Annotated in this window: 97 protein-coding genes, 1 tRNA gene, 3 pseudogenes and 2 riboswitches (2 of these 103 running past the window's edge); of the genes and pseudogenes, 75 read left to right on the top strand and 26 right to left on the bottom strand. The window is 40.0% G+C overall.

The features are described 5' to 3' along the window. The 13 genes from BW986_RS10945 to BW986_RS10885 all read left to right on the top strand — a co-directional run. Positions 1 to 1,224, top strand: partial view of a CoA-acylating methylmalonate-semialdehyde dehydrogenase gene (locus BW986_RS10945; RefSeq protein ID WP_076367777.1) — the 3' portion only. 246 nt of this gene lie to the left of the window's left edge; 1,224 of the gene's 1,470 nt are visible here — the last part of the coding sequence; its start codon lies off the left edge, out of view; it ends in the stop codon at positions 1,222 to 1,224. A 74-nt stretch (positions 1,225 to 1,298) separates the two neighbouring features. Then, the gene (gene iolB / locus BW986_RS10940) at positions 1,299 to 2,114 is read left to right on the top strand and encodes a 5-deoxy-glucuronate isomerase (protein ID WP_076367775.1); all 816 of its coding nucleotides are present in this window, start codon (positions 1,299 to 1,301) and stop codon (positions 2,112 to 2,114) included. A 22-nt stretch (positions 2,115 to 2,136) separates the two neighbouring features. Next, positions 2,137 to 3,114 (top strand): 5-dehydro-2-deoxygluconokinase, encoded by a 978-nt coding sequence (iolC, locus tag BW986_RS10935; protein ID WP_076367773.1) that lies wholly within the window; start codon positions 2,137 to 2,139, stop codon positions 3,112 to 3,114. Positions 3,115 to 3,146: 32 nt separating this feature from the next. Then, positions 3,147 to 5,057 (top strand): 3D-(3,5/4)-trihydroxycyclohexane-1,2-dione acylhydrolase (decyclizing), encoded by a 1,911-nt coding sequence (gene iolD / locus BW986_RS10930; RefSeq protein ID WP_076367771.1) that lies wholly within the window; start codon positions 3,147 to 3,149, stop codon positions 5,055 to 5,057. A gap of 17 nt (positions 5,058 to 5,074) precedes the next feature. Further along, the gene (iolE, locus tag BW986_RS10925) at positions 5,075 to 5,962 is read left to right on the top strand and encodes a myo-inosose-2 dehydratase (protein WP_076367769.1); all 888 of its coding nucleotides are present in this window, start codon (positions 5,075 to 5,077) and stop codon (positions 5,960 to 5,962) included. A 22-nt stretch (positions 5,963 to 5,984) separates the two neighbouring features. Further along, a complete protein-coding gene (locus BW986_RS10920; RefSeq protein ID WP_076367767.1) occupies positions 5,985 to 7,397 on the top strand; it encodes a sugar porter family MFS transporter in 1,413 nt (470 codons plus the stop codon). Between the two features lie 48 nt (positions 7,398 to 7,445). Further along, positions 7,446 to 8,477, top strand: coding sequence for a bifunctional inositol 2-dehydrogenase/D-chiro-inositol 1-dehydrogenase (iolG, locus tag BW986_RS10915; protein ID WP_076367765.1), 1,032 nt, complete (start codon positions 7,446 to 7,448; stop codon positions 8,475 to 8,477). Positions 8,478 to 8,525: 48 nt separating this feature from the next. Further along, the gene (locus tag BW986_RS10910) at positions 8,526 to 9,404 is read left to right on the top strand and encodes a sugar phosphate isomerase/epimerase family protein (RefSeq protein WP_076367763.1); all 879 of its coding nucleotides are present in this window, start codon (positions 8,526 to 8,528) and stop codon (positions 9,402 to 9,404) included. A 4-nt stretch (positions 9,405 to 9,408) separates the two neighbouring features. Beyond that, complete coding sequence (gene iolI, locus BW986_RS10905) at positions 9,409 to 10,254, top strand: 2-keto-myo-inositol isomerase (RefSeq protein ID WP_076367761.1); 846 nt, start codon at positions 9,409 to 9,411, stop codon at positions 10,252 to 10,254. 41 nt (positions 10,255 to 10,295) lie between these two features. Next, on the top strand, positions 10,296 to 11,150 hold the full coding sequence (gene fba, locus BW986_RS10900) for a class II fructose-1,6-bisphosphate aldolase (RefSeq protein ID WP_076367759.1): 855 nt from the start codon (positions 10,296 to 10,298) through the stop codon (positions 11,148 to 11,150). 108 nt (positions 11,151 to 11,258) lie between these two features. After that, a complete protein-coding gene (locus BW986_RS10895; RefSeq protein ID WP_076367757.1) occupies positions 11,259 to 12,452 on the top strand; it encodes an MFS transporter in 1,194 nt (397 codons plus the stop codon). Between the two features lie 41 nt (positions 12,453 to 12,493). Further along, positions 12,494 to 13,447, top strand: coding sequence for a sugar phosphate isomerase/epimerase family protein (locus BW986_RS10890; protein ID WP_076367755.1), 954 nt, complete (start codon positions 12,494 to 12,496; stop codon positions 13,445 to 13,447). A 68-nt stretch (positions 13,448 to 13,515) separates the two neighbouring features. Then, complete coding sequence (locus BW986_RS10885; protein ID WP_076368027.1) at positions 13,516 to 14,529, top strand: LacI family DNA-binding transcriptional regulator; 1,014 nt, start codon at positions 13,516 to 13,518, stop codon at positions 14,527 to 14,529. A 170-nt stretch (positions 14,530 to 14,699) separates the two neighbouring features. Here the strand turns inward: BW986_RS10885 and BW986_RS10880 are convergent, their stop codons facing one another. Beyond that, on the bottom strand, positions 14,700 to 16,103 hold the full coding sequence (locus BW986_RS10880) for a sigma-54 interaction domain-containing protein (RefSeq protein WP_076367753.1): 1,404 nt from the start codon (positions 16,101 to 16,103) through the stop codon (positions 14,700 to 14,702). A gap of 545 nt (positions 16,104 to 16,648) precedes the next feature. On the opposite strand from BW986_RS10880, the gene speB reads away from it, so the two are divergent. The 9 genes from speB to BW986_RS10840 all read left to right on the top strand — a co-directional run bounded on the left by speB (position 16,649) and on the right by BW986_RS10840 (position 25,479). Next, the gene (gene speB / locus BW986_RS10875) at positions 16,649 to 17,647 is read left to right on the top strand and encodes an agmatinase (RefSeq protein ID WP_076367751.1); all 999 of its coding nucleotides are present in this window, start codon (positions 16,649 to 16,651) and stop codon (positions 17,645 to 17,647) included. Positions 17,648 to 17,747: 100 nt separating this feature from the next. Then, entirely contained in the window at positions 17,748 to 19,187 is a 1,440-nt protein-coding gene (locus BW986_RS10870; RefSeq protein WP_076367749.1) for a sodium:solute symporter family protein, read from the top strand. 41 nt (positions 19,188 to 19,228) lie between these two features. Continuing rightward, positions 19,229 to 19,990, top strand: coding sequence for a class II aldolase/adducin family protein (locus BW986_RS10865; protein ID WP_076367747.1), 762 nt, complete (start codon positions 19,229 to 19,231; stop codon positions 19,988 to 19,990). Between the two features lie 89 nt (positions 19,991 to 20,079). Further along, positions 20,080 to 21,069, top strand: coding sequence for a D-2-hydroxyacid dehydrogenase (locus BW986_RS10860; RefSeq protein WP_076367745.1), 990 nt, complete (start codon positions 20,080 to 20,082; stop codon positions 21,067 to 21,069). Between the two features lie 169 nt (positions 21,070 to 21,238). Further along, positions 21,239 to 21,331 carry a putative holin-like toxin gene (locus BW986_RS31225; RefSeq protein WP_220126990.1) on the top strand — a complete coding sequence of 31 codons (93 nt, stop codon included), beginning with the start codon at positions 21,239 to 21,241 and terminating at the stop codon, positions 21,329 to 21,331. 247 nt (positions 21,332 to 21,578) lie between these two features. Beyond that, complete coding sequence (locus BW986_RS10855) at positions 21,579 to 22,151, top strand: TetR/AcrR family transcriptional regulator (RefSeq protein ID WP_076367743.1); 573 nt, start codon at positions 21,579 to 21,581, stop codon at positions 22,149 to 22,151. Positions 22,152 to 22,212: 61 nt separating this feature from the next. Then, positions 22,213 to 23,640, top strand: a complete 1,428-nt coding sequence (locus BW986_RS10850) for an MDR family MFS transporter (protein WP_076367741.1) — start codon at positions 22,213 to 22,215, stop codon at positions 23,638 to 23,640. A 205-nt stretch (positions 23,641 to 23,845) separates the two neighbouring features. Continuing rightward, the gene (locus BW986_RS10845; RefSeq protein WP_081395572.1) at positions 23,846 to 24,904 is read left to right on the top strand and encodes an alkene reductase; all 1,059 of its coding nucleotides are present in this window, start codon (positions 23,846 to 23,848) and stop codon (positions 24,902 to 24,904) included. A 215-nt stretch (positions 24,905 to 25,119) separates the two neighbouring features. Continuing rightward, complete coding sequence (locus BW986_RS10840) at positions 25,120 to 25,479, top strand: P-loop NTPase family protein (RefSeq protein WP_311316544.1); 360 nt, start codon at positions 25,120 to 25,122, stop codon at positions 25,477 to 25,479. A gap of 604 nt (positions 25,480 to 26,083) precedes the next feature. On the opposite strand, the gene BW986_RS10835 is transcribed toward BW986_RS10840, so the two are convergent. The 3 genes from BW986_RS10835 to BW986_RS10825 form a co-directional block, all read right to left on the bottom strand. Continuing rightward, positions 26,084 to 27,490 (bottom strand): M20 family metallopeptidase, encoded by a 1,407-nt coding sequence (locus BW986_RS10835; RefSeq protein ID WP_076367739.1) that lies wholly within the window; start codon positions 27,488 to 27,490, stop codon positions 26,084 to 26,086. A gap of 36 nt (positions 27,491 to 27,526) precedes the next feature. Next, a complete protein-coding gene (locus BW986_RS10830; RefSeq protein ID WP_076367737.1) occupies positions 27,527 to 28,786 on the bottom strand; it encodes an amidohydrolase in 1,260 nt (419 codons plus the stop codon). 119 nt (positions 28,787 to 28,905) lie between these two features. Beyond that, on the bottom strand, positions 28,906 to 30,435 hold the full coding sequence (locus BW986_RS10825; protein WP_076368026.1) for an AbgT family transporter: 1,530 nt from the start codon (positions 30,433 to 30,435) through the stop codon (positions 28,906 to 28,908). A 484-nt stretch (positions 30,436 to 30,919) separates the two neighbouring features. Between BW986_RS10825 and BW986_RS10820 the strand changes: the two genes are divergently transcribed. The 6 genes from BW986_RS10820 (at position 30,920) to BW986_RS10795 (ending at position 38,277) form a co-directional block, all read left to right on the top strand. Next, positions 30,920 to 32,224, top strand: a complete 1,305-nt coding sequence (locus tag BW986_RS10820) for a helix-turn-helix domain-containing protein (RefSeq protein WP_076367735.1) — start codon at positions 30,920 to 30,922, stop codon at positions 32,222 to 32,224. 537 nt (positions 32,225 to 32,761) lie between these two features. Continuing rightward, positions 32,762 to 33,442, top strand: a complete 681-nt coding sequence (locus BW986_RS10815; protein WP_076367733.1) for an LbetaH domain-containing protein — start codon at positions 32,762 to 32,764, stop codon at positions 33,440 to 33,442. Positions 33,443 to 33,832: 390 nt separating this feature from the next. Continuing rightward, a complete protein-coding gene (locus BW986_RS10810; RefSeq protein WP_076367731.1) occupies positions 33,833 to 35,134 on the top strand; it encodes a helix-turn-helix domain-containing protein in 1,302 nt (433 codons plus the stop codon). A gap of 222 nt (positions 35,135 to 35,356) precedes the next feature. Continuing rightward, positions 35,357 to 36,544, top strand: a complete 1,188-nt coding sequence (locus BW986_RS10805; RefSeq protein WP_076367729.1) for a M20 family metallopeptidase — start codon at positions 35,357 to 35,359, stop codon at positions 36,542 to 36,544. A 12-nt stretch (positions 36,545 to 36,556) separates the two neighbouring features. Further along, entirely contained in the window at positions 36,557 to 36,757 is a 201-nt protein-coding gene (locus BW986_RS10800; protein WP_076367727.1) for a DUF3311 domain-containing protein, read from the top strand. Then, positions 36,754 to 38,277: a sodium:solute symporter family protein gene (locus BW986_RS10795; RefSeq protein WP_076367725.1), complete on the top strand. Its 1,524-nt coding sequence runs from the start codon at positions 36,754 to 36,756 to the stop codon at positions 38,275 to 38,277. Before BW986_RS10800 ends, BW986_RS10795 begins: the two co-directional genes overlap by 4 nt. Before the next feature lie 176 nt (positions 38,278 to 38,453). Here the strand turns inward: BW986_RS10795 and BW986_RS30655 are convergent, their stop codons facing one another. Beyond that, a complete protein-coding gene (locus BW986_RS30655; protein WP_255256698.1) occupies positions 38,454 to 38,582 on the bottom strand; it encodes a hypothetical protein in 129 nt (42 codons plus the stop codon). Between the two features lie 1,331 nt (positions 38,583 to 39,913). After that, a complete protein-coding gene (locus tag BW986_RS10785; RefSeq protein ID WP_076367722.1) occupies positions 39,914 to 41,257 on the bottom strand; it encodes an alpha/beta hydrolase family protein in 1,344 nt (447 codons plus the stop codon). Positions 41,258 to 41,596: 339 nt separating this feature from the next. Further along, positions 41,597 to 41,762, top strand: a riboswitch (M-box (ykoK) riboswitch). Positions 41,763 to 42,046: 284 nt separating this feature from the next. Between BW986_RS10785 and mgtE the strand changes: the two genes are divergently transcribed. Beyond that, complete coding sequence (gene mgtE, locus BW986_RS10780; RefSeq protein WP_179086052.1) at positions 42,047 to 43,405, top strand: magnesium transporter; 1,359 nt, start codon at positions 42,047 to 42,049, stop codon at positions 43,403 to 43,405. 494 nt (positions 43,406 to 43,899) lie between these two features. Then, positions 43,900 to 44,928 carry an NADP-dependent oxidoreductase gene (locus BW986_RS10775; RefSeq protein WP_076367720.1) on the top strand — a complete coding sequence of 343 codons (1,029 nt, stop codon included), beginning with the start codon at positions 43,900 to 43,902 and terminating at the stop codon, positions 44,926 to 44,928. Positions 44,929 to 45,113: 185 nt separating this feature from the next. On the opposite strand, the gene BW986_RS10770 is transcribed toward BW986_RS10775, so the two are convergent. Further along, on the bottom strand, positions 45,114 to 45,320 hold the full coding sequence (locus BW986_RS10770) for a hypothetical protein (RefSeq protein WP_076367718.1): 207 nt from the start codon (positions 45,318 to 45,320) through the stop codon (positions 45,114 to 45,116). A gap of 230 nt (positions 45,321 to 45,550) precedes the next feature. Here BW986_RS10770 and BW986_RS10765 point away from each other — a divergent pair, with 230 nt between their 5' ends. From BW986_RS10765 to BW986_RS10755, 3 genes are all read left to right on the top strand, one after another. Then, complete coding sequence (locus BW986_RS10765; protein ID WP_081395571.1) at positions 45,551 to 47,503, top strand: FUSC family protein; 1,953 nt, start codon at positions 45,551 to 45,553, stop codon at positions 47,501 to 47,503. A 180-nt stretch (positions 47,504 to 47,683) separates the two neighbouring features. After that, a complete protein-coding gene (locus BW986_RS10760; RefSeq protein ID WP_076367717.1) occupies positions 47,684 to 48,097 on the top strand; it encodes a YbjN domain-containing protein in 414 nt (137 codons plus the stop codon). 182 nt (positions 48,098 to 48,279) lie between these two features. Beyond that, a tRNA-Gly gene (locus tag BW986_RS10755) sits at positions 48,280 to 48,353 on the top strand. A 407-nt stretch (positions 48,354 to 48,760) separates the two neighbouring features. Here BW986_RS10755 and BW986_RS10750 read toward each other — a convergent pair. Then, positions 48,761 to 49,429 carry a B3/B4 domain-containing protein gene (locus tag BW986_RS10750; RefSeq protein ID WP_076367716.1) on the bottom strand — a complete coding sequence of 223 codons (669 nt, stop codon included), beginning with the start codon at positions 49,427 to 49,429 and terminating at the stop codon, positions 48,761 to 48,763. Between the two features lie 104 nt (positions 49,430 to 49,533). Between BW986_RS10750 and queG the strand changes: the two genes are divergently transcribed. The 8 genes from queG (at position 49,534) to BW986_RS10710 (ending at position 57,206) form a co-directional block, all read left to right on the top strand. Continuing rightward, on the top strand, positions 49,534 to 50,673 hold the full coding sequence (gene queG / locus BW986_RS10745; RefSeq protein WP_076367715.1) for a tRNA epoxyqueuosine(34) reductase QueG: 1,140 nt from the start codon (positions 49,534 to 49,536) through the stop codon (positions 50,671 to 50,673). A 198-nt stretch (positions 50,674 to 50,871) separates the two neighbouring features. Next, a complete protein-coding gene (locus BW986_RS10740; protein ID WP_076367714.1) occupies positions 50,872 to 51,729 on the top strand; it encodes an amidase domain-containing protein in 858 nt (285 codons plus the stop codon). A gap of 67 nt (positions 51,730 to 51,796) precedes the next feature. Then, positions 51,797 to 52,285: a tRNA (uridine(34)/cytosine(34)/5-carboxymethylaminomethyluridine(34)-2'-O)-methyltransferase TrmL gene (trmL, locus tag BW986_RS10735; protein WP_076367713.1), complete on the top strand. Its 489-nt coding sequence runs from the start codon at positions 51,797 to 51,799 to the stop codon at positions 52,283 to 52,285. Between the two features lie 85 nt (positions 52,286 to 52,370). After that, positions 52,371 to 53,120: an oxygen-insensitive NADPH nitroreductase gene (gene nfsA / locus BW986_RS10730; RefSeq protein ID WP_076367711.1), complete on the top strand. Its 750-nt coding sequence runs from the start codon at positions 52,371 to 52,373 to the stop codon at positions 53,118 to 53,120. Between the two features lie 285 nt (positions 53,121 to 53,405). Then, positions 53,406 to 54,254: an ABC transporter ATP-binding protein gene (locus BW986_RS10725; protein WP_076367709.1), complete on the top strand. Its 849-nt coding sequence runs from the start codon at positions 53,406 to 53,408 to the stop codon at positions 54,252 to 54,254. Then, positions 54,205 to 55,125, top strand: coding sequence for an iron-hydroxamate ABC transporter substrate-binding protein (locus BW986_RS10720; protein WP_076367707.1), 921 nt, complete (start codon positions 54,205 to 54,207; stop codon positions 55,123 to 55,125). The genes BW986_RS10725 and BW986_RS10720 overlap by 50 nt, the downstream gene beginning before the upstream one ends. A 66-nt stretch (positions 55,126 to 55,191) precedes the next feature. Then, entirely contained in the window at positions 55,192 to 56,202 is a 1,011-nt protein-coding gene (locus BW986_RS10715; RefSeq protein WP_076367705.1) for a FecCD family ABC transporter permease, read from the top strand. Beyond that, positions 56,199 to 57,206, top strand: coding sequence for a FecCD family ABC transporter permease (locus BW986_RS10710; protein WP_076367703.1), 1,008 nt, complete (start codon positions 56,199 to 56,201; stop codon positions 57,204 to 57,206). The genes BW986_RS10715 and BW986_RS10710 overlap by 4 nt, the downstream gene beginning before the upstream one ends. Before the next feature lie 70 nt (positions 57,207 to 57,276). On the opposite strand, the gene BW986_RS10705 is transcribed toward BW986_RS10710, so the two are convergent. After that, entirely contained in the window at positions 57,277 to 58,224 is a 948-nt protein-coding gene (locus BW986_RS10705; protein ID WP_076367701.1) for a response regulator, read from the bottom strand. A 4-nt stretch (positions 58,225 to 58,228) separates the two neighbouring features. Next, complete coding sequence (locus BW986_RS10700) at positions 58,229 to 59,491, bottom strand: ATP-binding protein (RefSeq protein ID WP_076368023.1); 1,263 nt, start codon at positions 59,489 to 59,491, stop codon at positions 58,229 to 58,231. A 432-nt stretch (positions 59,492 to 59,923) separates the two neighbouring features. Here BW986_RS10700 and BW986_RS10695 point away from each other — a divergent pair, with 432 nt between their 5' ends. The 3 genes from BW986_RS10695 to BW986_RS10685 all read left to right on the top strand — a co-directional run bounded on the left by BW986_RS10695 (position 59,924) and on the right by BW986_RS10685 (position 65,118). Continuing rightward, on the top strand, positions 59,924 to 60,913 hold the full coding sequence (locus BW986_RS10695) for a glutaminase (protein ID WP_397222064.1): 990 nt from the start codon (positions 59,924 to 59,926) through the stop codon (positions 60,911 to 60,913). Between the two features lie 163 nt (positions 60,914 to 61,076). Beyond that, the gene (locus BW986_RS10690) at positions 61,077 to 62,711 is read left to right on the top strand and encodes a glutamate/serine transporter AimA (protein WP_076367700.1); all 1,635 of its coding nucleotides are present in this window, start codon (positions 61,077 to 61,079) and stop codon (positions 62,709 to 62,711) included. A gap of 511 nt (positions 62,712 to 63,222) precedes the next feature. Beyond that, positions 63,223 to 65,118: a PrkA family serine protein kinase gene (locus BW986_RS10685; protein ID WP_076367699.1), complete on the top strand. Its 1,896-nt coding sequence runs from the start codon at positions 63,223 to 63,225 to the stop codon at positions 65,116 to 65,118. A 166-nt stretch (positions 65,119 to 65,284) separates the two neighbouring features. Here the strand turns inward: BW986_RS10685 and BW986_RS10680 are convergent, their stop codons facing one another. Beyond that, positions 65,285 to 65,494, bottom strand: a complete 210-nt coding sequence (locus BW986_RS10680; protein ID WP_063235974.1) for a hypothetical protein — start codon at positions 65,492 to 65,494, stop codon at positions 65,285 to 65,287. Between the two features lie 118 nt (positions 65,495 to 65,612). On the opposite strand from BW986_RS10680, the gene BW986_RS10675 reads away from it, so the two are divergent. Further along, entirely contained in the window at positions 65,613 to 65,792 is a 180-nt protein-coding gene (locus BW986_RS10675) for a hypothetical protein (RefSeq protein WP_063235975.1), read from the top strand. A gap of 513 nt (positions 65,793 to 66,305) precedes the next feature. Further along, complete coding sequence (gene yhbH / locus BW986_RS10670; protein WP_076367698.1) at positions 66,306 to 67,475, top strand: sporulation protein YhbH; 1,170 nt, start codon at positions 66,306 to 66,308, stop codon at positions 67,473 to 67,475. Positions 67,476 to 67,765: 290 nt separating this feature from the next. Here the strand turns inward: yhbH and BW986_RS10665 are convergent, their stop codons facing one another. From BW986_RS10665 to BW986_RS10655, 3 genes are all read right to left on the bottom strand, one after another. Then, positions 67,766 to 68,992: a CynX/NimT family MFS transporter gene (locus BW986_RS10665; protein WP_076367696.1), complete on the bottom strand. Its 1,227-nt coding sequence runs from the start codon at positions 68,990 to 68,992 to the stop codon at positions 67,766 to 67,768. A 14-nt stretch (positions 68,993 to 69,006) separates the two neighbouring features. Further along, on the bottom strand, positions 69,007 to 69,684 hold the full coding sequence (locus BW986_RS10660) for a FadR/GntR family transcriptional regulator (protein ID WP_076367694.1): 678 nt from the start codon (positions 69,682 to 69,684) through the stop codon (positions 69,007 to 69,009). A 448-nt stretch (positions 69,685 to 70,132) separates the two neighbouring features. Next, entirely contained in the window at positions 70,133 to 71,464 is a 1,332-nt protein-coding gene (locus BW986_RS10655; RefSeq protein WP_076368021.1) for an amino acid permease, read from the bottom strand. Positions 71,465 to 71,749: 285 nt separating this feature from the next. On the opposite strand from BW986_RS10655, the gene BW986_RS30175 reads away from it, so the two are divergent. Next, positions 71,750 to 71,890 carry a hypothetical protein gene (locus BW986_RS30175; protein WP_179086051.1) on the top strand — a complete coding sequence of 47 codons (141 nt, stop codon included), beginning with the start codon at positions 71,750 to 71,752 and terminating at the stop codon, positions 71,888 to 71,890. Between the two features lie 799 nt (positions 71,891 to 72,689). Continuing rightward, positions 72,690 to 73,217 carry a dihydrofolate reductase family protein gene (locus BW986_RS10650; RefSeq protein WP_076367692.1) on the top strand — a complete coding sequence of 176 codons (528 nt, stop codon included), beginning with the start codon at positions 72,690 to 72,692 and terminating at the stop codon, positions 73,215 to 73,217. 294 nt (positions 73,218 to 73,511) lie between these two features. Here BW986_RS10650 and BW986_RS30170 read toward each other — a convergent pair whose 3' ends face one another. From BW986_RS30170 to galU, 4 genes are all read right to left on the bottom strand, one after another. Beyond that, positions 73,512 to 73,685 (bottom strand): hypothetical protein, encoded by a 174-nt coding sequence (locus BW986_RS30170; RefSeq protein WP_179086050.1) that lies wholly within the window; start codon positions 73,683 to 73,685, stop codon positions 73,512 to 73,514. 97 nt (positions 73,686 to 73,782) lie between these two features. Further along, positions 73,783 to 75,177 carry a cytochrome P450 gene (locus BW986_RS10645; RefSeq protein ID WP_076367690.1) on the bottom strand — a complete coding sequence of 465 codons (1,395 nt, stop codon included), beginning with the start codon at positions 75,175 to 75,177 and terminating at the stop codon, positions 73,783 to 73,785. Between the two features lie 194 nt (positions 75,178 to 75,371). Next, a complete protein-coding gene (locus tag BW986_RS29560) occupies positions 75,372 to 75,512 on the bottom strand; it encodes a hypothetical protein (RefSeq protein WP_142244565.1) in 141 nt (46 codons plus the stop codon). 270 nt (positions 75,513 to 75,782) lie between these two features. Beyond that, on the bottom strand, positions 75,783 to 76,646 hold the full coding sequence (gene galU, locus BW986_RS10640; protein WP_076367688.1) for a UTP--glucose-1-phosphate uridylyltransferase GalU: 864 nt from the start codon (positions 76,644 to 76,646) through the stop codon (positions 75,783 to 75,785). Between the two features lie 171 nt (positions 76,647 to 76,817). On the opposite strand from galU, the gene BW986_RS10635 reads away from it, so the two are divergent. The 21 genes and pseudogenes from BW986_RS10635 (at position 76,818) to BW986_RS10540 (ending at position 99,798) form a co-directional block, all read left to right on the top strand. Next, positions 76,818 to 78,488 carry a DUF6044 family protein gene (locus tag BW986_RS10635; protein WP_397222005.1) on the top strand — a complete coding sequence of 557 codons (1,671 nt, stop codon included), beginning with the start codon at positions 76,818 to 76,820 and terminating at the stop codon, positions 78,486 to 78,488. A gap of 15 nt (positions 78,489 to 78,503) precedes the next feature. After that, positions 78,504 to 79,526: a glycosyltransferase family 2 protein gene (locus tag BW986_RS10630; protein WP_076367686.1), complete on the top strand. Its 1,023-nt coding sequence runs from the start codon at positions 78,504 to 78,506 to the stop codon at positions 79,524 to 79,526. Further along, positions 79,486 to 79,941, top strand: coding sequence for a GtrA family protein (locus BW986_RS10625; protein ID WP_076367684.1), 456 nt, complete (start codon positions 79,486 to 79,488; stop codon positions 79,939 to 79,941). Before BW986_RS10630 ends, BW986_RS10625 begins: the two co-directional genes overlap by 41 nt. 360 nt (positions 79,942 to 80,301) lie before the next feature. After that, a riboswitch (cyclic di-AMP (ydaO/yuaA leader) is annotated at positions 80,302 to 80,446 on the top strand. A gap of 138 nt (positions 80,447 to 80,584) precedes the next feature. Continuing rightward, positions 80,585 to 82,411 carry an APC family permease gene (locus BW986_RS10620; protein WP_076367682.1) on the top strand — a complete coding sequence of 609 codons (1,827 nt, stop codon included), beginning with the start codon at positions 80,585 to 80,587 and terminating at the stop codon, positions 82,409 to 82,411. A 418-nt stretch (positions 82,412 to 82,829) separates the two neighbouring features. Beyond that, positions 82,830 to 83,099, top strand: a pseudogene (locus BW986_RS10615) (Tn3 family transposase); the annotation flags it as partial. Between the two features lie 305 nt (positions 83,100 to 83,404). Beyond that, positions 83,405 to 84,274, top strand: a complete 870-nt coding sequence (locus tag BW986_RS10610; protein ID WP_179086049.1) for a MurR/RpiR family transcriptional regulator — start codon at positions 83,405 to 83,407, stop codon at positions 84,272 to 84,274. Between the two features lie 175 nt (positions 84,275 to 84,449). Next, complete coding sequence (locus BW986_RS10605) at positions 84,450 to 85,520, top strand: ornithine cyclodeaminase family protein (protein ID WP_076367680.1); 1,071 nt, start codon at positions 84,450 to 84,452, stop codon at positions 85,518 to 85,520. 37 nt (positions 85,521 to 85,557) lie between these two features. Beyond that, a complete protein-coding gene (locus BW986_RS10600) occupies positions 85,558 to 86,472 on the top strand; it encodes a proline dehydrogenase family protein (RefSeq protein ID WP_076368018.1) in 915 nt (304 codons plus the stop codon). A 32-nt stretch (positions 86,473 to 86,504) separates the two neighbouring features. Next, the gene (gene pruA / locus BW986_RS10595; protein ID WP_142244576.1) at positions 86,505 to 88,067 is read left to right on the top strand and encodes an L-glutamate gamma-semialdehyde dehydrogenase; all 1,563 of its coding nucleotides are present in this window, start codon (positions 86,505 to 86,507) and stop codon (positions 88,065 to 88,067) included. Between the two features lie 102 nt (positions 88,068 to 88,169). After that, complete coding sequence (locus BW986_RS10590; protein ID WP_076367676.1) at positions 88,170 to 89,546, top strand: MFS transporter; 1,377 nt, start codon at positions 88,170 to 88,172, stop codon at positions 89,544 to 89,546. Between the two features lie 355 nt (positions 89,547 to 89,901). After that, positions 89,902 to 90,063, top strand: a complete 162-nt coding sequence (locus BW986_RS30165; protein ID WP_179086048.1) for a hypothetical protein — start codon at positions 89,902 to 89,904, stop codon at positions 90,061 to 90,063. 1,395 nt (positions 90,064 to 91,458) lie between these two features. Further along, on the top strand, positions 91,459 to 92,835 hold the full coding sequence (locus BW986_RS10585; RefSeq protein ID WP_076367675.1) for an MFS transporter: 1,377 nt from the start codon (positions 91,459 to 91,461) through the stop codon (positions 92,833 to 92,835). Positions 92,836 to 92,956: 121 nt separating this feature from the next. Further along, positions 92,957 to 93,178: pseudogene (locus BW986_RS31220) on the top strand (hypothetical protein); the annotation flags it as partial. A gap of 127 nt (positions 93,179 to 93,305) precedes the next feature. Next, a pseudogene (locus BW986_RS31215) lies at positions 93,306 to 93,536 on the top strand (ornithine cyclodeaminase family protein); the annotation flags it as partial. Between the two features lie 325 nt (positions 93,537 to 93,861). Then, entirely contained in the window at positions 93,862 to 94,914 is a 1,053-nt protein-coding gene (locus BW986_RS10570; RefSeq protein ID WP_076367673.1) for a proline racemase family protein, read from the top strand. Between the two features lie 148 nt (positions 94,915 to 95,062). After that, entirely contained in the window at positions 95,063 to 96,040 is a 978-nt protein-coding gene (locus tag BW986_RS10565) for an ornithine cyclodeaminase family protein (RefSeq protein ID WP_076367672.1), read from the top strand. Between the two features lie 81 nt (positions 96,041 to 96,121). Beyond that, positions 96,122 to 96,358, top strand: coding sequence for a hypothetical protein (locus BW986_RS10560; RefSeq protein WP_076367671.1), 237 nt, complete (start codon positions 96,122 to 96,124; stop codon positions 96,356 to 96,358). 160 nt (positions 96,359 to 96,518) lie between these two features. Next, positions 96,519 to 97,568, top strand: a complete 1,050-nt coding sequence (locus tag BW986_RS10555; protein WP_076367670.1) for a proline racemase family protein — start codon at positions 96,519 to 96,521, stop codon at positions 97,566 to 97,568. Between the two features lie 217 nt (positions 97,569 to 97,785). After that, positions 97,786 to 97,971: a hypothetical protein gene (locus BW986_RS30515; RefSeq protein WP_076367669.1), complete on the top strand. Its 186-nt coding sequence runs from the start codon at positions 97,786 to 97,788 to the stop codon at positions 97,969 to 97,971. Between the two features lie 171 nt (positions 97,972 to 98,142). Then, positions 98,143 to 98,997 (top strand): RhaT/GlcU family sugar-proton symporter, encoded by an 855-nt coding sequence (locus BW986_RS10545; RefSeq protein ID WP_076367667.1) that lies wholly within the window; start codon positions 98,143 to 98,145, stop codon positions 98,995 to 98,997. Positions 98,998 to 99,012: 15 nt separating this feature from the next. Further along, a complete protein-coding gene (locus BW986_RS10540; protein WP_076367665.1) occupies positions 99,013 to 99,798 on the top strand; it encodes a glucose 1-dehydrogenase in 786 nt (261 codons plus the stop codon). 68 nt (positions 99,799 to 99,866) lie between these two features. Here the strand turns inward: BW986_RS10540 and BW986_RS10535 are convergent, their stop codons facing one another. Beyond that, on the bottom strand, positions 99,867 to 100,412 hold the full coding sequence (locus BW986_RS10535) for an NADPH-dependent FMN reductase (protein ID WP_076367663.1): 546 nt from the start codon (positions 100,410 to 100,412) through the stop codon (positions 99,867 to 99,869). 118 nt (positions 100,413 to 100,530) lie between these two features. Then, positions 100,531 to 101,484: a bile acid:sodium symporter family protein gene (locus BW986_RS10530; protein ID WP_076368017.1), complete on the bottom strand. Its 954-nt coding sequence runs from the start codon at positions 101,482 to 101,484 to the stop codon at positions 100,531 to 100,533. Between the two features lie 263 nt (positions 101,485 to 101,747). Between BW986_RS10530 and BW986_RS10525 the strand changes: the two genes are divergently transcribed. The 4 genes from BW986_RS10525 to cobT all read left to right on the top strand — a co-directional run bounded on the left by BW986_RS10525 (position 101,748) and on the right by cobT (position 104,967). Next, positions 101,748 to 102,164, top strand: a complete 417-nt coding sequence (locus BW986_RS10525; protein WP_076367661.1) for an RrF2 family transcriptional regulator — start codon at positions 101,748 to 101,750, stop codon at positions 102,162 to 102,164. Between the two features lie 114 nt (positions 102,165 to 102,278). Beyond that, complete coding sequence (locus BW986_RS10520; protein WP_076367659.1) at positions 102,279 to 102,986, top strand: nitroreductase family protein; 708 nt, start codon at positions 102,279 to 102,281, stop codon at positions 102,984 to 102,986. A 276-nt stretch (positions 102,987 to 103,262) separates the two neighbouring features. Beyond that, entirely contained in the window at positions 103,263 to 103,808 is a 546-nt protein-coding gene (gene lepB / locus BW986_RS10515; protein WP_076367657.1) for a signal peptidase I, read from the top strand. A gap of 112 nt (positions 103,809 to 103,920) precedes the next feature. Then, complete coding sequence (gene cobT / locus BW986_RS10510; RefSeq protein ID WP_081395568.1) at positions 103,921 to 104,967, top strand: nicotinate-nucleotide--dimethylbenzimidazole phosphoribosyltransferase; 1,047 nt, start codon at positions 103,921 to 103,923, stop codon at positions 104,965 to 104,967. A gap of 59 nt (positions 104,968 to 105,026) precedes the next feature. On the opposite strand, the gene BW986_RS10505 is transcribed toward cobT, so the two are convergent. Next, positions 105,027 to 106,430 carry a sigma-54 interaction domain-containing protein gene (locus BW986_RS10505; protein ID WP_076367655.1) on the bottom strand — a complete coding sequence of 468 codons (1,404 nt, stop codon included), beginning with the start codon at positions 106,428 to 106,430 and terminating at the stop codon, positions 105,027 to 105,029. Between the two features lie 255 nt (positions 106,431 to 106,685). Between BW986_RS10505 and BW986_RS10500 the strand changes: the two genes are divergently transcribed. Beyond that, entirely contained in the window at positions 106,686 to 108,353 is a 1,668-nt protein-coding gene (locus BW986_RS10500; protein ID WP_260320813.1) for an alpha-keto acid decarboxylase family protein, read from the top strand. Between the two features lie 605 nt (positions 108,354 to 108,958). On the opposite strand, the gene BW986_RS10495 is transcribed toward BW986_RS10500, so the two are convergent. The 5 genes from BW986_RS10495 to BW986_RS10475 form a co-directional block, all read right to left on the bottom strand. Beyond that, positions 108,959 to 110,140 (bottom strand): C40 family peptidase, encoded by a 1,182-nt coding sequence (locus BW986_RS10495; protein ID WP_081395567.1) that lies wholly within the window; start codon positions 110,138 to 110,140, stop codon positions 108,959 to 108,961. A 285-nt stretch (positions 110,141 to 110,425) separates the two neighbouring features. Then, on the bottom strand, positions 110,426 to 111,262 hold the full coding sequence (locus BW986_RS10490) for a TIGR03943 family putative permease subunit (RefSeq protein WP_076367651.1): 837 nt from the start codon (positions 111,260 to 111,262) through the stop codon (positions 110,426 to 110,428). Positions 111,263 to 111,277: 15 nt separating this feature from the next. After that, a complete protein-coding gene (locus BW986_RS10485) occupies positions 111,278 to 112,159 on the bottom strand; it encodes a permease (RefSeq protein WP_076367649.1) in 882 nt (293 codons plus the stop codon). 356 nt (positions 112,160 to 112,515) lie between these two features. Continuing rightward, positions 112,516 to 113,142, bottom strand: coding sequence for a DNA-3-methyladenine glycosylase (locus tag BW986_RS10480; RefSeq protein ID WP_076367647.1), 627 nt, complete (start codon positions 113,140 to 113,142; stop codon positions 112,516 to 112,518). A gap of 112 nt (positions 113,143 to 113,254) precedes the next feature. Further along, positions 113,255 to 114,820 carry an MDR family MFS transporter gene (locus tag BW986_RS10475; protein ID WP_076367645.1) on the bottom strand — a complete coding sequence of 522 codons (1,566 nt, stop codon included), beginning with the start codon at positions 114,818 to 114,820 and terminating at the stop codon, positions 113,255 to 113,257. A 274-nt stretch (positions 114,821 to 115,094) separates the two neighbouring features. On the opposite strand from BW986_RS10475, the gene proC reads away from it, so the two are divergent. Then, a protein-coding gene (proC, locus tag BW986_RS10470; protein ID WP_076367643.1) for a pyrroline-5-carboxylate reductase crosses the window boundary here: on the top strand, positions 115,095 to 115,343 show its 5' end (the start). 558 nt of this gene lie beyond the right edge of the window; the window shows 249 of its 807 coding nt (coding positions 1-249); the start codon lies at positions 115,095 to 115,097; the stop codon falls past the right edge of the window.

Genomic DNA, 115,343 nt, shown 5'->3' with positions numbered 1-115,343 from the left:
CTTGTGGAAAATTGGGAAGAACTTGCTAAACTGGTCACTATCGAAAATGGTAAAAGCCTATCGGAATCTATTGGTGAAGTACAGCGGGGCATCGAGTGTGTCGAGTTTGCGGCGGGTGCACCTACACTGATGATGGGCAAGCAGCTTCCGGATATCGCGACAAACATTGAATCGGGCATGTACCGTTACCCAATCGGTGTAATCGGCGGCATCACCCCATTTAACTTTCCAATGATGGTCCCTTGCTGGATGTTCCCGCTTGCGATCGCATGTGGCAATACATTCGTGTTAAAGCCATCTGAACGTACACCATTGCTTGCAGCACGCATTGTTGAACTATTTGAGGAAGCAGGTCTTCCTAAAGGAGTACTGAACATTGTTAATGGAGCACATGATGTGGTTAATGGGCTTCTGGACCATAAAGATGTGAAAGCTATCTCTTTCGTCGGTTCACAGCCAGTTGCAGAATATGTGTATAAAACAGGCACGGCTAACTTGAAGCGCGTCCAGGCTCTTGCGGGAGCGAAGAATCACTCGATTGTCTTGAAAGATGCAAATCTTGATATGACAGCCAAGGAAATAACAAGTGCGGCTTTTGGGTCTGCCGGTGAGCGTTGCATGGCCGCTGCGGTTGTTGTCGTAGAAGAAAGTGTAGCGGACGAGCTAATTGGAAAATTGAAACAGGCAGCAGATGCCATTACGATCGGTAATGGTCTGGATGACGGTGTTTTTCTTGGTCCGGTGATCCGGGAAGGAGCTAAAAAGAGGACCATCGATTACATCGAATCAGGTATAGCTCAAGGTGCGACACTTGTACGTGATGGCCGTATAGATGAGGCAGCAAGAGGCAATGGATATTACCTAGGGGCTACGATTTTTGATCATGTTACACAGGAAATGAAAATCTGGCAAGATGAAATTTTTGCACCAGTGCTCTCCGTTGTCCGTGCCAAAGATTTAACGGAAGCCGTTGAGATTGCCAATGCTTCACCACTGGCTAACGGGGCTTGCCTTTATACGGACAGTGCTGCTGATGTACGCCAGTTCCGTGAAACGATACATGCCGGGATGTTGGGCATTAACGTGGGGGTTCCTGCGCCTATGGCATTCTTCCCATTCTCTGGATATAAAGATTCATTCTATGGTGATCTTCATGCAAATGGAACCGATGGTGTGGAGTTCTATACACGTAAAAAAATGGTGACTGCACGCTACGTGAAATAAGTGAAACGAAAAAGACTTTGCAAGATGGCCCGTTTGGATACGGGCCGGATTTTTTGAAAACCAAGGAGGTACATATGAGTAAACTGCTTCAAAAACCGGTAAAAAAAGAGGTCGCTGAAGGTGTTACAGTCGTTCAAGCAGTAACGAAAGGAAATTCTCCTTTAGAATTTGTTGAATTCAAAATAGTGGAGTTGGTTCATGATGCTGAATATTCGGAATCATTAAATAAAACAGAATGCTGCATTGTTGCTCTTACGGGAAAAATCAATGTGGCTGTAGGCGAAAATGTATACCGTGATTTAGGCACACGCGATAGTGTCTTTGATAAAGTGCCGACTGATAGCATTTACGTGTCAAATGATAGAGGCTTTAAATTGGAAGCGATAACCAAGGCCAGAGTGGCGCTGTGTTATTCGCCTTCTGATAAGCAACTTCCGACTAAATGGATTAAAGCGGGGGATGTTGACGTGGAACATAGGGGCATTTTGAGCAATAAGCGGATGGTGCATAATATATTACCGGATTCAGCTCCGTATGCGAATAGCCTTCTGGTGGTTGAAGTATACACAGAAAGCGGAAACTGGTCGAGCTATCCTCCGCATAAACATGATCAGGATAACTTACCAAATGAGTCGTTATTGGAAGAGTCCTATTATCATGAAATGAACCCGCCTCAAGGATTCGTTTTTCAGCGAGTATATACAGATGACCGTTCGATTGATGAGACCATGTCGGTTGAAAACGGCGATGTCGTACTTGTACCCGCCGGTTATCATCCGGTAGGCGTACCTGACGGTTATGAATCCTATTATTTGAATGTTATGGCCGGTCCGACAAGGACATGGAAATTTTTCAATGATCCCGATCACGAGTGGATCCTGAATCGTTAAAGGAAAAGGAGCTGTTAACCGGATGAACTATACTTTTAATATCGATAGGGAAATTGACTTGATTGCCATAGGCCGTGCCTGCATCGACTTGAATGCCAATGAATATAACCGTCCGATGGAAGATACCATGACATTCACAAAATACGTGGGCGGTTCACCTGCCAATGTTGCCATAGGAAGTGCAAAATTAGGCTTGAAAGTCGGATTCATCGGTAAGCTTGCAGATGATCAGCACGGCCGTTTCATCGAGAGTTATATGCGTGAGGCAGGTGTTGATACATCGAATATGGTAATCGATCAAGAAGGGCATAAAACGGGACTGGCCTTCACGGAAATTAAAAGTCCTGAAGAATGCAGTATCCTGATGTATCGGGATGATGTAGCCGACCTTCATTTAGCACCTTCGGAAGTGCATGAAGAATATATCAAAAAATCAAAGATTTTATTGGTTTCAGGAACTGCTTTAGCAAAAAGCCCATCACGTGAGGCGGTTTTAAAAGCCGTCAGCCTTGCAAAAAGAAATGATGTAAAAGTCATATTTGAATTGGATTACCGTCCATATACATGGAATTCCATTGAAGAAACCTCCGTTTACTATTCGTTAGTCGCAGAGCAATCAGACATTTTGATTGGCACTCGTGATGAATATGATGTAATGGAAAATATCGAAAAAGGTACGAATGAAAGGACCGTCCGTTACTTGTTTGAACATTCCGCAGACCTGGTCGTCATCAAACATGGCGTAGAGGGTTCATATGCCTATGCCAAATCAGGAGAGGTATTTAAAGCGAAATCCTATAAAACGAAAGTATTGAAAACATTCGGCGCAGGGGATTCATATGCTTCCGCTTTCTTATATGCGTTAGTGCGCGGCAAAGGGATTGAAAGCGCTTTGAAGTTTGGCAGTGCTTCCGCTTCCATAGTTGTAAGCAAGCACAGTTCATCTGAGGCGATGCCTGTTGCAGAAGAAATCGAGGATTTAATTGCCGAACGCGTGTAAGGAATTTATCTACATAGAGGGGTGAACAGAAGATGGGAACAGTGAGGTTGACTACAGCCCAGGCTCTGATCAAGTTTTTAAATCAGCAGTACATTCATGTTGATGGTGAAGAGTCTCCGTTTGTAGAAGGGATATTTAATGTATTCGGCCATGGGAATGTCGTTGGAATTGGTCAGGCACTCGAACAGGACGCTGGCCACTTGAAAGTGATTCAAGGAAAGAATGAGCAAGGGATGGCACACGCAGCAATCGCCTACAGCCGGGAAATGCTACGAAGGAAAATTTATGCCGTCACTACATCTGCCGGGCCTGGCTCGGCAAACTTGATAGCTGCGGCGGGGACGGCACTTGCCAACAATATTCCTGTCCTCTTACTTCCTGCTGATACATTTGCGACACGCCAGCCGGATCCGGTTCTTCAGCAACTTGAGCATGAGCATAGTACGGCCATCACAACTAATGACGCTTTTCTGGCAGTATCAAGATATTGGGATCGCGTCACTCGCCCTGAGCAGCTCATGTCCAGTCTGATCCGGGCCTTCGAGGTGATGACCGATCCCGGGAAAGCCGGGCCAGCGACGATATGCATCTCACAGGACGTAGAAGGGGAAGCATTCGATTTCGATGAACATTTTTTTGAAAAACGAGTCCATTATTTAGATCGGAAAATTCCGGTAGAACGGGAACTGCAAGGAGCTGCCGAGAGAATTAGAGCAAGTAAGAAGCCGATCATCATCGTCGGTGGCGGAGCAAGATATTCCGGAGCTCGGGATATTTTGATGAAGCTGGCAGAAAAGCATAACATTCCACTTGTGGAAACACAGGCAGGTAAATCGACGGTGGAATCATCTTTTCCTAAGAATTTGGGCGGTGTCGGCATTCTCGGTACGATGGCTGCCAATAAGGCTGCACGCCAGGCAGATCTCGTAATTGGTGTCGGGACCCGCTATACGGACTTTACGACGTCTTCCAAAACTGCATTTGATTTTGAAAGGACAAAGTTTTTGAACATTAACGTCAGCCGCCTTCAAACCTATAAATTAGATGGATTTCAGGTCGTCGCTGATGCAAAAGTGGCGCTCGAGAACCTTGAAGCGTTACTAGTAGGCTATGAAACCGAATATGGGGAAATGGTTGGAAATTGGAAGGAGGAGTGGCTTTCCGAACGGACCCGTTTAGGTCAAGTCACTTTCAGCCGTGAAAATTTCAAGCCTGAAATCAAAAGCCAGTTTTCACAGCAAGTCTTGAATGAATACTCGGATGCATTAAAAACTGAATTGGCCCAATCCACTGCGATGATTGCAATAAACGATACGGTCGATCAGGAAAGTGTGGTGGTCGGTTCAGCCGGATCACTTCCGGGTGACTTGCAGCGCCTCTGGCATTCAAGCGTGCCAAACACGTACCATCTTGAATATGGATTCTCCTGCATGGGTTACGAAATTGCAGGAACTTTAGGAGCTAAGCTTGCCCATCCAGACCGGGAAGTCTATGCAATGGTAGGGGACGGGAGTTTTCTGATGCTGCATTCGGAATTGATCACAGCCATCCAATATAATCATAAAATCAATATTTTATTGTTTGATAATTCTGGCTTTGGCTGCATCAACAATCTGCAAATGGAGAATGGGAGCGGAACATATTGCTGTGAGTTCAGAACACATGATAATCAAATCATGAATATTGATTACGCAAAAGTGGCGGAAGGTTACGGAGCCAAAACTTATCGGGCCAATACAGTCGATGAGCTGAAAGCTGCATTGGAGGATGCAAAGAAACAGTCGGTATCTACATTAATAGAAATGAAGGTTCTGCCGAAAACGATGACGGATGGTTATGACTCCTGGTGGAACGTTGGCGTGGCAGAGGTATCTGAACGAGAAAGTATACAAAGGGCATATGAAGCGAGACAAGAGAAATTAAAAATGGCCAAACAATATTAAAAGGGGGAAGTCAGAAAATGCAGGAGATTTCGTGGGGGATTGCCCCAATTGGCTGGCGTAATGATGACATACCGGAAATCGGAGCTGAAAACACTTTATCCCACCTTTTAAGCGATATTGTCGTGGCAGGATTTCAGGGGACCGAAGTAGGAGGTTTCTTTCCGGAACCGGCGGTCCTGAATAAAGAGCTGCAGCTTCGGAACTTAAAAATAGCCGGTCAGTGGTTCAGCAGTTTCATCATCCGTGATGGCATCGAAATAGCAGAAAGGGATTTCCATGAACATTGCAAATATTTACAGGCTGTCGATGGAGATGTAGCGGTAGTATCCGAACAGACCTACAGTATCCAAGGCGGAAGGTACAATGTATTTAAGGAAAAGCCGCACTTTACTGAAGAAGAATGGGGAATGTTGTGTACGGGCCTGAATCGGCTCGGGGCTATTGCTGGACTTTACAACTTAACACTGGTGTATCACCACCACATGGGGACAGGGGTCCAGACACTGAGTGAAATTGACCGCCTTATGGAAAATACCGAAAAGACAGTGCATCTGTTATATGATACTGGACATATTTATGTATCGGATGGAGATTGCATGTCCCTTCTGCAAAAGCATATTGACCGCATTGGGCACGTTCATTTCAAGGATGTGAGGAATAACGTGCTGGAGCAGTGCCGGAAAGAGGGGAAATCATTTCAAGAATCTTTTTTAAATGGCATGTTCACGGTGCCTGGTGACGGCTGCATTGACTTTGTGGAAGCTTACCATATATTACTGGAAAATCATTATAAAGGCTGGATTGTAGTTGAGGCGGAACAAGATCCGTCCGTTGCTCATCCATTGGAATACGCATTAATCGCTCGCAAGTATATAAATGACAGGCTGCTCCTAGTTCAAGATTAAAAACTAGAAAGAAGTGATTAATTTGAGTAATGATGGAAATCAAATGGCATTCTTACGCAAGATTATTATTATCTCGACGTTAGGCGGTCTTTTGTTCGGATATGATACAGGTGTCATTAACGGTGCCTTGCCGTTCATGTCCGAAGCGGATCAACTTAATCTCAATTCACTTACGCAAGGACTTGTTGCCAGTTCACTTCTTTTAGGCGCGGCACTTGGAGCGTTTCTGGGAGGCAGGCTTTCGGATTATGCGGGCCGCCGAAAAAACATTCTTTTTCTTTCGGTACTTTTTTTCCTTTCCACCATTGGATGCACGTTTGCACCGAATGTTACGGTCATGATTGTCTGCCGTTTTCTACTCGGCCTTGCGGTAGGCGGGGCGTCAGTAACCGTTCCTACTTATTTGGCGGAAATGTCTCCTGCTGAACGACGAGGCCGGATCGTCACCCAAAATGAATTAATGATTGTTTGCGGACAGCTGCTTGCTTTCATCTTCAACGCCATTCTTGGGACAACGATGGGAGACAGTTCACATGTTTGGCGTTACATGCTGGCAATAGCATCACTTCCAGCCATACTTCTTTTCTTTGGCATGATCAGGTTGCCTGAAAGTCCAAGGTGGCTTGTGTCCAAGAACAAAAATGAAGAGGCCCTGAAAGTTTTGAAAAGAATACGTAAAATGGATGAGGCAGAATCGGAATTTCAGGGAATCAAAGCGACATTCGATGAGGAGAACCATGTTAAAAAAGCAACATATAAAGATTTGACAGTCCCATGGATACGGAGAATTGTCTTTCTTGGAATAGGGATTGCCATCGTTCAGCAAATAACGGGTGTAAATTCCATCATGTACTATGGTACCCAAATTTTAAAAGATGCAGGGTTTGAGACAAAAGCTGCTTTGATCGGGAATATTGCAAACGGTATCATTTCTGTTTTGGCAACGTTTTTAGGTATTTGGCTGCTTGGTAAAATCGGGCGCCGTCCAATGCTCTTAACCGGTTTGATCGGGACTACGACCACATTGCTATTGATTGGCGTCTTATCTTCCCTTCTTGAAGGGACGGCTGTCCTTCCCTATATCATTTTGTCCTTGACTGTCACTTTCCTTGCCTTTCAGCAGGGGGCCATTTCACCGGTTACCTGGTTGATGCTTTCAGAGATTTTCCCGCTTCAAGTACGTGGGCTCGGTATGGGTGTCACCGTATTTTTCCTTTGGGTCGTGAACTTTCTAATCGGCTTAACATTCCCGGTTTTACTAGATAAAGTCGGATTGTCTACCACATTCTATATCTTTTTCGCTTTAGGCATCATGGCTATCACCTTCGTGAAAAAATGTTTACCGGAAACGAGAGGACTCACACTTGAACAGCTTGAACAAAACTTCCGCAATCATGGAAAAGAACCTGCAAAGGAAATGACAAAAATAATTTAAGAGTTTTAGAGTAATGAACCAGATATGTATAAAAGGAGGAAAATGATCATGACATTAAATTTTGGTGTAATAGGAACGGGTGCCATCGGCCGGGAGCATATTAAAAGAATTACAGACAAATTATCCGGAGGGAAAATTGTGGCTGTAACCGATGTGAATGAAGAGGCGGCAAAGCAGGTCGTGAAACAATATGGACTTGAGGCACTTGTATATCCGGATGACAAATCACTGGTAAACTCGGAAAATGTTGATGCTGTGCTTGTTACGAGTTGGGGCCCTGCACATGAGCAAAACGTATTGAATGCGATTGAAGCAGGCAAATATGTATTCTGTGAAAAGCCACTGGCAACAACGGCGGAAGGCTGCAGGAGAATTGCCGAAGCGGAAATGAAACACGGTAAGCGTTTGGTGCAAGTTGGCTTTATGCGACGTTATGATAGCGGTTACGTACAACTGAAAGAAGCCATTGATAGAAATGAAATTGGCGAGCCGCTCATGGTTCGCTGTGTACACCGCAACCCAGAGGTGGATGAAAAATATACGACGGAAATGGCGGTCGTTGATACATTGATTCATGAGATTGATGTATTGCATTGGTTAATCAGCGATGATTACAAATCAGTTCAAGTCATTTACCCGAAAAAAGCAAGCCGCGCGCATGCTAACTTAAAAGATCCCCAACTCATCATAATGGAAACGAAGAGCGGGATTGTCATTCAAGCTGAAGTATTCGTGAATTGTAAATATGGCTATGATATCCAATGTGAAGTCATTGGTGAGGAAGGTGTTGCATATCTTCCTGAACCAGCGAGCATCGTGACAAGGAAAGGCGCAAAACGGAGCACGAATATCTTGGTAGATTGGAAAGATCGTTTTGTGGAAGCATATGACATAGAAATACAGGATTTCATAGATTCCATTATAAAGACAGGTCAGCCAAATGGTCCGACTTCATGGGACGGATACATTGCTGCCGTAACAGCTGATGCTTGTGTAAAAGCACAAGAATCCGGACAGAAAGAATCTGTTGACCTTGAAGAGAAGCCGGCCTTTTATACGGGAAAAATCACTGTACAGTGAACGTAACCATGCATTGAAACGAAAAATAATTTATAGGGGGAAAGACCAATGAAACTAGCTTTGGATCCTACGATGTATGCCAATTTATCATTAAAAGAAATGGTCGATAAAACAGCCGAACTAGGCTATGAATATATCGAACTGTCACCGAGGGAAGATTTTTGTCCATTCTATAAATATCCTAAAGTGGATAAGGAACAGATTAAGAACTTGAAACGCTGGTGTAGCGACGCAGGTGTGAAGATATCATCCTTGCTTCCACTTTACTACTGGGCCGGTCCTGATGAGGAACGACGCCAGGCTGCAGTCCGAAATTGGAAACGTGCCATTGAAGTTGCAGTGGAATTGGATGTTGACCTGATGAATAGTGAATTTAACGGATCTAAATTCAATGAAGTTATCTGTGAAGAGAAATTCATTAAATCAATGGATGAGCTCCTCCCGGTTTTTGAAAGGGAAGGCGTTAAATTGAATTTGCAGGCACACCCATTCGATTTCATCGAAACGCATGAGGGAGCGATGGATATGATCCGTGCCCTGGACCGTCAGTGGATCAACCTTGTGTATTCAACCGCACATACATTTTTCTATGATGATGGCAAAGGCGATATCGCCCCTATGTTCGATTCTGCCGGGGATCGCCTGCAACATGTCTTGTTTGCTGATACATTCAATCATAAAGCATCCAACGGACTCCGTTATATCGTCAATCCTCCAGGTGTCGAGGCAACCGTCCACCAGCATTTGAACATCGGCGAAGCGGAAGTTGACTTTGATACGATCTTCAAAAAACTGAAAGAAATGAATTTTGACGGCATCGCGACTAATGCAGTATTTGCTTGGATCGACAAAGCAGACTGGTCAAGTAAGCTTATGCTTGAAAAAATGAGAGACGGATTGGGTTTAGCAGAAAGAATTGGAGGATGAAAGAATGAAACTTTGTTTCAACCAAGCGACAACACTTGAAAATTCCAACTTGGTCAAAGATCTCAAACACTGTGAAAAACATGGTTACGATTATATCGAAATCCGTACCATGGATAAATTGCCTGAGTATTTGGAAGAGCACTCTATTGAAGACCTAGCTGAATTTTTTAACGCAAATCATATTAAACCGCTTGCCTTCAACGCGCTCGTATTCTTTAATAACCGAGATGAAGACGGCCATAAGGCGATAATAGACGAATTTAAAAACATGATGATCATGGCGGAAAAATTGGGTGTGAAATATGTGGTGGCGGTTCCGCTTGTAACGGAAGCGAAAATATTGAAAGAAGATATTAAAAACAGCTGTGTGGAAGTATTGACTGAGCTTTCTGATATCGCTGAACCGTTTGGCGTCAAAATTGCAGTGGAATTTGTCGGGCATCCGCAATGTACTGTGAATACATTCGGTCAGGCATACGATATCGTTGAAACGGTCAACCGTGATAATGTTGGGTTGGTGCTGGACTGTTTTCACTTCCATGCCATGGGTTCCAGTTTGGAAGACTTGAAGAAAGCGGATGGGGCGAAAATCTTCATTTTACACATTGATGATACAGAGGATTTTCCGATCGGCTTTTTGACGGATGAAGACCGGGTATGGCCTGGGCATGGTGCCATAGATTTAGACAGCATATTATCCATCTTGAAGGGAATTGGTTATTCTGGCGTTGCCTCTGTGGAATTGTTCCGTCCGGAATATTATGAACTCGATGCTGAAGAAGCCATTATGACAGCAAAAGAAACGGCAATTCAAGTTATTTCGAAACATTTTGCACTGCAGAACTCATAAAGTGGATCATACAATCTCGGGAATAAGGGGGTGAAGGAATAATGCCTTTAGTATCAATGAGAGAGATGCTTTTAAAAGCAAAAGCAGAAAGGTATGCTGTGGGTCAATATAATATTAATGGTTTGGCATTCGCCCAGTCGTTTTTACAAGCTGCCAATGAGGAACAAGCGCCGATCATACTTGCGGCATCGGACAGGCTTGTTGATTATCTTGGCGGATTTAAAACGATTGCGGCCATGGTAAAAAGCCTTATGGAAGAAATGGACATTACGGTTCCGGTTGCCCTTCATCTTGATCATGGAATGGACGTGGAACGATGCAAGAAAGCGATCGATGCGGGTTTTACATCGGTCATGATCGATGGCTCCCATCATCCAATAGATGTAAATATTGAAATCACCAAAATGGTTGTCGACTATGCCCAAAAGAACGGCGTTTCCGTTGAGGCGGAAGTGGGGACAGTCGGTGGGACGGAAGATGGCCTCGTTGGAGGTATTCAATATGCAGATCCCTATGAATGCAGGAGGATTGTAAAAGAAACGGAAATTGATGCTCTAGCGGCTGCTTTGGGTTCGGTTCATGGCCCGTATCAAGGAGAACCTAAACTCGGTTTTGAGGAGATGGAATCAATTTCGAACATGACGAATATACCTCTCGTCTTACATGGAGGCTCAGGTATTCCGCTGCACCAAATTAAAAAAGCAATTGAACTTGGACACGCTAAAATAAATGTCAATACCGAAAGCATACAAGTGTGGGCAAAAACGATTCGGGAAGTATTCGCCGTTGAAGGAAAAGTATATGAGCCGCGCGCCATCATCACACCAGCGAAAGAAGCTATTATCTCCGTCGTGAAGAGAAAAATGGCAGAGTTCAATACGAGTGGAAAGGCTTAAGAATGAAAAGGTGTTCCCGATTACGCTGCGGGCACCTTTTTGTACATTCAATTTTTGCATGAGATGCCATAGCTGAAAAATAGTTCGCTGGTCAGGGGAAGTGTTGCAATGACTTTGTTACATAACGCACGCAATAGATTTTTATTTTTAGTGCTCTCATTTATTTTTTGGTTTTCAAATTTCATTTATATTCCCATTTTGTCTCCTTACCTTGAGACGATTGGAGGGGATTATGCATTTATCGGCATGGTACTAGGCAGTTATGGGCTGATGCAATTTCTCTTCAGGCTTCCGTTCGGGATTTTTTCCGACCTCATAAAAGCAAGAAAACCTTTTATTATATTTGGAATGGTCGTGAGTACGTTGAGTTGCGTGACATTTGCATGGGCCGATAGTTTAGGCTGGATCCTTTTGGCCCGCTCGTTAGCTGGAATTGCCGCTGCAACTTGGGTAGCCTTCACCATTTTATTTTCCAGCTATTTTTCAGAACGTGATCTTCACCGAGCGATGGGCAGTATCTCGTTAGCTGTGGTTCTGGCACAGCTGCTTGGAATGGTGGTCAGCGGATACATTGTCGATCAATGGGGATGGCAAGCACCTTTTTGGATGGGAGGATTTATTGGTTTCGTTGGTATCGTCCTTTCACTTTTTATTTACGAATCGAACGAAGATTTTCCGCAAGAGCCTATTCAATTGAAAGAACTCGTATCAGTCATGCTTGAACCGGCACTTTTAAAAGTATCATTTCTATCCATTCTCGCACATGGCATCATCTTCACGACAATGTTCGGCTTCACCCCGACATTTGCTTTAAAGCTTGGTCTCCAGACTGAAGAGATCAGCATGGTCATCTTTTCATTCATGATTCCTCATGCCATTGCCACCATGTTTAGCGGAAAAATATTCGTACCATTATTCGGACAATGGAGGTTATTGAAACTAGCATTCGGACTAACGGCCATTTTTACACTATGTACGCCATTAATAGATACAAAAGGGATGCTTTTTATGATCCAAGGATTTAATGGATTCTCATTAGGCACTCTTTTTCCCTTGTTTTTAGGAATGGCAGTGGAGTCGATTCCCCTAGAAAAAAGGGCAACGGCAATGGGGGCATATCAAGCAATCTATGCGATTGGTATGTTTGCGGGACCTTTCATTGCAGGAGTATTGAATTCACATTTAGGTATTTCTGCAGGGTTTTATTTCGCTGGATCATTAGGTGCAACCGCTGTGTTCTTTATGATTGTATGGAGTCGCCTTGAAATGAAAGCAACAAAACATAATTTGAAATTGAACTAAGCGATGAAATGGATGCTAGTTTAAATAGAGGAGGAGAACTTATGAAGGTTGGTTTAGTTACGGACATTTTAGGTTACATGCCATTTGAAGAGATGCTGGATACGTGTGTGGATCAGGGGATAGAGACACTGGAGCTTGGATGCGGTAATTGGTCGGATGCTCCACATCTCGATCTCGATGGGCTTCTTGGCAGCACCGCAAAACGAAAGCAATTTTTAAATGAATTAAATGTAAGGGGGATAAGCATTGCAGCGTTGAATTGTTCTGGCAATCAGCTTGATCCATCAGATGAAGGAACCATGCATAAAGCTGTTGTTAATAAGACCTTTCAGCTAGCTGGGCTTTTAGGAGTCGAAACGGTTGTCATGATGTCGGGGTGTCCTGGCGGCGGACCAAGTGACAGGACGCCCAATTGGCTGACACATCCCATTTTGCCCTCACATTTTGAGATGCTTGATTGGCAGTGGAATGAGGTGGCGTTCCCTTATTGGGAAAAAGCTGTGACAACGGCTAAAGAAAATGGAGTTAGAAAGGTTGCCATCGAAAATCTAGGCTGCAATTTAGTTTACAATTCCGAGACACTCTTTAAATTGAGGGATGAAGTCGGTGATACGGTCGGCATGAATTTTGATCCGAGTCATTTATTTTGGATGGGCGGTGACCCCATCGCAGCTTTAAGGAATTTAGGAAGCGCAGTTTATCATATACATGCAAAAGATGTTCGCTTAGAAAGAGGGATATATGATGTCCAGGGATTGATTGATGTGAAACCGATGAACCAATATTCAGATAGATCATGGAATTATGTTGCACTCGGTTATGGACACGACAGTGGCTGGTGGAAGGAGTTTTTTACTATCGTTAAAATGATAGGTTATGAAGGGCCCATCGTTCTCGAAATGGAAGATTTGACAATGGAACCAATAACGGGCGTGAAAAAATCCATGAATGTTTTGAAAGAAACGTTGCCTAGAGAATTCGATGTTTTAACATGAAGTCTAAATTACTTTATAATGGACTTAATGAAAATGAAAAAAAGAAATTGGCAGGTGGAGATAATAGTATGAAAATGAGCGATGTGGCGAAATTGGCAAACGTATCTCCTGCAACCGTTTCAAGAGTGCTCAGACAGCCGGATTTAGTCAGCGAGGATACTAAACAAAAGGTGCTGCAGGTGATTGAAGAGATGAATTACAAGCCTCACATGATTGCCAGTCAGTTCAGGACGAAAGAGACAAAGATCATTCTGGTCGTCGTTCCGGATATAACAAGGCCCTTTTTTTCCGAAGTGCTTCGGGGCATTGAGCATACAGCTGTAGAAAATGGCTATCAGGTTATATTGGGAGATACAGAGAACGACATTGAACGGGAAAAGGAATATATCGATTTGCTATACAAAAAGCAGGCAGATGGAGCGTTACTCCTTACCGCTAGAATGAACAGGGAAAGCCTGGAAAAACTATCAAATCAATTTCCGATTGTACTGGCATGTGAATACGTGGACGGACTGGATATTCCAACTGTTTCGATCGACAATGTAAGCAGTGCCAGAAAAGTTACGGAACACTTAATCAAGCTTGGACATAGACGGATTGCCCATATAACAGGGCCTATGAATGTCATTCTCAGCCGGGATCGCCTTGGGGGGTTCCAGCAGGCGATGAATAGCCATCACTTGAAGGTCAACCCGGAATTCATCCAGGAAGGGGATTATGGCATTGACTCGGGTTATGACCAGATGGTGAAATTATTATCGCTGGAAAACAAGCCTGAAGCAGTCTTTGTTTTTAATGATGAAATGGCGCTGGGAGCTGTAAAGGCGATCCAGGATCAAGGCTTGAGCGTTCCCGAGGATATTGCTGTCGTAGGTTTTGATAATTTGAAAATAGCATCGATTTTTAATCCTCATATAACGACCATTGACCAGCCTAAGTACGAAATAGGGAAAAAGGCAACGAACTTATTGCTGACCTTAATGAAAGGCGGAACCATTGAACAGAAAAAATTCGTTCTGGAAGATGAGTTGATCATCCGCGAATCCTGCGGTTCTAAATTGGAAAAAAGCTTGAATGCATAAAAAATGTTTGGCAAAATTGCTATGTTAGTAATAGAAGGCTTCCATTAATGGGAGCCTTTTTGCTAAATGATATTTGTGAATCCCATTCATCTTGAATGTTTAGGGCTTTTTAATTTCCCTTATTTTCGATTCAAAGATTTCACTTTTAGTGAATTCCAGGCCAGATGAATTTACAAATACTTTTTGTATTTCTTTAATTTATAGATGACTGTTGGCTGGCTGATGCCCAAATGTTCTGCCATTTCGTACGTGGTTTTACATTTTTTCCATGCTTTTTCAATCAGTTGCCTTTCAACCTTTTCCAGTGTCTTCTTTAAATCGAAATTCTCTTCACAATCCTGTTCGATTGCAAGGAAGGTGGAGTCTTCAGGCTGTTCAATTTGCCCTGTGATGGATTGCGGAAGGTGTTCGGGAAATATAATTGGTTCTTCGATGGTCAGGATTAACCGTTCAATTAAGTTTTCTAATTCCCGAATATTTCCTGGCCAATGATAATGGGTCAAAACTTCATAAGTTGATGGATGGATTTTTTTGAATTTCTGGTATTTATCACTGGTTTTCTGTAAGTAATGCTGAATTAAGAGAGGGATATCTTCTTTACGTTCATGTAATGCCGGAATTTGGATGGGAATCACATTCAAACGATAAAATAAGTCCAATCTAAACTTACCTTCACTTACCATCTCCTTCAAATCTTGATTAGTTGCTGCAACCAGGCGGAAGTTAATATGGTTTTCCTTTTTTCCACCTATGCGCTTTATCTTTTTTTCCTGTAATACTTTCAGTAATTTAGCTTGCATGGCAAGTGGGAGTTCCCCGATTTCATCCAAGAAAAGGGTTCCGCTGTCAGCCTGCTCAATCAGGCCTTGCCTCCCTTGTTTATTTGCTCCTGTAAATGATCCCGGCTCATAGCCGAATATTTCCGATTCAAACAAGCTATCAGGTATCGTACTGCAATTCACTTCGATAAAAGGTTCTTTCTTTCGGTTACTTTGGTCATGAACAGCACGGGCAAAAGTGCTTTTCCCTACCCCGGAAGGACCTAATAAAAGAATCGTGGCATCGGTTTTTGCAACATTATGGATCGTTTTTAAAATATGCTTCGTTTCATTACTTCTAGCAATCAAATAATGGTAATCCAGTTCCTTTTCTCTTAAATCCTCGACTTCCGTTTGATAGCCTTTTACTTTTCGTTGTAATTGTTCAAATTGATCCTGCAATTGCAGGATCTCGGTTTGATCCTGCCCATAGCTGATTACCCTGACGAGAAGTCCTTCCTTATTAAAAATGGGATAGCCAGTGGACATGACAACATGACCCGTTTTCGTTTCCTGCATTATGCGCTTCGCTTTCTTTTCTTTTAAAACAATTGCATTGATGGAAGGTGTGAGAAGGCCCTCGCTTTCTAATTGATAGACGGAGGTACCGATATAAGAGTCACTTTCCATACCATAAATCTCCCAAAGCTTTGGGTTGGAATATAAAATGATTCCATCTTGATCGGTAATGAGAATGTTATTATTCGATGTTTCAATAATCTTATTTAGTTCTTCCTCCAGCATATCGTCGTACATACATTCCGCTCCTTTCGGTTCTGGGATGCTGTTTAATTAAAATATAAATCAAAAAGTCTAAATAATCAAAAATTAAATTAAAAAACAAGAAAATGATTAAGTTTTTAATCATTTGATGAAACAAAATAATGAAAAGCCTTATATACCGCAGCGAAATAGTTGGCCTGAATCTTGCTTATGTAAAAGGTAAGAAGTGAATTTCCAAACAAGGTGTTATATGTTGTCCATTCTATTTGAAAGGCTCTTTTCGTAAAGATTGTTCTTTTTAAAATGAAACTATTTAAGGTTGATTGGAGCGGAAGTGCGAGACTCCTGCGGGAGCAACGGGACAGGTGAGACCCCACAGGCGTTCACGCCGAGGAGGCTCACCGCCCGCCCCGCGGAAAGCGAGCATTGGAGGGGAAATCAACCACACCGCATTACTTGGTGAATAGCAACAAAGTATTCGAAAACAGCCATTTGAATAGATGGAAGTTTGTATGACATCTGCCATTGCAGTGGAGTGAAAACAATAATAGTAGAATTAGAATTTAGGAGGATGTTACATGATGAAGTATCAACCGAAAGACTCATTCAAATCACCCCGTTTTTGTGGAGTGCGTACGTTTATGAGACTCCCATTTGTTGAACAGGTAGATGAACATATGGATTTTGTCATTACGGGAATTCCTTTTGATTCCGGGCAATCATTTAGAACGGGTGCTAGATTCGGACCAGAAGCCATTCGCGATTTTTCAATCCTTTTACGTCCTTATAATCCAGAACAAGATATTAATATTTTTGACTATATATCAGGAATTGATTATGGGGATATTCCGATCATTCCGGGGTATATTTCTGAAACATATAACAAGATCGAAGAAGAGCTTACCCCTGTCATTGAAAAAGGGATCATTCCCATTTCATTGGGAGGCGATCATTCCATTACGCTAGGGGAGTTACGTGCAATCGTAAAAAAACATGGTCCAGTTGCCCTGCTTCAATTCGATGCTCACTCTGATACTTGGGATAGTTATTTTGATCAAAAGTATAATCACGGAACCGTTTTTCGCCGCGCGATAGAAGAGGGTCTCATTGATGTATCCCGATCCCTTCAAATTGGTATGAGGGGTGGTCTATATGGACCGGAAGATCTTCAGGATGCCCGGGATTTAGGTTTGGGCGTTTATACGACAAACGATTATAAACGTATCGGGGTCGAAAAGATGCTAAGGGTCATTCATGAGCGTGTTGGGGATGGTCCGGTGTTTTTATCTTTTGACATTGATTTTTTAGATCCGGTCTATGCTCCAGGAACAGGTACCCCTGAAGTTTCCGGAGCCAGCATTGATGATGCTTTAGCCTTTGTGAGAGGATTGACGAATATAGATTTTGTTGGATTCGACCTTGTTGAGGTTTTACCATCATATGATCACGGACAAATCACCGCAGCCGCAGCCGCTAATATCGTCTATGAATTCATCACACTCATCGCTCTCGCAAAAAAAGGGAAACTGGAGAAAAAAGAGAGAGCCGGAGATTTGGAAACACAGCTTAACAATTAATTCCTCATTTTTACTGGAAAGAAGGAAGGTATCGGTGAAATCCCTTCCTTTCTTCTTTACTAAGCGATAGAACATAACAAGCCCAAAAGGAGATGTATAAATGCATATTTTGGATGTATCGATCATGATTCTATATTTTTCTGTTTTAATCATTGTGGGAGTAATCGGATCCAAACGGGCAAAAACGGCAGATGATTTCATTGTGGCAGGACGTAATCTTGGTCATTTTATGTATTTATCCTGTTTAGCTGCTGTGATATTAGGGGGTGCTTCTACTCTAGGAACAGCAAAGTTAGGTTATCAGTTTGGGATATCCGGTATTTGGCTGGTGGTGATGATCGGACTCGGCATTATCGCTATCGGGTTGTTTTTAACAAATAAGATATTTAATTTAAAAGTATTGACGATCAGTGAAATGCTTGAGAAGCGCTACAACTCTCAGACAAGATTGATCAGTGCCCTTGTCTCTGTTATCTATACATTCATGCTGACTGTAACGCAAGTGATTGGGATGGGGACGATTTTACATGTTTTGGCTGGCTGGAATTTAACGGTTTCCATGATAGTCGGGGGCGGGATCGTTTTATTTTATACGATATTAGGAGGTATGTGGTCAGTCACCATGACTGATGTCGTGCAATTCGTCATCATGACGATCGGTATTTTCTTTATCATGCTTCCGATGAGCATCTCAAAGGCAGGAGGGTGGGGCTCGCTTAAAGAAAATCTCCCTGCATCACATTTCGAGCTAGGAAACATTGGCGGAGAGACAATTTTTCAATATTTCCTACTATTTACCCTCGGGGTAGTTGTTGGCCAAGATATTTGGCAGCGTCTTTTTACCGCACGAACCAAAGCTGTTTCTCGTGGCGGAACGGTTGGAGCGGGACTATATAGTGTTTTTTATGCGATTGCAATCAGTATCATTGGAATGTGCGCTTTTATTATCCTTCCCGATTTAGGAGATCCACAAAATGCATTTACCAGCATAGCGATGGTAACTTTACCTGCCGGTCTATTGGGGGTTGTCATTGCGAGTGTGGTATCTGCGCTAATGTCCACAGCGTCAGGAACTTTGCTTGCTTCGTCCACTTTAGTTGTTAATGACATCATTAAAAAATATATTGGTCCAGAAATGAGTGAACGACAATTTTTAAAAACATCCCGAATTACAACTTTAACGATCGGTGTATTGACCATAATCGTTTCGATATGGATTCAAGATATTTTAGTTGCATTGGATGTAGCTTACGCAATTTTATCCGGTGCTGTGTTCTTTCCGATCATCCTTGGTTTCTTTTGGAAAAGGGTCACGGCCACTGCAGCATTTTACTCCATTCTGGCCAGCATGATCGTTATTATTGTGGGATTGGTGATTAATGGACCTTCCTCCACTCAACCAATTCTGTACGGGCTCGCTACTAGTTTTGTCGTCATCACTACGATTACTTTCCTAAGTTCCAATAATGATCACAAGAACGAAAGTAAAGTAAAGCAAGATGTAAATGGTAAAGCTGACATGGACACTATGGTTAATTGAAGGCTCGGCAAAAAACGGAAAAATAGAGGAGGAAAGTAAAAATGACAAAGACAATTTCCCTGCAACCCGCAACATTCAATACAATGGAAGAGGAACGCAATCACCGGAAGGAACGTTTGGCAGCTTCATTCCGCCTTTTTTCAAAGTTCGGTTTCGATGAAGGGATAGCTGGCCATATTACGGTCCGTGATCCAAAATATACAGACCATTTCTGGGTCAATCCGTTTGGGATGCATTTTAGTCAGATTTCCGTTTCTGATCTTATATTGGTTAATCATAAAGGTGAAATTGTAGAGGGGGAACATTCCGTGAATGGTGCTGCCTTTGCCATTCATTCTGAAATTCATAAAGCGCGACCGGATGCGATTGCAGCGGCACATGCTCATTCGGTCTATGGAAAGACATGGTCTTCCTTAGGGAGACTGTTAGATCCGATTACGCAAGATGCCTGCCAATTTTACAATGACCATGCATTATTTGATGATTTTACTGGTGTGGTTTATGCATCTGAAGAGGGAAAACGCATTGCTAAGGCTTTAGGTCAAAACAAAGCTGTCATCCTCCGCAATCATGGATTGTTAACGGTCGGCCAATCTGTAGATTCAGCTGCTTGGTGGTTCATAACGATGGAACGTTCATGTCAAGCACAGATAATGGCTGAATCTGTAGGTAAGCCGATTTTTATAGAAGAAGAGTATGCAAAGTTAACGGCAGAACAAACGGGAACGGAATATGAGGGATGGCTGAGTTTTCAGCCTCTTTGGGACAGAATCAGAAAAGAGCAACCAGATTTCTTGAAGTAATCATAAAGTGCGGCATGGTATAATCGCAACGGATTGCCTTCCCATAAAAGCGGGAAAAGGGAATCGGAGGTTCTTGAGGAGGTTTTATAATGTCTGGTTCTAAGAAAATGGCACCTTCACTTTATATCAGGGTCGATATACCGGAAAAATATATCAATGAGTTTAAGGAGATTTGTTCAGAAGTTGTTGTCGAGCCATGGGAACTCGGCGAACCTGAACCACAGCCAACAGTTGATTTATCAAAGTTTGATGTCCTTTATACGCTGGGGCTTCATGATAATCTTAACATTATAAAAAAAGCTCCAAGGATTAAATGGGTCCATTCAGACAGTGCTGGAGTGGAGGCCATGCTGAATGAAGATATACAAAACAGCGATGTCATCATCACGAATGTCAAAGGCTGCACATCTGTCCCGATAGCCGAGCATACAATTGCGATGCTATCTTCGTTAGCAAGAGGCATACCGACAATGATCCGAAATCAAATGAACAAAACCTGGGTTGAAATTCCTGTGAAAGACCTTGAAAATGCGACAGTGGGGATAATAGGGTATGGGGATATTGGCTATGAGATAGCAAAGAGATGTAAAGCACTAGGTATGACCGTTATCGGGTGCCGCCGGAATCCCTCAAAAAGGAACAAAGAATATGAACCTGCTGATTTGATAATGGGTATGGATCAAGTGGATGATGTCCTTTCCAGGTCTGATTTTGTCGTCTTGGCACTTCCATATACAAAAGATACCTCATATTTTTTTAATAAGGAACGTTTAAATAAAATGAAAAAAGGCAGCTATGTAATTAATGTCGGCCGAGGTAATACGATTGTGGATGAAGATTTAATCGATTACTTAAGCAATGGGCACATAGCAGGAGCGGCTCTAGATGTGTTTGAAGTAGAACCTTTACCTAAGGATCACCCTTTCTGGCAGCTGGAAAATGTCATGATTTCCCCGCATAATGCTTATAACTCTTCCAGACACCTAGATCGTGTGATGGAATTATTCCTGAAAAATTTAAAGCTTTTTTCTGACGGTAAACCCCTAATGAACGTTGTGGAAAAAAAACTTGGTTATTAACAGGAATCGGTCTTTTGAAAGAAAGTTCAACGATCAATCATAAGAATGAAGTACGAGGGCAGACCCTGATTGGGTTTGCTTTTTTTGTTTTAAAGCCACCGCTTCATCTTTTTCTTGTATAGGACAATCTCTGATCAGGAAAAGCTGGATATAAGGAGGCGATGTATGAATGGGTACTTTCGAAGTTATTTCCCTAATGCTAAGCTTTGGCATGTTTGTAATTGCTATTCTTGATTTCAAAAATCATGACAAGAATCCTTGAAGATTATGATGGCCGGCCGATTATTTTGATCATTAATGGAAGCGTTTTAAAAAAATTGCGGATTAGAAGTATTGATTCCTTGATTTTTTAAACTTGCAGAGAACACCATTATGAGGTGTTCTTTTTGTTTACAATCAAATTCAATAAAATATTTTATACAAAGGCTTTGTCATTTTTGACAAAACAATGATATACAAGTATAGTCTCTAATAGACCGGTTAATATAATTTCAAGGAGTGATCCAGCTATGACAGAAAAACGAAACTCGAAAGACATTCTTATTGAAGCTGCTTCCCGACTTTTTCGGATACGTGGATATTACGGTGTAGGGCTCAAGGACATTATTGAGGAAAGTGGTATCCCAAAAGGTTCGCTGTATCATTATTTTCCGAAAGGCAAGGAAGAATTGGCGATCGAGGCGATTATCCATACAAAAGAATTCGTGATAGATGAAATTAAACGGGGATTTGATGAAATTGAAGACCCTATAAAAGCCATTCAGTCTCATATTTTTCATATATCCGAGGTATTTGGTGATAGTGATAATCTATTAGGACTGCCAATCGGGACGATTGCAGCGGAAACATATACGACGAGTGAGCAGATAAGAACGGCCTGTCAAGAAGCGATAGAAGATTGGCAATCCATATATGTGAAAAAATTACTCGAGGCGGAATTCAGTGAGAAACGGGCAAAAGAATTGAGTATCGTAATCAATGCTTTAATCGAAGGCGGTATCCTTTTATCCTTAACGGCGAAAAACGGGGAACCTCTCCAAGCCATTGCGGAACAGATACCATTATTGCTGATAAATAAATAAGTCATGCGGAAAAATTATCTTAAGCTTAGGTCGAACAGTTAGTAATTGGAGGAATTATTTTATGTCTGCAAATGCAACACAGCAACAAAACCCAGTCATTAGAACGACCCCTATATTAATTGCATTTTTAATTGCAGGGTTCATTGGGTTATTCAGCGAAACGGCATTAAACATGGCGCTGGGGGATTTAATACAAGAATTCAATGCCAGTCCTGCCACTGTGCAATGGCTGACAACGGGTTACCTATTAACATTGGGGATATTGGTTCCCGTTTCGGGACTCTTGATTCAGTGGTTCAATACTCGTCAATTATTCATTGCCTCAATGGTGTTCTCCATCATTGGGACACTCATTGCAGCAATTGCACCTGGGTTTGGCATCTTGATGCTAGCCCGTGTCATCCAGGCTATCGGAACGGGTCTCTTATTACCTCTCATGTTCAATACCATTTTATTGATTTTCCCTATTCATAAAAGGGGAGCGACGATGGGATTGATGGGGCTGGTGATCATGTTTGCCCCAGCTATCGGACCGACTGCTTCAGGTTTGATTATCGAAAACCTAAAGTGGAATTACATTTTCTGGGTGTCTTTGCCGTTCTTTGTGATCGCTTTACTATTCGGTCTTAAGTATATGCAAAACGTTTCAACGATCACCAAACCTAAAATCGATGTACCATCCATTCTTTTATCGACCATCGGTTTTGGGGGAATTGTTTATGGCTTTAGTATTGTCGGGGAGCAAGGATGGAGCAATGCGATAGTTCTATCTTCGATCATTGTTGGACTTATAGCGCTATTCCTGTTTGCTGTGAGGCAATTCAACATGGATAAACCGATGATTGATTTACGCGTTTTTAAATACCCGATGTTCACGTTAGGGTTAATAACCGTCTTCATCACATTCATGATCATCATGTCATCCATGATTCTCTTACCGTTATACCTGCAAACCGGTCTTGCATTAGCTGCGTTTTCTGCTGGGCTTGTACTATTACCGGGTGGAGTGCTTAATGGTATCATGTCTCCGGTTACTGGCCGCATTTTTGATAAGTTCGGGCCAAAAGGGTTAGTGATCCCAGGCTTCATTATCATGATTGCCATGTTATGGACTTTGACGAACGTAACGACTGAAACGACGATCATTATGGTAATCGTCATGCATACTCTCCTTATGATTGGTGTTTCGATGGTCATGATGCCGGCCCAGACAAATGGTCTGAATCAACTGCCGAAAAATCTTTATCCGGATGGAACGGCTTTAATGAATACATTGCAGCAAGTATCGGGGGCCATCGGTACAACCGTTGCCATTACAATCATGTCAGCATCCCAAAAAAATTATATGGCAAATGCAGAAGATCCGTTCGATCCATCGGCCATCAGCGGTTCATTGACTGCAGGTGTTCAAGATGCCTTTATATTCGGTCTTGTCCTTGCAATCATTGGTTTGATCGTGTCACTTTTTATCAAGACAGCACGAGACTAATAAGATATTAATGAAAAAAGTTAAATAGCCAGCAGGGGAAAGAGTTCTCTGTCTGGCTTTTTGTTTGGAACTTTATTCCTATATTTTATCGAAAGCTATAAAAACAGAGTGGATTATTTGAAAACCAACCACTTATCGGATAATCTTACACAGTAATAGTTACTAAAATTTAGCTCAGGTAAAGCGGTTAACAGGAGGAATTCAAATGAATGCAAAGAAAACCAAAATGTTTGAACCCGTAACAATAGGTGCATGGAATTTAAAAACAAGAACGGCAATGGCTCCTATGACACGGACGTTTGCCGATAACGAAACGGGTGTTGTGAATGACCTGACCGTAGAATATTACCGAAAACGGGCACAAGATGGAATCGGGCTTATCATTACTGAAGGTGTAGTGATTTCACCAAGAGCAAAGGGCAATCCTGGTGTTCCCGGAATATATACTCAAGAGCAAATCAATGGGTGGAAAAAAGTAACCGAAGCAGTGCACGCAGAAGGCGGAACGATTATTGCGCAAATCTGGCATGTGGGCCGTGCAAGCCACCATGAAATTGCAGGAGGACTTCCTCCGCAGGCCCCGTCACCTATCGCTGCAGAAGGTAAGGTTTCACGATTCGGTAAACCTTTTGACATTCCTGAAGAAATGACAGAGACGGATATTGCAGAAGTTGTGAACCAATATAAACAAGCTGCAAAGAATGCAATGGATGCTGGCTTTGACGGCGTTGAAATCCATGGTGCACACGGCTACTTAATAGACCAGTTCAATTCTGACACCTCCAATAAAAGGAGCGATCGGTACGGTGGTGATTTAAAACAGCGTCTGACTTTTATGAAGGAAGTGCTAAAAGCAGTTATTGAAGCTGTTGGAGTGGAGCGCACCCTCATTCGTTTCTCGGCTTTGAAAATTGACCAGCCTTCTTATATGTGGGAAGACCCTGAAAAAGCGATCCAAACATTTATTGAAGCGTTCAATGAAACAGGAGTCAAAATGATTCACCCATCCACGATGGAATTTACCAAACCGATTGCAAGAGGATTGACGATGCATGAATTGGTACGCAGCCACTGGGATGGAATCATAATTGGTGTAGGTGGGCTTGATCCTGAAACCGCAGAAGCAGCACTGGAAAAAGGCATTATTGACGTTGCGGCGATTGGACGTCCGCTTATTGCCAACCCGGATTATCTGGCACGAATTAAGCAGGATGAAAAACTTGTTGATTACGAGGCGAGGCAACATTTAGGGCAACTAATTTAATAGAGATAAAATAGAAGTCAGGCTTGTTCATTGACAGGACATTGAAGTGACCATACTACCTTTTCTATAACTGATGCGATTCTTCATTCAAGAAGGGTCGCCTTTTCTATGGAACTAAAGGGAAGTGCAAAGGAAGGAGGTAGTTAAAAAGGTTATATATATTTGGTAGACTTACTGGTTATTTCAATTAATAAAGTGAGGAAGCTGGTATATAAATGGAACGTATCATGGTTATCGGAGTGTCCGCGGGTGTCGGAAAATCTACTTTTGCAAGAAGACTTGGAGATAATTTGGATATCGAAGTACATCATTTGGATTTATTCTACTGGAGGCCAGGCTGGGTGGAAGCTCCTTTAGAGGATTTTATTTCTGCTCAGAAGGAAGTATTGAGTCATGACAGGTGGATAATGGAAGGCAATTATAGTAATTCTTTTAATTTACGTTCGGAGCTAGCCGATACGATCATTTATTTAGAACTTCCTCTCCGAGTTTGCCTTTACCGAGTTATAAAACGTTGGTTATCTTATCTAGGTAAAACAAGACCTGATATGGGTAAAGGCTGCAATGAAAATTAGACTGGCAGTTTGTTAAATTTATCATGACCACCTACTTTCCTCGCAAGAAAGAAATGAAAATGAGATTTGCAGATCTTCAAAAGAGCCACCCTGAAAAGCTAATAGTTATATTAAAAAGCAAGCACGATATTGAAGGATATCTGTTGAATATGAAGGGATAAGCTTTTTCCCATTAATTTTTATGACACTTAGAGATTTCCGAGAGTTAATATAAAGCCATAATGGAAAAGGGACCTTCCAATCGAAGATCCCTGAGATTGTAGACAAATTCGAAGAAGCCGAGTTTGCCACAGTTTTTTATGGCTTGTACAATTTGGAAGTTGATTTCCGCTCAAGAAACTCGCTTTCCGCGGGCGGTCGGGGAGCCTCCTCGGCATGTGCCTGCGGGGTCTCCCCTAGACGCGCTCGCACCTTTCTCTCCAATCAACTTTGTTCTAACATATAGATAGAAACCAATGCCTGAGGAGTTGAAGGTGCTGGTTTGGGAACGTCATTTGCTGAAAGATAAGTTTCCCGAGCCCTTTTTATACATCATAAGTTTCCATGAACTAAATTACCATATAGCTACGGACAATTGACGATTACAGCAACTCACCAATCTAGTCTATCTTTTAACTAAAGGCTTTACATCTTGCGGAATAGGGGAGATATAGCTTTTCCCTTTTAATCGTTCTTTTAGCTCCGTTTTTGCCTTTTCAATTAATTCAGGATTTTGAAGTACTTCAACTGCAGTTGCCGCAATAACCTTTCCAGCATGAAGCATTCCTTTATGGGCAATGGATGTTGATCCCAGTGTAACCCACTGCCAGCTATGCAAAGGTGACCCAAGAACAAAACAAGCTGTCGTGCATTGGGCAGTAGGAACGATCCAACTAACATCCCCCACATCCGAGGACCCTGTTAATGGCGCTTGGTAGCCCTCAATGGGTTCTAACCAATTTGCCAAAGCATCATCTTGATTATCTTTAAAAGGATTGACTGTACTGTTCCTTTCTTGTTCGGTTAAGGTGGCGCGGACTTCTTTGGCAAGCTGTTTTTCCTTATCATCGTGTTGTGGAATGCCTAATTCTTCAAAATTCTTGTACATGACGGATTCCAGTACATTGTTTTGGATAACATTGGAACAGGCCTTATCGAAAACGATTTCCACTTCAGTTCCTGTCATAAGGGCAGCTCCTTTAGCAATATTACAAACTCTCAAGTAAATATCTTGAACTTGCGAAACTTCCGGAGCTCGTAATAAATAAAGAACTTCTGCATCTTGCTGGACAACATTAGGCGATAATCCACCTGAATTCGTTATTGCATAATGGACTCTTGCTTCTTGAATAATATGCTCTCTTAAATAGTTCACGCCAACATTCATAAGTTCTACGGCATCTAAAGCGCTCCGTCCTAAATGTGGTGATGCTGCTGCATGAGAGCTTTTGCCTTTAAACTTATAATACACTTGGAAATTGGAAAGCGAATCCATCGACATAACGCCGTTAACATCCAATGGGTGCCAACAAAAAGCAAAATCAACGTCATCGAACAAACCTTCTCTGACCATGAAGGTTTTGCCTGATCCGCCTTCTTCTCCTGGACATCCATAATAACGAACTGTCCCATTTATATGATTCTCTTCCATATAATCCTTCACTGCAACAGCTGCAGCTAAGGATCCCGTACCAAGTAAATTATGACCACATCCATGGCCATTTTCACCTTGTACTATTGGCTCTTGTTTAGCCGTAGCTTTTTTTTGACTCATACCTGACAGCGCATCAAATTCTCCCATGATTGCCACAATTGGTTTACCGCTCCCAAAGCTACCGATAAATGCCGTTTCTATGTTTCCAACACCTTTTTCAACAGAAAATCCTTCGTTTTCTAACGTGCTGCATAGCAATTCAGCAGATTGATATTCTTCAAAGCGTGTTTCTGCAAAATTCCAGATACTGTCACTGACTTCAATGAATTTTTCTTTTTTTTGTTCAATGATTTCCGATAATCTATTTACATGTGTCATTTTACACTCTTTCCTTCCTATATATATTCTGAAGAATTATTTTAATAGGCGTCTTGCGATTAGATTCAAAAGTTCTGCACTCCTTGGTAAAACTTCTTCTTGAATATCAAATTTAGGGTGGTGATGTGGTGCAGGAATATCAGTCCCAATAATCATATATGTCCCTTTCCCGCCATTATCCTGTACCCTTCGAATCATAAAACTTGCATCTTCGCTACCAGCAGAACCGGATTCCCTGTATGCTTTGATTGTTGAAAAACCATCTACATTCCTGGCTTCTTTCATTGCCAGTTCGACAAGTTCTTGATCACAACGAATCGTAATGGCTTGACCTATGATTTCAATTTCATGTTCGAGCTCATGCATACCTGCACTATGAGCCACGATATTTCGAACACGTTGCTCCACTTCAGCATTTGTTTCTTCGGATACAGAACGGGTTTCAATGACCATCTTTGCATGCGCTGGAATAATATTAGCGGCTGTTCCTCCGTTAAGAATACCTACATTTATGCGGGTAGAACCTGAACTGAATCTTGGAATGGCATGTATATTTAATAATGCGGTGGCTGCTCCTAACAAAGCATTTTTCCCTTTTTCCGGAGAAGCACCTGCATGAGAAGATACCCCATGAAAATGGGCAGCCATTTTCGTACTTGCTAAAAAGCCGGAAGAACCACCATGAAATTCTCCTAGGGGGACATCTGTGCCAAGGTGCAGACAATATAAATAATCCACATCATCCAATATCCCTTTTTGAACAATTGAATAGGCACCGCGTACTCCCTCTTCAGCAGGTTGAAAAATAAGCTTTACCGTTCCTGAAAAATTCCCATCTGCTAATTTTTCAGCAAGTCCCAAGCCAATTGCTGTATGGCCATCGTGTGCACAGGCATGCATATTCCCTTCATATTTGGAACGAAAACCGTTCATTTGCGGGAAGTGGTCGGAATCAGTACTTTCCGTAACAGGCAATGCATCCATATCAAAGCGGAAAGCTACGGTTGGACCATCAGTTTTTCCTTTTAAAATACCAATGACAGCAGTATATCCACCTTCCATTTCTTGGAGGATCTTTGGGTTGGCGCCATCTTGTAATGCTCTATTAAATGTTTCCTCCAATACTTCTATAGGGGGGACTCCACGGCGAGAATCACCATCTAAAGCATCTTTTCCAAATATCACGTTATATTTCAGAGAAGTTAGTGCTTCTACTACCTTTGAAGCAGTACGAAATTCCGTAAAGCCAACTTCTGGATGTTGATGAAGATCACGTCTTAAAGAAATAATATCCAATTCGTTTCACTCCTAATTCATTTGATGATCATTCATATAATACGATTTGGTGTTCAGACCAAGCAGCCCAGCCCCTCAAGTCGGATAAGGGGCATGTGAGGCGCTTGAGAATTTTTAAATTATGGTAATTTCGGATATACTCCGGGACCAATTGGGAGGCCAAGGAAATACCAAACGACTACCAATAGCGTCCAAATGATGAAGATGATAATCGGATACGGCAAAATAAGAGAATAATAGGTTCCTAGTTTTGCATCTTTTCGATACTCTTGTAAGAAACTTAAGAATAGTGGGACAAATGGAGATACAGGTGCCAATGGCAGTACAGATGAATCTGCTACCCTGAACAACATTTGGGCGAAGGCAGGATGATAGCCTAATACCATGAACATCGGGACAAAAACGGGTGCCAATATAGACCATATTGCAGATCCGCTAGCAATGAACATGGAAAGAAGTCCAGATAAGAACATTAGCCCAATTAGGACAGGTGCACCTTCTATGTTTAGTTGTTCCAAGAGATCTGTGATGGATAAAGCCAAAAATTTACCCATATTACTCCAGTTAAAGCAAGCGACAAACTGGGAAAGCGGGAAAACCATAATGATGAATCCAGCCATTCCTTTAATTGGGTCCACCAATAATTCCGGAATGTCATTTTGTTTCTTGATTGCTCCCACCTTAACTCCATAAGTAATAGAAACTGTAAAAAAGAAGAGTAAGATGATTGCGACAATTCCAGACATGAATGGAGAGGGGAGAATGGCTCCAGTTTCTGGATTTCGCAATAGAGCTCCTTCTGGAACGACTAGAACGGCCATAACAGCTATAAAAATCAATGCTGAAATACCTGTAGCCAGGAGTGCTTTGTTTTGTTGCTTCGTTAATTGCTCCAGTTTTTTATGCTGACCGCCACCTTCATACTTACCTAGGCGCGGCTCGACAAATTTATCTGTAATCAAGGAGATGACTACCGTGAGTACGAGAACGGAGGTCGCCATGAAGAACCAGTTATCCGTAACATTAACCGTCAAATTTGCATTCATGCCTTTCGCCACTTCCGAACTAATTCCTGAAAGCAAGACATCTGTTGTGACGATTAATAAGTTGGCAGTGAAACCCGAACCAACCCCAGCGATGGCAGCGAGCAACCCAGCAACAGGGTGACGTCCCACAGCAAGGAAAATCAAAGCACCAAGGGGAGGCATAATAACAAGCGCAGCATCAGAAGAAACATGACTAAAGAAGGCAACAAATACAACTAAATAACTAGCGTATTTCCCTGAGACTTTTAACGACATTTTCCGAATCAAAACTTCCAACAATCCAACTTTTTCAGCTAATCCTACTCCTAGCATAAGAGCTAAAATCGATCCCAGTGGTAAAAAGCCGGAAAAGTTTTTAATCATATTCGGCAAAATCCATTGGATGCCTTCACGGCTTAAGAGGTTTTGAACTTCCACTTTCTCTCCACTTATGGGGTCCGATGCCGAAACATGGAAGACTGATAAGAGAGCGGTTACAACAAATAAAAAGGCAATCATATAAATAAATAAGATAAAGGGGTGGGGGATCTTGTTTCCTATTCGCTCTACTCGATTGAAAAAACCACCCGTTTTATGATTTTGAAGATTAGTTGTATCTTTCATAACTTTTTGTTCCATTACATTCTCCTCCTAAACCTTCTTCCATTTGTAGTTTGTGCGTTTTGCACCATTCCATTTATAAACTTTTTCTCTAAACATGCCTTAAACTCAAATTACCGTCTTTCATCCTTTATGAACTTCATTAGTTCCTTTCAATATACTTTTTATTTAACGAATATTTAACGCTATTTTCGTTAAATGTATTATATAATTAAGAATAATCTATTTCAATAAAATTTTCAGAAAAAAGGGAAAATATTTTCTGGTAATTCTTGTGAAATGAACAATGGGATTCGAAACCTTTGATTCAATAACTCCTGCCACTCTTGAACTCACGATAGATAAGAAACCATATTAAGTAGCACCATTTATTTATCAAAAGGTGCTTTACATGCTTTTATAGTTGGAGCTTATTTTTTTATTCCCTGTTAGGGTTGGTTATTTTGATATAATAAAACTATTAGTATGATGTAGGGGTGAAATAAACTTGTATAAAATTGGAGTTGTAGGTCCACTTTCATCTATAAAGAAAATTCGGGATGTTACTAATGAATTTGAACATGAAATAGATTTTATTGATTTTCCATATGAAGATGCACGTGAGGTAACGAACATTATAAAAAATCACGAAAGTACAGTGAATGGTTGGTTTTTCTCTGGACCAGTTCCTTATAGAATAGCAAAAGGAATGTTGGATTCAGAGGCCAATTTTACATATTGTCCTCCTGTAGGATCTAGTTTATATAGATGTTTATTACAAATGTCTGCAGATCAAAAACATTTTTTCGATAAGTTATCCATCGATATGATTCGACTGGAAGACTTTTTTTTGCATGAGTCGCTACAAGAGCTGGGGATTTCCACCGAACATATTTATGTAAAAACATTTGATGAACAATATGATTATCAAGAAATTGTTCAATTTCATCTTCAATTGTGGAGGGAAGGGGAGATACATGCTGTCCTAACCGTTTTACAATCTGTATATGAGGCCTTGAAGAAAGAAAATGTTGCTGTCTACAAAATAAATATGACAAAGATGGAAATTCGGCAAGCGGTCAAGATTTTGATTGAAAAAGCAAAAAGTACTTATTTCAAGGATAGCCAAATTGGTGTAGAAATCATTGAAATTGATCAGTTCGACCAATTTGTTGACGAGGTTAATATTCGTTACCATCTGCAGCATGTGGAGCTTAAGATTAAACAAACATTACTTGCATTTTGCGAAAAATTAGATGGATCCCTCATCGAAAATGGAAACGGCCGCTATCAAATATTTAGTTCACGAAAGGCAATTGAACGGGAAATTGGCAGCTTGCAAAGTACTGTTCAACAACTGGCCCTTGAAATGGATGTCCCAGTTGCAGTTGGTATCGGTTTTGGTGAGACGGCTGCATCTGCAGAAATCAATGCCCGCAAGGCGATCCGTCATTCGAAGAAGCAAGACAGTTCCGGAATTGTCGTTATCCAAGAAGATGGTGTAATGATTGAATCCGTAGGTCAAGAAGAACAATTGGCATATACCTTCCGTTCTAATGATAAAGAACTGCTAGATAAATTGAATCAGGCTAACATTAGTGTAAAAACGTATAAAAAGATAGAAGCATTGGTTGATCGTATGGGCTGGGACGGCTTCACTTCCTCAGACTTAGCTTCTCATTTATCCATGACCGTTCGAAATGCCCAGAGAATTATGAGTAGTTTGAGTGATAGCGGTTTAGTGGAGTACAAAGGGGAAGAACTTCAATCACCACGGGGAAGACCTCGTAAAATTTATATGTTAAAGAAGTAACACCCCGACGTTCTTGGTATACACATAAATGAAATTAAAGTTGCGATGAAAATTTTGAAGGTTATTCTTGCTCTATGTGGATGAGGCTTCTATAAATATGCTGTTAAACCGTTAATTTCAAGCGGTCACGGCACCCGTCCTAGGGAATGGATTTTTATGCTAATTATGGTATAAAAAGCGGGACTTGTTGTAACGGGCAGAGTAAAAAAAGTCGAGGCAGTTTTTAGGAGATGATCTCTGATTTGAACAGGGGTCATTCTTTTTAATTCCATTGATATCAGTATGCTTGCAGTATGTCATAAATTTCTTGATTTCACGTTTTAGATCCCCGGGTGGCTAAGAAATTTCGTGATCTTCCACGGCTGATTCATAAACTGCACAAATTCTATATTTGAGGGGGAAAACTGAAAAATTCCCTCCTCTGAGGTCAAGTTCTGCTTCATGGAAAGGGATAGATACCTGTATGATAGCCCATTCTTCACCAAATCTTCCTGCATAAAATACTTAAACCCGATAGATTGTGAAGGAGGTGATTACTTGGGTGAAAAAAAAGGAACAAACTCCTCTTCTAATAACCATTCTCACTGTTTTGAACCATTTATAAGTCCCAATCCCATTACTTCATTTAATCCTGTCCAACGTTTTCCTAAAATTGATAAAACGGCATTTGTAAGTCAGTTTTCCAGTGTCATAGGTGATGTAACCATTAGTAACAATGTCTATGTAGCTCCTAATGTAAGTATACGTGCGGATGAAGGAACTCCCTTTTATATAAGTTCCAATTCAAATATACAGGACGGAGTGATTTTACATGGTTTATTAAATAAAAGGATTTCAGTTGGGGGAAAAAGGTATTCGATATTCATTGGAAATGAAGTGACCATTGCTCATGGTGCCCTTGTCCATGGTCCTTGTTATATTGCAGACAAAGTATTTGTTGGTTTTAATTCCATTGTTTATACAGCAATTGTAGGAAGAGGAGCATTTATTTCTTATAATGCAGTAGTGACAAATGGAGTTCGGATACCACCTGATAGGTTTGTACCACCTGGAGCTAATATTGATTCGCAGGAAAAAGCGGATGCACTTTCACGAGTACCAAAGGATAGTAAGGAATTTGCGAATGAAGTTCAACGAGTCAATCAGGAATTTCCCGCATCTTATCACCTGTTATTTGGGAAAAATCGTTGCTCCTGCGGATTTGCCTATGACCAGTGAAATGTATGCTGGATCGGGTCCTGTTCGTAAGGATTCTTTATAGAAATGCGAAGCTGTCATTGAGGCAGCTTTTTTAATGGGCAGGATAGTATAATAATTCCTAAGAGCAGATGTTCACGAATAAAAGTGTTACATGATAAAATGATTCAAAAGAGAAAAGTTTGGCGTGGGTATGAATACAACTATATATACCATTGCTATGACTCTTTTCTTTTTGCAACTGATACGATAAGAGTAACTAAACAACTGATAATCATGACTCAATGCAAATTAAGCAATAGTTAGACAGCAGAAGAATTAAGATTACGATATCATGACTTAGATTAAACTAGATTATTCTACAAAGAACAATGAATCTATTACAGATTATAAAAGGAAGTCGATTACTGGATGTATAAAATCGGACTGGTCGGTCTAAAAACTTCTATAGAACAAATTTTACTCTTGGCAGAAGAATATAAACATGAGTTGGAATTCATCTCTTTGCCCTATGCGAAGACAGAAGAGGTAGAGAATATTGTAAAGGAACATGATTCTAACGTGCATGCATGGCTTTTTTCTGGTCCACTTCCCTATGAAATCGCCAAAAAGACACTAGGTACAGATAAAATAATGGTCCATGTTCCAGCCACGGAATCAGGTTTTTATAAGTCCTTATTAGAAATGATTTACGATCAAGGGAAAATCATCGAGCAACTAAGTATTGATACTATGTCCTCAAATAATATTAGCGAAGAAGCTTTGTCCCAGTTGAATATAAAAACCCAAAAGATTTATACGAAAGTGTTTGATGAATTGGATGTTGATACGGATGAATTGTTGCATTTTCACTTAAACTTATGGAATAAGGGAAAGACAGAAGGAGCTTTTTCTTGTTTTCCATCAGTGTGTGAAGCTTTAAGGGAAAAGGGAATTCCAGCCTACCGTATGTCGATTAGTAAGATGGAAGTGCGGCAAACGCTTCGAATTCTTTCTGAAAAAGTAAAGACATCCTACTTTAAGGATACACAAATCGGAGTTGAAATCATTGAAGTCGAATACTTTAACAAAGTGGCAGAGGAAATGAAAACTCCTTATCATTTACAGTACTTGGAGCTTCGGTTAAAAGAAATGTTGATTCAACTTGGAGAAAAAATAAATGGCTCCTTTTCAGAGAAAGGGAATGGAAGGTACATGATCTTTAGTTCTCGCGGCGCAATTGAACGAGAAATCATCACTCTCGAAGATACCATTCAAAAATTGGCCTTTGAAGCAGATACACCCGTTACCGTCGGAATTGGCTTCGGCGAGACTGCCTATTCAGCGGAAATCAATGCTTTTCGTGCTATTCAACATTCGAAGGAGATGAAAAAGCGTGAAATTGTGATTATTCAAGATGATGGAAAAATTATCGAATCACCAGGCAAAAAGAAAGAACTGCAATATGATACCCGTTCCCACGATAAACTCCTTATAGAAAAGTTGAAAAACGGAAATATCAGTGTTAAAACGTATAAGAAAATATCGGCTCTCGTTCAAAGAATGGGCTGGATTGATTTTACTACAAAGGATTTAGCGACACATCTTGAAATGACAGAGCGCAATGTACGGCGAATTGTTGCAGATATGTGCGAAGTTGATTTGGCACAATGCATTGGGGAAGAGGCTAACGCCACTCGTGGAAGGCCGAGTAAAATTTATCGATTATTATAAAAGGCACCCATAATTGGGGTGCCTTTTTATTTCTGCTTAATGCTGTGTTTCATTTTATTGTAAAACATGGGAAATAGTTAAAGTTTGAAAATAGTTTGGAATTTTCGAAAAATATTGAAATAAAAACCGAGGCAGATTATACTCTATTTAAGGAATTTTTTCCTTAAACTATCCTAAATTAAGGGCTGTTATGTAAATTGAATGAAAAAGGGGTTGTAGTGGATGTCTCAAACGATAATGATTCATGATTTAATCGAGGCTGTTAAAGATGAAGTGGTTGCTTGGAGAAGATATTTACATAAGTATCCGGAGCTTTCTTTTCAGGAGGAAAAAACAGCACAATTTGTTTATGAAAAGCTGCAAACTTTTGGTGAATTGGAAATTTCACGTCCGACAAAGACGAGTGTTATGGCTCGTTTGATCGGTCAGCAGCCTGGGAAGGTTATTGCATTGCGGGCAGATATGGATGCGCTTCCAATTGAAGAAGAGAATGATTTTGACTTTGTGTCACAGAATTCAGGAGTTATGCATGCTTGCGGACATGATGGGCATACGGCGATGCTGCTTGGCACAGCAAAAATTCTTGCACAGTTAAAGGATCAAGTTAAAGGGGAGGTGCGCTTTTTATTTCAACATGCTGAGGAACTGCCGCCCGGTGGAGCTCAAGAAATGGTGAAAGCCGGTGTGCTAGATGGAGTGGATATGATCATTGGATCCCATCTCTTGTCGACTCTTCCTTTAGGGAAAATTGGTTTGGGCTACGGTCCGGTGATGGCTGGAGCTGATACTTTTAACATTACCGTTGTGGGGAAAGGGGGGCACGCCTCACAGCCTGAACTTACCGTCGACCCCATAGCAATTGGAACACAGGTTGTATCGAATCTCCAGCATATTGTTTCGAGGTATCGGGATGCCCAGGAAGCCCTTGTGATTTCAGTGACCCAATTCCATGCGGGAAGTGCGATTAATGTCATTCCAAGTAGTGTAAGCATTGGTGGATCGGTTCGAAGCTTCAATCCAGAACTACGTGAAGAGATCCCGAATTTTATCGAGCGCATAGTAAAAGGAATTACCGAAGCGCATGGAGCCACTTATGAATTCGATTATCTGTTTGGTTATGCTCCTACCATTAATGATGAAGAAGTTACCAGATTGATGGACGAATCGATCTGTGAAGCATTTGGTGAAGAAAGTCGAGAGATTTTAAAACCAATTATGGGAAGTGAAGACTTCTCTGCTTTTCAAAAAGTGGTTCCGGGATCTTATATAGTGATAGGAGCCCGTAATGAAGAAAAAGGGATTATTTATCCTCACCATCATCCAAAATTCACTTTCGATGAACAGGCTTTACAAAATGGGGTGAAGTTATTTGTTCATGGGACTTTGAAAATGTTAAATCTAACATACTAGGGGGTTAAGAGGATGAAAAAAATATATTGGCTCGGAGTTATCCCTTTTCTTGGCTTTATAGTAGGCGCTTTGTTTACAAATAAAGTGACTCCCTATGTTCTGGGAATGCCATTTTTTCACTTTTGGATTGTACTCTGGTCTTTGCTGACCACAGGTATTATGGGGATTATCTATCTACTGGATCCTGCTAATCAGAAGGGAGATTCAAGATGAATATTGCCGTTTTTTTTATCCTGTTTTTTTTCGTCATTTCTGTTTTGATCGGTATTCAGGCTAAAAAAGGGAAAGAAATGAACTTGGAACAATGGTCGGTTGGAGGACGCGGGATGGGAGCCCTATTGATTTTCCTCTTGTCCGCTGGTGAAATGTATACTACCTTTACCTTTTTGGGTGCAAGTGGATCTGCTTATGGGGAAGGGGGTTCCATCTTTAGTATCGTATCATATGGCTGCCTGGCTACAGTCATCTCCTATTGGACATTTCCTGCTATCTGGAGGTATGCAAAGAAACACCAATTAGTTTCCCAATCTGACTTTTTTGTAAAAAAATATCAAAGTCCTTATCTTGGTGTGCTTGTTGCGGTTATTGGTGTTGTAGCTTGTACTTGCTACTTAGTGCTGCAATTGAAGGGGTTAGGATATATCGTTTCAGCAACATCCTATGGGGCTATTTCTTCTACAGCTGCCATTTGGGTCGGAGCAATTGGTGTGACCATTTTTGTAATGGTTTCCGGTATTCATGGCTCTGCCAGGACAGCTATTTTGAAGGATATTCTGATTCTTGGCATTGTCGTATTTTTAGGAGTTTATTTCCCTCTTCATTATTATGGCGGTCTTCAACCTATGTATGAGGCAATTGAAAATGCAAAGCCGAACTATACCATACTTCCAGATCAGGGAATGAGCGTTTCGTGGTATATATCCACGGTTATATTAAGCTCTATTGGATTTTATATGTGGCCGCACGGCTTTTCTCCCATATATGCTGCCTCTAGCGAAAAAGCTTTACGGAAAAACGCAATCCTAATGCCACTATACCAATTGATTTTATTGTTTGCCTTTTTTGTTGGATTTGCAGCGATCTTACAGATGCCTGGATTAAAAGGCGGCGAAGCCGATCAAATCTTGCTGCAGCTTTCTAAACAGGATTTTGATCCATGGTTTGTGGGCTTAATTGGTGGAACTGGCGTGTTAGCAGCTTTAGTGCCAAGTTCCATGCTGTTGATGTCAATATCAACATTGCTTGCAAAAAATATATATAGCGTATTCACTCCATCAGCAACGGAAAATCAGATTGCAAAATTGGTAAAATACTTGGTTCCCCTAATTTCTCTCGTAGGGATTTACTTGACCTTTAAAGGTGGAAATTCCCTCTTTAGTCTCGCCTTAATCGCTTATAATTTCATTACACAACTTGCTCCTGCCTTTTTCGCAAGTTTGATGAGAAAGAATTTTGTAACCAAACATGGAGCATTTGCCGGGATAATAACAGGAGGAGTTCTAGTCTCTATTATGGAACTGGGGAACATAAAAATCAGTCAACTATTTCCTTATCTTCCTCAGGCAATTAAAGACCTGAATGTAGGGATTATTGCCCTATTTGTTAATATCGTAGTCTTGGTGGTGGTAAGCCTTTTGACAAAAAACATTCATTATACTCATCAAGGTGTCAATAATTTGGAGACGACAACGGAAGGGCACAAGGTTCCAATACCAAAAGAATCAAATAGATAACTTAACATGATTAATAATTTCACTTCCGATATGATAATGAAAAAACGAATGACCTCTTTTCTGAAGGCCGTTTTTCAGGACGCTATTTACAGTTCGGATAACGCCGATAATGAATTGGGCTTTTTGGCAACAAAAGAAACAAACCGGTCTGAATATGGCCGGTTTGTTTCTTTTAATTACTCTGTTTTGGAACTTTGATCTTTATTTCTTTTATTTCCTTTACTGTTGTCCCCACTAACAGGAGCTTGCCCGTGTAATTGCGGTGAATTTTGATTACGGCTGCCTTTATTGAATTTTTTTGTCATGTCTCACATCTCCTTTCTTTTTTCAAATACAGTTTGTCCCTTTTTGGTGAACTTATGTTTTCACTTGAAAAGAACATCTAATTCAAGTGATATTCAACCATTATTTCAAAGATAAAAACCGAAAATGGCCTTTCTTGAAATAGATATGTGAAAAAGTATTTTTGACGTACAAAAAGAATAACTCAAGGCCTGTAAGCCATAGCGCATCAGTTTGGATGATTAAAGTTATCATTACTTGTTGAAAAAAGGGACTAAGCTGCATTTCAAGTCAAGTTGGTTAGAATAGAGACACAGAGGGCTGAGTCAAATTCTTAAAACGCTGTCAGACCCCCAAGCTTATCGATCAGGAACCAGCAAAGCGAATTTTCATTTCGTTTAGGGATTTTATACAGACAAAGCGTTCAAAAGGGCTGTGTTGACTATTGAAAGTTCTGATTATGGAGATAAAACAAAATAATTGTTAGGGAATCTTGGAAATAGAGGATCTTTTATCATAAGTTCAATCAAGAGGTTTAAATTACATAAATCGCTACTTTATTTTTAATATACTTGCAGTAGTGGCTTGTAGCTCTGAAAAAAAGAATAGGATATACAGATAAATGATTTCAAGGATACATATAGTATTCTTTTTAAAAGCATGTATAAACATCTTCATAGTGATCTTTCCTTTCTTATTGTAATTTCATCAATTATACTAATGATGTTATACAAAATCTTCCTTCTTGTTAGATTACCTACCATTGTTTTTCTGAAAGTAAAATTTAGTTGAAAAAGAGTCATTCACCAATTCGAAACTGGTGAATATCGTCATCTAAATGAAGGAGGGACATTTTAAGTGGACAATCTTTCCGACCGTTACCTCGATAGAATATATTTTACGTACTATTTTGTAATGAGAAAAACTGATTTTGGTATGTATTAAATGAAGGACCAGTCGAATATTTGCTCCACAGTTACTGGCACTTGTACCATTAATTCGACATGAATGTGCTTTTCTGGCTACTGTTTTTTTCTTAATTAGTGCCATTTTATTTTTCATGCTCTTTCAAAAAGGCTTTTTCGCATACTTTGTTGCTATTTACCAAGTAAAGCGGTGTGGTTGATTTCCCCTCCAGATGCTCGCTTTCCGCGGGGCGGGCGGTGAGCCTCCTCGGCGTAAACGCCTGTGGGGTCTCACCTGTCCCGCTGCTCCCGCAGGAGTCTCGCACTTGCGCTACAATCAACCTTAAATAGTTTAGTTTCAAAAATTCCCCTGTTGGTCTTTCTAAACTATATTGATTATTCCTATTCATGATTTAACCAAAGAACCTGAGCCTATAGAGAAGCAATTCTCAATTGTTATTTTTATGATCTTCATTACTTGTGATATCATTTTTGTTTAAAAATTCAATGATTCCATTCACCAATCCTGGGGATAATGGTAGTTCCGGATTTGTATAGGTTGCTAAATTTCCCTTTCGATCTTCAGGGGCCTCTTTCAATACATGATTCATCTTTTCGAGGATAAGTAATTCAGAATCGCTTTTTTCCTTATGTAACGCTTTTGCGTTAGTTGCCGGCACTTGAATATCTCTATTACCGTTTACGATCAGAACAGGGATATTCAGTTCCTTTACTGTTTCTATCGGGTTATATTGAATCCAAGAAATCAAGTAAGGTTGAACAGAAGGTCGGAATACACTTTGCAAATCAGCACTGACAGTCCCGACTTGTTTTCCTTGTTTTAGCTTTGCCAGTATATCGTTGGATTCCGTTAATAACGTCGGTGTCAGTTGCTCTTCAAGCTGTTTAATGAGTACTTGGTCAATGGGTTCGCCTGCACCAGCTAATGAAATGAATATGTCTGTTTCCGTTTTCTTTGCGGCTGCCATTCCAATTAAAGAGCCTTCACTATGGCCGATGATGCCGACTTTGGAAAAACGGCCATCCTTTTTGGCAAATTGAGCCCAAGCAGCTGCATCATCAATATATTGTTCAAATCTTAGGTCCTTTTCTTTTCCTGCCAATTGCATATTATCACCAATTCCGCGCTTATCATATCTAATGCTTGCGATACCTTTTTCTGCAAGACTCTCGGCTAACATTTTTAAACTATTATTTTTTCCGGGATTTGCAATGGTGTTACCATCTTTATCGGTCGGACCAGAGCCCGCAATTATAATCATCACAGGAAAAGGCCCTTCATTTTTTGGTGTTTCCAAACGGCCTTTAATGGTTCCGTTCTTTAAGTCGGCCTGCACGATTTCACCTGTTTCTTTCTCTTCAACTGCCTGATCGGATTTCTTAAGCAATTCAAAGGGGAACGCTTGCCCATTTTGAACAAATGTTCCTGAAATCCTTTCCTGATCTACTTTCCCATCAAATGTTATTTTCTGATTTTGGATGTCCATATCAAAAAACAAGTCTGATTTACTTAACTTTACACTTGTTAAGGGGAATTCGTTCAACCCTTGTACAGGAATGCTTATCGTTCCATCTTTTTTCGTAAAATGAACAATGATTGGAAGCGGTTGATTTGGAATCTTAATATCTCCCGCCCACCTGCCTTCAATAGCTTTCAACGATCTCACTTCCTTCGATTCCTCTTCCACCTGCACCGCGTCCTTGGTTCTGCAGCCTACCATTAATACAAAAGCACTCATGATAATACATATAATCGCCAAAAGTCTTTTCATTAGAGCCATTTCCTTTCTTTAATTAGAGATAAAAAGATATTTTTCATTAGGTAATGTGTTTCTTTGTTTCAGTCATTCATATCCGTCTTTATTATAAGTAAGTATTAGTATATAATTCCAATATTTTCCCTTTAGATGTGGTGGCAATTGCGGCTGTGAAGAGGGGACTTTTAAAAAATATCGATGAGACATTCAATCGGACCGTCTTAATCCAGAGCGCTTAAGTCGGTGTCGTTCTCATGGTACTCTATTAAAGATAGGATATTAGGGCAAAATTAGAATTATTTGAATCAAACATTGACATCTAAAAGAAACTCTTTTAGAGTGGATTTGTAAATTAAATATCCTCGTTAGGTGAGGCTCCTGTGTAGGAGATACGCTACTGCCCAAAAATGTCGAAAGACGCCAATGGGTCAACAGAAACCATCGACATAAGGTGGTTTTTAATGTAGCTGGCATTGTCCTATGCCACACAGTGCTAAAGCTCTACGAATGGAGGAACTGGATTTATGCTTGTATTTGTCATTCAGTCATATACGACTGTTTGTATTTGTCATTCAGACAATGTACGCATATAAAACCGTATTGAACACCTTCATTTGTAATGGAGGTGTTTTTATTTTTTCCTGGAGGTGAGGATAGTGGGGAACTATTCACGCCGATATATTCGGAGCTTAATTAAAATTGAATGAACACAAAGATTTTGGATGGGGAATAATAATATTTTTTTTACTCTTAATATTTAAGGGAAATATTTTTTGGCTCCCCTAAAAAGGAGTGAGTGACGAAATGATAAAAATCCTGACGGAAGATCAGCTAACTTTACAAATCATAAAAGTTTTAAAGGAAGGAAAAAAGAAAGAATTTCAAGCAATATTAGAAGAACTCCAACCATATGACATCGCGCGAATTTTTGAGGGGCTGCCAGAAAAACACCATACACGCTTCTTGTTATTACTTGATTCAGAACAAATCGCTGAACTGATTCAAGAAGTTGAAAAAATACATCAATTGAAAATCCTTAGTAAATTAGGAATAGAGAAATCCGGCCATGTAATGGATCTAATGGATAATGATGACCTAGCTTCATTGTTAGAGGACCTATCCCCTGAAAAAATTGAAGAACTTCTTTCAGGTATGAAACAAGAAGAATCAAAAATCGTTCAAAATATCATGAATTATCCACCTGAAACGGCCGGGCGAATAATGACAAACCGTTTTGTATGGATACCCCAACACTATACGGTTCGGGAATCAGTTGAAAAGCTGAAGATCTTTGCGGAGTTTTCGGAAACGATCAATTATCTTTATGTAATAGATAACGATAAAAAATTAGTAGGTGTTGTATCATATCGGGATTTAATAATAAATGATGAATCTGAAAAAATTCAAGATATTATGTATAGCCGGGTCATCTCCGTATCTGCTTATGAAGACCAGGAAGAGGTAGCTCGTGTTATTGAGCGATATGATTTTTTAGCAATTCCCGTAGTTGAAAAAAATAATGAATTATTAGGAATTGTGACCGTCGATGATATTATTGATGTTGTCATTAAGGAAGCGAATGAAGATATTGAAAAATTATCGGCATCCGGTAAAGCTATAGACTTTGACACGAAGGCGCATGTGGCCGCATATCGTCGGCTACCCTGGCTCATTTTACTTTTATTTATCGGATTAGTGTCCGGAACTATAATAAGCGGTTTTGAAGAAACATTGTCCAAAGTTGTGGCACTTGCTTTCTTTATGCCGATGATCGCAGGGATGACTGGAAATACAGGTACTCAATCTTTAGCTGTTGTTGTAAGAGGCCTAATCACTAGTGATACGGATAAAGGTGTCGTAACCAGACTTATAGTACGGGAACTGAAAGTTGGATTGATAATAGGTTTTACCTGTGGCATATTAATTTCAATCATTGCTTATGTTTGGCAGGGAAATCCCGTTCTGGGATTAGTGGTTGGAAGTTCGTTAGTGATGACCCTAATTATCGGGACATTAGCTGGGACCATTATTCCTTTGATATTATATAAATTCAACATTGATCCCGCCGTTGCTTCTGGTCCGCTAATTACAACACTGAATGATATACTTTCGTTACTCATTTACTTTGGAATTGCAACGATGTTTATTTCAAAATTGATGTAGAATATCCATTAAACCAAGTTCACATATGCTTGCAAAGATTTTTCAAGGGCGAACATAGTCTCAAAGATTTCAGTACAAACTGTCCAGGTTGACGTTCTAATCGGGAATATAGATAAGAAGAAACAAAGCTGCTGAGCTTAAACATTTGCCAAGCAGACAAAAAAATAGGGTGTTTCAAGCTGCGGCCTTTCCTCGATATCCAAACGGGGAAAGGCCGTTAAATTTTCCTGGGAAGCGAACCGTATATGGTGGAAGTCCACGTACATTATTTATTCTTAAAATGAAAATTGAAGGTAATAAAGCCATTTCCTGATGGCCTTTATATGAATGAAAAACATGGGACATAATAGGTCGTAGCAAGTTTAGGATTTTCAGGAAAGGCTACATAAAGAATGTTATGGAAGCAATAGCCAATCATATTCTTTGACCTATGAACTTCATCAGTGATACGCTTCTTTTCGAAATTACGTATTCAAAACCAAGGAGGAACAATGATGACACAGACCAAACAACAAATGATCACCCTGGCAAATCGTCCAAAAGGTATGCCTTCAAAAGGAGATTTTAACTTTGTTGAGAGTGAAGTTCCCACACCAAAGGATAATGAAATTTTAGTACGTACACTATATTTATCTGTCGATCCATACATGCGTGGCAGAATGCAAGATACCAAGTCATATATTGCTCCATTTGAATTGGATAAGGTTATTACGGGTGGAGTTGTTGCAGAAGTTGTTGAGTCCAACTCGAATTCCTTCAAACAAGGGGATGTCGTTGTTGGGAATATCGACTGGGCAGAATACACAGTTGTCACCGAGAAGGAAATCCGCGTGATCGATCCCAAGGTGGCTCCGGTAACAACTCATTTAGGGATTCTTGGAATGACCGGTTTAACTGCTTACTTTGGCTTGCTTGATATTGGTAAACCTCAAGAAGGTGAAACTGTAGTGGTTTCAGGAGCGGCTGGAGCAGTTGGTTCAGTAGTCGGACAAATTGCTAAGATAAAAGGTGCTAAAGTCGTTGGCATCGCTGGTTCAGACGAAAAACTTGAGTACTTAACGAAAGAGCTCGGATTTGATGGAGCCGTAAATTATAAAAGAGATAGTTTCAAGACAGATTTAGCTAATGCTGTTCCCGATGGAGTCGATGTTTATTTCGATAATGTGGGCGGCGAGGTGTCCGATGCTGTTTTCACACTTTTGAATGCGAATGCCCGAATTCCATTATGTGGAGCGATTTCCTCGTATAATGCAGAAGGGAAAGATCTAGGGCCGCGTCTGCAATCGGCGATGATCAAAACGAGTGCCCTTATGAAAGGTTTCACAGTTGGAAATTATGCCGCTAGATTCCAAGAGGGGGCTACTGATTTAGGCAAGTGGCTTCAAGAGGGAAAGCTGAAGTATGAAGAAACGATTGTTGAAGGGTTCGAAAACACACCTGATGCATTTTTAGGTTTGTTTAAAGGAACGAACCTCGGTAAACAGCTTGTAAAAGTTGCGGAACCTGAATTCGCTCAACTATAAGATTATGGGAACACAGTGGAGGCGGGATCTTGTTAGACCTCCTGAAAATGAAGGTGTACTAAAAGAGCTGTTATTTCTAAAAAATCCCGTCAAACCAATAATAGAGGTCGAAGCACATCTTCTTAACTAAAATTGATGTGCTTCGACCTTTTTTGTTTGGATATGGGGTGTCCATTCCTGATCATTTACAAAGCATGTCCTTCATGAAAGATAATCAACCTTAGGAATAAAATAGGCAAAGGATTCTCTGGATTTTCATATGTTGGGATCAATGTCGTTTTCGGACAATTTGTCGCGATGAATAACATCCGAGATAAGATAGTTATATATATATCATCAATAATTTCGATACTAGTCACTAACATATGAAAGACCGTGTTTGTTGAAGTCATGACAGGGATGTTCCTTCTTGAAAGTCAAGGACTTCGATATGTGTGGAAATTCATACGAAAAGTAGGTGAAAAACAAAGGCATTCAAGAATTACTTACCCTTTACCGTATCTTTTGTTCCATATGAAGGATATTAAAAAAGGGTCTCTATAAACATAGCCCTCAGCATAATGTTATGATAAAGTAAAAAGAATAGTTACCTAGGTAATCATTTGCGAAAGGAAAAATTGAAATGAGTAAAAATAAGCAGGGGCCCTCTTCAAAAACTCTGAAGTTGGATGTAATACATACGACATTTAAACAGGCTTTTGAATTAAAAAAGAATCCATTTCCTTGGATAAAAGCGTTAAGTGCAGGGATAGCGGCTGCCTTACCTGTTTTCATTGGCTTATTATTCGGCAATTTAGCGTACGGTTTACTGGCAGGAATAGGCGGGTTCACTTATTTATACGTATTTAACCAACCGTATCATCAAAGAGCTAAAAAGATTTTCTTTGTGATGGTGGGTCTTGCTTTATCTGTTGTATTAGGGACGCTTGTGGCTCCATACCAATTGGGAACAGCCATAATGATGGGGATCATCGGGGCAAGTGTTTTTTTTATTTTTGGTGCATTAAAGATTACCGGTCCTTCGGCGGTTTTCTTTGTCTTGAGTTTTGCGCTAGCGACAGGTATGCCCATTGATCAGACGCTTGCGCCGTTGCGTGGAGGCCTTGTTTTATTGGGTGGGGCACTATCTTGGATAATCTGTATGTTAGGTTGGTTTTTCAATCCTCATGGACCAGAAAAGCTTGCGGTGGAAAAGGTGTACAGAGAATTGGGGGCATTCTTTGATTCGCTAGGCACCGGGAGATTCAATGCAGCAAGACAAAGAACGGTATTGGCGATGAAACAAGCGGAAGATACATTGTTAGCAGGGTTTTCAAACAGGCGAAGCTCAGATATGTTAAAGCGGTTGTTTCTATTGAATGACCATGCGAATGTCATTTTCTTGGAAGCATTGGAACTATCCTTGCACAAAAATGTTGTGCTACCGCCAGAATTAGGACAATCGGTACGTGCCTTGGCCGACTCCATTGCATCTAAAACTAAAAATGAATCAAAGATTCTTCAGCCGGACCAAATGCAACTAGAGGTGGAAAAGCTATTCGTTGAAATTTACAATGCAGATGCCATCATGAATGAACCGGTTAGTAAAATCCACCAAGAAGCATCAATCTCAAAGCCTTCTTTAAAAACGATTTTTCTTGGGGCGTTCGATAAGAACTCGATTGTCTTTCTCTCTTCCATCCGATATGGAGCAATCCTTACCATTGCAGCAATCATAGCCTATTCCGCCGATTTTAACCGTTCATACTGGATTCCCTTATCCTGTGCAGCCGTTATGTCAGGTGCGACCATTGTTGCTACATTTCATCGTGCGGTACAAAGGACCTTCGGGACAATCATTGGACTCCTGCTAGCAAGCTTAATTCTTGCATCCGTTCATAACGAGTTCATTATCGTTCTGATCATTTTGTGTTTGACAATCATTACAGAGCTTTTCATCGTACGGAATTATGGATTGGCGGCGATGTTTTTTACCCCTTCAGCATTGATCATGGCGGAATATTCAACTCAAAGCTATGATTTCAGTTTTTTTGCGACCGTAAGAATAACCGATATCGTCGTTGGGAGCATGATAGGTCTTCTTGGATCGCTGTTAATCGGCAGTCGATCGGCCTCAAGCCTTCTCAACCATTTGATGGCCAAAACGATTCGTAGCCAGGGGCAATTTCTGTTGGTGGCGTTCTCTGGACATGATAATGAACTTGCAATCGATGAAAGCAGTGAAAGGAACAAAATGCAAACCAATATGGTGAATCTATTAACGGTCTACAATGCGGCTCTTGGTGAGATATTCAAAAACAAGGCTAGACTGGAATCTCTTTGGCCCGTAATATTTTCGATAGAACAGTTGGGATATTATTTAAATGCAAGCTTGAAATTCTCTGATCGGTCGGTACTTTCAGAGCGTGAACTTGCTCAATTACTGTATGTTTTTGAAACAATGGCAATCGCTGCAGATAAGGGGCGGCCACTTACTAATAAAGAGGTTCCCGAAATTGAAGGGTACTCAAAAATCCGCCACGAAATTTTGGATCTTCAAAAAGCACTACGGTTTAGCGGTGAAGCAACTGGCTAATCAGTCTATTGATTTTGAATAGGGAGTTCATATTTGACTCCCTATTCAAAAAAATGAATGAATGAATGAATGATTTCTTCGCCTCTGTTAATAGGATGAAATTGGCAGGATTATAGAAAAGTCTGTAAAAACGTCGGTTTTCATTATAAAATGTACTTACAAACAGAAAGGTGATGAACCATGTCAAACGTTGCTAAATTTCGTGATTTTTTAACTAGTGAGAAAATCTATATGAATGAGTTGAAAGAAGATGGGACCACCTTTTTTAGAGCTGAGCAAAAGTTAAAGGACGGGTGGAAGGTCCTCTTAGTATTTGCTTTCAATCAAGATGAAAATGTGGCGGACTTATTTTGCTTTAATGTCGCCGAGTTGAAGAATCCTGAAAAGAAACAGGATGTACATACACTGTTGAATGAATTTAATGCTAATTTTAGGTATTCCAAGCTGTATGAAGAAAATGGGACCATTTCCATTCGGCATTCATACTCCATTGAGGGGGACATCGTACCGGATCTGGCGTTCAGGAAGTTAATCATGCTGCTTGAAACAGCACAGCAGGTTTATCCGCGGTTAATGGAAGTCATTTGGTCTTAAATCAAATAAGATGAAAAAGTTCTCTGAATCAGGGGACTTTTAACATCTTTACTTGAGTGAATGAATATATTAACGTTACAATACATTAATTATTAATTTTTTTTAAAAGAACTGTTGCATTTTTTCACATTAAACTATATAATTAATTTTGTTAGTGATTCGACAAACTTCTACAATGATTTGCGGGTGTAGTTTAGTGGTAAAACCTCAGCCTTCCAAGCTGATGATGAGGGTTCGATTCCCTTCACCCGCTCCAATACATACTCATAACGTAGGGTTTCGTTACCTGGAGAACGAAGCTTTGCGTTTAAATATTATTACAAGAATTCTACTGTTTACAGTGGGATTTTTTTATTGTCCAAATTAACATTCTATGGAAGCGGTAATACCGGATGTCATACCGTAACGAAAACCGGAGTTTTCTATTTATGGATGATCCTTCATCAGGGAGAGTGGGGATTTCGATGCAGCACATACTTGTTCAAAGAGATTGACTACTTTAGTAGAATCAGTTTGAATAAGTTTGTGCTTTTATCGTCCAAACTGAAAAAGTTGTGTAATTAGGTAAGCCGAACGGTTGAATAAAAGAATTGTAGTGCACGGCTAAAAATCAAGAAAAGACCCCTTCCGATTGTGGAAGGGCTCAGTTCCGCTCAATGTTAATTATCCTTTTACAATCGAGTAAGTCCCTTCACCACCATGGATTTCAAGGAACATGTCCATCAAGGATTTCGTTAGCTGATCTGCTTCCATGATTGGAGTATTGGGTTGTAAATATACGATTTGGATGGCTTTTTTCGTTCCTTCGGTGACTTTCGTGCGTTCTGAATCAACGTAAGGACTTCCGAATGCACCATCATGATCGGCTGAAGTGATCATATTTTCCATGGAATTCAAGCGGCCGTTCAAACCGTCATAACCATCTGACCCTTCGCCAATCTTTATCGAGATGTCTCCTGATAATTTTTCCGCATCATAAATGCCGATCGGAACTTCATATAACAGCGAGAAGAAGTTATTCAAATCGATGGCTGAATGGATGGGTGTCAAGTAATTCTGTTTTTTTACGCGGCGGTAAAGGGCTTCCACGGAGGGGCGATACCGTGACGGGTTTGTTCCTGTAGCCTTGAAAATCTCCCGCCACGCTTTAATGCCGGAAAAGTCGGTCAATTCCTTTTCTTCAAGGTCGAAGAAAAGAGCTTCCTGAAATAGCTGAAGTCTTCCTTTCACCATTTGCGGGGAGGGACCCACTTCGATGTTTTCATATGTAATGATCCCAACTTTGAATTCAGGGATTTTACTGCTAAGATTAGCCGATACGGTAATTTCCAACCGTTTCACCTCCAAAAATGATTGCAATTAGTTTATCATAGATAGCAATGGTTTGAAATGGATTCAAGCTTCAATGGGAATACTGAATGAAATAGGTGATTTATATGGATATGAACTCATTCAAGCAAGAAGTGATTTTATATAGTAAGGAAATCGGCATCGATAAAATCGGATTTACATCGGCCACGGCTTTTACTGAATTGAAAGGTCGGCTGATACGTCAACAGGAACTGGATTATCAGTCAGGGTTTGAAGAATCCGATATAGAAAAAAGGGTAAGGCCCGAATTGATATTCGATAAACCGCAATCCATCATTTCGATTGCGCTTGCTTATCCTTCGAAATTGAAGGATGCTCCGCAAAGTACAAAAAGTGAGCGGCGCGGGATCTTTTGCCGTGCTTCTTGGGGAACGGATTATCATACCGTTCTTCGTAATAGATTGCAGTTACTTGAGGATTTCATTAAAGATAAAGTGCCAGGGGCATTGACGAAATCCATGGTTGATACGGGCGAGTTATCAGATAGGGCAGTGGCTGAGCGTGCAGGAATTGGCTGGAGTGGAAAAAACAGTATGATCATCACTCCGGAATTCGGGTCTTATGTATATTTGGGGGACATGATTACCAACCTGCCATTTGAACCTGATCAGCCGATGGAAGATCAATGCGGGACATGCAATAAATGTGTCGATGTTTGCCCGACTGGTGCGCTCGTTCAGGGCGGGCAGCTAAATTCCAAGCGTTGCATTGCATTCTTAACGCAGACAAAAGGTTTCCTTCCGGATGAGTTCAGGACGAAAATAGGCAATCGTTTGTATGGGTGTGATACATGCCAGACAGTTTGTCCGAAAAACAAAGGAATGGATTTTCATTTTCATGAAGAGATGGAACCTGACCCCGAGCTGGCGAAACCGCTGTTGAAACCACTGCTTACGATTCCAAATCGGGACTTTAAAGAGACATACGGCCATGTTTCTGGATCTTGGCGTGGTAAGAAACCAATCCAACGGAATGCCATTTTAGCATTGGCCCACTTCAAAGATGAAACCGCATTGCCCCAATTGATACAGGTCATGAAGGATGATCCGCGGCCCGTAATCCGGGGGACAGCGGCCTGGGCAGTTGGGAAAATTGGAAGGGAGCAGGCCATTTCCATTCTGGAAGAAGCACGAATGAAGGAAACGGATGAAGAGGTACTTGCGGAAATTGAGAAAGGACTGCAGTTTACCTTGGAAACAAAATGATATCTAAAATGCAGTCGTCCCGTAAATATAAACGGGGCGGCTTTTTTTGCTTGAAATATTCCGGTGCCATCAAGGAAACCTTTTTAATAAATTTCATTATTTTAAACGGTTGAAATGCCCGCATTATATGAAGTTGTGTTTTTGTCCATGCCTTCATACATACACATTAGCATAGATGGTAAGAAGGAGGGTATGAACTTGAGGGAACAATTGCAACGCCTGTTACAAGAAAGAGTGGAGTTTTATACTTCCGATAATCTGGAACGGAGTGAAAGGAAGTTGCATTTGAAGAAGGAAATGATGAGGAACCGTGCTGCGGAAATTGTTCGGGTGAATGCTGCAGGAAAGGTACATTCGAAGAAAAAGGAAGACAATGATACAGTCCTGACATATCATGTGCATCTGCAATATTTATTGAAACAGGAGGATTCATTTTATATAGAAGAAGAAATGGAAGAAAGGGAGGCCCGGTTTCGAAATGGGTATATAGTGGATGAACGTGAGCTGTTTCCCAGCTTTGAAACCGAAGAGGCACCGCAAAAATGTGATCCAGGCGCAGATCGTCTCGCATATAAGTATGATCGAATGAAGGCCGTCCAATATGCCGAGCGTTGGTGGAACGAATTCAATCCGGCTTATCATAAATTCACTGATGATTGTACAAATTACATTTCACAATGTTTACATGCGGGAGGAATACCGATGTGGGGGGCGCCAAACAAAAATAAGGGCTGGTGGATAAGGGGGGAAAGCTGGAGTTACACATGGACGACGGCCCATTCTTTATATCATCTGCTTAAAGCCGGCAATGCCATCAGGACAAAGCAGGTGGAGTCGGCCAGGGAATTGAATTTGGGTGATATCCTCTGCATAGATTTCGAAGGGGACGGACGGTTTGATCATAACTTGATCGTAACGGCAAAGGACCAGGACGGGATGCCGCTTGTGAATGCACATACGATGAACAGCCGTCACCGGTATTGGACATATGAGGATTCAACCAGATATACACCGAACATCGTTTATAAATTCTTTGTGATTTTGGATGGAAGGTGATTGGTTTTTAGTCTTTTTTGTTTAATGCTATAATTAAGGTGAAGTTCAAACTAGAGGTGAAAATGAAGTGTCAATACATGTAGTTTTATATCAACCACAGATTCCAGCAAATACAGGAAATATCGCAAGAACATGTGCAGGGACGGATACGTCTTTACATCTCATCCGCCCGCTCGGTTTCTCGACGGATGACAAACAGCTTAAACGGGCCGGACTCGATTATTGGGAGAATGTAAAGATCCATTATTATGATTCGTTAGAAGAGTTTTATGAAAGAAATGCCGGCGGTGAATTTTATTACTTGACCAAATTCGGGGAACAGCCGCATTCCAGCTTCGATTACAGTGATCAAGACAGTGAAATATACTTCATTTTTGGCCGTGAAACGACGGGTCTTCCGAAAGAGCTGATCCAAGAAAATATGGACCGGTGCCTGCGGATTCCGATGACGGATAAAGTACGTTCCCTTAATCTGTCGAACACGGCTGCCATCTTGATTTATGAAGCACTGAGACAGCAAAATTACCGTGAATTGGATTTGAAAACAAAAGGTTGAGTTTCATCAATATCTAACTGTCATCGGGGGCGTTTGAGCCCCGATGATGGATGCTTTACTTACATATTCTTAAGGGGTGGGAGCATTGAATAACATTATTGAGAAGATTTTAGATCACCGTTCCATTCGTTCTTTTGAGGACAAGTTATTGTCTGAGGAGCAAATCAATACGATTGTGGAATGTGCCCAAGCGGCATCGACTTCAAGCTATATTCAAGCGTATTCAATCATAGGGGTAACCGATCCCGAAAAGAAAGCCAAGCTTGCTGAACTTGCCGGACCACAATCATATGTAGAGAAGAATGGACATCTATTCGTCTTTTGCGCCGATTTATATCGTCAGGATATGGTTTCCGAAATGGAAAACAAGGACCTGTCCGAATCGATTGAAAGTACGGAGAAATTCATGGTTGCCTGTATCGATGCTGCTCTTGCGGCTCAAAATGCAGCATTGGCAGCAGAATCAATGGATCTTGGCATTTGCTATATAGGCGGGATCCGCAATAATCTCCCGGAAGTGTCAGCGATTTTGAATATACCGCATCGCGTTATACCATTATTCGGTCTAGTGGTCGGATATCCGAAAAACCGTTCGGATAAAAAGCCGCGTTTGCCGCTGGCCAATATCTATCATGAAAATGGATATCAGGAGGATAAGCAAGAGTTCATCGGACAACTTGAAGCGTATAATGAAACGATTTCCAATTATTATGATCTTCGCACTAATGGTAAACGAAAAGACACCTGGACTGAGCAAATGGCTGGAATGCTTGGTAAGAAAAGCAGGTTGTACATGAAAGATTACGTTGAGAAACAAGGATTTAAGAAGCATTGATTGTTGTAAATTAGGAATATTCTTGCCTTCCCCATAAGGGGCATCTTTCAATGAGCCAAGCAGTAGAGGTCCCGGAAATGTTTCCGGGACCTTTACTGCTTTCATTTGTCAGTAGGTATATACGGTTCGTCTCAAAAAATCCTGTCAGAAGTTCTTCTTATATACCCATGAAATTACCATTGACAATATATATAGATAGAATTATAGTAATTAAGTAATGGATAATGATAATCATTTTCATTTGACTTTTTACTTACCTATTTTTCAGTAAATGGAGGTTGAAAAATGGTTCGCCTATATACAGAGAATTTAGAAATTGGTTATGGTGAACGTTTAATTGTAAAAGATCTCAGTGTGAAAATTCCGGATAAAAAAATCACAACGATCATCGGTTCAAATGGTTGTGGGAAATCGACACTTTTGAAAGCGATCACCAGGATCATTCCAAATCAATCAGGTTCGGTTGTTTTGGATGGGGTGAATATTTCAAAAGAAAGCACTAAGATCCTTGCAAGAAAAATGGCCATACTTCCTCAGACTCCCGAGAGTGCAAGCGGATTGACGGTTGGGGAGCTCGTATCATATGGGCGCTTTCCCTATCAAAAAGGTTTTGGGCGTCTCACCCAAAAAGACTATGATGTGATTGATTGGGCACTTGAAGTGACCGGCACGAAAGACTTCAAGTTCCGTCCGGTTGATGCTCTTTCAGGAGGTCAGCGCCAGCGTGTTTGGATTGCGATGGCCCTTGCCCAGGAAACGGAAATAATCTTCCTTGATGAGCCGACCACCTATTTGGACATGGCGCATCAACTGGAGGTTCTAGAATTATTACAGAGGCTGAATGTGGAACAGGAACGTACAATCGTCATGGTTCTTCATGATTTAAACCAAGCTGCTCGCTTTGCCGACTATATCATTGCCTTAAAGGACGGGGAAATAGTCAAAGCGGGAGATTGTGAAGAAGTCATCACTCATGAAGTGCTTAAGGAAGTATTCCATATTGATGCGGTAATCGGACGAGATCAACGGACGAACAAACCAATGTGCAGCACATACAATTTATTAAAAGGAGATTTGACAACAAATGAAAAAGATAATGATCCCGTTTATTCTGCTGTTAGTGTTAATTATTAGTGCTTGCGGTAACGAGTCAACCGAAAAAGAAAAAAGCACTGCTTCAAAAAAGGAAAAATCAGGTACAATCACGTACCAATCTGAAAATGGTCCTGTTGAAGTGCCTGCAGATCCTCAGCGTGTTTTAGTACTATCTTCTTTCGCAGGTAACGTAATGGCATTGGATGTTAACCTTGTAGGGGTTGATTCGTGGTCTAAAATGAACCCGAACTTTAAAGAGCTAAAAGATGTCGAAGAAGTGACGGACGAAAACCTGGAAAAAATCATCGAGTTGAATCCGGATTTAATCATTGGTTTATCAACGATTAAAAATGTTGATAAATTAAAGGAAATTGCTCCAACTGTAACGTATACATACGGAAAAGTGGACTATTTAACACAACATGTAGAAATCGGTAAACTTTTGAATAAAGAAAAAGAAGCCCAAGCATGGGTGGATGATTTCAAAAAACGGGCAAAAACCACTGGTGATGAAATTAAGGCTAAAATTGGTGAAGATGCTACCGTTTCCGTTTTTGAAAAGTTTGACAAGCAGTTCTATGTATACGGCGATAATTGGGGCCGTGGAACGGAAATCCTTTATCAAGAAATGAAATTGGGCATGCCTGAAAAGGTAAAAGAAACGGCATTGAAAGATGGTTACTTTGCTTTATCATTAGAAGTCCTTAAAGACTATGCCGGTGATTATGTGATTTTGAGCAATAACAAAGATCAGGACAATTCATTCCAACAAACAGATACGTTTAAAAACATACCTGCCGTTAAAAACAATCAACTATATGAAGCTGATGCAAAAAAATTCTACTTCAATGATCCAATAACATTAGAATACCAATTAGACTTCTTTTCCAAAAGTTTTCTTGGAAAATAATACAGCGAGGGAGAGGGATTCCAATTCCTCTCCTTTTATTCTATAAAAAAGAGATGAGAGAGACAGATGACTAATGAAAATCAACGTTTCATCCCATTTATATATAAACTGATCATAGGGATCGCTCTATTCATAGGCATGTTCATTATTTCAATGGCATTTGGGGCGGCGGATGTTACCGTAAAAGATGTCTGGCAAGCACTGACATCAAATGCTGCTGGTGAAAAGCTTTCAATCATCCGGGAAATCCGTTTCCCTCGTGAAGTGGGGGCAATCTTTGTGGGTGCAGCACTTGCCGTTTCCGGTGCCATCATGCAGGGAATGACTAGGAATCCACTTGCTGATCCGGGGCTGCTTGGATTGACGGCAGGAGCCAATGCAGGTCTCGCCATTACTTTGGCATTCATTCCAAATGCCAATAATTTAGGGATCATGATTGCGTGTTTTATAGGTTCCGCTGTGGGGGCAACCATGGTTTTCGGGATCGGTGCGATGAAAAAGGGAGGATTTTCTCCTTTACGGATCGTATTGGCTGGTGCTGCAGTCTCTGCATTCCTTTTTGCCGTTTCGCAAGGCGTCGGCATATATTTCAAAGTATCAAAAGATGTATCGATGTGGACTGCAGGCGGGAATATCGGAACATCATGGGACCAGCTTCGTGTAATCGTCCCTTTCATTTTAATAGGCATCCTGATCTCCCTTATCTTTTCCAGACAGCTCACCATACTAAGCTTAAGTGAAGAAGTGGCGGTAGGATTAGGTCAAAAGACAACACAAATTAAGGCGGTTCTCTTTGTAGTCATCATTCTCCTGGCAGGCGCTGCCGTTGCACTTGTTGGAAATTTGGTATTCATCGGGTTAATGGTCCCCCATATGGTCCGGGCTTTCGTGGGTACGGATTATCGATTCATCCTGCCTATGTCCGCGATTTTAGGAGCCACTTTCATGCTACTTGCCGATACGATCGGCCGTACAATCAATTCTCCATATGAAACACCTGTGGTAGCGATTGTTGCGATGATAGGTTTACCTTTCTTCCTCCTAATCGTGCGTAAAGGAGGTAAAGCATTTTCATGATCCAGTCAGCTTTAGTCAAAAAACAGCGATGGATAGTAGGTGCGTTATCCGCACTCATTATCATTACGATCATTATAGGGACGTGTTCGGGATATTCGAATCTTTCTTTAGGGCGACTGATTCCAACACTTATCGGGCAAGGGACATTTAAAGAGGAATTCATATTATTTTCCGTCCGATTACCCCGAATCATCATTACCCTTTTAGCAGGAATGGCCCTTGCACTGTCGGGAGCCATCCTTCAAGGAATTACACGCAATGATTTAGCCGATCCCGGAATCATCGGAATCAACTCAGGAGCAGGTGTTGCCATTGCCGCTTTCTTTCTGTTTTTCCCGATTGATGCTGGTTCGTTTGTTTATATGATTCCGCTTGTCGGTTTTATCGGTGCGTTATTGACGGCCTTTTTAATATATATCCTCTCATTCAAGAGAAGGAGCGGCCTTGAACCCGTTCGGTTAGTGTTGATCGGGGTTGGTTTTTCAATGGCGCTTTCAGGCCTGATGATTGTCCTCATATCATCTGCTGAACGAGCCAAAGTCGATTTCATCGCAAAATGGTTGGCGGGAAATATCTGGGGCACGGATTGGCCTTTTATTTGGGCAATTCTTCCATGGTTAATCATTCTCATTCCATTCACTTTATATAAAGCAAATCGTTTGAATCTGCTTGGTTTAAGTGAACCGGTCGCAATTGGGGTGGGTGTATCGATTGAAAAGGAGCGGATCGTTTTGCTAATCACGGCTGTAGCACTGGCCGCGGCTGCCGTTTCTGTTACAGGCGGCATTGCATTCATTGGTCTTATGGCCCCGCATATTGCAAAATCTTTGGTAGGACCTCGAAATCAACTATTCATTCCGGTTGCCATTTTAATTGGTGGATGGCTATTGTTGCTTGCCGATACAATAGGCCGTAATATGATTGAACCCGAGGGGATTCCTGCAGGTATCATGGTTGCATTGATCGGTGCTCCTTATTTCATGTATTTATTGTTGAAAAAATAAAATCTTGCAAAAATCCCCTGAAATCTTTCAGGGGATTTTATGTTTTAGTGCTTCTGCAGTTTTTTGTTTATTATTTATATCTAATTATTTCATCAGGATTCAATCGTTTCGCTTCGAAATAAAATACTTGAATGAACTTTTTTGTATTTACCCGGGTAGGTGAAAGAACTATTGTTGAATCATTTTGCAGTTCTTTCATCTTTTGGCGAACGACCGTGAAATCAAAAAATTTAGAAGCGTAATTTTCAAACTTAGGATTTGAAAAATCCGTTAAACCAAGCGAAGCAAAATGATTTAACGAATGGTTAATCGTTCTGCGTATTCGTTGTTCGGCAGCCTTTATTTCCCGATTGATATCAACCTGCAAAGCGGATGTACCGAGCTTTTTTTTAGTGATTTCTACAAAGATATCTTTAAGGGTGGGGAAATTCTTTCCAAAAGTAAAAGTCCGTTCATACATAAATAAATATTGAAGCATGTCCATTAAATCTTTGGCACCATTTTCTCCAACGATCCCTAATTCGGATAAAAGGAATTCACCGACCTCTCTTATACTTTTTTCATGAAAACTATTGGATTTATCAACTTTTGGCTGTTCAAAATTCAATACACTGTTTAATGACGCCTGGATATTTGTGATCGATCTTTCTAAATGAATGCGTTCCATGACTTTTCGGATGACTGTTAATATTTCAATACGATTGATTGGCTTAGTAATGTAATAATCGATTCCAAGCGAGTATGCCTCACCAATCAGCTCCTTTGATTCAACCTGTGAAATCATTATTATTTTCCCGTTAAATGTACTTTTTATATGCCGAAGTGTCTCAATGCCATCCCGGATGGGCATTAATAAATCAATAAATAATATATCAATTTGTTTTAAATTCAAAATATGTCCTTCTAAAAGAATTCCATCCTCGGCTTCCTCCACCACTTCTCCTAAATCTTCATTCTCTATAATTTGGCTTAAGTTTGAACGTATGGCGCAATCATCATCTGTTATAAAAAAACGCATGGAATCATCCTTTCTGGATCAACTTATGAATGGGTAATTTTATTGTAAAAACGGCGCCGTTAAAACTATTCTCAAACAGGATATCGCCTCCCAGTTCTTTTACGACTTCTTTAACATAAGAGAGACCAATCCCTGTTGAAGGTGTCCCTAAATGATCATATTTTGAAGTGAATCCAGGTTTGAATATGACAGTCTGATATTTTTGAGGAATTCCAGGTCCTGTATCAGTGACTTTAAATTCTACATTGTCGCGAATTTCACACAAACTTAAACGGACGATTCCCTTTTCTTTAATTGCTTCCACTGCATTAGCCACTAAATTATTGAAAAGAGATAACACGGTATATACGTGATAATGTGAACCGTTTGTTCCATCTAATGAGTATTCGAAATGAATATCCTTTCCTAGTGATAAGGCATACTTTTCATTAATTCGGATAATTAAATGAAAAAGTTCAGCAGCATTCATATAATCCTTAAAACTCTCATTGGAAATCAATTTGGAGAGACCAGCAAAAATTCGTTGATTATCTTTCTTGACTTCATGCATTTCACCCGCGATGCGCAATGCTTTTTGACTATATGGCTCAGTATGAACATGATGTTGCTTTTCCCGTTTTTCCAGTACTTTTAATTCTCGATACAAATCATACGATTTTTTTGTAATATTCTCTGCATTTTTTAATGTTTTTTTTAAGTGGATCGTTTCCTCGTATAAATTGGAAATGAGCATCAGCATATGTTCATTTTGTTTTCTGATTTGCCGCTCCCTTGATTGTGCTTCATATAGTTTCATCATATTAAAAAAGCTTAAAACGATAAAACTGTGGGCGAATGCGATCATGATCATCTCGTTTAGTGAACCTAACGTAATTGTTGTTTCTAATACAATATATTGAAAGATCAATTCTATTGAGTCAGACAATATTTCGATAATAAGACCAATAAATCCAATAATCAACGATCGGTTTTGAAAGCGATTGATTTTCACTAAATAAAAAAGAAAGGAGTAGGTGAAATAAAAAAAGAAACTTGGAAAATGATATTGAAATGCGGAAGCCCAGGAAAAACTATCATGCATGAAAAAATCTATTAGAATACGAAAAACCACAACCATTATTCCTGTCAGGAAGCCCGAAAAAATGGCAGGAGTTTTCTGTAATAATAGTAAAAAGAAGAAAAGTACAGGCGGACCAAAACTTACCCGGAACGTTTCATTTAAAGGATAAAAACTCAATTCGCCTGCTAACGGCACTGTTAACAACATCAAAGCAAGGATATTGACCTCTTTTTTCATTAACGTACTGAGATTCAAGTCGTCACCTCCCAATTTGTTTAAAAAATCAGTATACAGTTTCATCGGCCTCAATACAACGCTTACTTTGTTCCTGAATAGAACGGCTTATAACCAATTATGGCAAAACCAATCTGTTTTTCTATCCACAAAAAATGGTAACGGAACATGTGTAAAAATCACGGTTTTTTTGATTTTTATTTTTTTGATTTTGTAGGTTTTCGTATGATTATGTAGTTCCCAATTTAAAATTATCTTAGATAGACATTTTTGAAAGCGCTTAACAATTTTTAGAATATTCATTATGTTTTCATCGAATCTATTACATGTAAGCTTGATGGCATTCGGTAAAACGCTCATATAGAAAATATAATGATACAACAACTGAAGAGGTGGAAGAATGTGATTGAAGAATTGTCAAAAGAGTATGACATTCACGTTAATAGTCAAAGAAAAGCCGACTTAGATGAATGGGTAGCACATTACAGATCCTTTGCTGCTGAAGGGAAAACCGCCAATTATATACCGGCTTTGAGAAATGCACATTTATCGAAATTGGGCATTTGCATACTTGAGCCTGGTGGAACAATGATGAAGACAGGGGATTGGGAAGTCCCCTTCACGCTGCAAAGTATTTCAAAGGTGCTCAGCTTTATAGCCGCATGCTTGGGTTGCGGCATTTCTTATGTGTTAGAGAGGGTCGATGTGGAACCAACTGGGGATGCTTTCAATTCAATAATTCGTTTAGAAATGCATAAGCCGGGAAAACCGTTTAATCCTATGATAAATGCAGGGGCGATTACCATAGCATCGCTTCTCCCAGGGGATTCTTCACAAAAGAAATTGGAATTTCTCTATGCATTATTTGAAAATTTGTTAGGGAAGCGCCCGACCATCAATGAGGAAGTGTATCAATCTGAGTGGCAAACTTCCCATAGAAATAGAGCTTTAGCTCATTATTTAAAAGAGACGAATTATTTAGAATCGGATGTAGAGGAAGCTTTAGAGGTTTACCTCAAGCAATGTTCCATAGAAGTAACCACAGAAGACATAGCCTTGCTTGGACTGATTCTTGCACAAGATGGATACCATCCTATCCGTAAAGAACAAGTACTCCCTAAAAAAGTGGCTAAGCTGGCCAAAGCATTAATGCTTACTTGTGGAATGTACAATGCTTCGGGGAAATTTGCGGCTTTTGTTGGCGTGCCAGCCAAAAGTGGAGTATCTGGCGGGATTATGGCATTAGTTCCTCCAAGTGCCAGAAGCGGTATGCCTTTTCAAGATGGATGTGGCATTGGTATTTACGGACCTGCCATCGATGAATATGGGAATAGCGTAACAGGTAGTATGTTATTGAAACAAATGGCACAGGAATGGGATTTAAGTATTTTCTAAAAGTAATAAAATTTGTTCTTATAAAAAAGTAATATTTTACAAGAGGTGATGTAATGCAGCAATTACATTAAGATTCAGTTGGATGTACTTGAGACCAATCATAAATCCAATTACTTTAAGACCTTTATAAAGGAATAATTTTGGAAAGCATGGTGATGAACATATGAATAATTTGCAGCGAAAGATGGGAACATTTTCGTTAACGATGGTAGGACTAGGGTCCATAATTGGCTCAGGTTGGTTATTCGGAGCTTGGAGAGCGGCACAAATTGCAGGACCAGCTGCCATTATCTCTTGGATTATCGGGATGGTCGTTATTTTATTTATCGCACTTTCTTACAGTGAATTAGGGTCTATGTTTCCTGAAGCTGGGGGAATGGTAAAATACACGCAATACTCTCATGGTTCATTTTTAGGGTTTCTTGCAGGTTGGGCAAACTGGATTGCAATCGTTTCCGTAATTCCAGTTGAAGCGATCGCTTCTGTTCAATATATGAGCTCATGGTCATGGGAATGGGCACGGTGGACACATGGATTAGTAGAAAACGGAAGTCTTACTGGGGAAGGCTTGGCAATTGCCTCTGCCTTATTGATCGTCTACTTTTTATTGAATTACTGGACAGTTAGTTTGTTTTCGAAAGCTAATTCATTTATTACAGTCTTTAAGGTTATTATCCCTGGACTTACGATTGGGTCACTTTTATTTGCCGGGTTTCATGGATCCAATTTTACCTCTGCAGGAAGTATCGCTCCCAATGGTTGGGCAAGTGTACTTACTGCTGTAGCAACTTCTGGTATCATCTTTGCATTTAATGGGTTTCAAAGTCCAATTAATATGGCAGGTGAGGCAAAGAATCCTGGACGTTCGATCCCAATTGCAGTAATTGGATCCATTTTAATTGCAACGGTCATCTATGTTTTATTACAGGTTGCGTTTATTGGAGCCGTGGATCCATCCATGATCGTGAACGGATGGCAACATTTGAATTTCAATTCACCGTTTGCTGACTTAGCAATTGTTCTAGGCATAAACTGGTTAGTTATTTTACTATATGTGGATGCGTTTATTTCTCCTTCCGGGACAGGAATAACATACACGGCGACAACGTCACGAATGCTTTATGGAATGGAAAAGAATAAATATTTGCCAAGCGTTTTTGGAAAACTGCATCCACTTTATGGTATCCCTCGTCAAGCCATGTTTTTTAATCTAGGTGTTTCTTTCTTCTTTTTATTCATGTTTAGAGGCTGGGGCGTTTTGGCAGAGGTTATCTCGGTTGCGACATTAGTCTCTTATATTACAGGTCCAGTAACAGTTATGACATTAAGGCGCACAGGTCAGAATTTATACAGACCATTACGTCTAAAAGGATTAAGCATCATTGCACCACTGGGCTTTGTTTTTGCCTCTTTGGTTCTGTATTGGGCAAGATGGCCACTGACAGGACAAGTATTATTTATCATTATGATTGGTCTTCCCGTTTATTTCTATTATCAATCAAAAATAAAGTGGAAGGGATTCCGTCAAAACTTTTCAGCAGGGCTTTGGATGGTTGTTTACTTACTTTGTATGATGACCGTTTCATACTTAGGCAGTGAAAAGTTTGGTGGACTAAACATAATCCCATTTGGCTGGGATATGGTCATCATTACATGTTTATCTCTAGGGTTTTATAGTTGGGCAATAAAGAGTGGATTCCAAACAGAATATTTGGAACAAGGACAAAGGGTAAATGAAGACTTAAGATTGATGGAGAACAACATTGCATCTCAAACTGATAAAAAGAACGCTGGATGAATGATGAAGCCACTTCATTGAAAGTCATGCTCCAATAAGCTATTACTTTCGTTGAATGACCTCGAAGGTGCTTCTTTCTATTTATATTGATGAGGATGCAAAAAAGGGGACGGCAAATTTAATTTGCTGTCCCCCTTTTTGGAATTTAAGAAAAGGCTGTTATTTTTTTATTTCACACCTGGTTTATCTTCATACCCGGCAGTGAAGATAGCGGCTAAAAATGTAATAGCAACTCCAACAATAATAACTGTGCCCATGTTGTGACCTCCTTTTACCCATATTGTCCCACTTAAGTATAGGCTTAGTATACCCTAATTTTTAGCAGGAGTGCACACAAATTTTCTTGCCGGCATATTTATCATCATTTCTCAATGATTAAGCCTTTTTCGATACATGGAGATACAAAGGGGATTCAAAACAATGCCCGGCCACTTTTTAAAGTCTGACATGTTTGTCAGACTTGGAGCATAGATTTAAGTATTCTCTGAAAGTGACAGGGGGAGGTTCCTTAATGGATATTTTAAAGAAAATCGAAAAATTTAGAGAAGATGAACAGAAGCTGAAGTGGGAAGGCACCTTCGCAGAGTACTTAGAAATATTGAAAGAAACGCCTTTAGTTGCTCAATCTGCTCATTCACGTGTATACAACATGATCAGAGATGCAGGGATAGAGGAAGTAAATGGAACAAAGAAATACAATTTTTTCAGCGGTCAGTTGTTTGGCCTGGAGGATTCACTGGAAAGGCTCATCGAGGAATATTTCCATCCGGCGGCAAAACGGCTCGATGTCCGTAAGCGGATATTGCTTCTCATGGGTCCAGTGTCAGGTGGGAAATCCACACTCGTTTCTTTACTGAAGCGTGGACTTGAAAATTATTCGTTAAAAGACTCTGGTGCGATTTATGCAATAAAAGGATGCCCGATGCATGAAGATCCACTGCATCTTATTCCGCAGTATTTACGGGATGATTTTTATGAAGAATATGGCATCCGGATTGAAGGAAACCTATCGCCGCTGAATGTAATGAGGTTAGAACAGGAGTATGGAAGCAGGATTGAAGATGTGATGGTCGAGCGTATTTTCCTTTCAGAGGATAAGCGTGTTGGAATTGGAACATTCAGTCCTTCAGACCCTAAGTCACAGGATATTGCTGATTTGACGGGCAGCATCGATTTTTCGACCATTGCCGAATACGGATCGGAATCAGATCCGCGTGCCTATCGCTTTGATGGCGAGCTGAATAAGGCGAACCGCGGGATGATGGAGTTCCAGGAGATGCTGAAGTGTGATGAGAAGTTCTTATGGCATTTGTTATCATTGACACAAGAGGGGAATTTTAAAGCAGGCCGTTTTGCATTGATCAGTGCAGATGAACTCATCGTGGCTCATACGAATGAAACGGAGTATAAAGCGTTCATTTCCAACAAGAAAAATGAAGCATTGCATTCCCGTATCATTGTCATGCCTATTCCATATAATCTTAAGGTTACCGAGGAAGAAAAGATTTATGAAAAAATGATCCGTGAAAGTGATGTCTCGGATGTTCATATAGCTCCGCATACATTAAGGGTGGCGGCAATCTTCAGCATCATGACCCGCCTGAAGGATCCAAAAAAGGGCGATATTGATTTAGTGAAAAAGATGAGGCTTTATGATGGGGAAAATGTCGAAGGATTTAATTCCGCAGACATCACTGAATTGAAAAAAGAATACCAGGACGAAGGCATGAGCGGAATCGATCCGCGTTACGTGATTAACCGAATTTCCTCTACGATCATTCGTAAGGAAAATCCGTCCATTAATGCTTTGGATGTACTTATGTCATTAAAAGCAGGCCTTGACCAGCATCCGTCCATTACGAACGAACTTCGGGAGAGGTATTTGAATTTCATCTCACTGGCACGTAAAGAATACGATGCCATTGCAAAAAATGAAGTGCAAAAGGCATTTGTTTATTCGTATGAAGAGTCGGCGAAGATCCTCATGGATAACTATCTTGATAATGTCGAAGCATACTGCAATAAATCCAGGCTGCGCGATCCATTGACCGGGGAGGAAATCAACCCTGATGAAAAATTGATGCGCTCGATAGAAGAGCAAATTGGAATATCCGAGAATGCAAAAAAAGCATTCCGCGAAGAAATATTGATTCGCATTTCTGCATATGCGCGTAAAGGGAAGCGATTCGATTATAATTCCCATGATCGTTTACGGGAAGCAATCCAGAAAAAACTATTCGCGGATTTGAAGGATGTCGTTAAGATCACAACTTCAACGAAGACACCAGACGAAAGGCAACTGAAGAAAGTGAACGAGGTCATCACGAGACTTATCGACGAGCACGGATATAATTCGACTTCAGCCAATGATTTGCTGCGCTATGTGGGCAGCTTGTTAAATCGGTAATCCATAATTTTTTGCCCCTGCCCCATATCGGGCAGGGGTTTATTCCCTTTTGTATAAGGTGCGTCTATTGAAGGTGCTAAAGGGTGATTTGATAAGTAATGGAAATAATGAACGAAACAAAGCACCGGGCCCTACAGAATGGAAGGGTGCCCGGTGCTTTTGATTTTTATTTAGTTACATTCAAGCCATACTGCTCAATAAGTGTAATAAGTTGATTCGGTGATAGTTTGTCTTCGCTATGATCGATTTTAATTTCCCCATCATCAACATCGATGATCGCACGTTCCACACCTTCCGTTTTCAAAAGTATGGACTCCAGGTTTAAAATCGGGCCTTCTGACGTTGCTTCCTTAACATAAAGGGTAGTTGTTTGCAAACTTCTTGCACCTCCTTACATTTGCTCATAATGTTTTATCTATACCCCATATTTTCATTAGATATGTTACGTTTTGGATTTGGAAATATTGGGTATCAATAAGTAGAGGTGATGGCAAATGAGTAAAGAGGAATTGAAAAAAGAACATGTTCCGGAAAATAGCTCCATGGCTAAGGACTATGAAGAGATGAAAGAGCTTGGAAAGCAGATGGAAAATCAAAGGACGAATGAAGAATTGAAAGAGTGGGATAAACGCCCAGGTACAGTTCAACATGAAATAGAGGAAGATAAAGATTGACGAAAATCACAACCAGAATCATTCTATCTGTTTAAAAGGGGTGTCCAGAAAAACTACTGGGACACCCTTTTTGTTGTATCATTTCTTTTTAATGATGTCCTTGGAAGTCTCTGTTTTGCAAATCAATTACATGGCTAAGTTCAAAAAGATATTTTAAGTTATCCTTTAATCCGACAAATAAAACCTGCTTTAAAAAAGAACAGACCTGATAATCTTCAAGTCTGTTCTTTGTCTTGAAATACTTATTTTGCAGTAACATTTAGAATAAAAACCTTAAAGGGCCCATAACGCCCTTGTCAGGACTTGTCTAATTCATAGGCAAACATCCATTATTGAATTTTGTTGTAAATTATCCTGCATCGCTGCATAAGATAGAGTAATACTTTTCTTTTAATCCGTTTTTTCGCACTGTATTTTTCATTGGAAAACCGGAATGATGTGGGTATTCCCACACTAACTTATTATATGAAGGAATGATGAAAAGCGTGCAAACATTTTTAAGGGGGGAAGAGAATGTCGGAAGAGAGTAATCAACAGTATGTTATCTCACAGGAAAATTGGTCCCTCCATCGGAAAGGTTATGATGATCAACAACGTCATCAGGAAAAGGTGCAGGAAGCGATCAAGAATAATTTGCCTGATTTAATTTCAGAAGAAAGCATCGTAATGTCAAATGGCCGGGATGTTATCAAGATTCCCATTCGCTCCTTGGATGAATACAAAATTCGATATAACTATGATAAAAACAAACATGTAGGGCAAGGCGATGGAGACAGTAAAGTGGGGGATGTGGTCGCAAGGGATGGCTCACCGTCCGATGCCGGGGCCGGTAAGGGCCAAGGTGCAGGTGACAAGGCCGGCGAGGATTATTATGAAGCTGAAGTGTCGATGATGGAATTGGAGGAAGCCCTGTTCAGTCAATTGGAACTCCCTAATCTTCAGAAGAAAGAACATGCGGAGCACACGCTTGAACACATCGAATTCAACGATATCCGCAAGACAGGCCTAATGGGAAATATCGATAAAAAGAAAACGATGATATCGGCTTTTAAACGGAACGCCTTAACGGGGAACCCAGGTTTTCATCCTATTTATAAGGAAGACTTTAAATTCAAAACCTGGAATGAGATTCAGAAACCTGATTCCAAAGCAGTTGTACTGGCAATGATGGATACTTCCGGAAGTATGGGGTTATGGGAAAAATATATGGCTCGAAGCTTTTTCTTTTGGATGAACCGTTTCTTGCGGACAAAATATGAGACGGTGGAAATCGAGTTCATTGCCCATCATACTGAAGCGAAAGTTGTTCCGGAAGAGGATTTCTTTTCAAAAGGGGAAAGCGGCGGTACGATTTGTTCGTCCGTATACCGAAAAGCATTAGAACTTATTGATCATAAATATGACCCCGCGAAGTTTAATATCTATCCGTTTCACTTTTCCGATGGTGATAACCTAACATCAGATAACGTCCGATGCGTTAAGCTTGTTGAAGAACTCATGAAGGTATCCAATATGTTCGGGTATGGGGAAGTCAATCAATACAATCGTCATTCGACATTGATGACAGCTTATAAAAATATCGATAATGAAAAATTCAGGTACTATATTCTTAAGCAAAAGGCTGACGTTTTCCACGCAATGAAGAGCTTTTTTAAAGATGAGGAAAGTAAGAAGTATGCATAAAAAGGGAAACGTGGTAAGTGAACCTTTCAGAACAAAATAATTGTAGGTTAAAAAGGCGTGCGATTCACATTGTACGTCTTTTTTCTAATCTTCTTTTTTGCAGTGTCAGGGTGACGGATAAGACCAGATGAAAAGGCCGTTGCTCAACAGAAGCAACGGCTCCTATATTTATATCATTCGTTTGAAGTTTTAAATTCACAATATTTATAAAGTGGAACAGAATCCAAGAAAGACAAAAAAACAACCATCTTATAGAAGTATGGTTGTTTTACAAAATTTCATGACTGGCTTTATTGAGTGGTTACATATTCATTATTTCCTGCACGCATTCCAACAATGAAAATAAGTGCCGATATTGCGGCCAACATCAATAAGGGAACTGTCCAGCTGTGTGTAATGTCATGAAGCAATCCGAATAATACTGGTCCAATGGCAGCTAAGAGGTACCCGAATGATTGAGCCATACCTGATAATTCCGTCGCCTCATGGGTGCTTTGTGTTCGAAGACTAAAGAACATCATGGATAAACTGAATATGGTTCCTACTCCAATTCCGATCAATATCACGCATACTGGTATGAACAGGGTGCTTCCATATAATATGCCTAATATCCCTGCGATAAGGAAGACGACAGGCGGGACCACTAACAGGCGCTGACTTTGTAGGCGTCCAGCTAATATTGGCACAAGGAATGTTATGGGAATGACGGCAAGCTGCATGATGGATAGCATCCAGCCAGCCTCATCAGCGTTCAGGCCTTTTTGCTCCAGGATTTCCGGCATCCAGGTAATTACTGTATAGAAAATAAACGATTGCAATCCCATGAAGAATGTTATCTGCCAGGCTAAACCAGAACGCCATAAGTTAATCTTTTTATCCTTTTGTACCGTTTGTACATCCTTACCTGACTTGAATGGCCGTCTTAATTGCGGCATCCATAAGAAAACTGTAATAAGTGATAAGATTCCCCAACATCCAAGGGCACCAGCCCATCCCAATCCTGATGAAGAAGCAAGGGGAATGCTGATCCCGGAACCTATTGCGCCACATAAATTCATGGAAACAGCATAGGTCCCCGTCATCAAACCGATATTCCTGGCAAAGTTATGCTTAATCAGACTGGGTAACAATACATTGCCGATAGCAATGGCTAAACCAATTAAAATGGTCCCCATGAACAATGTCGGCACTCCGCCAACTGAGCGTACCCCAATCCCGATTGTTAATAATATCAAGGAAAGGAAAAGTGTAAGCTCCATTCCAAAACGCCGTGCTATCCTAGGGGCAAATGGTGATAATAAAGCGAAAGAAAGCAAAGGCAATGTCGTTAATGAACCTGATAATGTATTGGATATCCCCAGGTTATCACGGATTGAAGTGACAAGGGGGCCAACAGATGTTAAGGGAGCCCTCAGGTTTGCCCCAAGAAGAATGATTCCGATGATGAGTAGTCCAACCTTGGGTTTAATATCCATTTTTGTTTGTTCTAGTTGATTTGCCGCTTGATTAATGCCCATAATCTTCTCCTTACTCACTCTAAAGATTTTTTGAATTGTGCAATGTATTCATTCACTGTTTCGATTGCCCGGTTCGCATCTTGTTCGATGATGGCATCTACAAGATTGCAATGAATGTTCAAATGAAAGTTCACATCAGAACTCATCTCCACTATCTGATGGATGGATTCATGCAGGGAGTGTTCCATATGTTCGTACAAATCAATCAATAAATCATTATGTGATGAAGCCATAATCGATTTATGTAACTGTATATCGGCTTCTTCGTAAGCCTTGATATCCTTTGCCCCGGCAGCTTTACTGCATGCTGATATATGAAACCGCAATCGTTCTATATCTTCTTGATTACGTCTTAATGCCGCTAACTGAGCTCCCTCTCTTTCAAGGGCATGACGGACCTCTAACGTTTCCAATATACTTGACTGCTGGATCCTTCTTTCAAATGCAGCCCCCAAGGCACTTGATGACCTTACGAATGTTCCTTTCCCTTGTTTCGTTACTAAAAGACCTGCATAAACAAGTGATCGTACAGCTTCTCTTAACGTATTTCTGCTTACATCGAACTGTTGGATCAAATCCATTTCAGGGGGGATTTGATTTCCAATTTTCCATTCACCTGATTCGATTAACGATTCGATTTGGGAAACGACTTGCTCTACAAGTGATAAGCGATTTGTTTTAGATATGGTCAATATACACACCTCGAAAATTTGTAGGATGATTGGTTCATTGGTTATTTTAACATATGTATATGGAAAATGGAGCAAACGGGGTATTTAAATCCAAATTTGTTTCTCTTTTATTCTTCAGATAAAAGTTGCAGTTGATTTAAGAAATCTGCTCCCTTTCCGCCGGACTGTCTGCCCAAGCCTCATCAAAGCAAGCGGCCAAATTTCTTCAATCCAAAGAGGGTTTCATCCCAAAAGGCGTAACCCAAGTTTGTTTTAAAATCATGGTTAGGGGTGAGACCATTTCTATTGATGGGACCGCCAGACTTAGACAAATGTAAAGAAACGCCAGTTTGGCTCATCGTCTTTCAAATTTTTCTAACACTAAAAAGACTGTAGGCAAACTCGACTTTCATCGAGTTTGCCTACAGTCTGAAATCCCTCTATAAAAATTAGGGGGATAATAATACATCTATTTTTTTTGTTTGACAATAAAAGAGAGAAGGATAAATATTGCTAACGTGACAAGACACACTGTGGTCCCAATGATGTTTTGCTTATTAAAGATAAATGCCAAAAAGATAATGCTTAAAGCAGTGATGGCTAATATAGTTGTATATGGGTACCATTTTACCCGGAAACCTGGTTTACCAGTGTATTGATTACGCAGCTTCAATTGCGCGGAACAAATGCTGATCCATAATAATAAAACCGTGAATCCAGGAATCGCCATAAGGTAGCTTAGAATCAGGTCGGGAGTCAAATAGGATAAAAATACACCAGCCAATATACATAATGTAGTTAAAAATATACCATTAAGCGGGATACCCTTTTTGGTTGCCTTTAAAAATGCCTTAGGCGCTTCCCCATTCTGGGAGAGAGTGAACAATGTCCTTGAGGTAGCGTATATACCTGAATTTGCAGCTGATAAGACAGCGGTTAAAAGAACGAAATTCATAATATCGGCTGCTCCGGGAAGACCCGATAAGCTGAAAACCTGAACGAAAGGACTTACTTCAGTACTTACTTGGTTCCAAGGTATTACCCCACAAATAATTAGTATCGGCAAGACATAGAATAGGATCACCCGCCATACTGTTCCTTTAATTATTTTTGGTATGACCCGCTGACTATCTTTTGTTTCCGTGACGGCTACACCAATTAATTCTGCGCCCCCATATGAAAACATTACCACTAAAAGTGCACTTAACATTCCGTCAATTCCTTTGGGGAAAAAACCACCATGTTCCGTGTAATTAGAAAATGAAGCCGAACTAGGAAAAAGTCCTAGCAGGATCAAAGCTCCTAAAATAATAAAGGCAATTAAGGTTATTATTTTAATTCCTGCGAACCAAAATTCGAGTTCTCCATAGTATTTTACTTGAAACAAATTAATTCCAATAATTACTGAAGCGCAAAGTATGCTTAACAACCATAATGGCACAGTAGGAAACCAAAATTGTAGAAAACTGCCGGCAGCGACTATTTCTACAATGATTACGATAATCCAATTAAACCAATAGAGCCATCCGACTATGAAGGATAGTTGAAACCCAAAAGCTTTATTAATGAGATGTTGTACGTTCAAATTAGGAAAAGCGGTTGCCATCTCTCCTAATGCGGCCATTACAATAAATAATAATAGCCCCCCTATTATATAGGCTATTACAACACTTGGACCTGCCATATTTAATGTATCGGAGCTCCCCTTAAAAATCCCTGTTCCTATCATACCTGCTAAAGCAATGAACTGGACATGCCTCGGCAATAGGCCCTTTTTTAAATCTTGATGAGTCTTCTCCATTTTATTCATGCCTTTCATTCATTATTTTAATAAAATAGTCTAAAAGTAAAACTAAAAAGTCCTTCTATTATTGAACGCTTTTCCGCGCTAAAGTAACTATATTAATATATCATGAATCGGAAGAATGTCAATTTAGGCAGGTGAATTGGAATAGATTCCTAATCAGAAAAGAAGGAGTAGTCTTTATTATCTAAAAATATTAGGATTTTATGAAATGAATCAAACAAAAAGCAAACTGATAGGTGATTTTTTGTATGTAGATGGGTTAAAGGTTTCCATACATTTATGACGATGGCACAGTTGTTTTTAATTAAGCAGATGATAAAAACGGACAAGTGGCTTAATTTCAGCGATGATGATATGGTTTTGAAAGCGGCAATTCAGAAGGCTTTTTCAAATGAAATTCAAGAAGAAACGCGTAAATGATTTTGACAAAACGCTCTTTAGAGAAGATGCTTATAGTGAATTTAAAGGAATGGGCGAAAGATAGTGGGTTAGAGGAACTCTAGGTGTATGATTTAACTGTTGAGTATATGGAACGCAAATGATCTACTTACAAATTTTATTGAAACAAAAATTGCACACATGATGGGACGCCTTATCGTATTCATAAATCTAACAAGACCGAGCATCCCATCGCAATGGACACCGTGGTAGCCGCTATATGACGTTATTGCTGGTTCCTCGAAATTGGACGATGAACATTTATCCAGATTAATCGTAAAAGCTAGTGATCAATCTAAATGCCTGTCTACAGGAAATCCGATGAAGTTCATCATTATTAGAAAGGCCTTTAGTAATATCCAGAGGAGATGGAAAATAATATATATATTAGAATTTTAGTCCTACTCAATGGCTATTAAAATCCTTAGAACATATTATAACTGCTGCAATCCATTTAAGTTAAGTCAGGTGAAACAAAGGAAACACCTGCTCAGCGTTTAGGAATTGCCGATAAAGTGTATTATTTTGAAGATATAATTTATTAATGATGGTCGCCAATTATATAATGGGATTTCCTTAAAAGAAGCTCAATTTAATCATTGGAATACTTTTTTCTTCTTCAACTAACGGCGCAGGTTAGTAAAAGAAGGAGGAATTAAATTTAGTGGAGAATTAATCTTGTTAAGAATGGTATCTTACCTAGAGGAAGTATCAATGGAATTACAGGATGGTTTATTTGAAGAAAAATCAAGTTTATGTTCCGAGGGGGATCAGTTGGTTGATGAAAAAAAAGCGTAACATTATTTTTTACATTGGTACTTCAATTGATGGCTATATTGCAAATGATGATGGTACATTGGAGTGGTTAGAATCAACAGAAGTAGAAGGAGATTCCGGCTACAATTCGTTGCTGGAAAGAATTGACACTGTTGTTATGGGAAAAGGAACTTATGATGTCATTCGTGGATTTGATATAAATTATCCTTATAGTGAGTATGAAAATTATGTATTTTCTAAATCTGTTAGTGGATCAGATGAGTATGCTTCATTTATTGATGAAGATGTCAAAACTTTCATTAAAAATATAAAACAAAAGCCTGGTAAAGATATATGGTTAATTGGTGGAGGAAACTTAGCTCGTGAATTTTTTAAAGAAAATTTAATTGATGAATTCCAACTATCCATTGCACCTATTATTTTAGGGAAAGGAATCTCCCTTTATATGGGAGATGATATTACTTTAAACTACACATTGACCAAAGTAGAAAAATTAGGTCAACTTGCTATGCTTCATTATATAAAAAAATAATTATCCTCATCTTTACCTTTTCAACTATCATTTATTACTGAAAACCGTTTGATGTTTATATAACTAACGGTGAGCTTTAGTACAATAAGTTAATAAAGATAAATATAAGGAAGAGCACAGTTTAAAAAACTGTGCTTTTTTTATTGAAATATATTAAAATCACCGCAAAAACTCGGTGTAAATAGTTGTACATAATAACATACATTTTTTAGAACAAATAAATAGTTTAAGACAGGTATCAGAACCCGTTACTTTCAAGGTCGGTTTTCTTTAATATAGGAAAAGTTAACGAGACTATCCGTTCTCATATAAAAAGAGGAGAGGGGCCGGCTGTAGGCTTTCAGTTTCTTGTATCGGTTCAATTTCGCTTATAAATTCCAAATAACCGGTATATACCTGTGAGGCCATCCCTATATAATGCAATTCAGTGTGGATGATTCCCTTTCGTGGTGAATGGAGCATATACATTTATTCATCCCTCCTTTCTAAAAAGAATAGGCCAGCCTGTTATAGGAGTTATTCGAACCAATATGAACGTTATTTTTATTTGATCATTCTTAATCCTTCAAAAATTGGATGCTCCAGGTTCGAAGGCTTCTGCATCCCTTTCTTTTATCACCATGCGCAGTCCATTCTTTGGTCTGAGTGTAAGGGACGGAAGGGGGGTTACTTCATGATGGTCAGGAGCAAGCTTTATCCTATATCGTTGGGCAATGCAGGCCAGGACAAGTACCGCTTCCATCATGGCAAAATGATTGCCGATACAAACCCGAGGCCCTCCGCCAAATGGAAAGTAAGCGAACGCGGGCAGGCTTTTCAAAAAGTTATTTTCAAATCGTTCTGGAATAAATGATTCAGGTTGATCAAAATACTCTGGATTATGCTGCATCAAATAAGAACTTATTAGAATCATATCGCCTTTTTTGAAGCGATACCCTCCTATTACGACATCCTCCGCCACATCACGGGATAAAATATACAGTGGCGGGTAAACGCGAAGTGTTTCATGAATGATATTTTGAGTGTATGGTAATTTCATGAAATCTTCAGGCTTAGGTGTCCGCTGACCGATTATGCTATTCACTTCACTGAAAAGCTTGGATTGAATTTCTTGATGTTTCGAAATTTCATACAGTGCCCAGGAAAGAGCAGTTGCTGTCGTTTCATGACCAGCAAGAAAAAATGTCATTAATTCATCACGGATCTGATGTCTTGCCGTACCCAATCCGTCTTCGGCATCACGGGCGTCCATCAGGATCCCAAGCATGTCTTCATGTTTTACTGTGTCGTTTTTCCGTTTTTCAATAATGCCGTAAATCACTTTATCAAGCCTTTGTATCGCCTTTTTATATTCACGGTTGATTTTAGTCGGTACCCATAATGGCATACGGACAATCTTTCTCATCCTTTTGACTGCTATTCTTAATGCAGTTTCCAGCGGTTTCCCAACAATTTCATACCCATCCTTGAATTCCATGCTGAACATGGTCTTGCTGATTATCCCGAGAGTGATGTTCATCATATCCTTCGTTATTATCCGTTCATCATCATGTTGCCAAGTTGATATAAAATCCATTGTGGTATCAACCATATCCTTGGCGTATTGGCTAATATGAGTCTTTTTGAAAGAGGGTTGGATAAGCCTTCTCTGTCGCATATGAAAGTCTTTTTCGCTTGTAAGTAGACCTTCACCGATAAGCGGTTTTAAAACATTGAAGTCCTTGGATTTGATGAAGGATTTTTGTTTTGTTACGAGTATTTGTTTTATTAAATCAGGATTCATAATGTGATAAACATTTTGGAATGGTCCTAAACGGAATTTAGCGACTTCCCCATATTCCTTGGCCAATCGGGTCAGAAAGCCAATGGGATCAGTTTGAAACTCCTTTGTATGTCCGGAAATCAGCCTTCCTTTTGGAACCTTTGGAGAAGTGCGGAAGACATCATCAGCGTGGCTCAATGAAGTTTTTCCCCTTCTTTAAAATAATTATATGTAATCATTCTATGAGGATAAGCTAAATCGGTTTGGACAAGTCGTTAAAGAAAGGGCGGATAATTCAATGGGAAAATAAAGTTTCATAATTTAGCAAAAAAAAACCCTGGGTGAATAGAGCCAGAGTCTTTCATGAAAGCGTTGGATTAATGATGTGGGATTCAAGTTCTTTCTTCATCGTCCCCATGCAGGAAACGATCATTTTTTTCATTAATTGGCCCGCCAAATTGTGCATTGATTTCCTTAACCACTTGATCTAAAAAATCATCGGATATTATTGGATTATTAGTTTTTTTGTGCATATGTTTTTCAACAACCCTTTCTGGATATCGTCGTTAGGATCAATAATGAAAGATACGTTATCAACATAACCTCACTGATAATAAATTATTCTTTCTATGTCGAACATTTTCACCTGCTTTTACATTTCACGGAAGTAATAAACAGTTATATTTTGCTTAGAGATTTTGGTAAGGGGATATGTTAGTGGATCATTTTACAACCAAAGGGGTGAATCCGATGTGGAAATAGCCCAATCACCTCTAGGTAATTGGGCGTGGGCCATATTCATTTCATGAAGGGAAAAGCTGCCTTAAATATGTTATTAGCTGATCACGAAGTTCAGGTCGTTTCATGGCAAAATCTAATGAAGCCTGGAGGAAGCCGAATTTATCGCCGACGTCATATCGATTTCCTTCGATGATATAAGAGTATAATGGTTCCTTTTCTAACAAAAGGTCTAAAGCTTCGGTAAGCTGGATTTCCCCCTTCCGATCCGGCTGTACGGTTTCAAGGATTTCAAAAATCGCAGGTGATAAAATATACCGGCCAATAATCGCCTGTGTTGATGGTGCATCCTCCATTTTTGGTTTTTCCACCAAGTTTCTTACTAGAAATAAATCTTCATATCGTTCTTGGAAATTTACGATCCCATACTTGGAGATATCGGCAGGTGACACTTCCTTACATCCGATAATGCTCGTACGAACCTTGTTATACCGTTCCATCAACTGCTTCAAGGCTGGAACCTGGCTATCCACAATATCATCCCCTAACAGGACGGCAAAAGGTTCGTCTCCGATAAAAGTTTTGGCACATAATACTGCATGCCCTAGACCCAAAGGTTCTTTTTGTCTTACATAGTGGATATCCACCATGTTGGAAATGTTCTCCACGATCTTAAGCAGATCATTTTGACCTTTCAATTGCAGAAGCATTTCAAGTTCAATGGATTTATCAAAATGATCTTCGATGGCACGTTTGTTTTTACCCGTAACGATGATAATATCTGTAATCCCCGATTGTACAGCTTCCTCGATAATATATTGAATGGTCGGCTTATCGACAATCGGCAGCATTTCCTTTGGTTGAGCTTTCGTGGCAGGTAAAAATCGTGTTCCTAAACCGGCTGCTGGAATCACCGCTTTCTTTATCATAGCCCAGCCCCTTTTTAAGGTTCTTTAATATGCTTTTTGTTCTACCCTTCATTTTATGTGGTCATTGGTTGACCTATTTCAAAATAGGTTAAAATAAATCCCTGAAATAGAATAGATTTACTTTTGAAGCAAATATTAAGGATATATGAATTTGGTAAAGAGGTGTATATTTTGCCAATTGAAAATCAAGAGAGAGTACAGATCCTTTTTGCCTTACTCGTCATTGTTTTATATCTTTCTCCTTTATTCATCCTTGGGGAAAATGCGCATATTCGCGTACATGATAATTTGGATTCCAATCTTGCCTGGTATAAAGTCCTTTCGGAAAGCGGTGAGTTATTCGGTCCAATAGACGCCAAAATCCCCCAGATAATGAACGGACTGCCCCGAAATGCTTTTGGCAGTGAGTTCAGTATTATCGTGTGGCTGCATTCACTTTTTCCAACAATGGTTGCATATGCAATAAGCCAGGCATTAACAAGGTTTATTGCATTCTTTGGTATGTATATCTTATTAAAGAAACACTTGGTTACAGGAAGCCGATCAGGCTGGATTAGGGTAGGAACATCCTTAGCCTTTGCCCTTACCCCATTTTGGCCTTCGGGAATGCTCAGTACACTTGGGATGCCGCTTGCACTTTGGGCTTTTTTGAATATTCGCAGCAAGGACCATTCTTGGAAGAATTATTTGGTCCTTACACTTTTACCGCTTTATTCAAGCATCGTACTTGGCTTTTTCTTTTTCCTTGTTGCAATGGGGTTTCTTTGGCTAACTGATGTGATCAGGAGAAAAGGGTGGAATATAACGTTTCTTCTTTCAATCGTGTATATGACCGTCATTTTTGGAATGGTGGAGTATCGTTTGGTTTCTTCATTCATTTTCGATTCGGAGCCAAACAGCAGAGATGAATATTTTCACGCAAGGCTGCCCCTCGAGTGGGTCATTAAGCTTACATTCAAAAATTTCGTGCTTGGCCATACGCATGTCATGACTGTACATGCGCTTATCATCCTGCCGCTTACCGTCTTTGCCCTTTATATTATTCTGACCAAAAAACTGTGGAGACAGGAAAAGGTATATGTTTTTTTATTTTGCTTGAATTTTATGCTCTCAGCATGGTATGCATTTTGGTTTTATAAAGGCTGGCTTCCTTTAACGGAAAGGTTTCACACCCTCGATACATTTAATTTTGCCAGATTTCACTTTTTAAGGCCGATGGTCATTTACGTGGGGTTTGCCCTAGCGATAAAAATCATTTGGGAACACAGCGATTACGCTAAGAAAACCCTTTCTATTTTCATCGCCGTTCAAATTATGATCTTAATGGGTTTCAATGAAGAAATCACTCACAATAAAAAACCTTCTTATAAAGAGTTCTATTCAGAAAGCCTTTTTCGGGAAATAAAAGATCATATTGATCTTCCACAGGAAGAATATCGTGTTGCCAGCATTGGGCTGCATCCCGCAATTGCACAATTTAATGGATTTTACACACTAGATAGCTATAACAATTTCTATCCGCTTACTTACAAACATCAATTTCGTCAAATAATTGAAAACGAATTGGCTAAGAATAAAAACATCAGAATCTACTTTGATGAATGGGGAGGACGCTGTTACCTATTTACCGATGAACTTGGGAAGCATTATATGTTCAAGAAAAGCTCGAAGAAAGAGCTGAAAAATTTAGACCTTAATATGGATGCGTTTAAAGGATTAGGTGGCAAGTATATATTTTCTGCCATACCAATCAACAACGCGAAGGAAAACGGATTGGTACTAGATAGGATTTTCACGAAAAAAGGAAGCGTATGGAAAATTTATTTATACAGAGTCATGTGAAAAGAGGGGAATAGAGTGAATTCACCGATACTAACGATTGTTGTACCTTGTTATAACGAAGAAAGCGTATTGCAGGATACCATTTCCCAGCTTTGTGGATTGGTGAGGGGGTTAGTCGAAGAAAACGTTGTTTCTGGTCAAAGTAAAATTCTATTGGTCGATGATGGAAGTAAAGATCAAACATGGAAAATCATTTATAAGGAAACGATTAATAATGAATTTGTTCGTGGGCTAAAGCTTTCCCGGAATGCAGGACATCAGAATGCACTCTTGGCAGGATTGTTTACAGCCAAGGAAGCCTCCGATTGTGTGATTTCCATTGATGCAGATTTGCAGGATGATATTCAAGTCATCCCTGAATTCATTCGGAAATTCAATGAAGGGTGTGAAATTGTATACGGTGTCCGCCAGAAAAGGGACCTTGATTCATTTTTCAAACGAACATCTGCTACTGGTTTTTATAAAATGATGAACAAGATGGGGGTTAACCTTGTCTATAATCATGCTGATTTCCGGCTAATGAGTAAAAGGGCGATCGCGGAGTTGGAACGATTTGATGAAACGAATCTCTTTTTACGGGGGATCGTACCGCTCATTGGGTTTAAGACGGACTCTGTTTATTATGACCGAAAAGAAAGATTGGCTGGGGAAACGAAATATCCATTCAAGAAGATGGTTGCTTTTGCGCTTGATGGCATTACTTCCTTTTCAGTTACACCGATTCGGCTTGTATTATGGCTAGGATGTCTTTCCTTTTTCATTAGCTTACTGTTTGGGTCTTACTTTTTATGGTTAAAATTTTATGGGCAGACCGAAACTGGCTGGACCTCATTGATCACCTCCATATGGTTGATCGGTGGACTGCAGTTGATTGCTGTCGGCTTGATCGGGGAATATATCGGTAAAATCTACAATGAATCCAAACGCCGACCTAAATATATAGTTGATCTGGATCTATTTAATCCGCTCGATTTAAAAAAACGGGAGCAACTAGACAATGAACGGAACAGTATTGAAAAACTATCTAAAACACACTAACTCCTTTATCCGCTTTTTATTGGTTGGGATAGTCAATACAGCGGTTGGACTTTCCATCATGCTTTTTCTCATGAATGTTCTTGAATTCTCTTACTGGGTCTCCACCTTTATCGGTAATGGTACGGGAGCTGTAACGAGTTTTCTTTTGAACAGGACTTTTACCTTTAAAAGCGATATAGAATGGCGGAGAGGGGTTGCACGTTTCTTTTGCGTCATCCTGATTTGTTATTCCGCCGCTTATTCTTTAGGCCAAGCTATTGCAGAATCAATGGAAGGATCCGTTCATTTACCGATACAACAAAATGTGGCTGTGCTGATAGGAGCAATTTTTTACACAGTCCTTAACTATATTGGCCAGAAATACTTTGTCTTTAAAAAAAGCAATTTGAGACCAATTCAAGAAGGAAGGAACTAAATAGGGTGAATCAGTGGGATAATGTCCCCGGTTGTACGGGAATGAAAGTGGAATCGGGAAGCGAAAATCAATGCAAGTTTAAAGATTCAAGCTGGGGGCAGTTTGTTACTATTCGTCCTTCACGATCTCCATGTGGAGATTATTTTTTTCCTTTTTGACCATCTTTCGTTCATTGACTCCGTGATTATTTTCTTTTTAGACGTTTACTTACCTCCTTTCCTCCCTTCGAACCATGTGTTTGCATGACTTATGTAATATACGTCAAGAATAAAACCTCGCATACAAAAAAAAATTATATTTCTGTGCAAAATTTTCATTTACTTTTCCATTTCACGGGAGTATGATAATCAACAGTTTCATATTTCTAAATCGCTTAAACCTTATGGTGCGGGGGACCCGTTATTGGGATTGTTACTACAATCCAAGGGGTGAATCCTTTCAAGGTAGGGCTACTCTTAGGTCCGAATCCGACAGCTAACCTCGTAAGCGTTATATGAGAAGGAAGGTGGAGCTTGTTAGACAAAAAAATTGATGTCTACAGGTCTATTTAGCTATGACTTGTAGGCATTTTTCTATTTCGTCTTGTTTTTTGCTACAGCTGGGTAACATAAACTTATAAATTAAATATGGTGGTGACTACTTCGTGTTATCTTCTATAAAAAGGTTCTTGATTGGGAGACCTTTAAAATCAAATGCACTTGGTGAACAAAAGCTTAACAAAACAAAGGCTTTGGCGATATTATCTTCTGATGCTTTGTCTTCGGTTGCTTATGGACCTGAGCAAATATTGATCGTTCTGATCACAATCGGTGCTACAGCATTCTGGTATTCCATCCCTATCGCAATCGGAGTATTGATCCTGTTAACCGCCTTGATTTTGTCCTATAGACAAATCATTTTCGCTTATCCGCATGGCGGGGGGGCCTATGTGGTTTCAAAAAACAATTTAGGAGTCAATCCAGGGCTGATAGCTGGAGGATCCTTATTGGTGGATTATATATTAACTGTGGCTGTTAGTGTTTCAGCAGGTACGGATGCTATCACGTCCGCTTTTCCCGGCCTGCATTCATATAATGTCATCATAGCCATCATTTTCGTCATTCTGCTTACAATCCTGAACCTGAGGGGGGTTACGGAGTCGGCCTCTGTTTTGGCCTATCCGGTATACCTATTCGTTTTAGCATTGTTCATCTTGATTGGTGTCGGGATTTACAAGATTTTGACTGGGGGAGTTTCACCGGAATTGCACACGCCCATCGGGACTCCGGTAGCGGGCATCAGTTTATTCATACTGCTAAGAGCATTTGCATCTGGAAGTTCCGCATTGACAGGAGTCGAAGCTATTTCCAATGCAATCCCTAACTTTAAAGATCCGGCCCCGAATAATGCGGCGAAAACTTTAATAGCGATGGGTTCCTTACTAGCTGTATTATTTTCGGGAATCGTATTCTTAGCCTATTATTTAAGCATTGTTCCAAGCGCGGAGGTAACGGTCGTCTCCCAGATTGCTGAAGAGATCTTTGGACGGAATTTCATGTATTTCTTCATTCAAGGTACGACTGCATTGATCTTGATACTTGCGGCCAATACTGGCTATTCGGCCTTCCCTCTGCTTGCGGTAAATCTAGCGAAGGATAAATTCATACCAAGGGCGTTTACGATCAGAGGGGACCGATTAGGGTATTCCAATGGAATAATCATACTGGGGCTTGCATCGATCATCTTAATAGTCTCATTTGAAGGACATACAGAAAATCTCATTCCGCTTTATGCCGTTGGTGTATTCATTCCATTTACTCTGTCCCAGACCGGGATGATTGTTAAATGGATTCGCGAAAAGCCAAAAGGCTGGATGTTGAAATTAACCATTAATTCAATTGGTGCCATGATTAGCTTTATCGTCACGATGATTTTCTTCTTGACCAAGTTTACTCAGGTTTGGCCTGTTTTGATTTTTTTACCTATCATCCTGTTAATTTTTCATCGAATCAGAAAGCATTATGAAGCAGTTGGTGACCAACTAAGGATTACAACATGTGAGCCGATCTTGCCAATTGAAGGAAATATCATTATCGTACCTGTGGCCGGTATTACTCATGTGGTTGAGAACTCTTTAAATTATGCTAAATCTCTTTCAGCGGATCAGGTCATTGCCGTATATGTAGCTTTTGAAAGAGAAGATGAAAAGAAATTCGAAGAAAAATGGAAAAAATGGCAGCCGGATGTCAGACTCGTCACTTTGAATTCTTATTACAGAAGCATCATTCAGCCATTAACGAAATTTGTGGATACGGTTGAACATAAGGCGAGTGAAGCCAATTATAGAGTTACGGTGATCATCCCCCAATTCATTCCGAAGAAGGGCTGGCACAATATTCTTCATAACCAATCAAGTTTACTCATTCGTGCCTACTTACTTTATAGAAGAAATGTGGTTATTACGACTGTGCCATATCATTTGAAGAAGTAAGTTCCATTATCTAAGAAATATAGAAGCCCAGACTGTAGGCAAATTCGAAGAAATCGAGTTTGTCTACAGTTTTTTTATTGCTTGTACAACTTGGGCGCCTTCGGGGGTCTCCTTTGAACACGCTTTTCCCGCAGTCTCGCAAACCCGTTCCAAACAACTTGGTTAATGCATTTAGTTAGAAACACCTGGGGATTTGAAGGTGTTGCTTCGGGTCAGTTGGTTCCTGAACATCATTGGATGAAAGATTCGTTTTCCGAACTCCTTATGTCTATAACCTAAATATGGTTTTCTTTATTTATAATCTTATAAATAAAAATACAGCCCTACAGCTGTATTTTCTTCAACTAACGCCCCCTATAGCTGAAGAAGAACATTAATTAAAAACTCATTAAATTCACAATAACTATGAAGGCCTAAAACAGACACAGCCGGTTACACAGCCCAAATTTCGGATTGACCCTTTTATTAGTGTTTAAATTTGCTCCAAGAATAAGAGATTTATCAGAATCGAAATTATTTACAATAGATAAAGCAAGTGAGTATCCAAAATTTGAGCCCATTTTACGTTGACAAATAAATACCAAGGTCATTATAGAAAAATATGAGGATGTTGCGATTAGCTTATTCTATAAGGGAAGGAACGGTTTTAGCAACCCTTATTATGGGGAAAGTAGGTTCTTATTCAAGATAAAATAGCCGGGCTACAGCCTTACGTGTGATGGACCGAATAGGAAAGATTCTTATTAAGAAAACCATGCAAGAAGAAATAGGTCCTGCTATAGGTTATGGGTCAGTGGCAGGTAAGCCAAATGTAATTCAGCCTGCTTCAAGGGTCCGACAAAGTATTTGTTGTTTACATTAATGTCGCATGCGGAATGAAGAAAAGGCTTATACTATGTTATGATTAAATAAACATTACCTATGAGTAATTTATAAATAGATAATTATATGAAAGATTATGAAGGGAATTTTACAACGAAAGTAGGTGGAATAGTGAATAAAGTTCAGGAAAACAACAATGTGTTGGATCACATCATTTTTATAAAAGATAACTTGCCAAATAAACAGAAGCAGTTATGTGATTACATACTGCAAAATCATAAAGATATTGAAATGTTTACAGTTAAGGAATTGGCCCGAAATGCTAATGTAGGTACAACAACTGTTTTACGGTTAGTAAAGACGTTAGGTTACGATAGCTTTTTTGAGTTGAAAAAACAGTTTCATGAAATTCAAAGGGATTACTCTGACAAGTGGGAAAATGTGCAGGCGTCTTTTGGAGGTAATGATGAAGACAAAGACTATAAGACGCTATCAAATGTTTGGCAAGAAGGGGTTCAATTGCTAAATAAATCACTTAACCCTCAGTTGGTTGAAAATTTCAGAGATGCTATGGACCTAATCGCAAATGCTGCGAGAATTAATTTACTCGGATTAAGACCTTATAAAGCAGTTGCTATTTACTTAGAACTCCTCATCGAAGAATTTCACTCAAACACGAGACAGCTCAGTTACGATAGTGAGTCGATGTTTGAACGAATATTACAGTTTAAAGAAAACGAAGTAATGATTGTATTTGGGTTTTCCCCATATCCACAACGGACAATTGACGCTGCAAGTGTAGCCTACAAGCAAGGGATCCCCATTGTATTAATTACGGATTATTTGTCGTGTCCTATCTCCACATTTTCAAAGGTTATTTTAAAAGTCGAAACTGGGGAAAAATATTTCACAATAATGCCAATTATTGCTCTCGTAGAATCGATTGTAGTGGAATTAGGAAAAAGGAATTCGAAAACTTCAATTCAACAAATAACAAACTTAGTGGAAACATTGAAAGAAAAGAAAGTTATAGTAGATTAATAAAAAAAGACATTATTATTGTAATTTCATTAGAAATTTACATGTAATGTCTTTTTTTTGTTAATTAAACTCTAGAAAGGAACAAAAGAACCTTTTTTAAATAAAATGGTTTACATTGAATCTAAATGGTGCTAATATACGAATTATCAAATAATTCAAAAAAAGGAGAGTTAATATGAGTACAGTTAAAATACTAGACAATGTACAGCAAAATAAACGAGTTGGTTTTATCTATCTCTCACAGGAAGACTGCATCGAAGCTGGTGGTCTGGACATGGATGGTACACTTGAGGCGATTCAAAAGTCTTTTGAATTACACGGTCGCAACGAGGTAGTCCAACCTTCTAAACCGGTCATTCGCTGGGGAGGACCTGAAACAGAAGAGACAAGAGGAAGAATAATGACGATGCCTTCTTTTCTTGGAGGTGAGATTGATGTAGCGGGAATGAAATGGATTCCAAGCATGCCTGAAAACCCAAGAAAAATTGGACAACCGAGAGCTTCTGCTATTATTATTCTCTCCGATCCTCATAATGGTTTTCCACTAGCAATTATGGATGGAACAATTGTAAGCGCTATGAGAACTGGAGCAGCAACTGGAATAGCTGCGAAATATCTTGCTAACCCGGATTCGCGTACAGTAGGTATTATTGGAGCAGGTGTCCAAAGTAGAACACAGTTAATGGCTGTAACAGGCGTGTTTAAAAATCAAATTGAGCAAATTAAAGTATTCGATTTGAATGAGGAGAAAACAAAACAATTCGCAAAAGAAATGGAATTAGAGCTAAATGTAAACGTTGTCAATGCAGCGAGTGCAGAAGAAGCCATTCGAGAATCAGATATTGTTATTACGGCAACAATGTCAACTTTCCCTTATGTAAAAGGAGAGTGGCTAAAAGAAGGAGCATTCCACTCTGAAATTTCTTTCTGGGATACTGATCCAAAAGAATTAGTTCATTATGATAAAGTCGTCGTGGATGATTTCGAACATGTGAAGCATCACGGAGTAGACGTAAGTTACCGTGCAGTACGAGATGGTGTACTGTCTGAAGAGGATGTTCATAATCTAGGAGACATCATCAACGGTAAAGTTACTGGTAGAGAATGTCCTAAGCAAAAAATATTATTTAATCCAATCGGGATGTCGATCCACGATGTTTCGGAGGCATATCGTGTCTACAAAAGTGCTAAAGAAAAAGGCGTTGGTAAGGATTTAGCTTTATGGGAGCATCCACATTGGCTGTAAAAGTTGAATAGGGGGGCATATGAAATGGGGGGGCAGAATGGAGAAATTGTTAAGCAATACTTTTCAGACGCTTGCTAAGAATAAGACGGCCAATAAGATGGCCAAAAAATATGGACTTAAGTTTGGTGCTAGACGTTTTGTGGCTGGAGATGTCACGGAACAAGCGATTGAATGTGTGCGTAAGATTAATCAAAATGGCATGGTTGCCATGCTGAACTACCTAGGTGAATATGTGTTCACGGTTGAAGCCGCATTGGAAGCAACAGAAAATTGTTTAAAGACCCTTGATGCCATTCATGAGAGTGGAATCGACAGTAATCTCTCCGTCAAGATTACATCACTTGGATTAGATATCAGTAAGGACTTATGTATTCAAAATCTCAAGCTGATTTTGGATCGAGCTCGAGTATATGGAAACTTTGTCCGTATTGAAATGGAAGATTATTCGCACTGTCAATTGACATTGGATATTTATAAAGAACTGAGAAAAGAGTACGAAAATATTGGTACCGTTATTCAAGCTTATCTGTATCGAACAGAAGAAGACATTCATGACTTGAATCGATACAATGCCAACCTCCGGTTAGTCAAGGGGGCTTATAAAGAACCCATCAGTGTGGCCTTTCCGAAAAAAAGTGACGTGGACAAAAACTATGAAAAAATCATTAAAACGCATTTGTTAAATGGGAACTATGCAGGCATTGCGACTCATGATGATGTCATGGTGGAGAAAGTGATTCAATTTACCGAGCAACAGGGCATTCCAAAAACGCAGTTCGAATTTCAAATGCTATACGGGATTCGTTCGGATCTTCAAAAGAAATTAGCTAATCTCGGGTATAAAGTGCGCGTATATGTCCCTTACGGGACGGATTGGTTCGGCTATTTTATGCGCAGACTTGCGGAACGACCTGAAAATGTCTCGTTTGTATTAAAAAATACTTTTAAATAAAAAACATTTTAGGAGGAAAAAACATGTCAAATATGCTACAAACACTAAAATTGGATACCTTCACAAACGAACCTAATACAGACTTTTCAAAAGACCGTGAGGTCCAAGCTTTAAAAGAAGCAATCCTATCCTTCCGGCAAGAATTAGGAAAAGACTATCCTGTTATTATCGGAGGAGAAAAGATTTATACGGAGGAGAAGATTACCTCGATTAACCCAGGAAAGACAGATGAAATCATCGGTTATATGAGTAAAGTGGACCGTGAAATGGCAGAGACAGCGATCCAAACGGCAACGAACACCTTCGGAACGTGGAAACAAGTACGTCCTGAGAAGCGCGCTGATTATTTATTCAAAGCTGCCGATTTAATGAGAAAAAAACGTCATGAATTCTCAGCTGTTTTAATATTAGAAGCAGGTAAAAACTACGAAGAAGCTGATGCAGAAGTGTCAGAGGCCATTGACTTTATGGAATACTACGGAAGATCTATGATCCAATTGGAAGAGGATACACATTATGTAAAACGAATCCCGGCTGAAACAAATAGACTGACGTATATCCCATTAGGGGTCGGCTTTATTGTTCCGCCTTGGAACTTCCCATTGGCCATTTGTACAGGTTTAACGGTATCAGCTGTTGTAACGGGAAATACAACGCTCCTAAAGCCGGCTTCTGTGACACCCATTATTGCCTATAAATTTGTGGAGTTAATGGAAGAAATCGGCCTGCCTAAAGGAGTAATCAACTTTATACCTGGTGATTCATCCATCATGGGCGACTATATCACGGGTCATCCTCTTACACGCTTTATTAGTTTCACTGGATCGAAAGATGTCGGTCTTCATATTAATGAACTCGCTGGAAAAACAGCGAAAGGACAAAAATGGATCAAACGCGTCAATGCTGAAATGGGCGGGAAAGATGGCATTGTAATCGATGAAACGGCGGACTTAGATGCAGCTGCTAAATCCATTGTTTCCTCCGCGTTCAGTTTCCAAGGACAAAAATGTTCAGCTGGCTCGCGTGCGATTATTGTAGAAAGTGTATATGATGAATTAATTCAGAAAGTCATTCTGTTAGCGAGTGAGCTTAAACTAGGAAACGGAGAAGAAAACTATTGTGTGGGCCCAGTTATTGATCAAAAAGCCTTTAATACGATTCTTAACTACATTGAGATTGGAAAAAAAGAGGCGAAGTTAGTATTAGGTGGCGTTACAGGCAGTGAAGAAGGTTACTATATTCAACCTACCATTTTCATTGATGCCGAGCCAAACAGTACGATTATGCAAGAAGAAATCTTCGGACCTGTCCTTACGATTGCCAAAGCGAAAGATTGGGAAGAAGCAATTGAGATTTACAATAATACAGAATATGGCCTAACAGGCGGTTTCTTCTCCTCTAACGAAGAAAGGATTAACCAAGCGATTGAGCGTATGTACTGCGGAAACTTATACATTAACCGCAATGTGACCGGTGCACTGGTCGGTGTTCATCCATTCGGTGGGTTTAACTTATCCGGCACGGATTCTAAAGCAGGCAGTTATGACTACCTCAAACTGTTCAGTCAAGGAAAGCTCCACACGATTCAACACTAAGAAGGTAATGAAAAGCTTACATTCCTCCCTTATCTAATAGGGGGGAGTAGGCTTTTCATCCAATAGATAATGGGTTAATTTTCTAAAGTTGGGAGGGGAACTATGAATCAAATACGTACACTCGAAGAAATGCCTTTACGTAAATTTCATTTTCAAATGTTTTTCTACACCGGCGGTGGAGCCTTTATTGATGGGTACATCATTGGGATCATCGCAGTTGCTTTAGCCGTTTTGCAGCCACAGTTTGACCTGTCCTTGACAACCGTTGGTCTGGTAGGAATGGCGGCGTTAGTCGGCATGTTTTTTGGCGGAATCCTTGGAGGATATTTAACGGATTTGATTGGGCGAAAGACGATGTTTATTTTGGATTTAGTGGTTTTCGTAATTGCCTCCGTTCTCCAATATTTTGCACAAGACCCCATGCAACTCATCATTTTACGCTTTATTTTAGGCCTGGCGGTTGGTGCTGATTATCCAATTGCGGGCACGTATATGGCAGAGTTTGCGCCTAAAAAGAACCGGGGAGCTTTGCTTGGTGGGCTAGTTGCATTATGGTATGTGGGCTACGGCGTGTCTTACTTGGTCGGATATTTTATGTTGGCGCTAGGTGAGGATAGCTGGCGTTGGATGTTGGCGAGCAGTGCCCTTCCTGCCATTATTATTTTACTCGCTCGTTTAAAGATGCCAGAATCTCCTCTTTGGCTCGCGAGTAAAGGAAGAGAAAAAGAGGCAAATGGGATTGTTCAAGGGATTTTTGGAAAAAACGTGGTCCTCTCCGAGTCCTTTGAAGCAGAAGAAAAGACGTCTTTTATGGATATGTTTAAGAATGGGTATGGCAAGTGGACCATCTTTATTGCCTTATTCTGGACGCTTCAAGTGGCCCCTTCCTTTGCGATCGCTACCTATATCCCTGAAGTATTAGGTCTATTTGGCTTCGCGGATGGAAACAAAGAATATTTAGGCTCGGCCATTATGAGTCTGTTTTATATAGTAGGCTTATTCCCCGCCCTTTATTTAGTCGAGAAAATCGGAAGAAGACCGGTCTTAATCTGGCCCTTCTTAGTGTCAGCGATTATTTTAACTACACTCGGCCTTACATCAAGTTGGCATATGTCCTTTGCATTTACGATTATGTTATTTGTTATTTATGGTATTTTTAACACCGGGATGAGTATTCACCAATGGATTTATCCCAATGAATTGTTTCCAACGAAGATTCGAGGAACAGCCCTAGGATTTGGGACAGGTGTAAGCCGCATTGGTTCTTCTTTGAGTACATTTTTGTTTCCGGTGATTTTAAGCAAGTATGGATTGGGGGTCACTCTCTATATCTGTGCCGGTCTCTTTTTTATAGGTTTTCTAGTTTCATTGGTAATGGCGCCAGAGACCCGAAATATGAGCTTAGCCGAAACAAGTACATTAAACAAAAGAACCAATAAACTTAGCTACCAATCAAATTCAGGGAAAAAGATTATTTAATAAAAGTAAGGGGTATATCTTCAAGAAGATATGCAGAAAACCCTACAATAGTCCTTCTTTTAGGTGTAGGTGCATAGCGAATGGCGGAAAGTTAATAAACTTTGATAAGCGTTTATGTAAGGATAACAGACTAGTCTCAATTAATCTATTTTTCTAATCAAATGTATAACTTCCACGATACTAAATATAGAAATAGCATTACAATTTCCCTTATAAACCGATCTGAAGAAATTGAATTTTTAGATTGATAAGTGACAAATTGCTAACTAAATATAAAAATCACCTCTTTCATGTATAATTTGTCAATGATGATAAAGAAAAAGAATTACAAATATTAGTTGGAGGATTTTTTAAGATGTGGGTAATCACTGTTTATTCAGAAAAAAATAATACCACAATGTTTGAGTTTGCTGAAGAAAAAGAAGCAAAAGAAGCTTTTGACAAAATCAAGGGTTGTAAGATTCTTTCAGAAGTAGTTTACTTTAGTGATTATTGTTCTACTTTAGTAACTACTTGAAAGTTTCACTATAATATATAAAGTGCCATGAAAGAAACGAAACTAAAGAATAAATTTCTTGTTAATTTTAATAAGTTTTTCAAATGGCTAAAACATTATTTTACCCTAATTTCGTCACTTTCCTTTACTTAAAAAGACCTTAATTGAAAACTGTTTATTTAGAGAAATATATTAAAATTGAGAGAGTGCGCGAACTTAAAATCTGGGTTGCTTTAAGGCAGCTTTTTCTTTACTTAAATAAACCAGTTAATTGAAACTTTGTTATTCAATTAAGGGCGCAATTGTTGAATGAATCCCAATTTCTCATTTTCATTCCAGCAAATATTTATTGATCAATAGGGTTTACTATTATCACTCGAAAACGACTTTTGTGATCCTACCATGTTGAAAAAACTAAATATAGTATTTGGGTGAAATTCCTTATCAAATTCCTTAAAACTTCCATATCCCGAGGCCTTTATAAGAGGAATGACTGTTGTTGTCTCAACATCAGCTTAATCGCCTAAATCAGAAACAGTTAATATGTCCATAAATAATAAAATAAGATCTAAAATATTTGAATCGTTAGGTAGTGACGGTGAAAAGCATTTTATAGCAATACCAATTATTGGAATTATGGAAGCTGTAGCCATTTGAAACGTATAAGGCAATATTTTTTTTTAATTCAAAAGGAATAATTATACCTTTTTTCAAAAAAAAGGTTTGCATCGAGTCTATTTGATGCTAATATACATCTAAAGTTAAATTTTTAGATAATTCAAACAGAAAAGGAGGTGTTATGAGTACTGTTGAGAAGCTTGCAAAACTAGCTCAAAGTAAAAAGGATCAGTTTTATTTACTTCTCACAAGAGGACAGAATTCAAGCTGAAGGTATAGAATCGTACATTTGGAACGTTTGAACAATCGTCACAAAGAAGTAATCCAACTTTTAAATTGGTCATTCATTGGGAGGGCTTGAAACTGAAGAGCCGATATTTTGCAGCTATACCAAGCGTTGCCTCAGTCAGCATAGGAATCATTGGGGTAGGTATCCCAATAAAATTTAGCTAATGGCTGCAACAGGCATGTTTAAAAAAGGAAAATTAAAACGAAGCAATTCGCAAAAGAATTGCAACTTGAGTTAAATGTAAACGTTATCAATATAGAAAAAGTAAGTTTGCAGTACGAGATGGTGTTTTATCTGAAGGAGGATGTTCTTAATCTAGGAGACATCATCAATGGTAAGTAAGCATCTTTATGACGTACTCCCCTGAAGCACGATCAAGCAGGAAGACATCTTGAACCAACTGCTGCCGGTTGCCAAAGCAAAATATTGAAAGACTCTTAATGATTGGAAAAAATGGGTTGATGAATAATTTGTTTTTTAATAAATATTCTGAATTTTGGAGGGGAGTTATGAATAAAGTTCGCACACTTGAAGAAATGCCTTTGGGTAAATTTCACTACCAAATGTTTTTTTATACCGGCGGAGGAGCCTTTATTGATGGGTACATTATTGGTATCATTGCAGTGGCCCTGGCCGTTTTACAGCCCCAGTTTGATATGTCGTTAACCGTAGTTGGTATGATCGCAATGGCTATGTATGTCGGGATGTTTTTTGGCGGAATAATTGGGGGCTACTTAACGGATCTTATTGGACGAAAGACGATGTTTCTTCTCGATTTAGCCGTTTTTGTCCTTGCCTCGATTCCCCAGTTTTTTGTGAATGACCCGGTACAGCTTATCATTTTACGTTTTATTTTAGGGGTTGCAGTGGGTGCTGATAATCCGATTTCCGCTACGTATATGGCGGAGTTTGCCCCTCGCAAGCAGCGGGGCGCCTTGCTTGGCGGACTAATTGCCCTGTGGTATGTTGGCTACGGTGCATCCTTCTTGGTGGGGTATTGGATGCTGGGTCTGGGTGAGGACAGCTGGCGCTGGATGCTTGCAAGCAGTGCCGTTCCGGCGCTCATTCTTTTACTTGGCCGCTTAAAGATGCCAGAATCCCCTCTTTGGCTGGCAAGTAAGGGAAAAGAAAAAGAAGCCAACGCAATCATTCAAGGGGTCTTTGGAAAAGGTGTGGTCCTCTCCGAGTCCTTGGAAACGAAAGAAAAGACGTCATTTATGGACATGTTTAAAAATGGGTATGGAAAGTGGACCCTCTTCATCGCCCTATTTTGGACGCTTCAAGTGGCTCCTGCCTTTGCGATTGCAACCTACATCCCTCAAGTATTAGGGGAATTTGGATTTGCGGATGGAAACAAGGAGTATCTGGGTTCTGCGATTATGAGCCTCTTCTATTTAGTCGGATTATTGCCGGCAGTATTTCTGGTAGAGAAAATCGGAAGAAGACCAGTGCTAATTTGGCCGTTTTTAGTCTCCGCGGTTGTTTTAGTGATATTAGGGATAACGTCAAGCTGGCAGATGTCATTTGCCTTCACCATTTCGCTGTTTATCATTTATGGTATTTTCAACACTAGTATGAATATCCACCAATGGATTTATCCAAATGAATTGTTTCCGACAAAAATTAGAGGAACAGCTGTTGGATTTGGCACCGGCGTGAGTCGGATTGGTGCCTCTCTGAGTACATTTTTATTTCCACTCATCTTGAGTACATACGGGATTGCTGTCACCATGTACTGCTGTGCAGCCCTGTTTTTTATAGGGTTTTTAATTTCATTCGTGATGGCTCCAGAGACCAGGAATATGACTCTGGCAGAGACAAGTGCTTTAAACAAACCTAGCAGTAAACCTGGCAGTGAGCTTAATCCTAAGAGAGAGACAGTTTAAATGATTAGTTGTAGTAAAGAGGCGTTTTTTTGTTATTACTTTCAGAAAAGGACGTCGAAAGTTCCCTGTCAATGGAAGAAGTAATAAATGTAATTGAAGAGGCAAATATGCGAATAAAGATTTTGTGATGCCAGCCCGCACTTTTTCAGAAGTAAAGGGCGAAGATAATCTGCTGATAATGCCCTGTTTTGTTGACTATTGCATCGGACTAAAAGTAGTCACTTCCTACTCATCAAATTACAAAACCGATAGTCCGGTAACACATGGCTTATTGTTAATAAACGATAGAGAAACGGGTAATTTATTATCTATAATAAACGGCACAATTTTGACAGCGATATAAACAGCTGCCGTTTCTGGAGTTGCTATGCGGAGTCTTATGAAAAATGCTGAAACAGTCTGGTTTAGTAGGAACTAGAATGCAGGGATTGTACCAGCTTATTGCGGCTTAATCAGCTACTTCTGTAAAAAGATTTTATTTATATAATCGATCTTCGGAAAAAATAAAGTCGCTTATTCGAAAGTTTCGAATTATTTCGAATAAAGAAGTTGAAATTATACCGGTTACAGATAAAAGTGAGCTGGTTCGAAATTCAGAAATCATTATTACTGCAACTACATCCATCTCTCCAGTACTTCCGGACGATACGGAGCTCTATAAAAATAAGTTAGTTGTATGGGCAAGGATCTTACAAAAGTAATATGAGAGAATTGCCGCAAACTTTGTTTGATCAAGCCGGTTATCATAATATTGATTCGGAACAAGGAAAGATAGAGTGTGGTGATATTATAGATTCGATGGAAAAAGGTTGGGTTAAAGATCATGAGGTGATCCTATTATCCGATTTTATTATCTGAGAAAACAAAAGTACTGAAAAATGACAGTCTTATTCTATTAAAACCGGTAAATGGCCTTGTTCGATGCCTCTATTGGTAATTATGTATATAAAAAAGCTGAAAATTTAGGGATTGGTCAGGAAGTTAATATTTAATGAATATGGAATAAAAGCATAGGAGTGATTAGATATGAGTTTTAAAAGAATGATTCACGCAGTAGATACTCATTCAGGTGAACCAATGCGTGTAATTACTGGAGGAGTTCCTCATATACCTGGAAATACAGTTTATGAACAGATGCGTTGGCTACAGGAAAACGATGACCAGCTAAGAATGCTTATGTTAAGGGAACCGAGGGGGTATCCTCCTCTTTGTTGTAACCTTATCGTACCGCCTAAGCATCCAGAGGCGGATGCCGGTTACATTATTATGGAGCAGGTTGAATATCCAGTTATGTCTGGTGGTAATACCATCGCTGTTGTTACAGTACTTTTGGAAACGGGCATGCTGCCAATGAAGGAGCCGGTTACTGAGCTAACACTCGAAGCTCCTGCTGGACTTATTCGTGTAAAAGCAGAATGTTCAAATGGTAAAGTGACGAACGTAACATTTAAGAATGTTCCGGCTTTTGCACCATATATCGATGCAGAAATTGATGTACCTCATTTAGGAAAAGTAAAGGTGGATGTAGGATGGGGAGGGATGTTCTATGTAATTGCTGATGTTCGTCAATTTGAAGGACTTGAACTTATTCCTGAACATGGACATGAAATTGCCCGTATTTCATCTATGATACGTAAAGCAGCTCAGGAGCAATTACCCGTAGAACATCCAGATTATCCAGGGGTCGGAATAACGATTTCCCAGCTTTCAGGGCCTTCTTCTAATCCGGAAGCAGACTGGAAAAATGTCGTAAATGTTGCTTCCGGAGATCTTGACTGGAATGACTCTTCTACATGGACAGGTGCTTTGGATAGGTGTCCTTGCGGAACTGGAACTTGTGCAAAGATGGCTACCTTGTATGCGAAGGGTGAATTGAAAATAAATCAAGATTTCCGACACGAAGGGATATTAGGGACAGTATATAATGGTCGTCTTGTTGATGAGGTTAAAATCGGTGACTATAAAGCTGTCGTTCCAACTGTTAAAGGCCAGGCGTGGATTACTGGATTTAACACTTATGTACTTGATCCAACGGATCCTTTTCCTAACGGATTCAGTATAGGAGATATTTGGGCATAAGGGAGTTTTTGAAAATTAAACTGAATATATAAATAGTAGTAATTGGTTTTTGTATAAAAAATTAACCAAAATCCATCATAGTTATACAAATTTCAAAAAAGTAAAATTTATATAATAATAGACACTATTTAAATATAAGGAGGATATTATGCGACAAATTACAGAAGAACAAGTACAAAATATACTTGAGATGGAATTGGTTCTCCCTGTTATCAAGGAGGCTTATGAAGATTGTGTTAAAGGGGAAATTTATGCAGGAAACCGTATTTTTATGCCTATTCGCGGCGAAAAAAATGTGGGACAATGGTTAGTCGCTAATTGTACGAACAAACCTTTCTTCGGATCAAAATTCTCATCTGTTTTCCCTGGGAATTTGAAAAAAGGTCTGCCTAGTACAATCTCTAAAATAAGCTTATATTCAGCTGAAACTGGCGAACTTCAAGCACTCATTGATGCGAACTATCTGACTGCCATCAAAACAGGCGGCAGTGCAGCAATCGCTACTGACTTAATGGCAAGAGAAGATGCCAACAAACTAGGAGTTATCGGCTCAGGACTCCAAGCGTTCTCTCAAGTATTGGCCATCCAAGAAATTCGACCTATTGAGGAACTTTACGTGTATGATATTAATCCTGAACGAGTAGAAAGTTTTATTGAAAGAATTGAAAAGATTAAAAATCGGCCATATAAAATCATTGCGGCTAAAACGGCTGACGAGTGCGTGTCATCCTCTGATATCATCTGTACTTGTACTACCTCACTCACTCCTGTTTTTAAAGGAAGTTCAGTCAAACCAGGTACACATATCAACGCGATTGGTTCTTTTACCTCTTTTATGCAGGAAATTGATACAGAAACAGTACTGAAATCGGATAAAGTAATCACGGAACACGTTGAGGGTTTATGGGAAGCCGCCGGTGATATTTTGATTCCATTCGAACAAGGAAAGATTACCAAAGACAAAGTGTCAGGTACGGTGGGAGATGTGCTAACTGGAAAAATTTCAAAAAGAGAAAATGAGCAAGAAATCACGCTCTATGAAAGTGTCGGATCCGGTGTCTTAGATATCGCACTTTCTATTGCTGTTTACACTAAATTAGTGGAAAGATGTGAAATTACCCATTAATAAAAGTAGTATCTATTCAGAAAGGGGCATTGTAATGTGACAGGGAGTAGGAGCTAGACATATTCCGGAAGAAAACCAAGTGTGTTGGTCAGAGTAAAGGCTTCTTCATGTCCCGATTATTTGTCATGTCCAATTGCCGGTTTTAACAACGTCCTACTAAAGGTAAAACCAAGTGAAAAACACTTTACCTTCATACCGATCATTGCATTGGTAGCGGCGATTGTCATTGAATTAGGGAAAGACATTCGAAAACCTCGATTCAAAAAATCAAGTATCGGGGTAAAATCATTATTAGAATATAAAATTATTTCGGAATAATCAAAAGATAAGGTATGGACAAAGCAAATAAACGCTTCTCCATGCCTTTATTTTTTAAATAGAAAGGTATAAATATTCCTTTTTGGATTCAGGGTGGTTCGAAAAGTAGTTGAAAGTAGTCGTTCTATACTAAGGAAGCAAGTAAGAAGGAGGAATAAGCATGATAGAAAATGAAAACGATTTAATCGTCAAAACGATTGATACACATACAATGGGTGATCCAACCAGAATTGTAGTGGAAGGGCTCCCAAAAATAGAAGGCAGAACCATGTTGGAAAAAAAGAAGAAACTAATCGAAGAATGTGATTATATCCGCTCGAGCTTAATCCTCGAGCCAAGAGGCCATAGGGATATGTTTGGCGCTGTGTTATTAGAGCCTGTGAATCCTGCTGCAGATATTGGAGTGGTATTTATGGATACCCAAGCCTACCTAAATATGTGCGGTCATGGCACCATTGGGGTGACCACTGCCCTATTGGAAACGGGAATTATCAAAAAAGAGGGGGACGAAGTCTTCCTGACACTTGACACTCCTGCAGGATTGGTAAAGGTTTGTGCAAAGCGGAAAAACAACAGGGTGGAAAGCGTATCATTTGTGAATGTCCCAGCTTTCTATTGGGGAGAGGAAATAAAGGTGTTTGTAGAAGAGCTTGGCGATATTTATGTGGATATTTCTTTCGGCGGAAGCTTCTTTGGGTTTGTCTATTGCAATGATATTGGGTTGGACTTAGTTCCGGAAAATGCAGATAAACTGGGGGAAATAGGGAAGAAAATCCGAGATGCAATCAATCAACAGATCAAGGTGGAGCATCCGCTAAAAAGCGAAATTAACAAGGTGGATTTGGTCCTGTTTCTAGATGGGTCAAATAATGAGGGAGTTCACACAAAGAATGTAGCCGTCTTTGGCGACGGTCAGGTTGCGCGGTCAGCCTGTGGGACCGGATTATCGGCCCAATTGGCACGAATGCACGCAATTGAACAGCTTTCATTGAATGAGGAATTTGTAACGGAAGGCATAATTGAAACTGCATTTAAAGGACGTTTGTTAGAGGAAACAACAGTAGGTCATTTTAAAGCAGTTATACCTGAGATTACCGGCAATGCCTATATCATGGGGAAACATGAGTTTTATATTCATCGAGACGATCCATTATCGAATGGATTTTTGCTTAAATATTCCAAGGTAAAATTCAATTGTTATCAAGAATAGATTCCTATAAGGAACCTTGGACTGCTACGGTTGAGAGGTGAGCAAGATCATTATTTGATTCGGTATTGGGATACTGAATGCCGGATCATGCATTACTTGTTGTCTACGCCTTAATATCATCAGTTTAAAAAAATAAAAATCTAACAGCCAACCAAACTTTTCATATTTGGCTATTTACAATTATGCTTCAACAGAGTACCTTGCCAGTATATTCTTTGTGACTTTTTATATAAAAAGAGAGGGTGTAGAAGAATCCAAAAGTGGGAGGGGATTTGCTCCTTTTTATCTGACCCTCCTGTTCTCCATCATCATTATCGGCACGACGGCTGTTTGGGAAAGTGATTATTTCAAGGTCGGTGATGATTCGGAAATGGACATGCAACACCATCAACATGGTGAGTAGCTGCAATAATATCACTATCATCAAAAAGGGCTGCATTCTACAGCCCTTTTTGTGTTGCGGAAACATTTCATAAAATTTCCAAGGGTCATTTCAAATAATGCGAACATATTAAAAAGAAGACAAAATGAAATTTCCTGCTTAGTTTTGAACTTACATATATGGGGGTTGAAAATGGATATATTATTAGCTCTCTTGCCGGCATTATTCTGGGGAAGCATCGTTTTATTTAATGTGAAACTCGGGGGTGGACCCTATAGTCAAACACTAGGTACAACGATTGGCGCCTTGATTTTTTCAATTGGTGTTTATATTTTCGCAGACATTAAGTTGTCATTCCTGGTGTTTGGAGTCGGAGTCGTATCTGGATTGTTTTGGGCCGTTGGACAAGCTAATCAGCTTAAGAGCATTGATTTAATGGGAGTTTCCAAAACCATGCCAATATCAACAGGATTGCAGCTCATTTCAACCACTTTATTCGGGGTCATAGTTTTTAACGAATGGTCTACAATGAAAGCGATTATTTTAGGCGTTTTGGCTTTGGTCTTCATTATTATAGGAATCGTCTTGACCTCCTTGGAAGATAAAGAATCGAAAGAGGGCAAGTCGGGAAACTTGAAGAAAGGAATCGTAATTCTCCTCATCTCGACATTCGGTTATTTGGTTTATGTGGTCGTGGCCCGTCTTTTTGATGTTGACGGGTGGTCAGCGTTGTTCCCTCAAGCGATAGGGATGGTAATAGGCGGTCTATTATTGACTTTTAAACATAAACCGTTTAACAAATATACGATTCGCAATATCATTCCGGGATTAATATGGGCTGCAGGGAACATGTTTTTATTCATATCCCAGCCCCGTGTGGGAGTGGCTACTAGTTTTTCCCTTTCGCAAATGGGCATAGTCATCTCAACTATTGGCGGGATCATCATTTTACGTGAAAAGAAAACGAAGCGCCAACTAATTGGAATTGTAATTGGAATTATCTTGATCATCATAGCTGGGATTATGCTCGGGTTGGCAAAAAGTTAATTGGAGGGTGATTAAATGTATACAGATTTAGAAGGTAAGGTCGTTGTTATAACGGGTTCATCCACTGGTTTAGGAAAAGCGATGGCCATTCGCTTTGCTAAGGAAAAGGCAAAGGTCGTGGTTAATTACCTTACTAAATTAGAGGAAGCAGATAGTGTAATGGAAGAAATCAAAACAAATGGTGGGGAAGCCATTGCAGTAAAAGGCGATGTCACCATTGAAGAAGATGTCATTAATCTTGTTGAATCAGCGGTAAAGAATTTCGGAAAACTCGATATATTCATCAATAATGCAGGAATTGAAAATCCGGTTCCATCTCATGAGATGCCCTTAAGCGACTGGAATAGGGTGATCAATACCAACTTAACCGGAAATTTCCTGGGATGCCGTGAAGCTATCAAGTATTTTGTCGAAAACAATATTAAAGGGAATGTTATAAACATGTCCAGTGTACATGAGATGATTCCCTGGCCTTTATTCGTTCACTATGCGGCAAGCAAGGGTGGGGTGAAGCTGCTTACGGAAACCCTGGCTCTCGAGTATGCACCAAAAGGGATTCGTGTGAACGGCATAGGTCCTGGAGCCATCGCCACGCCAATAAATGCCGACAAGCTTGAAGACCCCGAAAAGAAAAAAGATCTTGAAAGCATGATTCCGATGGGGTATATCGGAAAGCCTGAAGAAATTGCTGCGGTTGCTGCATGGCTGGCATCTTCAGAGTCCAGTTATGTAACGGGCATCACTCTATTCGCTGACGGAGGAATGACAAAATACCCTGCATTCCAAGCGGGAAGAGGATGAATTTAGTTTAATTTGAAGCAACAAGAATCCCAGCAATCATTCCTACTGGGATTCTTGTTAAAAAAGCATTAACGAGTATGATGATTATACCAGCTAATGAAGTTATCGACGACCGTATCGATAAACTGGACAGTCGACTCATGTGTAAGCCTGCCTTCGTTATCGATTTTGTCATGCACTGCTCCAACATATACTTCATTTCCGGGAAGGAGCGGGGAGGAGATGCCTAATGCGAATAGGATCTCACGCAAATGCAATTGAGCTTTAACCGTGCCTAATTGCCCCATTGATGCACCCATGATCCATGAGGGTTTGCCGATCAAGACTTTATCGACACGTGATAACCAATCGATTGCATTGCCCAATACGCCTGGAATCGTAGCATTGTATTCAGGTGTTACCCACAAGACCGCATCTGCTTCGGCCACTTTGCTTTTAAATTCTTTTACAACTGATGGAGGGTCATTTTCAATATCTTGATCATAAAAAGGTAAATCCCGAATGTTCAAGATTTCGAGATCAAACCGATCTTGATATCTAGTTTGAATATATTTTGCTAGTTTAAGGTTGTAAGACTCTTTACGAATACTTCCCACTATTGCAACAACTTTCATCTTCAATACCTCCAAGGATTTGTAATGGATAATCATGTAAATGTGTTCCACTTACCTATTATAATTGGAATATAAATGAAAGGGAAAAAGGATGCTTGAGAAATTATCATTCTGCGGATCACCCTTCATTCACCCCGCGATGAAAATGCTTTTCCATGACATAGCCAAAAAAGGAGGCAAGCATTTGTTGAAACAGCATGCCAAGTACAACGGGAACAGCGACGGCAGCAGGGAAATAGGTGGTTGCAAGGACGGCTCCAGCACTGATGTTTCGCATACCGCCTGTAAATGTCAAGGTGATGATATCCCCCTTTTCCCATCTTAAATATGCACCGACCATCCAAGAAAGGGCATACCCTGAAGCTGCTATGAACAAAACCAGGAAGGCCATGATCATTAATTTCTTATCGAAATGGGTTAAGTAAGGAGCGATTTTTGAACTGTTCAATATGACTACGATTCCAACGCTTATCTTGGAAAATGGAGCTAAGCGGGGGGATAGTGTATATTGTATTTTCCCTTTTGTAGCCTGATTCAAGAACATGGCAAGCATGGAGGGAAGAACGACCATTCCGATTAATCCTTTCACAATCGACCCCAAATCCATTTCGATCGAACCGCCTCCAAGAAGGGAAACACTGTAAGGAACGATGAATGGCGAGAGTAGGGTGTCGATCAAGATGATGGTTAGGGCAAGTACGGCATTCCCATTATAAATGGATACCCAGATCATACTGGTGACACCGGTTGGAATCACTACAGCCAGGACTAGTCCGGTAATCGTGAAAGCATCACCATGAAACACTAAGTGGCCGAGACCAAAGGCCCAAATAGGCATGAGCATATGAAGGATGAGCAATACGATGAAAACAGGTAAAGGGTGGGTGACAGCCTGCTGCAAAGATTTAAAGTTGGAGCCTAAACTTCCGGAAAATGTTATGAAGGCAAATATCCATGGAACAAGAAAGGTGTAATCCATTAGATGTTCGGCCAATAATACCCCAATCACCACGCTTAACGGAGTGATGAGAGGCATGATTTTATCCATTTGTTCATTTATTGTTTTCAGCATCATTCATCCACTTCCTGAGCTATTCTATTAAATAAGTTTAACATATTCCCAAAGAAATAATTTGTAAGACAAGTAATTTGTCTAATTATTTTTTAAAAATGATGAAAAGCAGGTATTGGAAGGATAGATTTGGAAGGGATTCAGCGTTCCAAAAAGGGTTTTCCTGATTAGGTTCATTAAAAAGAGATTTTGGCAGGTTTGTTCGATGCAGCATTGTATATTCATCGAAAAATAGTTTAAAGTAGAGGGGAGAGGTGAAAGAAATGTCAGAGAAGGTTTCCAGCATAATGTGGTTTAGTCTTGCAGTACAAGCCCTGCTTGTTCTTGCTGATCATGATGGATTATGCAATAGTAATAAATTGGCTGATAAGCTTGATTCAGAGTCAGGTTTTCTTAGAAAAATATTAAGTAATTTAGTGAAGGCAGGGCTGATTCAAGCAAAGGAAGGCAGGGATGGGGGATATTCACTTGCCAAAAATCCCGAACAAATCATTCTTGCAGATATATACGCTGCAATTAAATCCGAACCTTTTTCAAAGGGCTTTCTTGATGTGAATGATAAGAAATGCTTTCAACCATCTTCACGCGAAGCTTTATGCGGTTTAAAAAATGAGATGGAAAGCTGGATTATACAAGGCTTGGAGCAGAAGACGATTGCTGATTTACTTTCAAAATCTTAATGTGAAAAACGAAACTGACATGGTTTCGTTTTTCTTAAACTGTATTTGACAAAAGAACAGTATGCGTTATATACTGTTCCTGTATTAATTACAGTTAAATGGAGGTCATTATAAATGACAAAAAATATAATGAGTAAAGAAGAGTACCTAAATAAATCGAAAGAGTTGAATATACCGCTAGAAAAACCCAAAGTCCTTAATGATACGGACTTCATTACGGTAGCAAAAGAGCGGAGATCTGTTCGCCAGTACGATGCTGAATACGTGATGACTGAAGAGGAAATTCGCGAAATCTTGGATATTGCGATTCAAGCACCGTCTTCTTCCAATTTACAGCCGTGGAGATTCCTTGTGATCCAAGATAAGCAAACCCAACAAGAATTGCTCCCCATCGCCAATAACCAACAACAAATCGTCGATGCATCTGCTGTCATTGCTGTTTTAGCTGATATAGAAGGTTACAAAAATGCAGAGCGGATTTATGGTGAATTAGTCAATAAAGGAATCATGAAGAATGAAATCAAAGAGCCATATGTAGCCTCTATACTGCATAATTACGGAAACTTTTCCGCTGATAAGGCTTTAAGTGTAGCCATGATTGACGGTGGTTTGGTTTCCATGCAGATCATGTTGGCAGCAAAAGCAAAAGGATACGATACAGTCCCAATGGGTGGGTTCAATGAAGCCAAATTTGTGGATGCATTCAATGTACCGGAAAACTTCAAACCTGTCATGTTAATTTCCATTGGAAAAGGAACTAAAGCAGGCTTTGAAAAAGTCCGTTTGCCACTTGATGATGTATTGACTTGGAATAAATACTAAGGTTTTGGAACAATATTTGTACTATGTTAAAAGGATAGCTAAAACTCGCTATCCTTTTTTTCATGATTTGAGTTTTGCTCTTTACTCCTCTTATTAAAAATGATTATTCTCGCAAGCTATAAAAGGATATGTTACAATTTTTCCAGATATTTCTTTTGGAGTATCTCTTCTAAAAATCACAGACGATAAAAACAAGCATAAGGGATAAACAGAACTAAAGAATTATTTTTGGAGCTGCAAGCCAAAGCCGTTCACAATGGATGGGAGGGAGTCCTTATGAAGAATATGAAAAGCGAAGTGCTCTCATGGTTGAAATCTATCTTATTCGCTTTAATGATCGTGTTCATTTGCCAACAGTTTTTATTTACACCAGTTACAGTAAAAGGTGAATCAATGGAGCCGACTTATGAAAATGATGACCGGATAGTGGTAGCTAAAATCGGAAAGCCGGAGCGCTTCGATATGGTCGTATTTTATGCTCCGGACGCGGATGAGAATTATATAAAAAGGGTGATCGGCTTACCAGGTGACAGCGTCGAAATGAAAGATGATGTCTTATATATCAATGGGAAGAAGTATACGGAACCATATTTGAAAACAAATAAGGGGGAACTTCCACCTGAAGAAAATCTGACGGAGAATTTCACCCTGAGTGATTTACTTGGGAAATCCAGGGTACCTGCCGGTCATTTATTTGTCATGGGGGATAATCGGCGAAATAGTTGGGATGGAAGAAGATTTGGTTTTATTTCTGAGAAATCACTATTGGGCAAAGTTAAATTTCGTATCTACCCATTAAATGAAATGGGAGTGCCGAAGTAAATGGAAAGCCAAGAGGATAATTAATGGACTAAATTGTATTTATAGCAGATGATGGATAAGAACCTTTTCCTGTGGTTAAGGTTTTTCATTTTGGATTGTGGGGGGTATACATATGACGAATGGGTTAGCTGCCATCTCCATCCCGATGCTGGATGAAGAAATGGGAAGGCAGGTTAAAGGACATGTCGATTCGCTGACGGTTCCTCAGGGAAGTTTAGGAAGGCTTGAAGAATGGATAATCGAACTGGCCAAGATGACAGGAGAGGCATTTCCGGACATTTCGAAACCGGGGGTGATCGTGTTTGCGGCCGACCATGGAATTACGGAAGAAGGGATTTCGGCTTATCCAAAAGAAGTGACGGAACAAATGGCACTAAATTTCCTGAATGACGGTGCTGCCATCAATGTATTAAGCCGCGCGATAGATGCTTACTTGGACATTGTCGATATAGGGATCGATGCAGATATCGAAGCACCCGGGTTAACTTCGAGAAAAGTCCGCAATGGAACCAGAAACTTTTATAAGGAAGAGGCGATGACAAAGGAAGAAGTAATTCAAGCGCTTGAAATTGGATATGACCGTGCACAGAAAATGATTGCCCGTGGTACGAATTGCCTGATTCTTGGTGAAATGGGAATCGGAAATACGACTTCCAGTACCGCCATCATCTCAGTCGTAAGCGGGAAAAGCGTAGAATCACTAGTGGGGCAGGGAACAGGATTGAAGTCAGAAGGCATTATACATAAGCGAAGAATAATTGAAGAAGCGATTTCATTAAGAAATCCAAATCCTGATGATCCAATCAATATTTTGATGAAAATCGGCGGGTTCGAAATTGCAGGTATGGCAGGGGCCATGCTAGCTGCAGCGAATAACCGTATACCCATTCTTGTTGATGGTTTCATTACAACCACGGCTGCTGTATTGGCAAACCTGATTTCAGGACGTGCAGCCGATTATATGTTTGTTGGACATCGATCTGCAGAACCTGGTCATGGAACGGCCATAGAACTGCTTGGCAAGGAGCCGATCCTCGATGTGGGAATGAGAATCGGGGAAGGAACAGGGGCTGCCCTATCATACCCCATCCTAAAGGCAGCGACATTGGTCATTAAAGAAATGGCAACATTTGAATCTGCAGGCGTGTCAAATAAGTAAGAAATAGGAGACCTTCATTGCGATGGTCTCCTATTTTTATGGATTCTTTCTGTTCACTTTTACTTAATCGGCAGATGACCTTTATATTTCTTCATTTTCCTGACGACGGAAGGTTGGCTGATCCCTAAGAATTTTGCCATTTCATATGTGGACTTACATTTTTTACTCGCTTTCATCATCATCCATTTTTCCACTTGTTCGAGGGCGGTATTGAGATCACTATCATCAACCATCATATCGTCAATCATTAGGGTATCATCTATTTTCTCAAAAGATTCTTGTCCATGGAAATGGGAGGGGAGAAAGCCAGGGAAAATGATGGAGTCTTCCGAGGTCAAAATGAGCCGTTCAATCAGGTTTTCCAATTCACGCACGTTTCCTGACCATTTATGCTGAATCAGTATTTCGTAAGTGGAAGGGTGCAATTTCTTATCTGACTTGTATTTCTTGTTGATGATTTCGAGATTATGATTGATTAAGATGGCAATATCTTCTTTTCTTTCTCGTAATGGCGGTATTTGGATGGGAATCACATTTAAGCGATAATACAAATCGAGCCTGAATGTTCCCTTTTCCACCATTTCCTCAAGGTTTTGATTGGTTGCCGTTACAAGCCGAAAATCTATCTTATGCTCTTTTTTTCCGCCCACCCTTTTAAAAGTCTTCTCTTGCAGGACATTTAATAATTTAACTTGCATATCCAGCGGAAGCTCACCGATTTCATCCAGAAATAGGGTACCATTATCTGCTTGTTCTACTAGCCCTTGCTTCCCTTGCTTCTGCGCTCCGGTGAAGGATCCCGCTTCATATCCAAACATTTCAGATTCAAAGAGACTTTCTGGGATGGTACTGCAGTTGACTTCGATGAATGGCTCTTTGCTGCGGTAACTCTGATTATGCAGCCGGCGGGCGAATACGCTCTTTCCCACACCGGATTCACCAAGAAGCATGACTGTCGCATCCGTTTTGGAAACACGGTGTATCGTTTTGGCGATTTGCCGCATTTCCTTGCTGCGATAGATCAGCTCCTCCTGTTCCCTAAGTTCCTCGACCTCCGATTGGTATTCTTGTATCTTTTTCTCCAATTGACCGTACTGATCCTGGAGGTTCCTGATTTCAGTTTGATCTTGGGCGTAGCTGACGACACGAATCAATTCACCATCATCATCAAAGATGGGATAGGCAGTCGACATGACGATTTTTCCCGTCTTCGTATGCTGCATGATCTGGACAGGAGTTTTCTTTTTCAATACCATCGCGGAAATCGACGGTGAAAGGATTCCTTCCGTTTCGAGCTGGTACACGGATTTTCCCAGATAATGTTCCGGTTCGATTCCATATATCCACCAATGGTTAGGATTCGTGAATAAAATGAATCCTTTTTCATCGGTCACGGTAATATTATTATTGGATGTGTTGATGATGCATTCCAAAACTTTTTTGATATTGTTATCACTCATCATTTTCCCCCTTATCCACTGTTCCGGTGATTCAAATATAAATCAAAAATAGAGGTGAAATCAAGAATTTTCAGATATTTCGATTTGGAATTGAATCGTTTTTTATACGAGAAATAGTCTCAATCACTTCATTCATCAAAGCTAAAACTAGAGTAATAGAGTAGCAAACCTACCTTAAGGATATGGATATTTACGGTTAACCTACTTATGTTTGGGTATAAATAAAGTAGAGAGTAATCGATTGAAGGAGTGATTGACTTGGCTGAAAAAAGAACCTTGGGACAATATTTATACAACTGCTTAAAAGCAGAAGGCATTACGGAGATTTTTGGTGTGCCTGGAGACTATAATTTCTCATTGCTAGATACTTTGGAAGATTACGATGGGATCGAGTTTATTAATGGACGAAATGAACTCAATGCTGGATACGCTGCGGACGCTTATGCCCGTGTGAAGGGAATTTCGGCACTAATCACCACCTTTGGTGTCGGTGAAATGAGCGCATGTAATGCAATCGCTGGCGCGTACAGTGAAAATGTGCCGCTCATACATATTGTCGGCTCGCCAAAGTCCATGATGCAACAGGAGAAGGAGCTTGCCCATCATACGTTAATGAATGGAGATTTTGATGTTTTCCGTAAGGTTTATGAGCATATCACCAGTTATACGGCAATTCTTACACCAGAAAATGCAGCTAGGGAGATACCCGCTGCTATCAGAATCGCGAAAGAAAAGAAAAAGCCCGTTTATTTGGTAGTGGCTATCGATCTTGTTGAAAAAACGTTGGTTTCTCACGGTGAGACTTCTGAAAATGTGGCCATGTCGAATGTCAATGCGCTGCAGTCAGCAGTGAAGCATATAAAAGGGATGCTAGAACATGTAAACAAAGCGGTTCTCCTTGTCGACATGAAAACACTTCGTTATAACCTGCAGAAACCCGTACTGGAGCTCGCTGAGAGGTTAAATGTTCCTGTTGCTTCGTTAATGCAGGGGAAAAGCGGGTTTGATGAGAGCCATCCCCAGTATATTGGTGTTTACGGCGGAGCTTTCGGAAGTAAGGATGTAACTCAGACTGTTGAAGAAGCGGATTTCATCATAGCCGTTGGTACTGTGTGGTCAGACGTCAATACTTCCAAAGGTACAGCAAAGCTTAACCCGTTAAAAATGGTGGAAATTCAACCTGACACATTAAAAGTGGGGGAAGCCAGTTATATGAATGTCGGTGCGGAGGAAATTTTAACTGCGCTTCAGGACATTGGTTACCGACAGAATGAATCTGCTGGAAACATCTCGTTTCCGTATGACACAATGGTGGAAGACCCATCAGCACCACTGAAAGCGGCTTCCTATTATCCTCGAATTCAGCAAATGTTGAAAGAAAATGATATTGTGGTCACGGAAACAGGAACATTCTCTTATGGCATGTCACAGGTCAGGTTGCCGAAAGGGGCGACCTACATAGCCCAGGGAGGCTGGCAAAGCATCGGATATGCGACGCCCGCAGCTTTCGGTGCTTGTATAGCGGATAGAAACCGGCGTGTTCTTTTGTTTACCGGGGACGGTTCGATACAGCTGACAGCACAGGAAATAAGCTCGATGCTGGAGAACGGCTGCAAGCCCATCGTGTTTATTCTCAACAATAACGGGTACACGATCGAAAAATTCTTGAACGTAAAAGTCGATATAGAAAAACAGAAATACAACGAGATACCAGAGTGGGATTATACAAAACTGGCTGAAGCGTTTGGTCAAGAGGCATTTACAGCAAGAGTCGAGACGAATGGTGAACTGGATGATGCCATTACAAATGCTCAGAACGCCGATAAACTTTGCCTTATAGAGCTGGTCGTGAAAGATCAAATGGATGCCCCGGAATATTTGCAAAAAATGAGGCAGTATCTTGAAAAACAAGAGAAACTAAAGTAATGCCATGTTCGAAATGCTCTCACGCCGAACCATGCGACACTCCTGCCGAATAACTGGCTAGCCGAGACCCCACAGGCGCTTGCGCTGAGGAGGCTTGGCAGACAGTCGGCGGAAAGGGAGCGGATTTTTGAAATCAAGCTGGAACGATTTTTAAAGAAAGGTCTTCTGTTATGAAGGCCTTTTGTTGTTGGGAATGTAGATACTGTATAGCGTATAAGAATTCGGGATATATTGGGGATTACTATATCCATACGGCCCGAACAAGGACAAGAATACAAGTTCGAAAAGTAATCAGGATATATCAATATTGGTCACTGTCATTTCAAAATTGAAACCGAGAATTTTTAAAATAAGAGTAATATGAAAAATATCCATTTTTTCTAAGTGAAGAAAACCATTCTTTTACAGTCGGCTTTTCTGTAGATAAGTGGGCATAAAAAATGCGTGAAAATTTATCATTAGCGTGATTAATAGAATCAAATAAAGAAAATCTCAACAATAATCAGAGCCCATTTGACATTATTATACGCAAAAAAGCGTGTATGATAGTTTATCAAAACACGCTTTTTGCTCTTTTATCAAGGCATTTAATGCCATATCATTATTTAGTTAAGAACTCGGACTGCCTTTACAAAGCTAGGTCCCCAGTAAGAACTGTTGATGTTAGCGTAGGAAACACCTTTAGATGTGGAAGCATTCAGCATTTGACCATTACCGGCATAAATTCCCACATGATTGATTACACCATCATTGTTGGTATCGAAAAATACTAAATCCCCTTTTTGGAGGGATTTTGAAGATACAGTTGTACCAACTTGTGATTGTGCCATTGAAGTTCGAGGCAATGAAACACCTGCACTTTGGAAGGCCCTTAATGTGAATGAAGAGCAATCAAATACATCAGTGCGTGAAGTGCTCGCACCGTAAACATACCTGGCTCCCATATACTTAGCGCCAGCAGCCAAAACTTGATCCGCCTTGGTCGATTTGGACGGTTTTTTAATTGAAGATGCTGAGACTTGTCCGGAAACCCGGATGGATTGGCCGATACGAATACGATTTGAATTGGAAATATTAGGGTTAATTTTAAGTAAGGCACTAAGGGAAAGGTTATATCTTTTAGCGATTGTTGATAAGGAATCCCCTAATTTAACCACATAAACTTTTGTTGTATTTTTACTATTATTCGTATTCGTATTGTTGTTAAGTGTATTAACCTTCAAGACCTGGCCGGGAAAAATAAGGTTACTAGTCAAATTGTTTTTAGACTTTAATTGTTTGACAGTCATATTATTGACTCTAGCAATTTTGTCCAGGGTGTCACCGGATTTGACCCTATATGTAGCATTAGAAGGATTGTTTTTAGCCGTAGAGCTGGATACAGGGGCTTTTCCGGAAACTCGGATGGATTGGCCAATATAAATGCGATCCGAATTAGAAATATCATTGTTTAATTTAAGCAGGGCACTAAGGGAAAGGTTATACTTTTTAGCAATTTTTGATAAAGTATCCCCCAGTTTAACCACATGTTTTTCGGTTTTATCTATATTTTTATCTGTATGGTTGTTAAGGTTATTAACCTTCAAGACTTGGCCGGGAAAAATGAGGTTACTAGTCAAATGGTTTTGAGACTTTAATGCTTGGACAGTTGTATGATTAGCTTTAGAGATTCCATCAAGGGTGTCCCCTGATTTAACTTGATAAGAACCAGCATAAGCAGAAGTGCCTGCCACTAGGGTACCTATAATGGTTCCTGCAAGAATGAAAGAGTTTTTAGAATTGTTCATTTAGGAAAGTTCCTCCTGATGTGGTAAAAAAATATGTAGCATTTATATTATAAGGGTATGGAATATAAAAAACATGACCCATATAAATAAAATTCAACTTTTTCGTCATTTTTCATGTAATCTTGCACAGGGAATTGGGGGTTTGTGGGATTAAGGTGGAGTGTAAGGGGGCCATACTGGAATTTCGCATAAATGGATAAAAAGAGCTTTTCATAAAATAGAAGTTAAAGGAAATTAAAAAGAAAGGTAAGGATAGCATATCCTTACCTTTCCATGATTCATTTTTTAATATTGTCTATAAACATAGGGATCATCCGGTTCAGCGATTTTATTATGTGATGATACTTTGAGCAGGGGAATGGTTTTCTTGAATGGCTGATAATAAATGGATTCCAATTCACCTGTCACGGAATACCACTCATCATTTTTAGGATGCATTCCTTCAGGAAATTCGATTAGCATACCGAATACCCCAGAGTCCGCGACACAGTGAATGACCCCAAACCGGAAAAGGAATACCTGGTTTTTGGCTAGCTCATTTGAATTGTACGAAAATCCGGTTAACGTTATTTGCTTGCCAGTGAACTTTCCAGGAGAGTAATAGATGGCTTCTAAATCGTTTAGGTAGATTTCATCTGTTAATTGAAGACTATCACGATCAACCAAGCCTTTGAGAGAGTTATCCATTAAAGTTAAATAGTCATCCTTGCCATAATAAAGACTCGTATCCGGCTGCAAGAATTGATGCTGGCTATATTCATCTGAGTCTTCATATACTGGAAAATGAAATCCTTTTTTTTCTACAATATTGGAGTCCATAGTGGCAACAGGCAAAAAGAGACCAGTTAAAATGGGAATGAGGTATAGGAAGTAAGTAAGGTTCCTTTTCCATTTCTTATTTTCCTGGGAGTGATCATGTCCGCACTGACAATCAACACATTCTTTTTGATTATCCTCCTTAAAATATAAGTAAGATCCCATTAACGTGAATATTGCCAGTATATAGATGGCAATCTGTGAAACATATGAATATTCCATATTAATGTATTTCGATATATTCCCTGAGGCGTGTAAGTGCATGAATAAAAAAGTAAGTCCAAGTAATATGAATAATCTTCCCATTTAAAAACACCCTCTTTAAGAAATAAACAATAAAGTTAGGCCTAAGACGGAAATGAATATATAGGCCATCAAACATAAAACGAATTTTGTTTTGAAGGTACCTAAAAGCATGATCGTATTTTTAATATCAAACATGGCCCCAAATACAAGAAAAGCAACTAGTGAAGAGGGCGAGAAGGTACTTCTAAAAGAACTTGCAACAAAGGCGTCCGCTTGGGAACACAAGGACATGACATAGGACAAAGCCATCATGACTGCATTCCCGGATAGTTTTCCTTGCCCAATTTCAAGCAATAGGGATGTTTTCAAAAACGTTTGAATGGCAGCTGCCAGCAGTGCACCAATGATTAAGTATTTTCCAACAGAAAAGAACTCTTCAATCGAGTGTTTAAACATCCCCGTTATTTTGTCTTTAAATGTAAGTTTATGGTGGTGAATATGTTCGATATGTTCCTGTTTAAGCTGATTTGTCTTGAATTGAAAAGACAGGATGCATGCAATGATCAGGACGACCACGAATGCAATTCCGGCACGATAGAAAACCATGCTCCAGCTATTGCCAAACGCTATATAGGTGGAAAACAGGACGATCGGATTCAGAATGGGTGCAGAAAGCATAAAGGCAATGGCCGCTGAAAGAGGAACCCCTTTGGCGATCAAACGGCGGGTAATCGGGACGATCCCGCACTCGCACGCAAGAAAAAAGACTCCTGCACCTATTGCGGATAGAACAGATAAGATCGGATTTTTCGGAATGATTTTTGCAATCATCTCTTCTGACACAAACATTTGGATGATTCCAGATATAAGGACTCCCAGTAAAATGAAGGGAAGGGATTCAATTAGGATACTAATAAAAATTGTATTCATTTGCAAAAGGGCCTGAACGTTCATCATAAACCACCTTCCATATTGCTGACTTAACTATATTAGGTTCGCAATAGAAGGAAGTCAATTTATTATTACCGGGGTAATAGGTTGGAAGTTGAACAGGTAGGGAAATTATGGAAATTGCATTAGGGGTATTGAGGGTACTTGAATAATTTAATGTATAAGTTTGGAAGAATTTAGTATTACTTCAATTTAAGCCTTGTTCCTTTTAAGGCCATGGCTTTCATTAACTATATTCATAATCTTTCATTCACGACTTGTTGATAATGGATTTCGGGATGATTGCGGACAAAGTAAAATCCCCTCTAAGTGAACTGTGTAACATCCACAGAATTTACACAGTTCACTTAGAGGGGATAAAATCATGGTTTATTTTTCAACACAGCTTTATTAATTAGGTTTTTACGGGATATAAACGGATTATCGGTAACCCAGAAACGCCAAGGATAATCTTTTGCTGCCCCGGAGTTGTCGATTCCGACGCGGGGGCCGCTGGATATGTGTTCAGGCTGTTTTCCGGCAGCTAGATATAGAGGGGGATCCGTAAATGATCGACCATAATCATCCATGGTGATGCCCAGTGCCTTTGTTAGCTTCCCAGGTCCATCGGTCCATTTACGAATATCGGCAATTCCGCGTCTTTCATGCATTAACTCAAGCCCGGAATAGGGTTCAACAGCCCGGATTAAAATGGCTTCCGGATTTTCAGGCCCGCCGCTTACGACATTGACCAGTGTATGTGTGTGCATGACGTATGTATATATCAAACCGGAATTTCCGAACATCACTTCCGTCCGTTTTGTTCTTCTATTTCCAAAACTATGTGCGGCCCTGTCCCCAGGTCCAATATATGCTTCTGTTTCAACAATGAATCCAGAAGCGGTTCCATCCGCTGTTTCTTTTACAATGAGGCAGCCAAGAAGGGATTTTGCCAGTTCAAGCGTGGGCCGCTGATAAAAATCGGCAGGTAAAATTGAATGGTTTATCATAGTATCACTCCATTTAGTCTCATACAGGTAAATTTCCCTTATCAATGAAAAAGAAACACGAAGGGATTAAAAAAGGGCCGGCTGAATATTTCAGCCGGTCCCGAGCATATTTTTAGCCTAATTCTTTTTCCGTTTCTTGATCTCTTTTGATTCGGCCTGAACCCACGGAAAGTGCCACTAATATCCCCGCGGAAACAAAAAAGATACCGGTGATGAAAACACTGGAGAATGCATCGATCCAAGCATTTTCAATCGTTTTTACAAGGACATTGCTGACTTCTGCCGGCATTTTAAGGTTTTCCGGATAAAGCATGATGTTGAATAACGCATCCGTTTTATCGGCTAATGCTTTTAGTGCCTCATGCAATATAGGGTCCTTTTGGCTTACGACCGCATCATCCATATTTTGCTGGAGATTGTGATTCATGACAGCGTTCAAAATCGTGATGCCCATCGTTCCTCCTATAGATCGGAAGAATGTGGAAGCCGCTGTAACCGACCCTAGCTGGGATTTTGGAAACTCGTTTTGAACGGCAATCATCAATGTCGGCATGACAAGACCCATACCTATTCCAAGGATGGCCATGAATGAATACGCAGTGAATATAGTCGTACTGCCGTCCATCATGCTCATTAGGAAGAAGCCAAGCGTTGCAATGGCCATTCCAAAGGTAAGCACGGTACGAAAACGGAATTTCAATAGTAGCCGCCCGCCAATGATGCTGGAAAGAATCATACCGATCATCATCGGAGTCATGGTCGACCCCGCTTTTGTTGGTGAAACTCCCAGTACGCCTTGCATGAACAGCGGGACGAACATGATTGCCCCGAACATGCCAAGGCCAAGCAAGAATCCCAAAATATTCGTGGTGGAAAAAACTCTATTTTTAAAAAGGGATAAATCAAGGATCGGTTCGACTGCTCTTCTTTCAAAAATGATGAATAGGGCAATGAAGACAAGAGTGCTGCCGAAAATCAAGAGAGATTCCAGTGATAACCATTCGAATTTATCACCACCGAAGGTCAAGCCCAGCAGTAACAGCACAATACCAGGAATCAAGGTGAAAATCCCCAGGTAATCGATATTCACTTTCTCTGCTTTCCTTATGGCTTCATGTTTCAATCCTACATAAATCAAAATGGCAGATAGTAAGCCCGTCGGTACATTGATCAAAAAGATCCAATGCCAGCTGATATGGTCAACGATCAGGCCGCCAAGAAAAGGACCAATCACGGAACTTAAACCAAAAAGGGCTCCAAACACCCCCTGCCATTTGGCTCTTTGTTCGGCAGAGAATATATCGCCGATTATCGTTTGGGATAAAGGCATGATCATTCCGCCGCCAATTCCCTGCAGCCCTCTATAAATGATCAATTGCTCCATCGAAGTGGCTGTGGCACATAAAAACGAACCTATCGTAAAAATGATTGTACCAAGCAGATAAAGGGAACGTCTGCCATATAAATCAGATAGCTTTCCAACAATGGGTACAACAGTCGTTGAGGCTATTAAATAGGCAGTCGTCACCCATGCAAAGATGGTAAAACCATTCAATTCCCCGATAATTGTCGGCATGGCCGTACCGACGATTGTCTGTTCCAATGAACTGAAAAACATTCCAATGATCAATCCTGTTAAGACTAGCTTGGTATTGACCGCTTTTTTTTCCATTTGCATACGATTTCTCCATTCCTGGAACTGTATTCCTTATTCGTTTGTGACTAATAGGTCAAAATTATAAATCTGAAATGACCATTTAGTCAACGGTTTTTTCGCTGAAAATTTCAATTGCCTAAAGGTGAATATTAAGGTTCATCCATAACACTTAAGTAATTCGACCAGTAACCACCAATTCCTTCCTGTTTAATATCTCCAACGTGTTTCCAATTATCAAATCCGATATAATAAATCAGAAGGAATATAGATGAACTTATGATTGGAAGTGTAAGATATGAATAAAAAAATCGGGTTTATTGGATGCGGCAAAATGGGTGAGGCAATGCTTGAGGGCATGTTGCTTGCAGAGGTCATTTCGCCTGAAGGTATCATGGTCAGTACAGCAAGTATTGAGACCAAAACTAAAATCACCACGAAATATAACGTTAAAGGCACTTTGGATAATGTAGAGGTTGCCGGTTTTGCCGACTTTCTCTTTCTAGGGATCCAACCTGCCATGCATAAGCATGTGCTTGAGGAAGTG

Origin of the sequence: Peribacillus simplex (assembly GCF_900156045.1) — a bacterium.
GTDB classification, from domain to species: domain Bacteria; phylum Bacillota; class Bacilli; order Bacillales; family DSM-1321; genus Peribacillus; species Peribacillus simplex_D.
Note: the sequence above shows the minus strand (reverse complement) of the source record. Positions and strands in the feature narration are given on the sequence as shown.

Bases quoted from the DNA above. Each gene is read 5' to 3' on its own strand.
- iolB (WP_076367775.1), top strand. From the start codon at position 1,299: ATGAGTAAACTGCTTCAAAAACCGGTAAAAAAAGAGGTCGCTGAAGGT.
- iolC (WP_076367773.1), top strand. From the start codon at position 2,137: ATGAACTATACTTTTAATATCGATAGGGAAATTGACTTGATTGCCATA.
- iolD (WP_076367771.1), top strand. From the start codon at position 3,147: ATGGGAACAGTGAGGTTGACTACAGCCCAGGCTCTGATCAAGTTTTTA.
- iolE (WP_076367769.1), top strand. From the start codon at position 5,075: ATGCAGGAGATTTCGTGGGGGATTGCCCCAATTGGCTGGCGTAATGAT.
- iolG (WP_076367765.1), top strand. From the start codon at position 7,446: ATGACATTAAATTTTGGTGTAATAGGAACGGGTGCCATCGGCCGGGAG.
- BW986_RS10910 (WP_076367763.1), top strand. From the start codon at position 8,526: ATGAAACTAGCTTTGGATCCTACGATGTATGCCAATTTATCATTAAAA.
- iolI (WP_076367761.1), top strand. From the start codon at position 9,409: ATGAAACTTTGTTTCAACCAAGCGACAACACTTGAAAATTCCAACTTG.
- fba (WP_076367759.1), top strand. From the start codon at position 10,296: ATGCCTTTAGTATCAATGAGAGAGATGCTTTTAAAAGCAAAAGCAGAA.
- BW986_RS10895 (WP_076367757.1), top strand. From the start codon at position 11,259: ATGACTTTGTTACATAACGCACGCAATAGATTTTTATTTTTAGTGCTC.
- BW986_RS10890 (WP_076367755.1), top strand. From the start codon at position 12,494: ATGAAGGTTGGTTTAGTTACGGACATTTTAGGTTACATGCCATTTGAA.
- BW986_RS10885 (WP_076368027.1), top strand. From the start codon at position 13,516: ATGAAAATGAGCGATGTGGCGAAATTGGCAAACGTATCTCCTGCAACC.
- BW986_RS10880 (WP_076367753.1), bottom strand. From the start codon at position 16,103: ATGTACGACGATATGCTGGAGGAAGAACTAAATAAGATTATTGAAACA.
- speB (WP_076367751.1), top strand. From the start codon at position 16,649: ATGATGAAGTATCAACCGAAAGACTCATTCAAATCACCCCGTTTTTGT.
- BW986_RS10870 (WP_076367749.1), top strand. From the start codon at position 17,748: ATGCATATTTTGGATGTATCGATCATGATTCTATATTTTTCTGTTTTA.
- BW986_RS10865 (WP_076367747.1), top strand. From the start codon at position 19,229: ATGACAAAGACAATTTCCCTGCAACCCGCAACATTCAATACAATGGAA.
- BW986_RS10860 (WP_076367745.1), top strand. From the start codon at position 20,080: ATGTCTGGTTCTAAGAAAATGGCACCTTCACTTTATATCAGGGTCGAT.
- BW986_RS31225 (WP_220126990.1), top strand. From the start codon at position 21,239: ATGGGTACTTTCGAAGTTATTTCCCTAATGCTAAGCTTTGGCATGTTT.
- BW986_RS10855 (WP_076367743.1), top strand. From the start codon at position 21,579: ATGACAGAAAAACGAAACTCGAAAGACATTCTTATTGAAGCTGCTTCC.
- BW986_RS10850 (WP_076367741.1), top strand. From the start codon at position 22,213: ATGTCTGCAAATGCAACACAGCAACAAAACCCAGTCATTAGAACGACC.
- BW986_RS10845 (WP_081395572.1), top strand. From the start codon at position 23,846: ATGAATGCAAAGAAAACCAAAATGTTTGAACCCGTAACAATAGGTGCA.
- BW986_RS10840 (WP_311316544.1), top strand. From the start codon at position 25,120: ATGGAACGTATCATGGTTATCGGAGTGTCCGCGGGTGTCGGAAAATCT.
- BW986_RS10835 (WP_076367739.1), bottom strand. From the start codon at position 27,490: ATGACACATGTAAATAGATTATCGGAAATCATTGAACAAAAAAAAGAA.
- BW986_RS10825 (WP_076368026.1), bottom strand. From the start codon at position 30,435: ATGAAAGATACAACTAATCTTCAAAATCATAAAACGGGTGGTTTTTTC.
- BW986_RS10810 (WP_076367731.1), top strand. From the start codon at position 33,833: ATGTATAAAATCGGACTGGTCGGTCTAAAAACTTCTATAGAACAAATT.
- BW986_RS10805 (WP_076367729.1), top strand. From the start codon at position 35,357: ATGTCTCAAACGATAATGATTCATGATTTAATCGAGGCTGTTAAAGAT.
- BW986_RS10800 (WP_076367727.1), top strand. From the start codon at position 36,557: ATGAAAAAAATATATTGGCTCGGAGTTATCCCTTTTCTTGGCTTTATA.
- BW986_RS10795 (WP_076367725.1), top strand. From the start codon at position 36,754: ATGAATATTGCCGTTTTTTTTATCCTGTTTTTTTTCGTCATTTCTGTT.
- BW986_RS30655 (WP_255256698.1), bottom strand. From the start codon at position 38,582: ATGACAAAAAAATTCAATAAAGGCAGCCGTAATCAAAATTCACCGCAA.
- BW986_RS10785 (WP_076367722.1), bottom strand. From the start codon at position 41,257: ATGAAAAGACTTTTGGCGATTATATGTATTATCATGAGTGCTTTTGTA.
- mgtE (WP_179086052.1), top strand. From the start codon at position 42,047: ATGATAAAAATCCTGACGGAAGATCAGCTAACTTTACAAATCATAAAA.
- BW986_RS10775 (WP_076367720.1), top strand. From the start codon at position 43,900: ATGACACAGACCAAACAACAAATGATCACCCTGGCAAATCGTCCAAAA.
- BW986_RS10770 (WP_076367718.1), bottom strand. From the start codon at position 45,320: ATGACTTCAACAAACACGGTCTTTCATATGTTAGTGACTAGTATCGAA.
- BW986_RS10765 (WP_081395571.1), top strand. From the start codon at position 45,551: ATGAGTAAAAATAAGCAGGGGCCCTCTTCAAAAACTCTGAAGTTGGAT.
- BW986_RS10760 (WP_076367717.1), top strand. From the start codon at position 47,684: ATGTCAAACGTTGCTAAATTTCGTGATTTTTTAACTAGTGAGAAAATC.
- queG (WP_076367715.1), top strand. From the start codon at position 49,534: ATGGATATGAACTCATTCAAGCAAGAAGTGATTTTATATAGTAAGGAA.
- BW986_RS10725 (WP_076367709.1), top strand. From the start codon at position 53,406: ATGGTTCGCCTATATACAGAGAATTTAGAAATTGGTTATGGTGAACGT.
- BW986_RS10720 (WP_076367707.1), top strand. From the start codon at position 54,205: ATGAAAAAGATAATGATCCCGTTTATTCTGCTGTTAGTGTTAATTATT.
- BW986_RS10715 (WP_076367705.1), top strand. From the start codon at position 55,192: ATGACTAATGAAAATCAACGTTTCATCCCATTTATATATAAACTGATC.
- BW986_RS10710 (WP_076367703.1), top strand. From the start codon at position 56,199: ATGATCCAGTCAGCTTTAGTCAAAAAACAGCGATGGATAGTAGGTGCG.
- BW986_RS10705 (WP_076367701.1), bottom strand. From the start codon at position 58,224: ATGCGTTTTTTTATAACAGATGATGATTGCGCCATACGTTCAAACTTA.
- BW986_RS10700 (WP_076368023.1), bottom strand. From the start codon at position 59,491: ATGTTGTTAACAGTGCCGTTAGCAGGCGAATTGAGTTTTTATCCTTTA.
- BW986_RS10690 (WP_076367700.1), top strand. From the start codon at position 61,077: ATGAATAATTTGCAGCGAAAGATGGGAACATTTTCGTTAACGATGGTA.
- BW986_RS10685 (WP_076367699.1), top strand. From the start codon at position 63,223: ATGGATATTTTAAAGAAAATCGAAAAATTTAGAGAAGATGAACAGAAG.
- BW986_RS10675 (WP_063235975.1), top strand. From the start codon at position 65,613: ATGAGTAAAGAGGAATTGAAAAAAGAACATGTTCCGGAAAATAGCTCC.
- yhbH (WP_076367698.1), top strand. From the start codon at position 66,306: ATGTCGGAAGAGAGTAATCAACAGTATGTTATCTCACAGGAAAATTGG.
- BW986_RS10665 (WP_076367696.1), bottom strand. From the start codon at position 68,992: ATGGGCATTAATCAAGCGGCAAATCAACTAGAACAAACAAAAATGGAT.
- BW986_RS10655 (WP_076368021.1), bottom strand. From the start codon at position 71,464: ATGGAGAAGACTCATCAAGATTTAAAAAAGGGCCTATTGCCGAGGCAT.
- BW986_RS30175 (WP_179086051.1), top strand. From the start codon at position 71,750: ATGACGATGGCACAGTTGTTTTTAATTAAGCAGATGATAAAAACGGAC.
- BW986_RS10650 (WP_076367692.1), top strand. From the start codon at position 72,690: ATGAAAAAAAAGCGTAACATTATTTTTTACATTGGTACTTCAATTGAT.
- BW986_RS30170 (WP_179086050.1), bottom strand. From the start codon at position 73,685: ATGTATATGCTCCATTCACCACGAAAGGGAATCATCCACACTGAATTG.
- BW986_RS29560 (WP_142244565.1), bottom strand. From the start codon at position 75,512: ATGCACAAAAAAACTAATAATCCAATAATATCCGATGATTTTTTAGAT.
- galU (WP_076367688.1), bottom strand. From the start codon at position 76,646: ATGATAAAGAAAGCGGTGATTCCAGCAGCCGGTTTAGGAACACGATTT.
- BW986_RS10625 (WP_076367684.1), top strand. From the start codon at position 79,486: ATGAACGGAACAGTATTGAAAAACTATCTAAAACACACTAACTCCTTT.
- BW986_RS10605 (WP_076367680.1), top strand. From the start codon at position 84,450: ATGAGTACAGTTAAAATACTAGACAATGTACAGCAAAATAAACGAGTT.
- BW986_RS10600 (WP_076368018.1), top strand. From the start codon at position 85,558: ATGGAGAAATTGTTAAGCAATACTTTTCAGACGCTTGCTAAGAATAAG.
- pruA (WP_142244576.1), top strand. From the start codon at position 86,505: ATGCTACAAACACTAAAATTGGATACCTTCACAAACGAACCTAATACA.
- BW986_RS10590 (WP_076367676.1), top strand. From the start codon at position 88,170: ATGAATCAAATACGTACACTCGAAGAAATGCCTTTACGTAAATTTCAT.
- BW986_RS30165 (WP_179086048.1), top strand. From the start codon at position 89,902: ATGTGGGTAATCACTGTTTATTCAGAAAAAAATAATACCACAATGTTT.
- BW986_RS10585 (WP_076367675.1), top strand. From the start codon at position 91,459: ATGAATAAAGTTCGCACACTTGAAGAAATGCCTTTGGGTAAATTTCAC.
- BW986_RS10570 (WP_076367673.1), top strand. From the start codon at position 93,862: ATGAGTTTTAAAAGAATGATTCACGCAGTAGATACTCATTCAGGTGAA.
- BW986_RS10565 (WP_076367672.1), top strand. From the start codon at position 95,063: ATGCGACAAATTACAGAAGAACAAGTACAAAATATACTTGAGATGGAA.
- BW986_RS10555 (WP_076367670.1), top strand. From the start codon at position 96,519: ATGATAGAAAATGAAAACGATTTAATCGTCAAAACGATTGATACACAT.
- BW986_RS10545 (WP_076367667.1), top strand. From the start codon at position 98,143: ATGGATATATTATTAGCTCTCTTGCCGGCATTATTCTGGGGAAGCATC.
- BW986_RS10540 (WP_076367665.1), top strand. From the start codon at position 99,013: ATGTATACAGATTTAGAAGGTAAGGTCGTTGTTATAACGGGTTCATCC.
- BW986_RS10535 (WP_076367663.1), bottom strand. From the start codon at position 100,412: ATGAAAGTTGTTGCAATAGTGGGAAGTATTCGTAAAGAGTCTTACAAC.
- BW986_RS10530 (WP_076368017.1), bottom strand. From the start codon at position 101,484: ATGCTGAAAACAATAAATGAACAAATGGATAAAATCATGCCTCTCATC.
- BW986_RS10525 (WP_076367661.1), top strand. From the start codon at position 101,748: ATGTCAGAGAAGGTTTCCAGCATAATGTGGTTTAGTCTTGCAGTACAA.
- BW986_RS10520 (WP_076367659.1), top strand. From the start codon at position 102,279: ATGACAAAAAATATAATGAGTAAAGAAGAGTACCTAAATAAATCGAAA.
- lepB (WP_076367657.1), top strand. From the start codon at position 103,263: ATGAAGAATATGAAAAGCGAAGTGCTCTCATGGTTGAAATCTATCTTA.
- cobT (WP_081395568.1), top strand. From the start codon at position 103,921: ATGACGAATGGGTTAGCTGCCATCTCCATCCCGATGCTGGATGAAGAA.
- BW986_RS10505 (WP_076367655.1), bottom strand. From the start codon at position 106,430: ATGATGAGTGATAACAATATCAAAAAAGTTTTGGAATGCATCATCAAC.
- BW986_RS10495 (WP_081395567.1), bottom strand. From the start codon at position 110,140: ATGAACAATTCTAAAAACTCTTTCATTCTTGCAGGAACCATTATAGGT.
- BW986_RS10490 (WP_076367651.1), bottom strand. From the start codon at position 111,262: ATGGGAAGATTATTCATATTACTTGGACTTACTTTTTTATTCATGCAC.
- BW986_RS10485 (WP_076367649.1), bottom strand. From the start codon at position 112,159: ATGATGAACGTTCAGGCCCTTTTGCAAATGAATACAATTTTTATTAGT.
- BW986_RS10480 (WP_076367647.1), bottom strand. From the start codon at position 113,142: ATGATAAACCATTCAATTTTACCTGCCGATTTTTATCAGCGGCCCACG.
- BW986_RS10475 (WP_076367645.1), bottom strand. From the start codon at position 114,820: ATGCAAATGGAAAAAAAAGCGGTCAATACCAAGCTAGTCTTAACAGGA.